Raw genomic sequence first — 111,130 nt, 5'->3', positions numbered from 1 at the left:
GATCAGGTGTTGAAGCGGAAGTGGATGACGTCGCCATCCTGGACGACGTATTCCTTGCCTTCGTCGCGGCCTTTGCCGGCTTCCTTGGCGCCGACTTCACCCTTGAAGGTGATGTAGTCGTCATAGGAGATGGTGAAGGCGCGGATGAAGCCGCGTTCGAAATCCGTATGGATGACGCCGGCGGCCGCGGGCGCCTTGGTGCCGCGCACGATCGTCCAGGCGCGGGTTTCCTTGGGGCCGACGGTGAAATAGGTGATCAGGTCGAGCAGGTGGTAACCGGCGCGGATCAGCCGGTCGAGGCCGGCTTCCTCAAGACCGAGGGCCGACAGGAATTCCTTGGATTCCTCTTCCGGAAGCTGCGCCACTTCGGACTCGATGGCAGCCGAGATGATCACGCATTCGGCGCCCTGTTCCCTGGCCATGGCGGCGACGGCTTCCGTATGCTGGTTGCCGGTCGAGGCATCGGCTTCCGCGACGTTGCAGACATAGAGAACCGGATGCGACGTCAGGAGGTTGAGGCCCTTGAGGATCTCGATCTCTTCGGGCGCCAGCGTCTTCAGGAGCAGGCGGGCCGGCTTGCCGTCGTTCAGCAGCTTGATGACGGCTTCCATGACAGGAAGCTGCGCGATCGAATCCTTGTCCTTGCCGGTGGCGCGCTTGCGGGTCTGTTCGACGCGGCGCTCGAGGCTTTCGAGGTCGGCGAGCATCAGCTCGGTCTCGATCGTGTCAGCATCGCCGACCGGGTTGATGCGGCCTTCGACATGGGTGATGTCGTCGTCCTCGAAGCAGCGCAGCACGTGCACGACAGCATCGACTTCGCGGATATTGGCGAGGAACTTGTTGCCGAGGCCTTCACCCTTCGAGGCGCCGCGCACGAGGCCGGCGATATCGACGAAGGAGATGCGGGTCGGGATGATTTCCTTGGAGCCGGCGATCGCCGCCAGCTTCTGCATGCGCGGATCGGGGACCGCCACTTCGCCGGTGTTCGGTTCGATCGTGCAGAACGGATAGTTGGCCGCCTGGGCCGCCGCCGTCTTGGTGAGCGCATTGAAGAGAGTGGACTTGCCGACATTCGGCAGGCCCACGATACCGCATTTGAAACCCATGGGTCCGGACCCTGTATTGTAAGAAATTTCGTTGTTGTGGCTATGGGGGAAAGTGCCCGGGCGGTCAAGGCTCCGCTACCGATCCTTGCGCGTAAGGCATATTCGCCTTACTTTAAATCAACGGAGAATGGTCATGGTTAGATTGAAAGTCACCGCAAAAGGGCAGGTTACCTTGAAAAAGGAGGTTCTTGATCACCTTGGCATCAAACCCGGCGACGAGATCGATGTCGATCTCCGGCCGAAGCGGCAGGCTATGATCCATCCGATTTCCGGCAAACTGCCGATCGAAAGCGTCTTCGGAATGTTCAAGAATACGACGGGCAAAAGCTATTCGATCGATGAGATCAACGAGGCAATTGCAGCAAGCTATGCTGGCGAGGCGGAGCAATGAGCCTCATCGTCGATACCAATATCCTTTTGAGAGCAATGATCTTCGATCACGAAGTCGAAAGCCCGAAAGCCCAGGCTCTGTTGGCCTCGAACGAGGTGACCATTTCGAACCAGACCCTATGTGAAATGGTATGGGTTCTTCGTCGGCTCTATAAAAGAAGCCAGAGCGACCTCGTCGCAGCTATTCAGACTTGGATGAGCGTCAAGACCGTCGCGCTTGATCGCGCTGCGGTCGAAGCCGGTCTCACATTCTTGGAGGGCGGAGGAGATTTCGCGGATGGTGTGATCGAATTCGAGGGGCGCAAGCTCGGCGGCGACACGTTCGCGACCTTCGACAAGCGTGCCGCCTCTATCGTGCGTGCAAAAGGCCGCGAATGCCTCCTGCTCGACGCCGTTTGACCTCATTCCACTCCGATGAGTTGCTTGAAAAATCCCGGTTGCGGTGCGATATAGCCGGCATGTTCTCCCGATAGGATTGCATCGTCAGGAGAGGCCGATGGCCGAAGATACCAGCTTAAAACCGAAGACAATCTCCAAGCCCAAAGTCGAGCGGCCGAAGCTCTACAAGGTCATTCTCGTCAACGACGATTATACGCCGCGCGAATTCGTGACCATGGTACTGAAAGCCGTGTTCCGGATGAGCGAGGAGACCGGCTATCGTGTGATGCTGACCGCCCACCGGATGGGCACCGCGGTCGTCGTTGTCTGCACCAGGGACATTGCCGAGACCAAGGCGAAGGAAGCGATCGACCTCGCCAAGGAGGCCGGCTTCCCGCTGATGTTCACGACCGAGCCGGAAGAGTAGCCAGCACGGCGAACAAGGCTTACTTCCTCTTTTTCCCGGCCTTGACCCCGAGTGCTTCGGCGCTGATCCAGAACACGGCGTCCTGCGATTCCGCCGTTTCCAGCCAGAGGAAATCGAGGTCGGGGAATTCTTCTTCGAGAATTTCGCGGCCCGAGCCGATTTCGCAGATCATCCCGCCCTCGGGATTGAGATGCGCCGGGGCTTCGGCGAGCAGCCGGCGGACGAGGTCGAGACCGTCGACGCCACCGTCGAAGGCCATGGCCGGCTCGGACCGGAACTCCTCCGGGAAGCCCTCCATCGCCTCGTGATCCACATAGGGCGGATTGGTGATGATCAGATCGTATTTCCGCTTGCCGAGCGGCGCGAAGAGATCGCCTTCGTGGAGCGCCAACTGGTCTTCCACGCCGTGCTCGGCGACGTTGAGCCTCGCGACCTCCAGTGCATCGGGCGACAGATCGACCGCATCGACAGCGGCATTGGGGAAGAACTTTGCGGCAAGGATGGCGAGGCACCCGGAGCCCGTGCAGATGTCGACCGCGCTTTCGACGCTCAGCGGATCGGGGAGGAAGGACGAGCCGCTTTCGCTCAGATATTCGGAAAACAGGATCTCGCCGATATGGGAGCGGGGCACGATCACCCGCTCGTCGACGAGAAAGCGGACGCCCTGGATATAGGCGTGGCCGGTCAGATAGGAGGTGGGCTTGCGGGTGGTGACGCGCGCGTCGATCCGCTCGGCCAGCAGCCGCCGTTCGGCCGGCAGAAGGCGGGCGTCGAGAAACGGATCGAGCGCATCGATCGGCAGATCAAGGCTGTCGAGGATCAGGAAGGCGGCGTCGTCGCCCGCGGTCGTCGTGCCGTGGCCGTAGCTGAGGTTTGCGGCATTGAAGCGGGAGATGGCATAACGCCAGTAGTCGCGAAGGGTGACGAGTTCGCCGGTGATTGCATCGATATTCGAGGTTTTGGTCATGTCGCGCTTCTGATTCCGGTGTGTCATTTCTACGGGTGTCGCGCCCGTCATTCGCCCTTGCCGCCGAACATCTTCTTCAGCATCTCGGCCATCGGGCCCGATGTCGGCAGGTTCGGCTTGCCGCCTCCGCGGGCCTGGTGGATATGGGATTGGCCGGTCGGCCTGGTGACCGGCTTCTTTTCCGCATTCGGCCCGTCTTTTGCCGGTTTGGCCTTGGCCGGCTTTTCATCGTCCGGCTTGCCGCCGACGGCGAGCGCCAGCTTGTTCATCAGTTGCGAGTCTTCCCCCTTCACCAGCATCTCGGCGTTGTCGGCGAGCGCGTCGAGGAGAGGGGAGAGCCAGGTCTGGTCGACCTTGGCGAAGTCTCCGAGCACGTGGTTGTGGACGAGTTCCTTGGCGCCCGGATGGCCGATGCCGAGGCGAAGCCTGCGATATTCGCGGCCGCAATGGGCGTCGAGCGATTTGACTCCGTTGTGGCCGCCATGGCCGCCGCCGGTCTTGATGCGGGCCTTGGCCGCGGCCAAGTCGAGTTCGTCATAGATGGCGATGATGTTTTCGGGGCCAAGCTTGTAGAAGCGCATGGCCTCGCCGACCGCTTCGCCGGAGAGGTTCATAAAGGTCTGCGGCTTGATCAGCAGCACCTTTTCGCCGGCGAGCTCGCCTTCCGAGATGAGCGCCTTGAATTTCTTCGACCAGGGTGAAAAGCCGGGTCGGCGCTGGATCGCGTCCACCGCCATGAAGCCGATATTGTGGCGGTTGCCCGCATATTGGGAACCGGGATTGCCGAGGCCGGCGATGATGAGCATGGAGACGTCCATCCTTGACTGCTGGCCTTCACCACCGCGAAATGCCGCCAAAGTCAACCGGTTTCAACACCGGAGCCGCTATTGGGCCTCGTTGATGCCGTAGCGATTGAGAATTGCGTTCTGGACGCCGTCCTTGATGAGGCGGTCGAGGCCGGCCTGCATTCTGGCGATCAGTTCGTCCGGCACATCGAGGTTGCAGGCAATGCCGAGATGCTGTTCGGAGAACAGGACGACCTTTTCGATCGGCGTTCCGTCCGCCTTCAGCTTCTGGTAGACGCCTTCCGACATGGGCATCATGTCGATACGGTCCTGCAGCAGCTTTCGCAGCGTCGTGTCGACGTCGGCGCTGAGGTCGATCTTCGGGAAACCGAAGCTCTTCAAGAGCCCTTCGGTATAGTCGGCGCGATGGGTGCCAACCGTATATTTCTTGGCCTCGTCCAGGGTGGCGGCGGTGATTTTGGCACCCGCGTGACGGACAAGGATGCTGCGGTCGATGAACAGCGGCACGACCCATTTGAAACGGTGCTCGCGCTCCGGTGTGCGGGCGGCGGCGAAGACGCAGTGCTTGGACTGTGTCTCGGCCATGGCGATGGCGCGGGCCCAGGGCATGATCTCCATCGTGTAGGGCGTGCCCGCGTCACGCATGATGATCTCGACCTGATCGATGCCGACGCCGCGATACCTGCCGCCCGGCTCCTGATAGCTGAACGGCGGGTAGGACTCGGTCGAAAAGGCGATCGGCTGCTGGGCATGGGCGCCTGCCGCGAGGCTGAGGCTGGCAAGAAGCGGCGCTGCGATTTTCATCTGTCCCCCTTCCAAACGCGCATGTTGTCATTTCTGACCCAGCATCTGGTCCGGAGGTGAGGGCTTTGTCAGCTCGCCATGGACTTGATTTCGGCCTGCCGGGCGGAGAGGGCCGAGATCAGTTCGGAGATTTCGCGGGGCTTCGAGAAATGATAGCCCTGGGCGTAGTCGATGCCTATCTGCTGCAGCAACGAGCGCTGTTCTTCCGTCTCGACGCCTTCGGCGACGACCTTGCAGTTCATCTTGTGAGAAATAGCACTGATGCCTTCGACAAGCATCCTGTTCTTACTGCCTATATCGCCGGTCTGCTCGGTAAGTGAACGGATGAAGGACTGGTCGATCTTGACGATATCGACCGGGAACCGGCTCATGTAGCTCAGCGACGAATAACCGGTGCCGAAATCGTCGAGCGCGATGCGGCAGCCGAAGCGATGGATCTCGTTGAGGATGGTGCGGATCTCGGGATTGTCGTGCATCAGCACCGCTTCGGTGATTTCCACCACAAGGCGCGACGGATCGATGCCGTAGCGGCCGAGCAGGCCGGCGAGACGGGCGGGCAGGCCGGGTTCGAATTGCAGCGGCGAGAAATTGACGGCGACATAGGTTTGGCCCATGCCGGGCAGGCGGGAGATGCGGGCGAGGTTCGCCATCGCGTCTTCCAGGATGAGGTTGCCGATCTGGCCGATCGTGCCAGTCTCCTCGGCGACGCTGATGATGCCGGCCGGCGACATCACTCCCTTCCGCGGGTGGCGCATGCGCATCAGGGCTTCGAAGCCAGACGGAATGCCGGTCTCGATGTCGACGATCGGCTGGAAATGCGCCTCGAACCAGCTTGCGGCGATCCCGACCTCGATGTCGCTCTCGATCTCGGCCCTTTCCCGCGTCTGGTCGAGAATGGCGGGATCGTAGACCTGCGCGCCGTTCTTGCCGTCGCGTTTGCGGGCATACATGGCCATGTCGGACTTCTGCAGGAGTTCGGCGGCGCTGGCGGCATGGCTCGGATAGAAGGCAAGACCGATACTGGCGCTGAGCCGCACGCCGGTGCCCTGGACCCGGAAGGGGACCTCGAACATGTCGACGATCTTCTGGCTGAGTTCGGTCGCGCGGCGCTCGGCGCCGTCCCCGGTGATCAGGATCGCGAATTCGTCGCCGCCGAGGCGCGAGGCGATATCGCCGTCGCCGAGCATCGGCCGCGTCCGTTCGACGAACTGGCAGAGCACGGTGTCGCCGGCGGCGTGGCCGAGATTGTCGTTGATTGCCTTGAAGCGGTCGAGATCGACGAACAGGCAGGCGACTTCGGTGCGCGCCTTGTCAGCCTCGGCGATCTTCTGGTCCAGGGCTGCCTCGAAGCCCTGACGGTTCAGGAGCCCGGTCAGGTGGTCGGAAATCGCCTGCTGGTGGTTACGAAGTTCCGATTGCCTGAGTTCCGTGACGTCGGTCATGACGCTGAGCGAGCCGGGGATGCTGCCACCGGCCGTGCCGAGTTCGGTCTCGACGATCAAAACGTCCATCAGGCGGCTGTCGGCGCACAGGAACCGGACCGTGACCTCGATGGCCGGACCGCTCGATTTCGCCTGCTGCTTGCGCCTTGCATAGATCTGGCGGTCGGCGGGGGCGACGAGCTCGGAGAACGCGTGTCCGATGATATCCTCACGGCGGTAACCGGTCGCCAGCAGCCAGTAGTCGCTGACGGCTGCGATCTGGTCGCCTGCGGTGAGCGAGAACAGCATGGCCGGCGTCAGGTTGTAGATTTCGGTGGTCTGCTGATGGGCGCGCTTGAGTTCGCGCTCCTCGCGTTCCAAGAGCGTCTGCATTTCGTTGAAGCTCTTCGCCAGGCGTCCCATTTCGTCGTTCGAGCGCCAGTCGACATGGTGGCGCGAGCCGAGCCTGCGGGTTGCCTCGATGGCTGCGGTCAGCCGCATCAGCGGCTTGATGACCATGACGCGGTTGCCGAGGATGGCCGCGCCGAAGACCGTCAGGACGGTGATGATGAAGATGGAGATGAAGGCCATTTCCATCTGGTGCAGGGCGGAGAACCAGCCGAGCTTGGGCACGTAGACGGTGATGCTGCCGACATTGCGGACGCCCTGCTGCGACTTGTAGAAGATCGGCTCGGAGATCGAGTCCAGCCCCCGGAAATCGGCGGGATTGACGTCGACCTCGGAAATATTCAGCTTGCCGGTATTGTCGCTGATCTGGACGCCGTTGATCGCCGGATCGGCGATTAACATCGAGGCGACCTGATGGATGCTGTCGGTGTCGAGATCCCAGAGCGGCTTGCCGAGCGCCTGGGAATTGGTCACCAGCACGACATTGACGTGTTCGCTGAGGTTCTTGGCGGCCTGCTGGGAGGAAAGCGCCAGAAACAGCGTGAACAGCGGAGCGACGACGACCAGAAGGGCGCCTGAAATAATCGCTATAAAACGACTCTCAACGGAATGAGTCATCCGTCTCCCCGCATTCATCGTCCGGCGGCAGCCGGACTATTCCCCGTCATGCTGAAGTAGCGTGCATCGTTTCATCTATTCATTAAACTTCACTGAAACGACGGTGCCAAGATTCGAACGAATTACGGAAGCAGGGTTACGAAATTGTATCCAGCAAACAATAAAAAACCCGCTTTCTTGCGAAAGCGGGTTTCATTTCAAGAATTTCGGTCTGTTTATTCAGCAGAAGCCGGTTCTTCTTCGGCAACGCCTGCAGCCGGGGCGACGATCGTCGCGATGGTGAAGTCGCGGTCGGAGATGACCGGACGGACGCCAGCCGGCAGCTTGACGGCAGAGATGTGGAGGCTGTCGCCGATCTTCGCGCCCGTCAGGTCGACGGTCAGGAATTCCGGAATGTCGTTGGCCGGGCAGAGCAGCTCGACTTCGTGACGGACGATGTTGAGAACGCCGCCGACCTTGATGCCCGGGGACTTCTCTTCGTTGACGAAGTGAACCGGAACTTCAACGGAAACTTCCGTGTTGCCCGAGACGCGCAGAAAATCCACGTGCATGGTGAAGTCGCGGACCGGATCGAGCTGATAGTCCTTCGGGAGGACCTGGATCTTCTCGCCGTTGACGTCGATCGTGGCAACCGTGGTCATGAAACCGCCGGCATGGATGCGCTTCGTGACTTCGTTGGTCGACAGAGCGATCGCGAGGGGGGACTGCTTGTCACCGTAGATGACAGCAGGAATGAAACCGTTGCGGCGAAGTTCACGGGAGGACCCCTTACCTACCCGTTCGCGCGCCTCGGCCTTGAGCTCGTAAGATGCGTGGCTCATGGCATATCCTTTCGAGGTTGTTTGGAGAGTTTTCCGCAAGCGATGGCCGCTGGCGTCAAACCGAAGGGCACCGTCCGATGCGCTTCATCCGCGTTGCCTCCAAGGGTGTCTACGCGGACGGGCGGGCTATAATACAACGATCGAGGATGTGCAAGCTTTTCGGCCCGCAAAACAAGGGCTTCCGCTTGACTTCGCCGGTCCATCTTCCAAATAGTGCCCGTCGAACGAGGGAAGGGCTTGATTCATGAAACGGACTTTGATCGCGGCCGGACTGATGGCTGCGTCCTGCGTATATCCGGTTGCGGCGGCTGAGATCAACGACAAGGGGGCTCGCAGCCTCAAGGAAAGCCTCAGCTACTTTCTGCCCGATACGGTCAAGTCGGCGGGTTTCCTGACCGTCAAGCCGGCCGGCGGACGCTACGAGATCAGCTACGATTTCGCCAAGCTTCTCAAGTCCATCGACAAGAAGAACTTCAAGGTCTCCGGGCTGAAGCCGTTTTCGATCTTCGCCGCACCGCTCGACAACGGCCAGTGGAAGCTCAATAGCGACAGCGACATGTCCTTCACCGTGCAGGGCAAGATGCCCGACGGCAAGCCGACGAATCTCAGCTATTCCGTCACCGACATGGTGTTTTCGGGCATATTCGACCCCGCGATCAGCTATCTGCGCTCGGGCGAAGCGACCTCCGGCCCGATCCGCATGGTTTCGAAGAGCGGTCCGGAAGAGGTCGAGGCGAGTTTCGCCGGCATGAACTATTCCCTCGCGTCCGCAGCGAGCGCGACTGCCGGAGGCACCGATTTCACGGGCAAGGGTTCGTTCTCGCGCTTCTACGAACGGGTTGCGACGCCGCAAACCCCGCCGGTGCAGATCCGTGCCGAAAGCCTCGATTTCGACGTGGGCGTGCAGGGCGTCGTGGCGGAGAAGATCCGCGATCTCGTCATGTTCGTGCTGGAGCTCGTCGAGGATGAAAAGCCCTCGCAGGCCGAGATCGCCAAGCTCAAGGAACTTTTCCGGGGCGCAATGCCGTTCTTCACGGCGCTTTCGGAAAAGATTACCTTCAACCAGTTCACCGTGGCGAGCCCGATCGGCGATTTCGGCGTCCACAAGCTCGACTACACGTTCACGATGAGCGAGCCCGCGGAAGCGACGCGGATCGGCTTCGGTGCGCGCGTCGAGAACATCTCGACGCCTGACGGCATCATCCCGCCGCTCTACGCCCAGCTGGTGCCCGACATGGCGGAGATGGAGGTCGGGGTGGCCGACCTCAACTTCCAGCGCTTCGTCGATACCTTGATGGAAATGGACTTTTCAAAGCCGGGTCCGCTGCCGGATGAAGAGGGCGAGCGCCTCGGCAAGGCCTTCCTCGACGACGGCCAGCTGACAGTCGACTTCCCGCGGGTCGCGGCAAAATCCGCGCTCTACGATGTCGAAGCCTCCGGCAAGGTCAAGGGCAATCCGGAAGAGAAGGATCGCTACACGCTCGAAACCTCGATCCTCGCCCGCGATATCGACAAGCTGATTCAGTATTTCCAGAATGCTGCCAAGAGCGACCCCGAGTTCAACCAGGTTTCTTTCGCCATGATGATGGCGAAGGGCATGGCGAAGACGGAGCCGGACGGCCGCCTGCGCTGGGACATCAAGTTCGAGGACGGCAAGAACTTCAGCGTCAACGGCCAGCCGATCCAGTGATCCGACGGATCGCCTGTGCCTTTTGACCCCGCCTTCGTTTTTGCCAATCAGGGGCCGTTTACCATCAAAGGGAACGTTTCAAACATGTTTCAGTGCTAAAACTTTTCAACCAAACCCGTTGAAAAGTAACAGGCTTCATGTTTCGCGTTCTCTCCTGTATTTTTGTCGAGCACGACCTTCGCTATATCGCCTGCGCCGTGCTCATCTGCATGGCCGGATCCTTCCTGACGATACGGCTTTTTTCCCGGGCGCGGAGGGGAAGCGGGCTCGAGAAGATCATCTGGCTTTTCCTGGCCGGTTTCATGGGTGGATCGACCACCTGGACGACGCATTTTCTGGCCATGCTCGGTTATCTGTCGGGCGGGCAGGCAGGATATGAACCGGCCCAGACGCTCCTGTCTTTCGTGATCGCGGTGGTGACCGCCACGGCCGGTCTCGGCATTGCGGCTTATGGCGGTCGTTCCATGCTTGCCGAAGCCGGCGGGGTGGTCATCGGGCTCGGTATCGCCGCGATGCATTATACCGGCATGGCCGCCTACGAGGCGCAGGGCGTCATCGGCTGGGATCGCTCCTACGTGATTGCCTCCCTCATCTTTGCCAGCCTGTTCGGCGCCTTGACGATCAATCGCGTCGTGCGTCCGGCCACCCGGTTTTGCAAATACAGCTCCGTACTGGCGCTGATCCTGGCGATCGCCACCACTCATTTCACCGCCATGGGCGCAATCGACCTCACCTTCGATCCCCGCACCGTGCCGCTGAACGAGGCCCTTCCGCCGGCCGTGCTCGGCTTCGGCGTCTTGTCGCAGATGCTCATCCTGCTCGCGCTGACCGCGGTCACCTACCTGATCGATGCCCGGACGACGCAAGCTGCCGTCGAACAGTATCGCCACCTTTCCCTGCACGACGCATTGACGGGACTTGCCAACCGGGCCGCCTTCAACGAGCAGCTCGCCGATATCGCCGCGCGTCCGGCGGACCTGGCCGGCCGCATCGCGGTGCTCTCATTCGATCTCAACCGCTTCAAGGAGGTCAACGACGTTCACGGCCATGCCGCCGGCGACGAGGTGCTGCGGGTGATCGGCAGCCGGCTTGCCAAGGCGGCCGGTGAGGGCGAGTTCATCGCCCGGGTCGGCGGCGACGAATTCGTGGCGCTGAAGCATATGTACTACAAGCGTTCCGACGCGATGGTGCTTGCCAACCGGCTGCTTGCCGAAATCTGCAAGCCGATTGAATGGAGCGGCAATACGCTTACGGTCGGCTCGAGCGTCGGCATTGCGCTCTATCCCGGGGAAGCAAAGACGGTCGACGATCTCGTGGCCCAGGCGGATGTGGCCATGTACCGCGCCAAGCAATCCGGCGACAACGTGATCTGCTTCTACGATTCCTCGATGGACCAGGCGGCCCGCGAACGCAACGCGCTCGCCATGGACATGCGCTCCGGGCTCGTGGCAGGGCAGTTCGAACTCTATTACCAGCTGCAGAACGATACGTTTTCGGGAGAGGTGGTCGGCTTCGAGGTTCTGCTGCGCTGGAACCATCCGGTCCGGGGACTGGTCTCTCCGGGCGAGTTCATCCCGATCGCGGAGCGCACCGGCTTCATCGTCGAGCTCGGCGAATGGGTGCTGCGGACTGCCTGCGCGGAGGCGACGAGCTGGAAAAAGCCGTTCGGCATTGCCGTCAACGTGGCCGCGCAGCAGCTTGCCGACCCGAAATTCCCGGCGAGGGTTCACGATATCCTCAAGCAGACAGGGCTCAGCGCCGACCGGCTCGAGCTGGAGATCACCGAATCCGGCATCATCGCCGACCATCAGCGGGCGCTTCAGGCCGTCCGCCACCTCAAGAGCCTTGGCGTCAAGATCGCCATGGACGACTATGGTACCGGCTATTCGTCGCTTTCGACGCTGATGTCCTTTCCGTTCGACAAGATCAAGATCGACCGAACCTTCGTCGACGGGCTTTCCAACAACGAACAGTCGGCGGCGATCGTGCGCTCGACGCTGATCCTTGCATCGAGCCTCCACATTCCGGTGCTTGCGGAAGGGGTGGAGACCGACGCGCATATCGCCTTCCTGCGCAAGGAAGGCTGCATGCAGGTCCAGGGCTACCTGTTCGGCAAGCCCGGTCCACGGGCCGGCATCGAGCATATCGTCAACGGCGAGACGGTGGACGAGATTATCCCGCCGGCTTCCAAGGTCGCCTGACCCCGCGCCGGTCAGCGTCGGGGTTCGCCCCCCGGTGCATAGACGGTCTTCTGTTCGAAACGGAATTTGTGGGCGCACTGGCCGCAGCGGATCATGTATTTGCGCGGATCGGTCGAAGCGAACTCGGTCAGGAAACCTCTCGGCAGTTCATCGATGCGGAAGTCGCGATTGCCCTGCCGCCTGTCGTCGGTTTCGGAAACCTCGGCGAAACCGACATTGCCGCATTGGGAACATTCGAGTTTTCGGGAATAGCGGTCGCGTGCGGCCATGCTTGTCTCCTTATTCGGGGGCCTTCTAGCCGAAGCCCCGGCACAAAGCAAAACGCCGGAACCAGGGTTCCGGCGTTTTTCGTCGATGATTTGTCCTTACCTCGGGCCCGCGATCTAGCGGCGGCATTCGCCGGAGGCGACGACGCCGAAGCCGGCGTTCGCCGCCTCGCAGGCGTTCGGGAAGGTCTGGGTGCGCCCGCCCTGCTGGCCGCAGACGGGACGGTATTCGCGCGTGCAGAAGCCGGGCTGCTCGGGCCTTCCGGGGCGGCCCGGCTGGTCGGGGCGACCGGGATGGCCCGGCTGGTTCCAGTCCGGGCGATCTGGACGGTTAGGTCTGCCGGGTTGGTTCCAATCGGGACGGTCGGGCCTTTGCGGGCGATCCCAATCCGGGCGGTCCGGCCTCTGGGGACGATCCCAGTCGGGCCGGTCGGGACGGCCCGGACGGTTCCAGTCGGGGCGATCGGGCCTCTGGGGACGGTTCCAGTCCGGCCGAGGCCGTTCCGGCGGGTAATAGCCACCGGGCCTGCCGCCGCCATCGACACAGGCCGACAGCAGCGGAATGAGAAGGAAAATGGCCAGTTTCTTCGACAGGCCGATCAAGGAAGACATTGCGACTCACCCTCAGTTTGCGCTCGAGGGTCAATCTATCCAAATACTTGTGACAGAAGAAGGTCAGTCGAACAGGCTGGAGACCGAGGATTCCATGGCCGTGCGGTTGATCGCCTCGCCGAGCAGGTTGGCGGTGGTGATGACCCGGATATTGTGGGCCGACTGAACCGCCGTGGTCGGCTGGATCGAGTCGGTGATCACCAGTTCCTTGAGCTTGGAGGCGGCGATGCGGGCGACCGCGCCGCCGGAGAGCACGCCATGGGTGATGTATGCGGTGACGCTGGTGGCGCCGTTGTTCAAAAGCGCTTCGGCCGCGTTGCAGAGCGTGCCGCCGGAATCGACGATGTCGTCGATCAGCAGACAATCCTTGCCGTCGACCTCGCCGATGACGTTCATCACCTCCGACTCGCCGGCCCGCTCGCGCCGCTTGTCGACGATCGCGAGCTGACAGTCGATGCGCTTGGCGAGCGCCCGGGCGCGGACCACGCCGCCGACGTCGGGCGAGACAACCATAACGTTGTTGAGATCGTAGTGCTCTTTCACGTCGCGGGCGAGAACCGGAACCGCAAAGAGATTGTCGGTCGGGATGTCGAAAAAGCCCTGGATCTGACCGGCATGCAGGTCGAGCGTCAGGACGCGGTCGGCGCCGGCCTCGGTGATCAGGTTGGCGACGAGCTTTGCCGAGATCGGCGTGCGCGGGCCGGCCTTGCGGTCCTGGCGGGCGTAACCGAAATAGGGGAGAACGGCGGTGATGCGCTTGGCCGACGACCGACGGAAGGCATCGATCATGATCAGCAGTTCCATCAGGTGGTCGTTGGTCGGGAAAGACGTGGACTGGATGATGAAGACATCCTCGCCGCGCACGTTTTCCTGAATTTCAACGAAGATTTCCTGGTCTGCAAATCGCCTGACACTGGCTTTTCCGACTGGAACATTAAGATAGCTGCAGATCGCGTCGGCGAGGTGCCGGTTCGAATTGCCTGCGAAAACCTTCATTGCGGTCCGCCTGTTTTGAAGCTGGATGCGGGCCTTTTACCGCCGCCGCCTTCGAATGCAAGTGCGTTTCGCACCCGCTCACTCATTTTTATGAAGAAACTGTGACTCGTGGCTTTTGAGGTTCAGTGCCGGATCGGCCGGCTCGGCGGCTCGAGCCGATCGTTCAGCCGATGAATCAGCCCTGAGATTGGCGCCAGTTCACATAGTCCTGGATCGTCTTGGCGGCGATAGTCTCCATGGTCGAGGCGGGAACCGAAGCCCAGGGGTCGTCGCCGCTGCCGGGGACGCTTTCCTGGCCCTGCATGCGGTGCAGCCGGGCGCCGGAGGCATCGAGAATATCCCAGACATAGACGATGGTGACCTTGCCGCCGTCGGAGAAGGCGGAGAAATACCCTTTGAGGATATGCTCGGTGCTGTTGTCGCTCGACGGCCGGATCGTCAGCCCGTTGGCGCGGGCCTGGGCGCCGAGCTGGCGCGACAGCGGCGTCACCGCCTGGACCGGGGCGCCGATGATCGGCAGGAAACGGACCGTCGGACCGGATGCGGACGGTACTGAGGCGCTCTGCTGCCTGGATTGCTGCTGCGGTTGAGCGGCCGTCGTCCCAGGCTGCTGTGTCTGCATGGCCTGTTGCTGGTCCGTCCCTTGGCCCTGCCATTGCGGCGGCGGGCCGGAGGAGGCGGGCGAGACGGCGTTTCCGGATTCCAGCGCCCGGGCCTGGGCTTCGAGCGTGTTCTGGGGACCGGATTGGTTGCCGCCGCGGCTGTTATAGGTTTCCGGCTGTGCCGAGCGCGCCATGCGATCGGCTTCCGCCTGGGTCACCGGGGAGGAGGTTCTGGCACCGCCGCCGCCGACATTGGCCTGCGGCGTCAGGGCTTCGGTCGTATTGCAGGATGCAAGCACGACCGCCAGCAGGGCAGCGGAAAGCAGTGTTCCGAAAGGCCGCATACCCGTCTCCTGCCACAGATTCCTCGGCGGCAAGCTTAAAGTTCGCTCCCAAACTGTCAATCGCCTGATTTTTCGCGCTTTCAGCGCTGAATGAGCTCCAAAGCATGGCGGGAAAGTGGCTGCGGATCGCCTTCCGTCGTCAGGTAGGTGTGGCCAAGCGTCATGGCGGCGCCGCTGTCGGAATCCATGATGATCATATGCACGAACAGCGTCATGTCGGGCAGGATTTCCTGCGGGTTGCCGAAGTGGAACATCTGGTGCTCCATCCACGAAGGCGAGAAACGGGCGCCGAGCGAGTAGCCGCAGGCGTTGAGGCGGTGGCGCGACAGGCCGCGCTCGTCGAGGATGCGGGCATGGGTGTCGAAGACGTCGCCAAAGGTGTGGCCGGGGCGCAGGACCTCTTCGATCGCCTGGATGGTTTCGAGGCAGGCCTTGTAGAGCTCGCGGTGGCGCGGCGTCGGCTCGCCGACAACGACGGTGCGCATCATCGCAGCGTGGTAATGCGCCGCCGTACCCGCCCATTCGAGCGTCAGCTGGTCGGTCGCGTCGAGCTTGCGGCGGCCAGCCTTGTAACGGCACAGCAGCGCGTCGGCGCCGGAGCCGATGATGAATTCGTTGGCGGGATAGTCGCCGCCGCCGAGGAAGACGGCGCCCTGCATGGCGGCAAGAATTTCCGCCTCGTCGCCGCCGGCCCCGATCAGCGGCAGCGCCGCTTCGAGCGCGTCGTCGGCAAGTTCGGCGGCGCGCTTCGCAAAGGCGATTTCCGCCGGGCTTTTGACGAGGCGAAGCGTGCTGACCAGATAGGAGGCGTCGCTGATCTGGCCGAAGGTGGCGAGCTGGTTGTCGATCAGGCGGGCGATGCGGCCGGTCATGCCGTGGGTATCGTATTCGATACCGATTTTCGCGCCGAGCAGGTCCATGTCGCTCAGAAGGTTCTTGAGGTCGAGGGTCGGATCGGCGTTCACCCGGTCGACCCAGACGACGATGTTTTCGACGATGGACGTGTGGCGCGCCTGGCGCAGGTCGGCTGAGCGGGTGAGCAGCGTCATCGTGCCGTCCGCCTTGACGATCAGGGTCTGGAAGAAGCAGTAGCCGAACGTGTCGTAGCCGGTCAGCCAGTACATGCTTTCCTGGGCGAAGATCAGCAGCGCATCCAGTTTTTCGGCACGCATCTTCTCCGTCAGCCGCGTCAGCCGGTCGGCGTATTCGCTCCTCTCGAAATGCAGGGCCATATCAATTCTCCCGAAGTGCGATTGCTGAAATCTGACGGCCGTAATCCGGCTCTTTGGCATGGGTGGTGCGGCGGTAGGAATAGAACCTCTCCGCATCCGGATAGGTATCCAATCCGAGGCTTTCGGCCCGAATACCGGTCTGCGTCAGCCGCCGGATGGTCAGCGACGGCAGGTCGAACATAGAATGCCCCGCATTCGATGACGGTGTGAAGAAGGTCTCGTAGGACGGATCGTGTTCCAGGAACCGGTCGACGAATTCCGGGCCGACCTCGTAGCTCGCCGGGCCGATCGAGGGGCCGAGGACCGCCGTGATGTTCCGGCGCTCCGCCCCGAGCGAAATCATCGCCTCGACGGTGTTTTCGAGCACGCCGGTGAGCGCGCCCTTCCAGCCGGCATGGGCCGCGCCGATCACGCCGTTTTCGCCGTCGGCGAACAGGATCGGGCCGCAATCGGCCGCGAGCACGCCGAGCGCCACGCCCGGCACGTTCGTCACCATCGCATCGACCTTCGGCCGTTCGCCGGCATAGGTCTCGTCGACCACGAAAACGTCGGGAGAATGGACCTGGTGGACTGTCGCGAGCTTTTCGACAGGCAAGCCGAACCAGGCGGCGACCCGGGTGCGGTTTTCGATCACTTTCTCGCGGTCGTCATCCGAGCCGATGCCGACATTCAGGCCGGCGTACAAGCCTTGAGAAACACCGCCCTTGCGGGTGAAGAAACCGTGGCGGATGCGGGCGCCGGCCCTGTCCTTCAACAGGGGGCTCTCGATCGGCGTCGGCACGGGTCTGTCCTGCATCGGCGGTTTCTATCCTGTTGATTTCAAGGGGTTTTGGGCAGGTTTTCAGGGTGCGCCTGCTGCTTCGATCTCGTGCGAGAGTGGCGCAAGGGAAGGGCGGATGTCAATCCGTTGCTGCCCGCACCTTATTCCACAGCCCGGAAGGGCATCAGGTTGAGCGCCGGGCTCGACACCGCGATGACCTTGAACAATTCGCCCATCTTGCCGGCACCTTCGCCGGCCAGTCGGTCGACGGCGGCGGCGATCAGCCGCTGTTCGGTCGGCTCCTTGTCCTTGGCGAGCGCGGTGGCCCGTTCCGCAAGGCCGAGGCCGAACAGGAAATCGCCCTGGTGCAGGCCGCCGTTGAGATGCACGCCCATGGAGACGGCAATGCGGGCGAGGTCCTCGAAGTCCACATGGCTGGTCAGATCCGCCTCGCCGGGATTTTCGAGCGGCGGGTCGTAGTCGTGGTGGCGGACAGCCTGCAGCGTATCGCCGAAGCCGGTGACGAGGTGGCCGTAGTCGATGATCAGCGCCGTGCCGCCGAAGCTGCGCAAGCGTTCGCACAGCGTCAGCATGACCGCCTGGCGGGCCGGCGACAGCTCGAAGATGGTGCCATCCGGAATGCCGGCGGCCGGCGAGGGCAGGAGCTGCGGATCGAGTGTCGCGACGCCGGCGGCAAAGCCCAGTTCATCCTCGGCGGTCAGGCCCACGAGACGTTCGCGGAACCCGGTGGGCGTCTTGACGAACTGGCGGATCGGGATCGCGTCGAACAATTCGTTGGCGGCGATCAGCGTGAAGCCGTCGGGGACTTCCTCGAAGCTGTCATGCCAGGAAACCTTGGTGGAGAAGGCTTCGAGCGTGATGCGCTGGACGCCGCGCAGGCGCTCGCTGGTCTCGACCAGATGCACATGCAGGTCTTCAAAAAGCGGCGGCGCGATGCGTTTGATCACCCGCAGCATGTCGGCCATCATCGTGCCGCGGCCGGGGCCGATCTCCACCAGCCGGACGCCGGTCGGCGTGCCGTGCTGCTGCCAGGCATGCACCATGAAGACGCCGATCATCTCGCCGAACAACTGGCTGATTTCCGGAGCGGTGATGAAGTCGCCGTGGCGGCCGAAGGGCTCACGGGTACGGTAGTAGCCGTATTCCGGATCGGCCAGGCAGAGCGCAAAATAATCGGTGACGCTGATCGGACCGTTGGTGCGGATCAGGGTCTTGATCTTTTCGGTCAGAGGAGTGCTCAACGGGCGCCTCCCTCAAGCCTTTGCCGCGGACGTTACCGCCGCGCGGGCCCTGACGATCGCCCACAGGCCGGCAGCGATCATCGGCAGCGACAACACCATGCCCATCGTCAGCCAGCTTGTGCCGAGCAGATATCCGAGCTGTGCGTCAGGTTCGCGGAAGAATTCCACGAAAATACGGCAGAGCGCATAACCCACGACGAAGGTCCCGGCGATGGTGCCCGGGATCTTCAGGGCCTTGAAACGGAAGATCATCAGGGCAAGGACGAGCACGAGCACGATGCCTTCGAGCCCGGCTTCGTAGAGCTGGCTCGGGTGGCGCGAGAAAGGCCCGCCGGTCGGAAAGACGACCGCCCAGGGCGCGTCGCTGAGGCGTCCCCACAGTTCGCCGTTGATGAAATTGGCGATGCGGCCGAAGAACAGGCCGAAGGGCACGACCGCGGCGACCGTATCGAACATGCTCCAGACCGGAATGGCATTACGGCGGGCGAAGATGATCATGGCGATCGTCGCACCGATGAAGCCGCCATGGAAGGACATGCCGCCGTTCCAGATCTCGATCGCGCGGATCGGGTTTGCGGCCACTGCCGCCAGATCGTAGAACAGGATGTAGCCGATACGGCCTCCAAGCACGATGCCGGCCGCGACCCAGACGAGAAAATCGTCGAGTTGGGCTGCGGTTATAGGCGACTGATCGTTTCTCCACAGCGAGGCGTTCGCCGCCAGCCGGCGCGCATAAAACCAGCCGAGCATGATGCCGGCGACATAGGCGAGCCCATACCAATGGATGGCGAGCGGGCCGATGGAAAAGGCCACCGGATTGATGTTCGGGAACGGCATCAGAGCGAAAAGATGAAGCGCTTCGTACAAGTTACAGGGTTCCCACCTAACGGTATTTCGCGGAACATGGCGTTGCGGCATTCGGCGGTCAAGATGAATCTAAGCGAGTGCTGATGCTAACGGTGGATGATGCTTGCAAGCGGACCGCGCAGGCCCTACTTGATCCTCATGAACATTCGCCGGCCGGATTGCCGGCCAGACGATATGGGAGTTCAAAACCATGGCAACCGGCACGAACCGCATTCTCGACGATTTCGCGCGGCTGATGACCGATGCCGCCGGCGCCGCCCAAGGTGTGCGCAAGGAGGTCGAAACCGCATTCCACGCCCAGGCCGAGCGCTTCCTCAACAGCATGGATATCGTCAAGCGCGAGGAATTCGAGGCCGTCCGCGAAATGGCCGCCCGCGCCCGCGACGAGAACGAAGCGCTGAAGGCGCGGATCGAAGCACTGGAAGCGAAGCTTTCGGCGCAGTAATTTCATTCGTCGCAATAGACCCTCTCCCGGCCCGCGGAAGAGGGTTGTGTCCCGCGCAACGCGGGAGAGGTGCGGGGCGGCGGCGCCCTATTTCCAATCTTATGCAGCATCAATTGCCAATGGTGCCGTTCCGCCCCCATGCGGCATGGGTGACCTAGAAGGTCCAGGAACCCTCTGCAGTCGCAAATTCCGGCTGTATGGTGCCGTCGACGACGGATTTCAATCTGCAGCCGCGGGAGGCCGTCCGTAGGCAGTCAGAATGGCAAGGATAAGCCCCGGGAAGCGAGCATCCACTTCCGAGCAACGCGAATGGTTGCTCATCTCGATGCCACGGCGCTCGCACCGGATAAGGCCGGCCTCGCGCAGAACTTTGACATGCTGAGAGAGCGATGATTTGGGGATGACACGCTCGCCCAAACTGGAAAGCGCAGCGCAGTTTCCGCTCGAGCCGGCGCCTGCGATCTGCGCAAATATCGCCGCACGTTCCGGATCAGAAAGAGCGTAGAGGATTGCCTCGGGTTTTATATCCCCAATTGCTGGATGAAAGAGCGATCTCATAACTTTTATATAGGTGCACTTGAAATACAGATCAACAGTTCCGAATTTCCGAACTACGGAACAGTACCGTCGATACCGGCGGTTTCCGGGTTGAAAAGGAACGATCATGTCTAAACTTGCAGGAAAAGTGGCCGTGGTGACCGGGGCCTCAAAGGGGATCGGCGCTGCCATCGCCAAGGCGCTCGCCGCCGAGGGTGCGGCCGTCGTCGTGAATTACGCTTCGAGCCAGGCGGGAGCGGACGCCGTTGTCCAGGCCATCACCGCGGCCGGCGGCAGGGCGATCGCCGTACAGGGCGATGTTTCGAAGGCGGAACAGGCAAGGGGATTGATCGACGCTGCGGTCAACGAGTTCGGTCACCTCGACGTGCTGGTCAACAATTCAGGCATCTACGCGTTCGGCGCGATCGAAGAAATCGACGAGGAACATTATCGCCGAATGTTCGACGTGAACGTTCTGGGCGTCCTGTTCGCGACACAAGCAGCGGTCAAGCACTTTGGTGATGGCGGCAGCGTCATCAATATCTCGTCCGTCGTGACCAGTTTGGCTCCGCCTGCCTCGTCGGTCTATACCGGTACCAAGGGAGCGGTAGATGCCATCACGAGCGTGCTTGCCAATGAGTTGGGTCCGCGTAAAATCCGGGTCAACGCCATTCTCCCCGGTATGGTCGAGACCGAGGGCACGCACACCGCAGGGTTCATCGGCTCTGACTTCGAGCGCGAAGCTGTGACCCAGACTCCGCTCGGACGTATCGGTCAGCCCGATGACATCGCCAAAATCGCGGTCTTTCTGGCTTCCGACGATGCCGGCTGGATAACCGGAGAGCGATTGACTGCCAGTGGCGGTTTTCATTGATCATCAGATGTCGTGCGTTCTCTCCACAGGGGACGCGCGATGCCCACACCATAGGATGGCGACGGCCATAGTGCGGCTGTCCGGCTGCTTCGCAGCCAACGGTCGTCTGCTGCTTCCTTTGAAGGTGAGGGCATTGGCATCGATACCACCGAAATACCTCCGCCTGTCCCATTCCCAACCAACCGCGCCCGGAAAACCGTCGGCGTGGGCGAAGGTGCTTGATCGTTTTCCAGTGCTTCTTCCAAAAAAATGACACCCTGTGGACACTGTCAAAAAACCGAGTGTCCAGAGTCGGTTATGACTCCGTTCTGATCTGCGCTGCGAACGCGTTTGGAGATTTGGTCCTGTAAAAACCGCAGAAGGGGCTGGCAGCCGGACTCCGTCTAGGTACACTGATTTTAAAGGATGATTCGAAACGGCCTGGTAAGCTCCAGACAGGGTGACTGCGTTATTCTGGCAGCGTCGGACGATCATCGACAGTGTTGTTCCCGGTTATTGTTCGCGTGTTTTGGCGTTTTATCCGCACGAATTCGCATTCATTCCGGTCAAGAAGGTGCCGCATGAGCCTTATGGAAATGGAAATCGAACGTCAGTCGAATCCGGTCGACATGATCGAATTCGTTGCTGCCTCGAACGACTGGACGTTCGAACGGTCGGGCGAGGATGAAATCGCCATGACCGTGGAAGGCCGCTGGACGGACTACCATGTTTCCTTCTCCTGGATGGAGGAGTTCGAAGCGCTGCATCTGGCCTGCGCTTTCGATATCAAGATCCCCGATGCCCGCGTCAATGAAGTCATCCGCCTGCTGAGCCATGTCAACGGCCAGGTGCTGATGGGGCATTTCGACCTCTGGCGCCAGGAAGACGTCGTGATCTTCCGGCAGTCGCTGCTTCTGGCCGGCGGCGCCGAGCCCAACAACCAGCAGGTCGAAGTGCTGCTTTCGAGCGCGCTCGAAGCCTGCGAGGCCTATTATCAGGCGTTCCAGTTTGTCGTATGGTCGGGCATGGAGGCGAAAGCCGCCATGGAAGCCGTTCTGTTCGAAACCGTGGGCGAATGCTGATGGCCTTGGGTCAGTTGGGATCGATCATTCTCGTCGGCGCCGGCAATATGGGCGGCGCAATGCTGTCCGGCTGGTTGAAGAAAGGCGTGCCCGGCGCCTCCGTGACCGTCATCGACCCGTCGCCGTCCGATGCCATGAAAACGATGATCTCGGAGGCCGGCGCGCAACACCTCACCGTGCTGCCGCAAGGTGTATCCGCGGATATCCTGTTCCTTGCGGTGAAGCCGCAGCTTATGGACGCCGTCCTGCCGCCCTTGAAGCCGGTCGTTGGTTCCGGCACCGTGGTCGTGTCGGTCGCGGCCGGCAAGACGCTCGCCTATCTCGAAAAGCATCTCGGCGAAGCCGCCATGGTGCGTGCCATGCCGAACACGCCAGCGATGATCGGGCGCGGCGTGACCGGCGCCTATGCCAATCCCAAGGTCACCGGGGCTCAGCGCGAAGCGGTGCAATCGCTGCTGAAGGTCAGCGGCCCGGTGGAATGGGTATCGGGCGAAGCGGATATCGATGCGGTGACTGCCGTTTCGGGCAGCGGCCCGGCCTATGTCTTCTATCTCGTGGAGTGCATGGCGGAAGCGGGCCGCAAAGCCGGTCTGCCGGCTGATCTCGCCATGCGGCTTGCGCGCGAAACCGTCTCAGGGGCAGGGGAACTCCTCCATCAGTCGCCCGACGACGCTTCCAGGCTTCGCCAGAACGTCACCTCGCCGAACGGCACGACCGCCGCAGCGCTTGCGGTTCTGATGGCGGACGACGGCATGCAACCGTTGTTCGACAAGGCGGTCGCCGCCGCCCGCAACAGAGCCGAAGAACTCGGCGCCTGAGTGGAATTCCATGGCTGAAGAGATCACCTACGGCGACTTCGAACGAGTCGATATCCGCGTCGGCACGATTGTCGAGGTCGAGGCCTTTCCGGAAGCCCGAAAGCCGGCCTTCAAGCTGAAGATCGATTTCGGCCCGGAGATCGGCATCAGGAAGTCGTCGGCGCAGATCACCGTGCATTATACGCCGGAGACGCTTCTCGGCCGGCAGGTGCTCGGCGTCGTCAATTTCCCGCCGCGGCAGATCGGCCCGTTCCGCTCGGAAGTGCTGACCCTCGGCTTCGAGGACGAAAACGGCGCGATCGTGCTGGCCGCTGTCGAACAGCCGGTGCCGAACGGCCGCAAGCTGATGTAACCGGCGCTGATGCGTCGCGCAGGTCGTCAGTGGATATCGCGGCTCTTGACGTCGCTCAGATCGAACGACCGGAACTCGACCTCGAAGCCGGCGCGTTGCGGTGAGCAGAAGGTCATGCCGACGGAGAGTTCAGTGAGTTCGGGCGGGAAATAAGCGAGCCGCGCCATGCGCCAGTCCGGCTGCACATCGGTGCGGTACTGGACGAAGAGGGCGTCGCCCATGCGGGTGACACGGACGGAAATTTCCTCGAAATCGTCGGTGAGGCGGAAGGCGGACCAGTCGGAACGGCCGTTGGTCACCACCACGCTGAAATGGCGGGCGCCGTCGGTGAATTCGATGCCGCATTTCACCCAGTGTTTTTCGTCATGGCGGATCATCAGGCCGGCCTGGTCGTAGAGCGCTTCGTAGCGGCCGGCGAAGGAAGTTTCGGCGGTGAAATCGCCGTTCCGCGTCTGGTGGAGAAAGTGACCGCTGTCGCGGTGGAAGCCGTAATAGGTGCCCTGCCAGAAATCGGTTTCAAAGCCGGAGCAGGCGATCAGCCTGCCATTCTCTTCGCGGCTTTCCGGCGGCGGGTTCAGCCAGGACATTCGGGACAGGTCGATCGGCATCGGTTCCTCGAAAGATGATCAGGCGGGTACGCGCACGACGGCGCGCAGGCCGCCGCGGGGGCTGTCGGCAAGCGTGACATTGCCGCCATGGGCACGGGCGATGTCGCGGGCGATCGCAAGGCCAAGCCCGGTGCCGGACGAATTGAGATTGCGGGCCTCGTCAAGGCGGTAGAAGGGTTTGAAGACATCCTCGCGCGACGCGGCCGGGATGCCGGGGCCGTCGTCGTCGAGGGTCAGCGTCAGCCACTTGGCGCTGTGCCTTGCATCGACATGCAGCGACTTGGCGTAGCGTTCGCTGTTGGCGACGAGGTTGCCGACCAGCCGGGTGAAGGCGTTGGGGCGAACGGCGATCTCGTCCTCGCCGTCGATCTCGTAGGTCATGGTCTTGCCGTGCAGGGTAAATTCCGAGCGCAGCTTTTCGAGCAGTTCGCTCAGCCGCAATTCGCCGAAATCCTCCTCCGCCTCGCCCTTGGCGAAGGCGAGGTATCCTTCCAGCATCGACTGCATGTCGTCGACGTCCTGGCCCATTCCGGAAAGTTCCGGCTTGTTGCCGGCAAGCGCCAGCTGCAGCTTGAAGCGGGTGAGGATGGTTCGAAGATCGTGGCTGATGCCGGCGAGCATGGCGGTACGCTGTTCCATCTGCCGCTCGATGCGTTCGCGCATCTGGATGAAGGCAAGGCCGGCGCGGCGGATCTCGTCGGCGCCGCGCGGCGAAAAACCATCGGTTTTCTGGCCCTTGCCGAAACTCTCGGCGGCGCTCGCCAGCGTCAGGATCGGCCGGATCTGGCCACGCAGGAAGAGGATCGAGATGACGACCAGAACGAAGGCCGCGCCGATCATCCAGACGAGGAAAATGTGGGTGTTGGAGGCGTAGGTGGAACCGCGGCGGACGAAGACGCGCAGCACCCTCGTGTCGAACTTGATGCGGATCTCGACGAGCCGGCTGTCGCCCACCGTGTCTATCCAGAAGGGCATCTGGATCTGCCGGGTGATCTGGTCGGCGAGGATATCGTCGAGGATCTCGAAGAAGGGCCGGGAGCGGGGCGGCGGCAGCTGGCCGTTTTCCTCGACCGCGATGGTGAGGTTCAGCGCGTCGCTGGCGATACGGCTGATCGCATCATAATTGCTGTCCTGCGGATAGGCCTGGATCACCTCGATGATGCCGGCGATATCGCGCACCGTGCTTTCCGACAGGCGTTCGGTCACCATGCGCCAGTGCCGCTCCATGAAGACGGAGGCGACGACGCCCTGCAGCAGCAGCATCGGCAGGATGACGATCAGAAGAGAGCGCGTATAGAGGCCGGTCGGCAGGCGGCGGCGCAGCCACCGGGTCATCGGCCGCCAGCCCGGTAGGGTCAGCCGGTCCATGTCGCGCTTCAGGGGGTCGAAAAGTGCCATCCTGCCTTCAGCCTGTGCCGGTTTGCTCCGGCTAATCGATACTCAGCCTGTATCCGATGCCGCGCACCGTCTGGAGATAGACGGGGTTGGCCGGATCTTCCTCGATCTTACGCCGCAAACGATTGATCTGCACGTCGATCGTGCGCTCGCCGACTTCGGCGTCGTCACCGATCAGCTCGTGGCGAGGAATGGTGTCGCCGGCACGCAGTGCAAACAGCAGCATGATCTCCTGTTCGCGGTCGGTCAGCCGGATCGTCTCGGCCGCCTTGCGCAATTCCTTGCGCGGGATCGAGAAGGTGAAAGGCCCGAACATGATCTGCTCAATCTTCGGCGTGTCGGGCGAGGTGCTGCGGCGGAGGATATTGTTGATGCGCAGCACCAGTTCGCGCGGATCGAAGGGTTTCGACAAATAGTCGTCGGCGCCGGCTTCGAGGCCGGCGATGCGCGATTCCGATTCGGCGCGGGCCGTCAGCAGGATCACCGGCACCGTCTTCTTCTGGTAGAGCGACTGGGTAAGCGAAATGCCGGACTCGCCGGGCATCATCACGTCCAGAATGACGAGGTCGAAATGCAGACCTTCGAGCTTGCGGCGGGCTTCCGCCGCATCGCCCGCGACGGTGACGCGAAACCCCTGTTCCATCAGGTAACGGTTTAGGAGATCGCGGATGCGGGTATCGTCGTCGACCACAAGAAGATGGGGCGCATCATCGGAAGGGGGCAGTGTCGTCATCTCGGGGGTTCCGCTTAATCCAGATCGCTGTCTATTGGCTCGATGCTTTCGTCGCGGCCGCGCATGTGGCGCAGGAATTCCTTGACCGAGGCCCGCGTGTCCGGGGTCAGCTCCTCCATGGCGCGAGCGATACGGCGCGATTGCGGCTCGGAAAGGGCGAGCGCCAGTTCCCGGCCCGCCAGCGTCGGATAGAGCCGGCGCTGGCGCCGATCCTTGGCGCCGGCCATCTGGCGAATATAACCCGATTCGATCAATTGCTTGAGGACGCGCGCAAGGCTCTGCTTGGTGATCTGCAGCGTATCAAGAAGGTCGGTGACCATCATGCCCGGTTGGCGGCTGACGAAATAGACAACCCGGTGGTGGGCGCGGCCCATGCCGATCTTGGCGAGAATGGCGTCCGGATCGGACACGAAATCACGGTAGGCGAAGAAAAGCAGTTCGATGGTCTCGAAGTCGATCTGGGCTTCATCGACTGCCGGCATGGCCGGCAGGACCTTCTTGACGGCTTTTCCCGTCGATGCGCGCGACACTCGCGTTTCCTTTCCCTTATGGCTGCTTGCCGTTCGGCCGAAGCTCTTATTTACTGATTTCACAGTGTAACCTGACGCACGTCATAAAGCGCGAACAGGCTGAACAATCAACAGCATTTGTTGGAAAGGGCGGATGCGGGCCAGCGCAAAGGGAAAGGGCGCCGTCCGGGGCGCCCTTTGACGAGAATTCAATCGTAGATGTGGACGATGCGACGGGTGCCCGGATCGACGAGCACGGGCCGGTCGTTGACCACCACATAATCGTAGTCGTAGTCCGGCACCTGCTGGACCACCACGCCGGGCGGCAGCGTGGCGCCGATTGCCACTTCGTTGCGGACATAGACCGGCTGGGCCGGGTGCTCCTCGATATAGCCGATGACGGTTTCCGGCGGCTCTACGGCTTCCACGGCGCCGACGGGTCCAAGCAGAATATCGCCCTGGCCGGGCACGGGTGCCGGGGGAGCGATGCTTGCCGTCGTCTCGTAGGTCACGGTCGGGACTTCATACTGGGTGCGATACTGCTCTACCGCGACCGGCGCGCCGTTGTGGCGGATGGTCAGGTATTGCGCATAGACCCAGCCGCGCATGCCGTTGACATCGATGCGGCACCATTTGCTGCCCTCGAGGCAGCCATCCATCATGGCCGGGCTGCCGCGGGTGGCAAGGCCGATTTCGGGATAGTTCTGGCCGGGACCGGAGCGGACGATGATGTCCGAAGCGGTGGTGGTTGTCATCTGCGCCTGGGCGGGCAGGGCGAGCGCCGAAAGGACGGCGCCGAGGCCCAGCCAGGTCAGGTTCCGGCACTTCAAATCCGGGCGTTTCAACCAAGTCGTCATGGATTTTCTCCTCATGTTGACTGGCGGGGTAACCCCGGCGTGTCCGGGTGGTTCCGCCGGAGGTGGCTGGAACCCGCATGCTGTGGCGGGAGCGCAACAGGTCGAAAGAAGGCAGGGAACCTTTCTCCCGCCAGTCCATTGATCCCGCCACAAGCACCGGAGAGAGCCTATGACGACCCAGATGACGACCGCGCAGACCTTTGCCGCACTCCCGCCGATCACGATGGAAACCTCAAGCCCGGCAAACCCGCTAAAAGGTGTTCTGGTGACGGTTTTTGCGCTGAAGATCGTGATTGCCGCCTTCCTGATTGCCACCGTATCCCTCTCGCCGCCGGTTGCCGCCGAGGCGCACAACACGACCCTCGCCTCGAATTGATCTTTTCGGCTGAAATGCCTTCCGTTTAGCGGTATACCCCGCCGGATATTATCGCTTGAGACCGAGGCATCATGGGCAAGTTACAGGCCGGTATCATTCCGGTGACGCCATTCCAGCAGAACTGCACCATCCTTTTCGACGACGAGACCAAACAGGGCGTGGTCGTCGATCCGGGCGGCGACGTGCCGACCATTCTGCAGGTCATTCAGGAAAACGGTATTGCGCTTACGGAAATATGGCTGACGCACGGGCATATCGACCACGCAGGCGGCGCCGACGAATTGCGCGAGGCCTTGGGCATCCGGGTGATCGGGCCGCACGAGGCCGACCTGCCACTCCTGCAGCGGCTGGAGACGCAGGCGGAAAAATTCGGGGTCAAGATGGCAGCGCGCAACGTCGTGCCGGACCGCTGGCTCAACGAGGGAGACACGGTCTCGTTCGGCGACCACGTGTTCGAGATCTTCCATTGCCCGGGCCACGCGCCGGGTCATGTGATCTACTACAACCGCGCGCAAGGTTTCGCGCATCTCGGCGACGTGCTGTTCAACGGTTCGATCGGTCGCACCGACCTGCCGGGCGGGGATCACGATACCCTGCTCGCCTCGATCCGCGATAAGGTTCTGCCGCTTGGCGACGAGGTCGGATTCATCTGCGGCCATGGGCCGGGAAGCCGGATCGGCGACGAACGGCGCACCAATCCGTTCCTGCGCGGCCTCGGCGCGCCGGAGCCGCGACACAACTCGACCAAAAATACGTCGATTTAAAAAAAACCCGGCATCGCTGCCGGGCTTCAACTCGAAATGGAAAGCCTCCGGAGAGGCTTAACCGGCGATCTGCAGGTTAACGGCCTTGGGGCCTTTGCCGCGACGATCCGGTTCCGTGTCGAAGCTCACTTTCTGGTTTTCCGACAATCCGGACAGGCCGGAAGCCTGTACGGCAGAGATATGAACAAAGATATCGGCGCCACCATTGTCAGGCTTGATAAAGCCGAAGCCTTTGTCGGTATTGAAGAATTTTACAGTGCCAGTCTCGGCCATGCAGCAGGTCCTTTTCTCTCTGTCCGTGTTCAGCGGCGGACAGCATCATAGTGTAGCCCCGAAGGGCGGCGGCAGGCAGCTTTAAGAAAGGGTCCCTGTCTTTACCGCGATGACCGGCAGGAATTGCTTTGAAATCTCCGCCCCCGGCCTATCGCCCGAAGTCTTAGCGCCTTCGGAACGCGTCATTATAGGTCTTCCCATGCTCGTAAATTGCCCGAACTTGCACAGAGTGCTGTGTTTATCGAAAATTGGCAAGAAAAAGTTTTTTGAACCATCGCCACAATGAGAAATTGCAAATTGCCGGAACGCCTGAAAATGCGGGGTTTGCGCCTTTCCATCGCGCCTCCGCGACCCAATTCATCGCTGGCAATGCTTTGTTTACCCTATTCTGTGCCATTTTGGCGCAAATGGCGCGAAAAGAAAAAGATTCGTCGCTCATGTATTTTGGGGGCGCGTCAGAGGACCTTGCGCGGAGTCCTTGAGGACCCGCGGCGGCGGTCGGTCGTTGCGTAAAAGCCCTGGCTTGCCGCCTTATTCGCCGCCGGATTGCCGGCGGCCGAAGGTGCGGGCGGGTCTCGCGGATACCGGCTTGACGAGGACCGGAGGAGGGGGCGCGGCGGCGGCCCTGCTGGCACCCAGCGTGATGTCGCTAGAACCCGTGTGGAGCGGCGCAAGGTCGGCGAGGTTTTCCGGAAAGCTCTCGTTGAATGTCGTCGGTGCGAGTTCGGGCCTAGCAAGGGCATAGCCCTGCATCAACGGCACGCCGAGTTCCTCGCAGAGATCCACCTGCCACACTTCTTCGAGCCCTTCGAAGATCGGCTCGATACCGTCGTCGAGCATCTGGCCGACGATGACGCGCAGCAGCGCCAAACCGGCGGAATTGTCGAGGAAGTCGCGGACCCAGGCGGCCTCGAACTTCACATAGTCCGGCCTGATGCGCTTCAGCCGATCGAGGTCGGAATCGCGCGCGCCGTAATCGTCGATGGCGATGCGGAAGCCGACTGCCCGCATGTGTTCGGTAAAGGCGACGACGATATCGTCGGCCGCGCCCGATCTTTCGGAGATTTCGCAGACGATGCGATCCGGTGCGAGGCCGGCTTCGTGGCTGGCGACTTTGATGCGATCGACTTCCTGACGCATTTCCTGGGGCGTGCGGAAGAGGCCGGGATGGAATTTGACGAAAATCCGGGCGCGCGCGCGGTTCAGCCGGCCAGTGTTGAGGATGTGGATGGTGCGCAGGATGCTGTCGACATCGGCCATGTCGACCGGGGAGACGAGCGGAAAGAACTCCGCCGGCGAGACAGGTTCGGCGTCGCGGGAGGCGCGCAGCAGGCCTTCGAAGGCTTCTATTTCAAGGCCGCTGTCAGGCGTCGACCGAAAGATCGGCTGCAGGGCCGATTGCAGCAGGAAGGGGCCGTAGATGGTGGAGAACGACCCGTTGTCGCTGCGAACCAGATTGGCGAAGATGCTTCTCGGCGTCATGCCTGTGCCCGTCGTTTCCGTTATCCCTCCCTCCTGGTTGTAGCATTCAAGGGTTACGTGGTTGTAAAGAAGGTTTCGAAGGTTTTAATCAGCTTCTTTCATGGCTCACATTCAAGCTTTGTGCTTGAAACGGCGTCACAGTTTAGACATAGAGCGTACGGGCGGTTTTCGGCGCGCGATGCCGCCTTGTTCAACAGCTCTTCAGGACGAAGATTATGGCCTTTCTTGCCGACGCACTTTCCCGCGTAAAGCCCTCTGCCACCATCGCCGTTTCCCAGAAAGCCCGCGACCTGAAAGCAAAGGGCCGCGACGTGATCGGGCTCGGCGCAGGCGAGCCGGATTTCGATACGCCGGAAAACATCAAGAAAGCCGCCATCGACGCGATCAATCGCGGCGAGACCAAATATCCGCCGGTTTCCGGCATTCCGCAGCTTCGCGAGGCGATCGCCCGGAAGTTCAAGCGCGAGAACAATCTCGATTACACCCCGGCCCAGACGATCGTCGGTACCGGCGGAAAGCAGATTCTTTTCAACGCCTTCATGGCGACACTGAACCCGGGCGATGAAGTGATCATCACCGCGCCCTACTGGGTTTCCTATCCGGAGATGGTTGCCATCTGCGGCGGCACGTCCGTCTTCATCAAGGCGAGCCAGGAAAACAACTTCAAGGTGACCGCGGCCGATCTCGAAAAGGCGATCACGCCGAAGACCAAGTGGTTCCTGTTCAACTCGCCGTCCAATCCCTCGGGCGCTGCCTATACCCATGACGAGCTGAAGGCTCTGACGGACGTACTCGTCAAGCACGAGCACGTCTGGGTGCTGACCGACGACATGTACGAGCACCTGACCTATGGCGACTTCAAGTTCGTCTCCCCAGCTGAAGTGGAGCCGAAGCTCTATAACCGCACGCTGACGATGAACGGCGTTTCCAAGGCCTATGCGATGACCGGCTGGCGTATCGGTTATGCGGCCGGCCCGCTCGAGCTGATCAAGGCGATGGACATGATCCAGGGCCAGCAGACCTCGGGCGCCTGCACGATCGCCCAATGGGCATCGGTCGAGGCGCTGAACGGTCCGCAGGACTTCATCCCGGCCAACAAGAAGATCTTCGAAGCCCGCCGCGACCTGGTGGTCTCGATGCTCAACCAGGCGAAGGGCATCGTCTGCCCGTCTCCGGAAGGCGCTTTCTACGTCTACCCGTCCTGCGCCGGCCTGATCGGCAAGACCGCGCCGTCCGGCAAGGTCATGGAGACCGACGAGGATTTCGTCACCGAGCTTCTTGAAACGGAAGGCGTCGCCGTCGTCCACGGTTCGGCCTTCGGCCTCGGCCCTAACTTCCGCATCTCCTATGCCGCTTCGGAAGAACAGCTCGAAGAGGCCTGCAAACGCATCCAGCGCTTCTGCGCCAACTGCAAGTAAGCCGGCCCGACCCGATCAGCAGAGCCCGCCGGCGACGGCGGGCTTTTGCGTTCATCAGCTTTTCGTCAGCTTCACGATCGTCGATTCTCCGCCGCCGCGCTGTTCTGTCACCGCATAAACCGCGCCGTCGGGGCCGACCTTGACGTCGCGGATACGGGCGCCGAGCGGCACGCGTTCCTCATAGGCAACCTTGTCGCCATCCATATGGACGACCACGATGCCTTGCGCGACCAGGCCGCCGATCAGGAAGGAGTTCTTCCATTCGGGGATGGCGTCGCCGTCATAATAGGCCATGCCCGACGGAGCGATGACCGGGTCCCAGAAGTAGACCGGTTGCTCGGTCTCCTTCATGGCGGTGATGCCCTTGCCGATCGGCCGGCCGCTGTAATCGATGCCGTAGGTGACTTCCGGCCAGCCATAGTTCTTGCCGGCCTCCGGACGGTTCAGTTCGTCGCCACCGCGCGGGCCGTGCTCGACCGTCCAGAGGCGGCCCTTGCCGTCAAGCGTGGCGGACTGGAGGTTGCGGTGGCCGAGCGACCAGATTTCCGGCCGGGCGCCCTGCCGGTTGACGAAGGGATTGTCGGGCAGCGCCTTGCCGTTCATGTCGATGCGGAAGACCTTGCCAAGGCCGCTCGATATATCCTGGGCCTGCACGCGGGGCTGTGGATCGGAGCGTTCGCCGACGGTCACGTAGAGTTCCTTGTTGGGGCCGAACACGAGGCGCGAGCCGAAATGCTTGTTGCCGTCATAGCTCGGCATCTGGCGGAAGATGATTTTGAGGTTTTCCAGCCTGCCGCCGCCGCGGTCGTCCGGCACGAGCTTAGCCGAGGCGACGGAAGTGCCGTTGCCGTCGTTTCGCTGTTCGGAGAAGGAAAAGAAGATCATCCCGCTGGTCTTGAAATCGGGAGCCAAAGCCACGTCGAGCAGGCCGCCCTGGCCGGCGGAAAGTACTTTCGGCACGCCTTCGATCTTCGGCCCGGCTTCGCCTTCTTCCGAGATGATGTGCATGGCGCCTTGCTTGGCGGTCACCAGCATGCGGCCGTCGGGCAAGAATTCCATGGCCCAGAGATGCGGAAGGTTTTCCGCAATGACGTCCTGCGTGATCTTCGGCATGGTTTGAGGCTGAGGGGCACGGGTCTGGTTGGCGAAGGCCGGCTGCTGATTGCTGGCATTCGGGGCTTTGGTTTCCGCGGGCTGTCCGGCGCTTTGGGCAAGAACGGGGCTGGCAACCAGCGCGACGGACAGGACAGAGCCGGTCAGGAGAAGACTGAGACGTTTCATCGTGGACTCCTTACATGCGGCGGTATCGACCGCCGGGGCCTTGAACGACACTCCCGCACGCGGTGAAAGAGTATCGGCGATGGCCCTCATCTAGGGCGTTTATCGGCAAAGCACCCAACACGGCCCGTTCAAGATTAGTTTATTGACGCGCCGGCAATGAAAAGCCCGCCGGCAAAGGCGGGCTTCCGGCCTTGGAATCTGCGGCCGGTCAGCCGACGAGGCGCTGCCGGCCGGCCGCAAGAAGCCGCTGTTCAGTCTGCAAGCTCGGCCGGCACCTTGCCGCCATTTTCGGCGAGCTTCTTCATCAGCGCCTTGTGGAGCCAGACGTTCATCGTCGCGGAATCGTTAGTGTCCCCGCTATAGTGCAGTTCGGCGGCGAGTTCCTTGCGGGCCGTAAGACTGGAATCGAGGTCGAGCGCCTTCATCAGGTCGACGATCGATTTGCGCCAATCCAGCTTCTGGCCGCTCTTCTTGACGGCCGCGTCGAGTATCGGAGTGATATCGACAGGGCCGGATGAGGCAGGGGCGGATGCTGCAGGTGCCGCCGAAGGGATTGGCGTCGGATTGGACGCCGGGGCGGCGGAAGCGGAAACCGGAGCGGCCGGTTTCAGAGGTTCGGCGGCAGGTGCCGCTTCGGCATGGCCGCCCCAGATCGCGTTCTTGATCTTGTCTAATACACCCATCTTGCAGTCTCCCTTGAGTTTATCTGTCAGGAGAACGTCGGGCGGGTTCAGGAATTCTCAAGAGGCCGGCCGCAGTTAAATCAATAGCTGCGGCCGGGGAATGGATCAGGCCGTGCCCCAGATGGCTTCGGCGGTCTTGACGACGAGTTCAAGCTTGCGCTTCTGGTCGTCCTCGGTGATCGAGTTGCCTTCTTCGGTCGAGGCGAAACCGCACTGCGGCGCGATGCCGAGCTGGTCGATGTCGACGAATTTGGAGGCCTCGTCGAAGTGACGACGGAGGCTGTCGAGCGTTTCCAGTTCACCGGTCTTGGTGGTGATGAAGCCTGGATAGACGCGCTGCTTGGAACCCTTCTGGAGCAGGGAGAGCGGCTGCAGGCCGCCGGAACGCTCGGTGTCATATTCCATGAAGAACATGTCGACGCCGGTCTTGTTGAAGATCGCGTCGGCCGCAGCATCGTAGCCGCCTTCGGCAGCCCAGGTGGAGCGGAAGTTGCCGCGGCACATGTGCATGCCGATCAGCATGTCCTTCGGGCGGTCCTTGATCGCTTCGTGCATGGTTTCGGCGTATTTCTGGATCAGCCAGTCCGGATCGTAGCCTTCCTCGCGCTTCATGGCGCGCTGCTTTTCGTCGCCGAGATAGGCGAAATAGATGTCGTCCATCTGCAGATAGCGGCAGCCGGCGTCGTAGAACTTCTGCACGGCCTTGGCATAGGTGCGGGCGAGGGCCGCGAAAAGCGCTTCCTGATCCTGGTATTCCGGATAGGTCACGTCGGCGCGGGCGGTGCGGTAATGCGCAACGCTCGGGCCGGGGATGGAGATCTTCGGCGTCACCTTGGTGTTGGCGGCGAGGAACTTGAAGTGTTCCAGATGCGGGTGATCGTCCGGGAAGTCGAGCTTGCCGTTGATGGTCGGGAAGGTCGGCGGCAGCTTGACGCCGTGGAAGGTGACACCCTTGTGGGCTTCGCGGGTGACGAATTCCATGCCGTCGAGCAGGCCGAGGAAGTCGTAATGCCAGAAGTGGCGGCGGGCTTCCCCATCGGTCACGACCTTCAGGCCGACGCTTTCCTGCAGTTTGATCAGGTCCTTGATGCCTTCGTCTTCGACGGCCTTCAATTCCTCGGCGGAAATGCTCTTGTCTTCGTAAAATTTCTTGCGGGCATCCTTGATGGAAGCGGGACGCAGCAGCGAACCGACGTGGTCGGCTCTGTAGGGAGGTGTAGACATCTCAAAATCTCCTTCATGCGCAACAGGGTGGCCGCGCCAAATTCCGGAACGCCGGTTCGAAACCAGCCTTCGCCGCGCGGACACGACCATATTTCAGACATTGATTCAACCTCTTCCCGATCCGATTCCGTTCCCGCTTGCAAGTCCTTGATGCGGAATCGGATTTGCCTAGAGGCCGACGGCCGTCAGCATCACGAAGGTCGCAAAGAGGACGAAATGGGTCATGCCCTCGATGGCGTTGGTCTGGCCGTCATTGAGGTTGATAGCCGCGACAACGAGGGTGATCGCGACCATCACGGTCTGCACCGGCGTCATGGCCATGATGAAGGGTTGGCCGCTGTAGAGGGCGATGCCTTCCATGACGGGGACGGTCAGGATGACGGTCGAGAGCGAAGCGCCCATGGCGATGTTGACGACGGACTGCATGCGGTTGCGCAGAGCCGCGCGCAGGGCGGTCAGGATTTCGGGGGCTGCGGAAATCGCTGCGACCACGACCGCCATCAGCGTCAGCGGTGCGCCGCTGCCCTCCAGCCCGGCATTCATGAGCGTGGACATGAACTCCGCGAGGAAGCCGATGATCAGCACGCCGGCCAGAATGATGCCGATGGAGATCGCGGCGGATTCCGTCCCGGCCTCGTTCTGCGGCGCTGGGGTGCCGGTGGCCGGCTTGGCGGTGCGGGGATAGGTGTAACTGAAGAAATAGCTGTGCGGACCGACCTGCATTTTCAGGAACACCGCGTAGAGCGCGATCATCGCGCAGATCGTGAAGGCGGAATAGTAGTGCCAGCGGTCGCCGGGGATGAATTCCGGGACGATCATGGAAATACCCATGGCCGTCAGGATCATCACGCTGTAGGTGCGGCTGGAATCGTCGTTATAGGGCTGCTCGCCATGGCGCAGGCCGCCGAGCAGGGCGGCGAGCCCGAGGATGCCGTTGATATCGAGCATCACGGCAGCATAGATCGTGTCGCGCACCAGGGTCGGGGAACTGGTATTGCCCATCATGATGGCAAGGATCAGCACTTCGACCGCCACCGCCGACAACGTCAGGATCATCGTGCCATAGGGATCGCCGACCTTGTGGGCCAACATTTCGGCATGATGGGCGACCCGGGTCGAGGCGAGGATGATGATGCCGATCAGGGCGGCGGCCGCGATCAGCGAAGCCGTCTTGCCGGCTTCGAGTACGGCGTGCTCGACGGAATAGGCGACGACGCCCGAGGCCAGCGCGACGACGAGAAATCTTTCCTGCCTCAGCAGGGACAACAAACCCACGTTCCACTCCTGACCTTGCACCCGGCGCTAATCTAACGCGGCAACCTGCGGCATCAAGCATGGTTCCCTTTTCGCCTCAAGGATTTGCGGTCCTGCGCCTTTGATGACATACTTTGCGGCGTGATTTGCGATGTGGCTTGGAACCTCGTGGCACCTTTTTCGATTTTTCACACCGATGCCGCGACAGGACAAAGATCCAAATGGATCGAGGCAGCCATGAAAGACAGGAGGGAGTATGACCAAGGTTACCTATAAAGTCGTGCCGCATGACGGCGGCTGGGCCTATCGCCAGGGCGACGTCTATTCTGAAACCTTTCCCAGCCATTCCGACGCCTTGCAGGCGGCCCGCATCGTCGCGGCCGAACAGCAGGTCGGCGGAGAGGCGGAAGAGATCAGCTGGCAGGATGAAAAAGGCATCTGGCACAGTGAATACAGCGACGGTGGCGACCGGCCCGAGGCCGAGGTCATGGACGGCGACGAAGGGTCGACCACCCACTGAACGTCAGTCGCGGACATAATCCAGCAGGCCTTTGACGAGTGCGTCGAAAGTGACCCGCCAGCGGGGCGACGACTTCAGGTTTTCATGCATGGCGACCCAGGTATCGAGCGGCAGTTCGAAAACCTCGGGCAGCACCCGGACCAGATCCGTGTCGCGCTTGGCGAGACCGACCTGGCAGATGCCGATACCGACGCCGCCGCGGATCGCCGCAAGTTGCGCGAGATTGTTGTCCGCGCGGTAACTCCAGCGGATATGATCGAGGTCAGGGAAGGCCGGGGCCGCGATACGGATACGGTTCGCGGCAGCGCGCACGAAGGCGGTGCGCCGGTCGAAGCCGATCAGCCGGTGCGTTGCCAGATCTTGCGCGCTTTGCGGAACTCCATGCCGATCCAGATAGCGGCGATGGGCAAACAGCCCGAGAGGGAGCCCGCCGATATGGCGGGCGACAAGCGCATCCTGTGCCGGACTGGCCATGCGCACCGCGATATCCGATTCACGCTTCAAAAGATCCTCAAGAGAATCCGACAAGGACAATTCGAGTTCCAGGCCGGGATGCTCGTCCTGCAGGCAGGCGAGGATCGGCGGCAGGACTTCGACGCCGATCACCTCGCTGGCGCTGATCCTTACCGTTCCCTTGATCGCGCCGATCTCGCCCGATGCCACCCGCTGCATGGCGGCGGCGGTCATGGCGAGGTTTTCCGCATAGGGTTGCATCGCCAGCGCCGGTTCTGTCGGCAGGAGGCCCTGCTGCGAGCGGGTGAAGAGCTGGTAGCCCACCGCCTCTTCCAGCGAATCGATATGGCGACCGACGGTGGGCTGGGTCAGGCCGAGTTGGCGCGCGGCGGCCGAGAGCGAGCCGAGTTGCAGGACGGCAAGGAAGGTGCGGTAGAAATCCCAGCTTATGTCATTCATTTATGTATGGATACTCGTCATTTTTCGCTAATTCCGTATATCATCCCGTAGAGCGATATTCCAGCCGACGGTTCGACGAAGAACCGGGACAACCCAAGGAGTATCGCCATGACCGACACCTCGAATGCGAAACCGATTGCCCTCGTTCTCGGCGCTACCGGCGGAATCGGCGGCCATGTGGCACGCGGCCTCGCTGCCCGCGGCTGGACCGTCCGGGCGCTCAATCGCAAGGCCGGGGAGGCGGCGAAACGCGAGCCGCGCTTCCACTGGCTCCAGGGTGATGCGATGAATGCCGCCGACGTTCGCCGTGCCTCGCAGGATGCGAAGCTGATCGTCCACGCGGTCAATCCGCCGGGTTACAAGGATTGGGAAAAGCTGGTCCTGCCGATGCTGGACAATACGATCGCAGCCGCCCATGCCGTCGGCGCCCGCATCCTGCTGCCCGGCACGGTCTATAATTACGGGCCGGATGTCTTTCCCGAGATCACCGAAGAGAGCCCGCAGAACCCGGTAACCCGCAAGGGCGCGATCCGGGTGGAGCTGGAGCGGCGGCTGGAGGCCGCATCGAACGAGGGTGTACCGGTGCTGATCGTGCGGGCAGGCGATTATTTCGGCCCGGGCGCCGCCAATAGCTGGTTCGCACAGGGCCTGGTGAAGCCTGGCAAACCGATCAAGTCGGTCAGTCGCCCGAATGCCAGGGGTGTCGGGCACCAATGGGGCTATCTGCCCGATGTGGCCGAAACCATGCTGCGGCTGATCGACCGGGAGGCCGAGTTGCCCCGCTTCGCCCGCTTCCAGATGCGTGGCTTCTGGGACCGGGACGGCAGCGAGATGATTACGGCGATCGCCCGGGTCGCCGGACAGAAGCCGAAGGTCAAAGCGTTTCCCTGGTGGCTGCTCACGCTCGGATCGCCCTTCGTGCCGATCTTCCGCGAGCTCGGCGAAATGCGTTATCTCTGGAAAGTGCCGGTACGGATGGGGAATGACAAGCTGCTCGCTTTTCTCGGTGAAGAACCGTCGACACCGATCGACGAGGCGGTGCGGGTCACGCTTGCCGATCTCGGCTGCATCGAGCGGAAATCGATCAAGGCTCCGGAGCCGGGAGTGCTACTGGCCTGAACAAATCCTCGAAAGGAAAAGGCCGCTTTTGGGCGGCCTTTTCCGATATTCATCAGGCGACTGCTTCGAGCGCCGGGTAGTCGGTATAGCCCCTGGCGCCGCCGCCGTAGAACGTGGACTTGTCGGCTTCGTTGAGCGGTGCGTCGTCCCGGAAGCGCTGGACGAGGTCCGGGTTGGCGAGGAAGAGCTTGCCGAAGGCGACGGCATCGGCATAACCGCTTTCGACGGCCTTGGCGGCGCTTTCACGGTCATAACCGTTGTTGACCAGCCAGCCGCCGGTGCCGCCTGCCTTGCGGTAGACGTCCTTCAGTTCCCGGTAATCGAATGGCTTGTCGCCCTGGAAGAAGGCGCGGTCGCCGCCGGTCGCACCCTCGACGACGTGGATGAAGGAGAGGCCGCGGGGGCCGAGCTGTTCGACGACATAGTTGAAGACGGCCTGCGGGTTCGGATCGCTGACGCCGTTCGCGGGCGTCACCGGCGACAGGCGAATGCCGACGCGGCCGGCGCCGATTTCCCTGGTCACAGCATCGACGACTTCGAGCACGAAGCGCGCGCGGTTTTCGATCGAACCACCGTACTCGTCCGTGCGCTGGTTGGCACCCGACTTCAGGAACTGGTCGATCAGGTAGCCGTTGGCGCCGTGGATTTCGATACCGTCGAAGCCGGCGTCGATCGCGGCGCGGGCACCTTTGGCGAAATCGGCGACGATGCCGGGGATTTCAGAACGTTCCAGCGCGCGGGGAGCGGACGTATCGACAAAGGCGCCGCTGCCGTCCGGATTGATGATGTAGGTCTTGCCGCCGGCGGGAATGGCCGAGGGAGCAACCGGAGCGCCGCCGTTCGGCTGCAGCGAGACATGCGAGACGCGGCCGACATGCCAGATCTGGGTGACGATCTTGCCGCCCCTGCGATGAACGGCTTCGGTCACCTTCTTCCAGCCTTCGATCGCCTGCGGCAGGTAGAGACCCGGTACATCCGCATAACCCTGGCCCTGCTGGGTGATCGGGGTGCCTTCGGTAACGATCAGGCCGGCGGTGGCGCGTTGTTCGTAATAGGTGACGTTGAGGTCGTTGGGGATCGCTTTCGGCGAACGGTTGCGCGTCAGGGGAGCCATGACGACGCGGTTCGAAAGTTCGATATCACCGAACCTGATCGGATCAAAAATGCTGGCCATCGGAAATTCCTTATGCGGTTGGGAGGAGGCGGGTCCGATCAAAGGGTTGATCGGAGCTCTTCGAGGAAGGCCGCGATATTGTGTTCATCGCGGTGGTAGAATGCCCATTGGCCGACGCGGTCGATCTTGACCAGGCCGGCTTTTTCGAGCGTCGAAAGATGCGCCGAGACCGTGGATTGGGAGAGGCCGCAGCGTTTTTCGAACTGGCTGGCGCAGATGCCCATTGCGAGCGGGTGCGCCTGATCGGAGAAATGGCGTTCCGGCTCCTTCATCCATTCCAGGAATTCGACCCGGGCCGGATGGGCCAGCGCTTTGAGAATTTCCGTCTTGTCCATCGTCGGGATCCATATCGGAGTTTATCGATATATAGATCGTCTGAGGCCGATTTAAAGGAAGCGGTTTGCAGAGAAACGAAGGATCGTAAAAAAATGGGCCGCCGGATCGCTCCGAGGCCCAATAATTGTGAAGGTTAAAACCTCCAGAGGGGAACAGCCAGCGCAAACAACAGGGACGTCGTCGAAGCGCGCCGGCTGATCCCAATATGGGGAGATGGTTTGCCCAGGACAAGGGTGCGGACAGGATATTGAGCGGAAGTTTCGACCGGGATTTTGACAGTTGAAACGAGCTGGACGATCCCATGCCGGTTCGGAATATATCGGGGCAAAAAAAGAGGGCCACTGGATTGCTCCAGGGCCCTATAAGTGTGAAGGTCAAAAAACCTCCAGAGGGGAACAGCTGCTGCGGCGGAACTGGGAGGAAAAGCCGCCATGTGCATCAGCTATGTGCGATATGGTGGTTTTTTGTGCAGTGAACAATAGCCTTTTGTGCAGGCCAGCCATGCAAAGGCTGCAACGCTTTGTTTTTATGCGTTCAATGGCTACATATCAGGCGGCCGCAGAAGTCTACAAAGCCCTTGCTTTCCGGGGCATCGCCCGACCACAGGCGGTCCGCAGGGGTCCTTTAGAAGTTCCAGTTGCGGGCCTTGCCGACCACAAAATCGCGGAAGACTTTCAGCTTCGCGGCGTTCTTCATTTCATCCGGATAGCAGAAATAGGTGTCGAACGAGGGGATGTCGGCGTTGATCGCCAGCTGAATCAGTCCCGGGTCGCGGCCGACGATATAATCCGGCAGGCAGGCTATGCCGATTCCCAGCAGGCAGGCGCGCTTGATCGAGGTCTGGCTGTTGATCTGCAGATGCGGCGTGCGGGTGTTGTCCGATGAACGGCCGGCATATTCCAGCCAGTTGACGTCCAGCAGATAGTTGGGTGCCGGTTCACCGAAGGTGATGATGCGGTGGTTGTCGAGATCCTCGATCGACTGCGGCTCGCCGTGCCGGTTGATATAGGAGGGGGCCGCGTAGACGTGCATGTGCACGGTGAAGAGCTTGCGCTGGATGAGATCGGATTGCACCGGCTGGCGAAGCCGGATGGCGCAATCGGCATGGCGCATGTTGACGTCCACTTCCTCGTTGTCGAGGATCAGCTGGATCGACATTTCCGGGTAGAGCTGCAGGAATTCCTGCACCTTGTCCGTCAGCCAGCCCTGGCCGAGGCCGACGGTGGTGGTGACGCGCAGCTTTCCGGACGGTTTTTCGGTCGTCTCGGTGAGCTGCATCTTCACCGTCTCGAGCTTCAGCAGCACGTCGTGGGCGGTGCGATAGAGGAGTTCGCCCTGTTCGGTGAGGATGAGGCCGCGCGCGTGGCGATGGAAGAGTTTTACCCCGACATCCTGTTCCAGCGCGCTGACCTGCCGGCTGATCGCCGACTGGGACAGGTGCAGCTTGTCGGCCGCATGGGTGAAGGACCCTGCCTCCGCCGCCGCGTGGAAAATGCGCAGTTTATCCCAATCGAGCGGCACACCCATCGTTGAACGTCACTCCGCGGCTATGGCAACCGGCTGGATGCCGGAGAGGTAACGTTCCGCCTCGAGCGCTGCCATGCAGCCCATGCCGGCGGCGGTGATGGCCTGGCGGAAAGTATCGTCCGTCACGTCGCCGGCGGCGAACACACCGGGCACGTCGGTCGCGGTCGAATCGGGCGCCGTCCACAGATAGCCGTTCGGCTTCATCTTCAATTTGCCCTTGAAGAGTTCGGTCGCCGGCGCATGGCCGATCGCCACGAAGACGCCGTGGATCGGGAAGTCGGTGACCACGCCGGTCTGGGTGTTGCGCAGCTTGACGCCTTCGACCGACGGTGGCATCGGCGCCTTGGCCGGCTTGCCGGTGATCTCGGCGATCTCGGTGTTCCACAACACGCTGACATTGGGGCGCTGGAAGAGGCGTTCCTGGAGTATCTTTTCAGAACGGAAGCTATCGCGGCGATGCACGACCGTGACCGACTTGGCGATGTTCGACAGGTAGAGCGCTTCCTCGACGGCGGAATTGCCGCCGCCGACCACGATCACGTCCTTGTTGCGATAGAAGAAGCCGTCGCAGGTGGCGCAGGCGGAGACGCCAAAACCCTGGAAATGCTGCTCGCTCTCGATGCCGAGCCATTTTGCCTTGGCGCCGGTCGAGATGATGATCGTCTCGGCGGTCCAGACCTGGCCGGAATCGGTGCGCACGGTGAACGGGCGATGGTTGAGCTCGACTTCGGTGACGAGGTCGTTGACGATCTCGGCGCCCACATGGGTCGCCTGTTTCAGCATCTGCTCCATCAGCCAGGGACCCTGGATGGGATCGCCGAAGCCCGGATAATTCTCGACATCCGTGGTGATCATCAGCTGGCCACCCTGTTCCATGCCGGCAATCAGCACCGGCTTCAGCATCGCGCGCGCCGCATAGATGGCGGCCGTGTAGCCAGCCGGGCCGGAGCCGATGATCAGGACCTCGGTGTGACGGGAGGACATGGACAATTTCCTTTCAAAGACCGGTCGACGTTTCGTTGCCCCTCATATAGGTGGTCGATGTCCGGTCTGCCGCTTTAGAAGCGCCATGTAAGAGTGATCCATGCAGCAATGCAAGGGCAGCCTTGCACTAACAACAGATCAGTTGGCACGGGAGGCCCCTTAGAGCCGTCTGGCGACATATTCTTGCTTAAAATTCCTCTTGCGATAAAAGCACAGCAGAATGAAGGGGACTTCCGTGCTTCGCGCCGATCTTGACGCCATCGACCTAAAAATCCTGAAGGAATTGCAGCGCGACGGGCGCATGACCAATGTCGAGCTCGCCGAACGTGTCGGCATTTCGGCGCCGCCCTGCCTGCGCCGGGTCCGCAAGCTCGAAGAAGCCGGCATCATCGAGGGGTATCACGCGCTTCTCAACGCCCCGAAACTCGGCGTCGATCTCGTCGCGTTCTGCATGGTCGGGCTGAAGCGGCAGTCGGACGCGGACTTGAAGGCCTTCGCTTCCAAGGTCCAGCAATGGCCGATGGTGCGCGAAGCCTGGATGGTCAACGGGGACAGCGATTTCCTGCTGCGCTGCGCCGCCCAGAACCTCACGGTTTTTCAGGATTTCGTCATCGAGGTGCTGACCGCCGACCAGCATGTGGACACGGTGCGCACCATGCTGACCATCCGGCAGGTGAAGCAGCTGGGGCTGGTCGAGATCTGAAGCGCCCCGTTGCGGCGGGCGTTTCGTCACTTGCTCCCGGCAGGGCGAAACCGCTTCTTTTGAATGAAGGCGATCAGCTTGTCCTCCATCAGGCGCCGCTGCTTGGCAAGCGCGTAGAACCATTTCCGCTTGTTGGTTTTTCTGGCGCGGCCGGAGCTTGTGAGGATTTCGCTTGCCGCATCCGTCGTGGTGACGGGCGAGGGCCAGAAGGAATAACCGTGGCCGGTGCGGGTCAGCCAATGGCGGAAATAGTTGTCGACGGGGGCGAACATCTTTTTGTGTTCCTCGATGAACAGCCGGGCGCCTTCGCGCGACCAGACGATGGCGCTTGTGGTCATCGGGAAATAGTGGGCAGCCACCAGCTCGCAGTCATGGCCGCCGATCTCGTAGCGGGAAAGCGGGGTGGCGATCTTCAGCTTGTTGTTGCCGATATTGATCAGCCGCCAGTGTGGATCGGCTTTTTCGAGATCGGGGAGGGCGGCTTGAAGCAGTTCGACCGGATTGCAGAGCGGCAGGGCGTCGTCTTCCAGCACCAGCGCGTAACGGGCGTCGGACTTCAAAAAATGTTCGGCGACCTTCAGGTGGCTGCGGTAACAGCCGATTTCGCCGCCGACCAGCGTGCGGCCCATGTAGCTCTCGGCGCGCTCCGCGTCATAGTCCGGGATCGTCGCAAGATCGAACTTACGGCCGTCGACGGCGGAAATCCGTTCGAAGGGGACGCCGAAGGCTGAAAGCCGGTCGCTGATGGTCTGCAGGCGGTCATTGCTGCCATCCAGATTGATGACATAGGTCTCAAGCGATTGCATTTTTTCCTTTTCCGGCAAGGAGGCGCGGCGGCGTTTCGCTCGCCCTGGCCGCTCTCGGCGCCGGTAGACTTGTGATGGTCGAACCTTTTCGAACGTTGCTATACCGTGGCCGGGTGGTTTTTGGAACAAGCTCGTTCCGGCCCGATAACATCGTTCGTGCAACTGCCGGGAGGTGTGGTGCCGTATCCGGAACAGGTCCCGCATTTAAGGCAACCGTTTTCGTCGCATTTGCGCAGGTTTTTCAACCGTAACAGGTCGGCGGTGCTTCCTTCGGATGCCGATTTCGGTATACAGCGGCGTAAAGAAAACGGCAGGACGACGATTTATGCGGGTTCATCAGTATATTTTCGGCAAGGACGGCGGGGCGGAGAAGTTCTTCGTGCATCTGGTCGGGGCTCTCGATCGCCGCGGCGTCGAGCAGACGGTCGTGATGCGCTGGAACCGCCGCTGGAAGCCGGATGTCGAGGCCCATGCCAAGGTGATCGAGAGCAATTTCCGCAACCTGTCGATCGATCGCATCCTGTTGCCGATGAAGGTGCTCTCCATCGCAAAGCGTGACAAGGCCGACGCGATCATTTCCTGGTCCACCCGTGGCGCCCGCCTGATGCCGGACTATAAGGGCGGTATCAAGCTTTCCCGCCTCGGCGACTACCCGACCCATCTCGGTTATTTCAAGAATTCCGACATTCTCGTCTGCAACACGCCGGGCATTGCCGACCACGTGCGCAACAATCTCGGCTGGACCCGCGGCGTCGAGGTGATCTCCAACTTCACCGATACATCGGTGGTGGCGCCCGTCTCCCGCTCGATTGCCAATACGCCGGAAGGCGTGCCGCTGGTCATGACCATGGCGCGCTTCGTCAAGCGCAAGCGGATCCATCTGCTGATCGAGGCGATGACGGCCGTGCCCGAAGCCTATCTGTGGATCGCCGGCGAAGGCGAGGAGCAGGAAGCGCTGGAGGCTGTGGTGCGCGAGCACAAGATGGAGGAGCGCGTGCGCTTCCTCGGCTGGCAGAAGGATGCGCGGCCCTATGTCGCCGCCGCTGACATGTTCATCATGCCGTCCAGCCACGAGCCGCTCGGCAACGTGATTTTCGAGGCCTGGGCGCAGAGCAAGCCGGTAATTTCGTCGCGTTCGGAAGGCCCGTCCTGGTTCATGCAGGACGGCGAAAACGGCCTGCTCGTCGATATCGACGACACGGCAGGATTTGCGCGCGCCATCAACCAGGTGATCGCGGACCGCCAGCTGGCGGCGAGCCTTGGAGAAAAGGGCAGGGCGACGCTGGTCGGCCAGTTCTCGGAAGAGGCCGTGGCAGGCGCCTATATCGACCTGTTCAAGCGGAAGCCGTGATCCGGTAGATATTGCCGAGCAGCTTTGCCTCGCCCTCGATGCTGAAGTTTTCAAGCGCGTGGGTGCGGGCCCGGTGGGAGGCCGCCTTGCGGCGCTGCTCGTCATCCATGAGGAGCGCAGCGGCATTGGCCATCGCATCAACGCTGTCGCGGGCGATGATCAGGCCGGTCTCTTCATCGCCGGTCACCAGCAGTTCCGGAAACGCGCCGACATCGGTGGCGATCACGGGAACCGCGGTCGCCATGGCTTCCAGCGGGGTCAGCCCGAAACCTTCCCAGCGCTGCGGCGCGATGAACAGGTCGAGGCCGCGGTACCATTCGTTGATATCGGTGTGCTCACCGACGAACAGTATGCGATCGGCAAGCCCTGCGGCGGCAACCTTCTTCTTCAGGCCGTCCTCGAATTCCACATGCGGGCCGGTGGCGCGGCCGGCGACGATCGCCGACCAGTCCTTGCGCTCTGCGAGCAGTTTGATCATCGAATCCACGAAAAGATCGGTGCCTTTCTGGCGGCGCACGCGGCCGAAGCAGCCGACGATCTTCTGCGCGGGATCGAGCCCTTTGGCGCGCTTGGCTTCCGCCTTGTCCGAAGGCGGCGAGAAGCGGTTCGTATCGATGCCGTGCAGCACGACGGTGTTCTTGACGGTAAGATAATCCGCCGTCTTGCCGCTCGTGGCAATGACGCCATCCATCTTGGAGACCAGCCATTTCGTCCAGCCGGTATGGTGGCGCTGGGAGGCCGAGGTGAAGACGATCTTCAACGGCATGCGCAGCACGTCGCGCATGACGATCGCCGGCAGCATCTCGACGTTGCGGCGGGCATGCCAGATCCGGCACCGTTTTCCGCGCGGCGGGGTCCACAGGCGGAAAAGGTCGCGATAGCGGATGTGCGGCAGATCGGCGGGCAGGCCGGGGCCGAGCGCCGCGACCTTCTGGCCGAGCGCGCGCTGAACCGGTACGAGCTGGATGATCGTCGATGTGACGCCGGAGAGGCGCCGCTTGAAATTCGGCGCGATCACTTCGACGTCACGGATATCGATGATGGCGGGATCGCCTCTTTTGCCCACGGGCGTATCAGCCCCAGGAAACGGCGAGGATTTCGTAGGCCTTGGAGCCGCCCGGCGCGACCACTTCTATGGAATCGCCCTTTTCCTTGCCGATCATCGCACGCGCGATCGGCGAGGAGATGGAGATGCGGCCGGCCTTCACGTCGGCTTCCTGATCGCCGACGATCTGGTAGATCTTTTCCTCGTCGGTGTCCTCGTCGACGAGCTTGACGGTGGCGCCGAACTTGATCTTCGAGCCGGACATCTTCGACAGGTCGATGACTTCGGCGCGCGCCGTCAGGTCTTCGAGCTCGGTGATGCGGCCCTCATTGTGGCTCTGGGCTTCCTTAGCGGCATGGTATTCGGCATTTTCCGAAAGGTCGCCATGGGCGCGCGCTTCCGCGATTGCCTCGATGATACGGGGGCGCTCCTCCTGCTGACGCCAGCGCAGCTCCTCCTGCAGCTTGGAAAAACCACTCTGCGTCATCGGTACCTTTTCAACCATTTTCTTGTCCTTCAGGCGCATGCCCGCGGATACCGCGGACACAAAAAGAAACAGGTTCCGGAGCGAAACTTCGGAACCATCGTAAAATCAGAATGTAGGTCACTATAACAGAATTTCGACAGCGAGCGCTAGGAATTTCGAAACCCTGTCGGTGTGCTCCTCCTTCCGCATCTGGATGCAAGCGGCACCAAATGTCAATGACTTGACGGGAAGAAAAAGAACATTTAGTGAACGTACTAATGAAGAAGTCGCTGAAAGAACGCCTGGCGATCCTTTCGGACGCCGCCAAATACGATGCTTCCTGTGCCTCGAGCGGAACCGTGAAGCGGGACTCGTCTGCGACCGGCGGGCTCGGCTCGACAGAGGGGTCGGGCATCTGCCACGCCTATGCGCCGGATGGGCGATGCATATCGCTGCTGAAGATCCTGCTCACCAATTTCTGCATCTACGACTGCGCCTATTGCATCAACCGGTCCTCCAGCAATGTGGAACGGGCGCGTTTTTCGCCGGAAGAGGTGGTCTGGCTGACGCTGGAATTCTACCGGCGCAATTATATCGAAGGCCTGTTCCTGTCGTCCGGCATCATCCGCTCTTCGGACCACACGATGGAGGAGATGGTTCGGATCGCGCGGGAGTTGAGGACCACGCATAATTTCCGCGGCTATATCCACCTGAAGAGCATTCCCGAAGCGTCTGCGCATCTGATCGAGGAGGCGGGGCTTTACGCCGACCGGCTGTCGATCAATATCGAACTGCCGACCGACAGCGGCATCGGCAGGTTAGCGCCCGAAAAGCGGCCGGAAAACATCCGCCGCTCCATGGGCAAGCTGCGGCTGAAGATCGAGGAAATGGCCGAGCCGACGCTGCAGACGAAACGAAGGAAGACGTTTGCGCCGGCCGGGCAGAGCACGCAGATGATCGTCGGGGCGGATGGCGCCAGTGATGCGACCATTCTCGGTACCAGCGCCCGGCTCTACGGCAGCTACGGGCTGAAGCGGGTCTATTATTCCGCGTTCAGTCCGATCCCGGATTCGTCGAAAAACCTGCCGCTGATCAAGCCGCCTCTGATGCGCGAGCACCGGCTCTACCAGGCGGACTGGCTCTATCGTTTCTACGGTTTCGATATCGGCGAGATCACCGCGACGCAGGCGGGTGGCATGCTCGACCTCGATCTCGATCCGAAGCTCGCCTGGGCGCTCGGCCATCGCGAACGGTTCCCTGTGGACGTCAACCGGGCGGAGAAGGAGATGCTGCTCAGGGTGCCGGGTTTCGGCACCAAGACGGTGAAGGGCATCCTGTCGTCGCGGCGGTTTCGGCGGCTGCGGCTCGATGATTTGAAGCGTCTTGGTGTTTCGCTCAGGAAGGTGCAGCCGTTCATCACGGCGGAGGGCTGGACGCCGCACCGGCTCGTAGACCGGGCAGATCTCAGGGCAATGTTCGAGCCGAAGCCCGAGCAGCTGTCGCTGTTATGAGATACCGTTTTTCGCTGCGGGGCAGGGGCGATCTGACCGAGTGGCGCGATGCCGCCCGTGCCTTCCTGATGGCGGGCATCGTGCCCGAATATATCGAATGGCGGACCATGGACGATGCCGACGGGTTGTTCGGTTTCGACGACAACCACCTGCCGCCGCCGCAGCCGGACTGTAGCCCGATGACGGTGCAGCCTGCCTTCATCCGGCTGGCGCAGGCGGTGCTCTGCCATTCCGACCCGACCCGGTTTGCGCTGCTGTATCGCATGCTGTTCCGAATGGTGCATGGCGGGGTTGTACATGGAAGGCATCTGTTGCGGATGGCGACCGATCCGGACGTGGCGGCGGCGGCGCGGATGGCGAAATCGGTCGGCCGCGACTATCACAAGATGACTGCCTTCGTGCGGTTCAAAGAGCTGCCGCTCAAGGAGGGTGCGGCCGGGCGGCGGCGCTTCATCTCCTGGTTCGAACCGGATCATTTCATCATCGCCCGGGTGGCGCCGTTCTTCCAGCGGCGCTTCACCGACATGGACTGGCTGATCGCCACACCGAAGGGTTCCGCTTCCTGGGACGGCGAGACGCTGCACACCACCGACGAGCCGGCGGACAAGCCCGACCTGCGCGACGAGACGGACGAGCTGTGGCGCACCTATTACGCCTCGATCTTCAACCCGGCCCGGCTGAAGGTGAAGATGATGACCACGGAGATGCCGAGGAAATACTGGAAGAACCTGCCGGAGGCGGAGCTCATACCGGGCCTGATCGCCAATGCTGAGGCACAGGTCATCGACATGGCACGCAAGGCGGCGAGCGAGCCTTTGCCTTTCCATCACCGGATCCAGCAGGCGGCGGCCAGGGCTCCAGTGGAGCCCAAGGCAGCCGCCGGCACGCTTGCGGCGCTGAAGCAGGAGGCGCGGCATTGCACCCGCTGCGACATCCATTGCCTGGCGACCCAGACGGTGTTCGGCGACGGGCCGCCGGACGCGCGCGTGATGTTCGTTGGCGAACAGCCGGGCGACCAGGAGGACCTGGCGGGCAAACCCTTTGTCGGGCCGGCCGGAAAACTGTTCAACGACGTGATCGGCGAGGTCGGCATCGACCGAAGGTCGCTATACATCACCAATGCGGTGAAGCATTTCAAATACGAGCCGCGCGGCAAGCGACGCATCCACCAGAAACCTAATATGGGCGAGGTGCGGCAATGCCGCTGGTGGCTGACCCAGGAACTGGAACTGGTGAAGCCGAGGCTGGTGGTGGCGATGGGGGCAACGGCGCTCTTCGCGCTCACCGACATGCGCCGGAAGCTGGAGGACGTCAGGAGCGAGCCCATTCCCCTTAAGGAAGGGCGCACGCTCTTCGTGACGGTCCATCCGTCCTATCTGCTGCGTATTCCCGACGAAGGCAGGAAGGCGGAGGAGCTTGCCCGGTTCAGGGAGGATATGAGCCGGATCAAGCGCCTGGCGGCGTGAGCGGAGAAAATGATTCAGGGCCCGCTAGGACACGAAGGTCGGGTTGCTCGGCAGGTTGGGCGGAGCGTAGGCGCCGGTACTCTGGCGGGTTTTGACGGATTGATGGATCAGGGCATCCTGCGGGATCAGGCGCGGGTCGACGCAAGGGATATAATACCCGGTCGCCGCGTGGCGTTTCCGCCAGGAGGTTTTCGGGACCTTGCGCGGGATGCACTCCACGAGACGCCATGCCCAGTTCATCGAATCGTGCAGGGGTGCGCGCTGATCGAGTTCGACGTAATCGTGCTTCTCCCCTTCACCCAGAACGATCTTGCTGATGATATCGTCCTTGTAGTGGAGGCCGGTCGGCCGGGTCTCCCGGATCATCCAGTCCAGCGGAATCTTGATCTGGCCGCTTTCCTCTTCCGGGAAGCCGCCGCCGACATCGCAGTGGAACCCCGAGAACCACACCTCCCTGGCGTTCTGGGGTCCCTTTGGCGCGGCAAAAGGGTTGCCGCGATAGACCTGGCCGGATGTCCACAGCTCGGGCCTGAACATGGTGCGCTTCTCGTCGATCGCGAGAGCATGGCGCACCCATTCGACGCTGGGATTGCGATGCGTGAACGGGTGGGTCTTCAGCTGCAGCCGGCCGTGGCCGGTCTCGATCATCGAGGCGACCGTATCGAAGAGACCGAGCAGCTTGATCGGGGGGCGGTCGTTGTCGAGCATCCGCTCGTAAATGCGCATGCCGGCGAAAGGCGAGGCGTTTCCTCCACCCGACGCCGGCGGTTGCTCGGATATATCCTTGTAGGTCCGGTAGGCGTAGTCGAGGAGATTGAGATAAAGAGGCGAGGTCAGCCCGAAGGCGTGGATGAAGCCTGCCAGCACCCTGGCGGTATAGGCGCCACGGCTGAAGCCGAACAGGTAGATGCGGTCACGGTCCGGGTGGCCGCCGTTCTCGACAGGCCCGCAGTCATAGTTTTCGACAAGGAAGCGATAGGCTTCCTTGACGTTGTGATCGAGGCCCCAGCCGGTCGCAAGGCCCCACACTTCGGTCGCGTTCCGGGCAAACGAAGACCAGTTTTCGTCAGCTCCGAATGTGCCAACGCCGGGATCGTAATAAACGATCTGCCTTTCGGAGCGCTCCAGCGTTCCGAACAGTCTCAGGATATTGGTGCGGTCGGCGGATATTTCGTTCGACGTACCGTCGAACAGAATGACGATATTCTTTGACATGGTTCCCCCCGGATGATCCAGCCGGGAGACTATCATCACCGTGTCATGTTTACAATTTTAAGTAGATGCATCAGTCTTGGCATTCGTCATTTTGCGGGAGGCAGGCATGGCCGATTTCAGATTCGCGACCTTCAATCTCTATCATTTCGCAGCACCCGGCATTTTCTGGCACGAGCGGGATCCGAAATCGACCTATACGCCCGAGCAGTGGCAGGCCAAGCAGGCCTGGATCGCAGGCAGGCTGGCGCAGATGAACGCCGATGTCGTCGGCTTTCAGGAAGTGGTCTCGTTCGAGGCGCTGAGGGACCTGACCGCCGCAGCGGGTTATCCGTATTTCTACAACGCCGGCACGCCGATTTTCGACGCCGAGGACAGCGCGATCTATGTGAATGCCACGGTTGCGATCGCCTCGCGTTATCCGTTCGCAGCGGTGGGAGACCTGATAGGGGTTGCCGATATCGACGTCGATACGGTTGTCGATCCCGGCTTCACGTTTTCCCGCACGCCGGTTGCGGCGCGCATCGACCTGCCGGGAATCGGCGGGACGGACATCTATGTCTGCCATCTGAAATCGCAGGGCGCATTCGTCGATCCGCGCGATGTCGATCCGATCGAGGACTGGGCCGCTAAGATCAAGACCTATTATTCGCTGCGCAATGCCGCCGGCGTCGATCAGGTCGCCAAACGTGCGGCGGAAGCGGGCGTCGTCTACCGGCTCTTCCGCCGCGCCATCGACCGCGACAACGACGCGCCGGTCCTGCTGCTCGGCGACCTCAACGAGGGGCCGGATTCCCACACGATCGGCATTCTGACCCAGGGCGAGCGGGTATTTTCCTGGGGCAGCATTCCGGGCAATGACGTTCCGGCGGAATTCGCCTTCCTCAAACACGTCTACAAGCTCTACGACGCGTGGGCGCTCGTGCCGACCCAGCTTCAGGGCCGGCCGATCACCCACAGCAGTTCGGGCCACGGTTCGATCCTCGACTACGCGATCGTTTCCAACGGCCTCAATCCGAACAACCCGCGCCGCCGCGGGGCGGTGACCAAGGTGGAGATCTTCGACGATCATTTCCGCGACGGGCCGCCGAAGGGGATTGCCTCCGACCACGCGCCGGTCGTCGTCACCATAGCCGGACGCAGTGCCTGAAGATTTGGGAACTTGAGGACTTCGAGCGTGACGATGGGGAGCGTGTCGAACGGCTCGTCGTCAATATCAGATCGAACCGGCTCTGCGTCGGGCCTGGCAGGCGCCGTGCATGGGGCGCCGCCTTGAGGTAGCATGAAAAAGGCGGCGGCCGAAGGTCATGCTTCGGCCGCGCCGTCATGGTCAGGCGAAATAGCTCTGCAGCGGGCGGACTTCGAGATTGCCGGCCTTGAGCGCCTTGATCGCCATGGCGGCAGCTTCCGCGCCGGCCATGGTTGTGTAGTAGGGCACCTTCTGCATCAGCGTGGCGCGGCGGAGCGATTTCGAATCCGAGATCGCCTTGTTGCCGTCCGTCGTGTTGATGACGAGCTGGACCTGGCGGTTGCGGATCGCATCCTCGATATGCGGGCGGCCTTCCAGCACCTTGTTGATGCGGGTGGAGGTGATGCCCTGTTCGGCGAGGAAGCGCGCCGTGCCGCCGGTCGCCAGGACCTTGAAACCGATCTCGGTCAGGATGCGGATTGCCGGCAGAACGCGCTCCTTGTCCGCATCGCGCACCGAGACGAACACGGTGCCGGTGCGCGGCAATTCGACATTGGCGCCGAGCTGAGACTTGGCGAAGGCAAGTGCGAAATCCGTATCGAGGCCGATGACTTCGCCGGTCGAGCGCATTTCCGGGCCCAGCAGCGTATCGACGCCCGGGAACTTGGCGAACGGGAAGACGGCTTCCTTGACGGCGATGTGCTTGAGGTTGCGCGGATCCGGCTTCGTGCCGTAGGCGGCAAATGTCGCGTCGAGTTTTTCGCCGGCCATGACGCGGGCGGCGATCTTGGCGATCGGTGCACCGATGGTCTTGGCGACGAATGGCACGGTGCGCGAGGCACGCGGGTTGACTTCGAGCACGTAGATCGTGCCGTCCTTGATAGCGAACTGGACGTTCATCAGGCCGCCGACATTGAGCGCCTTCGCCATGGCCTTGGCCTGGCGTTCCAGCTCGTTGAGCGTTTCCGTCGAGAGCGTGCGGGGCGGTAGCGAACAGGCACTATCGCCAGAGTGGATGCCGGCTTCCTCGATATGTTCCATGATGCCGGCAACATAGACGTCGGTGCCGTCGCAGAGGCAGTCGACGTCGACTTCGATGGCGTTGGTCAGGTAGCTGTCGAACAGAAGCGGGTTCTTGCCGAGCAGGGTATTGATCTGGCCGGTCTTGTCGTTCGGGTAACGCTGCTTGATGTCTTCCGGCACCAGGCCCGGAACTGTGTCGAGCAGGTAGGTCTGCAGCATCGATTCCGAATGGATGATCTGCATGGCGCGGCCGCCGAGCACGTAGGAGGGACGCACGACCAGCGGGAAGCCGATCTCGGCGGCGACCAGGCGGGCCTGTTCAACCGAATAGGCGATGCCGTTGTTCGGCTGGTTGAGGTCGAGCTTCATCAGAAGCTTCTGGAAGCGGTCGCGGTCTTCCGCCAGGTCGATCATGTCGGGCGCTGTGCCGAGGATCGGGATGCCGTTCTTTTCCAGCGCTTCGGCGAGCTTCAGCGGCGTCTGACCGCCGAACTGGACGATGACGCCGACGACTTCGCCCTTTTCCTGCTCGGCGCGCAGGATCTCGATGACATCCTCGGCGGTCAGCGGCTCGAAATAGAGGCGGTCGGACGTGTCGTAGTCGGTCGAGACGGTTTCCGGGTTGCAGTTGATCATGATCGCTTCATAGCCGGCATCCTTCAGCGCGAAGGCGGCGTGGCAGCAGCAATAGTCGAACTCGATGCCCTGGCCGATCCGGTTCGGGCCGCCGCCGAGGATGATGACCTTCTTGGCAGCGGAGACTTCCGCTTCGGAGCGGAGCGAGCCCACGAAAGGCGTCTCGTAAGTCGAGTACATATAGGCGGTCGGGGAGGCGAATTCGGCGGCGCAGGTGTCGATCCGCTTGAAGACCGGACGGACGTTCAGCGAGTTGCGCAGTTCCGCGACTTCCTTCGGACGCTTGCTTGTCAGGCTGGCGAGGCGGGCGTCGGAGAAGCCCATGGCCTTCAGCATGCGCAGGTTTTCGGCGTCCCGGGGCAGGCCGTGCTCCCGGATGCGGGCTTCCGTATCGGTGATTGCCTTGAACTGGGCGATGAACCACGGATCGATCTTGCAGGCCTCGTGGACCTCGCCTTCGGTCAAGCCGAGGCGCAGCGCCTGGGCGACCATGCGCAGGCGATCCGGGGTCGGCGTGCCGATCGCGGCGCGGATGGCGTTTTTGGAGTTCTCGCCGTCTTCGAGGCCGGGAATTTCGATCTCGTCGAGGCCGGTCAGGCCGGTTTCGAGACCGCGAAGCGCCTTTTGCAGCGATTCCGCGAAAGTGCGGCCGATCGCCATGACTTCACCGACCGACTTCATCGCGGTGGTCAGGACCGGCGAGGCGCCCGGGAATTTTTCGAAGGCGAAACGCGGGATCTTGGTGACGACGTAGTCGATCGACGGTTCGAACGAGGCGGGCGTCGCGCCGCCGGTGATATCGTTGTCGAGTTCGTCAAGCGTGTAGCCGATCGCGAGCTTGGCGGCGACCTTGGCGATCGGGAAGCCGGTGGCCTTCGATGCGAGCGCCGACGAGCGCGAGACGCGCGGGTTCATTTCGATGACGACGAGGCGGCCGTCCTTGGGGTTGACGGCGAACTGCACGTTCGAGCCGCCGGTCTCGACGCCGATCTCGCGCAGCACCGCGATCGAGGCGTTGCGCATCATCTGGTATTCCTTGTCGGTCAGCGTCAGCGCCGGCGCGACGGTGATGGAATCGCCGGTGTGGACGCCCATCGGGTCGATGTTCTCGATCGAGCAGATGATGATGCAGTTGTCCGCCTTGTCGCGGATCACCTCCATCTCGTATTCCTTCCAGCCGAGCACCGACTCCTCGATCAGCACTTCGGTAGTCGGCGAGGCATCGAGGCCGCCGCCGACGATCTCGAAGAATTCCGAGCGGTTGTAGGCGATGCCGCCGCCGGTGCCGCCCATGGTGAAGGAGGGGCGGATGATGGCGGGAAGGCCGACCACGTCGATCGCCTGGGCGGCGATCGCCATGGCGTGGCTGATATAACGCTGCTTGCGGTCGGTCTCGCCGAGGTTCCACTGGTTTTCGAGTTCGTCGAGCGCCTTGTCGAGCTCGGCGCCGGTCAGGCTTTCTTTTACCCGGTTGCGCTCGGCCTCGTGGGTCTTGCGGTCGGCATCCTTGATATCGGTAGCGTTGGCGAGCATCGATTTCGGGGTTTCGAGCCCGATGCGCGACATCGCCTCGCGGAACAGGGCGCGGTCTTCGGCCATGTCGATCGCGGCGGGCTTGGCGCCGATCATCTCGACATTATAGCGGTCGAGCACGCCCATGCGTTTCAGCGAAAGCGCGGTATTGAGCGCCGTCTGGCCGCCCATGGTGGGCAGGAGCGCGTCCGGGCGCTCCTTGGCGATGATCTTGGCGACGACTTCAGGGGTGATCGGCTCGACATAGGTGGCATCCGCCAGGCCCGGGTCGGTCATGATCGTGGCCGGGTTGGAGTTGACCAGGATGACCCGGTAACCTTCTTCCTTGAGCGCCTTGCAGGCCTGGGTGCCGGAATAGTCGAATTCGCATGCCTGGCCGATGACGATCGGACCCGCGCCGATGATGAGGATCGATTTCAAATCTTGGCGCTTGGGCATGGGTATCTTTCCGCTTTTTTCCTGCGCGGAAAACCGGCGCGGTGTGGAGAGGCACCGGTCGGGTCGCGCGCGCATGTCTTTTCAGGCTAGACGCGGCTTATAGGCAAATGTTGTGGGGAACGGAACCCCATAAATCGCCCAATCGACAGAAATCGAGGCCCCGTTTTGGGATGTTCCAATAGCGAAGTCTTAAGCAGGTTTGCATAATGTCGGGCAGACGGGGCTTTCAAATCGAGACGGGAACTGATGCGGCGACGCTGGGCGTGCACAGAGCAGGCGGTGCAATTTCTGGCCCGCTTATCGCGGGAGTGCGGGCTTCGCCTGCGCAGCGATGCGCTGCTCTACGGGCTGATCGGCCTTTACACGCTCGGCGGCGTATCATTGCTCAGCCTTACCGGCACCGCGGATTTGATTTCGTATCAGCTTTATTTCGAGAAATGGCCCCAGATCTTTGGGATCGTCATGCCGGTAATGGTGATCGCCATCGATATATCTGTCCTGACGCTCCGTTTCGACAGGCGGCGGCCGCTCGCCTATCGGCGCACGTTTTCCGCCCGCCGCATCGCTTCGTTGCTCTCCGGCCTGATGCTGATGATTGGGCTGATGGTTTTCCAGGGAACGTTTACCTCGATCAAGAACGCCTTGCCGGCACTGGAGGGCGGCTTCCAATACGACAGGATCCAGGCTGATATAGACGCCTGGATGTCTTTCGGGGTCGATCCCTGGCGGTGGTTGCATGCGGTGGCAGGCTACGACATGATCCGTACTATTGTGGAGTTCAACTACAACGTGGCGTGGTTCGTAGTTTGCTTCGGTGCCGTGTTCTTCGTCTCGACGTCACCGTTGGCCGACGGTATTCGCCAGCGTTATATCGTGCTTTTCCTGTTTGTCTGGGTGATGTGCGGCAATGTGCTTGCGGGCATGTTTCTGTCGGCCGGTCCAGTCTTTTACGGTGCCGTGACCGGTGACCATGCACGGTTCGCGGCGCTGACGGCGTTTCTGGCTCCCGGCGAGTGGCTGAGTTCCGCGGCGCATTACCAGTCCTATCTCTGGAGCCTTTACGAACAAGGCAAATCTGGTTTTGCAGGCGGCATTTCCGCGTTTCCGAGCGTCCATGTCGGCCTGATCACGCTCAACGCCTATTTTCTGGCTGAACGGTCCCGCGGCCTCGGAATTGCAGGCTTCATCTATGTAGGTTTCATCCAGCTGAGTTCCGTCTACCTCGGCTGGCACTACGCCATCGACGGGTACGTCTCGTTCATGGTCGTGACGTTGGCCTATTTCTCCGCTTCGGCCTGGCGGCGAGCGCATTTCGTGCTCGCCCGGCGTTCGGATGCGGCCGTAGCCGGGGACTGCGCGGTTTAGCCGAACCGCGACCGCGTTGCGTCCAGATAGGTCCGGCTCACGGGGACTTCCGTGCCGTCCTTCATGACCACGAATAGCTTGCCCTCCACGCGTTTCAGCGTCTCGACATGGGCATCCGCAACCCAGTGGGAGCGGTGCACCTGCAGGCCCGGCGTGGCCCCAAGCTCCTTCAGGGCATCCGCGAAACGCAGGAGGATCAATTCGCGGCCGCGGGCGGTAACCACCTCGGTGTAATGATCCTCGACGGAAAGCCGCAGGAGCGCGCCGCGGTTCTGTGGTTTCAGGCGGGTGAGGATTTCGGGTTCGGAGGCCTCGGGCGCTGGAAAAGGGGAAAACGACGGGGGTGGAGGCGGTGCGGAAGCCTCGGCGATCTGACGGTGCATGGCAGTGTAGGTCAGGAGGCAGAAGAGCGCGCAGAGAGGCAGAGCGAACAGCGCCCGGTTTAAGCCGTTTTCCATCTCGGTCCAGCGGCCGAAAAAGGCGAAGTCGATGACGCCGAGGGCAAAGCCGATCGGCAGGGCTGCGGCCAATGAACCGATCATCATGCGGGCGAGCGTGTGGCTGAGGCGCTCGCGCAACAGAATCTCGGCCATCAGCGCCAAACAGATGGCAATCGTCCAGGTAACCGCGTGGACGGTCAGCCAGTAGCCGAGCCGGACGCCGAGCGTCATCCGTTCCAGCGTACCGTAGGGCCCGCTGACGACGAAGATCAGGACGACAAGCGTAAACGTCGTCCAGAAGCGCCAGGAGCGGGTGAAGAGCTGCAATTCACGAAGCGTGGAACTCAAGAACGGGTGATTCACGAAGTTTGTCCGTCGTCTGCGCCATTCCGGTTGAGGGTGAGCCAGTCATGGCGGAAACAGGCGGCCAATTCAATCGCTGATGAAAATCCAAGGTGTTCCGATGAACCCCCAGCCGCTTCTCGATGCCCCGATCGCCGTCCAGATCCATGTCGCCGCCGTGCTGCCGGCCGCGGTGCTCGGCGCGTTTATCCTGTTGAACCACAAGGGCACGCCGCTGCACCGGGCGCTTGGCAAGGTGTGGATGGTACTGATGGCCGTCACGTCGCTGTCGAGCTTTTTCATCCACCAGATCAACCTTTTTCATGGTTTCAGCCCGATCCATCTCCTGTCCATCTTCACGCTGGCCGGCATCTGGCGGGCGATCGCAACTGCCCGCGCACGCAACATCCGGGCGCACAAGGCGACCGTCGTCGGCATTTATCTCGGCGGTATCGGCGCCGCGGGCCTGTTCACGCTGATCCCCGGCCGCATCATGCACGCCGTCGTCTTTACCGGCGGGCCAAGCTGGATCCTGCTTGCCACGGTGATCGTTATCGCCGCCCTGCTTTTCCTGCAGCGGCGATTGGCATCGCAGGCTGCCTGATTTTTTTGGGAGAGCGTACCGGAAGCGGCCAAGGTGTCATAGACATGGCAGGGCTGCAGGACTAAACCTGCGGTCCTCAACAATGCAGCAACGGCCATCCAAGACGAAGACCGCTTGCGCGGAGGATGTCAGATGGCCGATGCAACCTCGAAGCCGATCGCACCAGTCTCAGCCGAGGCGACCGTCCTGCCGATCATCCTGGCGGTCAGCTTCTGCCACATGATCAACGATATCATGCAGTCGATGATCTCGGCGATCTATCCGATGCTGAAAACGGATTATGCGCTGGATTTCTGGCAGATCGGCATTCTGACGCTCGCCTTCCAGTGCACGGCATCGCTGCTGCAGCCGGTGATCGGCATCGTCACAGACAAGAAGCCTTTTCCCTATTCGCTGCCGGTCGGCATGGGGTCGACCTTCATCGGCCTGTTCATGCTGGCAAACGCTCATTCCTATATGATGCTGGTCATTTCCGCGTCGCTGATCGGCATCGGCTCGGCGGTTTTCCATCCGGAATCGTCACGCGTGGCGCGGCTTGCATCGGGCGGTCGTTACGGGATGGCGCAGTCGGTGTTCCAGGTGGGCGGCAATTTCGGCCAGTCGATCGGCCCGCTGCTCGCAGCCTTCATCGTCGTTCCGAACGGGCAGGGCAGCGTTGCCTGGGTTTCGGTCGGCGCACTTTTCGGCATCGTCATCCTCACGGGCGTTGCGCGCTGGTACAAGGCGCATATGCTTGCGAACCAGGGGCGCAAGCGGGCTCTGAAGGCCCATAACCTTTCAAGGCGCACGGTCACCTTGGCCCTTATCGTGCTCACCATCCTGACATTCTCGAAGAATGCCTATATGGCCTCGATCAGCAGCTATTATACGTTCTTCGTCATCGAGCGCTTCCAGGTCACGGTGCCGCAGTCGCAGGTCATGCTGTTCATCTTCCTCGGCGCAGTTGCGCTCGGCACCGTCATCGGCGGGCTGGTCGGCGACAAATTCGGCTCCAAGGTGGTGATCTGGTTCTCGATCCTCGGGGTGCTGCCGTTCACGCTCGCCATGCCCTATGCCAACCTGCCGGTGACGATCGCGCTTTCGGCGATCATCGGCTTCATCATGGCCTCGTCCTTCCCGGCGATCGTGGTGATGGCGCAGGAACTGGTGCCGGGGCGGGTCGGCATGATCGCCGGCATCTTCTTCGGCATTGCCTTTGGGATCGGCGGCATCGCTGCGGCGGTGCTCGGCGTCTTCGCCGACCAATACGGCATAACCTTCGTCTACAATGTCTGCGCCTTCCTGCCGGCGCTCGGGTTGCTGACGATTTTCCTGCCCGGCAAAAAGGCCCTGCGGGTCGCCTGAGGACGAATCTTCGGCTATGTGATGCGGTGACGGATCGCTTTCGCGGCCGCCGGCGTTATATCGCCCGAGGTACTGTCGAACAGGAGAGCACGACATGGAATGGAGAGGGCGCCGGCAATCGGACAATGTCGAGGACCAGCGTGGCGCCTCCATGGGCGACAGTCCGCTCGGCCGGGGCGGATTGCGCATTCCGATCGGCGGCGGCGGGCGCCGCGGGGGCGGACTCGGCATCGGCGGGATCATCGTCATCCTGATCATCTGCTGGATTACCGGCATCAATCCGCTGTCGCTGCTGTCGGGCGAACTCGGCATGGACGGCTCCGGCTTCGAGCAGCAGCAGACGACCCGAAATCGCACGCCCGCCAACGACGATACGACCGCGTTCGTGCGCACCGTGCTCGCCGAGACGGAAGATACCTGGCACGGCATTTTCCAGGCCAACGGCCAGCAGTATCAGGAGCCGGTGCTGGTGCTGTTCTCCGGCCGGGTGAATTCGGCCTGCGGGTTCGCATCGTCCGCGACCGGTCCGTTCTATTGCCCCGGCGACCACAAGCTTTATCTCGATACGAACTTCTTCAAGGAACTCGAGCAGCGCTTCGATGCAGCAGGCGATTTCGCCGAGGCCTATGTGATCGCCCACGAAGTCGGCCACCACGTCCAGAACCTCACCGGCATCCTGCCGAAGTTCAACCAGGCCCGCCAGCGGATGAGCGAGGCGGACGCCAACCGCATGTCGGTGCGCGTCGAACTCCAGGCCGACTGCTTTGCCGGCGTCTGGGGCAAGTTCACCCAGCAGAAGGGCATTCTCGATCAAGGCGATCTCGAAGAGGCGCTGAATGCCGCCCAGCAGATCGGCGACGATACGCTGCAGAAACGCAGTCAGGGCTATGTCGTGCCGGAAAGTTTCAACCACGGTACGTCGGCGCAGCGCGCCCGCTGGTTCAAGCGTGGGTTCGATACGGGCGACATGAAGGCCTGCGATACGTTTTCTGGGAATGTCTGAGGGTTTGCCGTGTTTGGATCCTCGGGTTTTCACCCGAGGATGACGATGGTGAGGGCGGAGCCGGGATGCCCGCTCAGCCCCGCCGGGCATCTCCCCCTCAGGTGAGGAGACCACAAGCGGCACGGTCCCGGCCTCTAAACAACCACCGCAAATGATGCGACGTTCAATGTATGGCGATGAGCAGGCTCCCACCGATCTCACCTCTTGAGGGGGAGATGCCCGGCAGGACAGAGGGGGGAGCGGCATCCTCAAGAGCCAAGTTACTTGTACATTCCCTCGCGCAGGTTGATCCCGTATTCCACAAAGGCCTTCATGGCGCAGAGCATCTGCGACCAGCCCTGGCAGTTGCCGTAGGAGGCTGAAAGCCCGCCGGGGGTTTCACGCCAACCCTCCTCGGCGATGGTCACCAGCGTGCGGCCGTCCTCCAGCGGCTCGAAGGTCATGGTGACCGTCGTCTTGTAGTTGGCGGGGGTGACGTTTTCCGGGCCCTGTTCGGCCGCATTGCCTTCCGTCGCATCCCAGCGCAGCACGATCTTCCGGTTCTTTTCCACCTCGACGACCTCGACGGGGAAGGCGCCCGGGAAATCGTGAAAGTCCCAGGTGACCGTCGTACCAGTCTCCAGCCGCCCCTTCGCGCCGCCTGTGGTGAAGTAGCCGGAAAGCTTCTTCGGATCGGCGACGGCCTCGAACACCTCCTCGACCGGTTTTGAGATCCGGCTCGATACCTTGAACTTCAGTTCCATGGTCTTTCTCCCTTGTTTCTCCCTCTATCATGTTATAAAAACATAACATGTCAAGCGATGAAAAAAACGACCTTATTTTCAAGGCCCTGGCGGCGCCGGTTCGCAGGGAGATTCTGGACGAGCTGAAGGACCGGCCGCAGACGACGGGCGATCTCTGCGCGCGGTTTCCGAAGCTCGACCGCTGCACCGTGATGCAGCATCTGAAGGTTCTGGAAGGGGCGGATCTGGTGCTGGTGAGGCGCGAGGGGCGGGAGCGCTGGAACCACCTGAACCCGCTGCCGATCAAGGCGATCCACGACCGTTGGATCGGCGCCTATGCGGCGCACGCTGTCGATATGCTCGACCGGATGAAACGGGATTTGGAGGGTTAGCGGATCAGCAGAGCGGTGCTGTAAAGACCGAGTGCGAAAACGGTGTGGGCGGCGAAATTGAGGAAACGGACCTTGTTCGGCCTTGGCGTCTTCGCGGCGGCCCAGCCGAGGCCGAGGCCCGGCTGCATCAGGAACCAGCCGGCACCTATGGTAACGATGCCAAGGATCCAGGCGGGAATGAAGGTCGGCGCGGCGAACCAGTTCGGCCCTACGATCAGCGCGAGGATCACGCCGTATAGAATGCCGACGGCGTAGTGACCGGCCCAGCCGAGCGCGAGTTCATGGTCGTAGGGTTCGGCGGCGGCGATGCTATCGTGAAAAACCTTTCCGCGGCGCAGGTGCCAGAACCACCGCCCGGCCGGCGCCCAGTTCGCCTTGGGCTGAGCGAAGACCTTGTTCAGGACGATCGCCCAGAGATCCATCAGGACGGTTGCGCCGAGGCCGATCAGGATGCCGCGCCAGAGAAGTTCGATCATGAGGATGTCGCCGAAGAGAGGAGTTTCAACTCCAATCTCTATGGGCTCCGGTTTGGACTGTCGAGGGCTTCCGGACTATGGGAACATCTTGTCGGCGGTTGCCGTCGCCAGCGTCTTGCCGCCGGAATCGAGCGCCTTCACCGTGAAGCGGTACTTGTGCTTGCCGGAAGCCGGGCAGGGGCCAGTATAGCTGAAGGCGCCATAGGCGAGCGACTTCTGGCCCGAAAAATCCACCTTGCCGCCGCCGTGGTTATAATCTGGCACGTCCATGTCCTTCATGCGGATATCGAGGGCCGTGGTGCCGGCGGGGACGCCCGAGAGCGAGATCGGTGGCGATTTCGAATCGAAACACTTCTTTGTCGGCCCCCAGTCGAAGGAGATCTTCATATCCGCCATCGCGGTGGTACCCGATGCCAAGAGGAATGCGATCGCCATCAATCCGCGCATGATAATCCCCAACCGATCATGATCGTAACCACGGGACGTCAGCCTATGTCTTTGCTTGCATCTGTCAACAAGATCGCGTCAAGATAGCAGGGCGCGAGCGGCGGAGCTTCAGACCGTTTTCCCATTGCCATCACGGTGGCCATTGCGCGCATTTGTTGATTTTCACCGGGCGACCGGCACTTTGCGGGCTGAATTTACGCTCCGGTTGTGGTTCATCAAAAACTTTGAAATGTTCACGGATTGTTTCGGTTTTCTTTTGCCGCTATGTAGGCAGCCCGGCGAGCTGATCGTCTTTCCAGAAAACACAATCGCTAGAGAGACATCGTATGCTCGACCCGAAATTCGTTCGCCGCGGCCTTTTCCTCGTCTTCATGATCCTGTTCCTGGACATCATCGGGATCGCGATCATCATGCCGGTGCTGCCGACCTTCCTGCGCGAGCTGACCGGCGACGACATGAGCGCGGCGGCGGTCGACGGCGGCTGGCTGTTGTTGATCTATTCCGGCATGCAGTTCCTGTTTGCGCCGCTGCTCGGCAACCTTTCCGATCGGTTCGGCCGCCGACCGATCCTGCTCGCCTCGATCTTCACTTTCGCGCTCGACAATCTGATCTGCGCGGCTGCCACCAGTTTCTGGATGCTGTTTGTCGGACGGGTGCTTGCCGGCATTTCCGGCGGCAGTTTCGCCACCTGCTCGGCCTATATCGCCGATATCAGCAATGACGAGAACCGCGCCAGGAACTTTGGACTGATCGGGATCGCCTTCGGTGTCGGCTTCACGGTCGGACCAGTCATCGGAGGGGTGCTCGGTGAGCTTGGGCCACGCGTGCCCTTCCTCGGCGCCGGCCTGCTCTCGCTCGCCAATTTCGTGGCGTCGTGGTTCCTGCTGCCGGAAACGCTCGACAAGGCGAACCGCCGCAAGTTCGAGCTCAGCCGAGCCAATCCGCTCGGGGCGCTGCGCCAGATGCGCCACTATCCCGGTATCGGCTGGGTCATGCTGGTGATGTTCCTCTATTGGCTGGCGCATGCGGTCTATCCGTCGGTCTGGTCCTTCGTCTCGGTCTATCGCTACGGATGGAGCGAGGGGCAGATCGGCCTGTCGCTCGGTGTGTTCGGCATCTGCGCGGCCTTCGTCATGGGCTTCATCCTGCCGAAACTGGTGCCGGTGCTCGGTGAATGGAAGACGGCCGTGCTCGGGCTTTGTTTCTCCTGCCTCGGCCTTGCCGGTTATGCCTTCGCCTGGCAGGGATGGATGGTCTATGCCGTCATCCTGGCGACCACGATCGAAAACATCGCCGACCCAGCGCTCAGAAGCATCGCTTCGGCCAGGGTACCGCCGTCGGCGCAAGGCGAGCTGCAGGGCGCGATGACGAGCCTCACCAGCCTGACGACGATCGTCGGCCCGGCGATCTTTACGCAACTGTTCAGCGCGTTCACCGGCGAGCATGCCAAAGTCGAGTTCGCGGGCGCACCCTACATGATGGCGGCGATCTTCATGGCCTGTGCGATTCTGGTGTTTCTGAGCCGGATTTCGCGGAAAACGCCTGTAGGTCAGCGCGAAAACGAACTCACCCATCAGATTTCTTGAAGCGACACGCAAAAAATCTGCAGAATCACCTGTAAGTGTTGCCGCACGGATGATGCTCCTCTATAGGCTGCATCATCCGCCGCTCGCCAGTTTCTGGAAGCGGCTTTTTTCGTCTGCGGAGGAGCGTCATGTCGAGTCTTTCCCCCACCGTGGCAGCGATGAGGACGGACAATTCCTGGTCCGCGCATATGCGTGCGACCATTGCGCTCGGCGTGCCGCTGGTCGGCGCCCAGCTTGCGCAGATGGCGATCAACACCACCGATGTGATCCTGGTCGGCTGGCTCGGCACGACCGAGCTTGCCTCGGTGGTGCTCGCGACGCAGATGTTCTTCCTGGTCTTCATCTTCGGCACGGGCTTTACCAGCGCCGTGGTGCCGCTGGTGGCGCAGGCGCTCGGGCATGGCGATAGCCGCTTGGTTCGCCGGTCGGTGCGCATGGGCTTGTGGATCGTGCTTGCCTTCGGGGTGCTGACCGCGCCGATCCTTTGGTTTTCCGGTCCGATCCTGCTTGCGCTCGGTCAGCAGCCGGATGTCGCGGCGAATGCGCAAAGTTATCTGCGCATCGCCCAGTGGGGCATTTTCCCGGCGCTGGGACTGATGGCGCTCCGCAGTTTCGTCACCGGGCTGGAGAAGGGCGCCATCGTTCTCTACGTCACCATCGTGATGTTCTGCATCAATGCGATCGTTGCCTACCTGCTGATCTTCGGCCGTTTCGGGGCGCCGGAAATGGGCCTGCACGGAGCGGCGATCGCTTCCGTTGCCGCCAATCTGTTCGGTTTTGTGGTGGCGCTCCTCTACGTGGAAAGCCAGCCGAAGATGCGCGCCTACGAGATCTTCGTGCGATTCTGGCGGCCTGACTGGGGCATGATGCGCGAGATCGTCGTGCTCGGCCTGCCGATCAGCTTCACCATCCTTGCGGAAACCAGCCTGTTTTCGGCAGCTTCCCTGCTGATGGGCATGATCGGCAAGCTGGAACTGGCTGCCCACGGCATCGCGCTGCAGCTCGCGGCGATCGCCTTCATGATCCCGCTCGGCCTGTCGCAAGTGGCGACGGTGCGGGTCGGACTCGCCGACGGCCGCGGCGATCTTCTGGGCGTTAGACGCGCCGCCATCGCCGTGCTCGTGATCAGCGTGCTCTTCACGGCGGTCGGCAGCGTGCTTTATGCGACTATTCCGCATTTCTTCGGCAATCTCTTCCTCGACACGCGCAAGCAGGATGCCGCGACCGTGCTGGAATTCGCGATGCCGCTGATCATGATCGCCGGCGCCTTCCAGCTGGTCGACGGGCTGCAGGCGGTTGGTGCAGGTCTGCTGCGCGGGCTGAAGGATACAAGGGTGCCGATGGTGCTGGCGCTGATCGCCTATTGGCCGATCGGTTTCTCTTGCGCCTGGATATTTGGCTTTCCGCTCGGTTTTCGCGGCGAGGGTGTCTGGTTCGGCTTCGTGACCGGACTTGCGGCTGCGGCTGCCCTGCTTTGCGGCCGTTTCTGGCTGCTGGTGTATCGCCGGACGATGTCGGCCCGCTGAGAGCCTCCTCGTCCGGCGTGATCTGACGGTCAGGCAGGCAGAAGTTCGCGCAAAGTGATTGGTGCATAGAAGCCGACATTGGCTTCGACGCCGAGCTCGCGGCTGAGGGCCTGGCGGTCGATGCCCGCTTCCCGGTCCGATCTTGCGACGGCGGCGATGATCGGCTGGAGGACGTGTTCGCCATCGAACTGGATGATGGTGATGAGGCTGAGGAGGCCGCCGCCTGCCTGCTGTTCCAACACCATGTCGTCGATGAAACCCGGTTGCTCGCGCATCACCCGGTGGGTGCGCTCGAGAAGCTCCATGAATTGTAGGCGAGCCTCTTCCGGCACCGAGAACCTGTTGACGCGGACCACGCGTCCGTTGCGTATTTCGTTCATGTGAAAAACCCCTGCTCGTTTCTGAACAGGGGCGTTTATGCGACCTCAACCAATGTTAAGGTCAATAGGTGTCGACGGATTTTTTAAGCGCCGGAAATCAGCGCTCGGCGAGGGCCGGTTCGCCCTTCTTCTCGCGCACCATGTTGATGAAGCGGCGGAAGAGATAATGGCTGTCCTGCGGGCCGGGCGAGGCTTCCGGATGGTGCTGGACGGAGAAGACCTGCCTGCCGGTGACGCGCAGCCCACAATTGGTGCCGTCGAAGAGAGAAATGTGAGTCTCTTCAACGCCTTCCGGCAGGGACTTCGAATCCACCGCGAAGCCGTGATTCATCGAGACGATCTCGACCTTGCCGGTGGTGTGGTCCTTCACCGGATGATTGGCGCCGTGATGACCCTGGTGCATCTTCTCGGTCTTCGCCCCGAGCGCCAGGCCGAGCATCTGGTGGCCGAGGCAGATGCCGAAGGTCGGGATATCGGTCTTGATGACGCTCCTGATCACCGGCACGGCATATGCGCCAGTCGCGGCCGGATCGCCCGGGCCGTTCGACAGGAAGATGCCGTCCGGCTTCAGCGCCAGGATGTCTTCGGCCGAGGTCTGGGCCGGGACCACGGTCACCTTGCAGTCGAGGCCGGCGAAGAGGCGCAGGATGTTGCGCTTCACGCCGTAGTCGATGCAGACGATGTGGTACTTGGCGTCCTCGGGCTTCAGCTCGTCGTAACCTTCGTTCCAGACCCAGGGCGTCTGGTTCCATTGCGAGGACTGGCCGGAGGTCGCTTCCTTGGCGAGATCGAGGCCTTCGAGGCCGCTCCAGGCGCGGGCTTCCGCCTTCAATGCCTCGATGTCGAAGACACCGTTTGGATCGTGGGCGATCACCGCGTTCGGGGCGCCGTTCTGGCGGATCCAGGCGGTCAGCGCGCGAGTGTCGATGCCGGAAAGGCCGATGATGCCACGCGCCTTCAGCCAGCCGTCGAGGTCCTTTGCGGCGCGGTAGTTGGAGGGCTCGGTGATGTCGGCCTTGAAGATGGTGCCGACCGCGCCGCGGCGGGCTGCCGGCGTCAGGTCCTCGACGTCTTCCTCGTTGGTGCCGATATTGCCGATATGCGGGAAGGTGAAGGTGACGATCTGGCCGAGATAGGAGGGGTCGGTCAGGATTTCCTGGTAGCCCGTCAGCGCGGTGTTGAATACCACCTCGGCCGGCACCTTGCCGGTCGCGCCGATGCCGGTTCCTTCGATCACGGTGCCGTCGGCCAGAACGAGCAATGCGGTGGGTTTCTTGGTGGTCCAGGGAGCGGTCGCGGTCATATCCATCCTTCTGCCTCACCGGTCCCGTCCCTTGAAGGGACAGGCTGCGAGGGCCATTTATGGTCGTGAGAGAGGGCGCGCGGAAATCCCGGCGCAGGCCCTAACCTCTAAATCTCGTGCAGGTGCCGGAAAATAGACAAAGCGGGCGAGGTGGTCAATCTCGCCGGCCAAGAATTCCATGAGGATTATAGCATATGGGATTCAAGGCTTTGGGGAAATTGATTTGATTGCTCTCAACCCGTCGTCTATGACACGGGCGTGAATGCCAAGGAAAAGCCATAATTCACACGACCTGCGCCGGCTTTTCCCAAGGAGAAAAATGATGTTGCGCGACAAGCTTTCCGATGCGCTGAAAGAATCCATGAAGGCCAAGGACACCCGCCGGCTCTCGACCGTGCGGCTGATCCAGACTGCGATCAAGGATCGCGACATTGCCAATCGCGGTCTCGGCAAGGACCCGGTCAGCGATGACGACATCCTGCAGATCCTGCAGAAGATGGTGAAGCAGCGCGAGGAATCGGCAAAGATCTACGAGGATGCCGGACGGGCCGAGCTTGCGACGCAGGAGCGCGAGGAAATCGACGTCATCAAGGGCTTCATGCCCGAGCAGCTCTCGGACGAGGCCGTGCAGGGCCTGATCAAGGCGGCGATTGCCGAAGCCGGCGCACAGGGACTGCGCGACATGGGCAAGGTCATGGCGGTGCTGAAGGAGAAATATCCCGGCCAGATGGATTTCGCCAAGGCTTCCGGCACGGTGAAGGATCTGTTGAAATAAGCGGCTCATTTTAAGGCCGATGAACGAAAGGCGGGAACCCGGTGACCGGGCTCCCGCCTTTTTTGCTCTTCCGGATCCCGCCGGCCGACTGCGGACTTGCCACCGGCGAGATGATCCGAGGTGCTGCGATACATTGCGACACGCCTCGTCCCGAAGAGCGAAGGGAATGCCGTCGCGCATCTCACGCCGGCCGGCATTTTCGAAGTCGGAGGAGAATTAAATCCCACGGGCGGGCGTCCGGCAAATTACAAAAAGATAATATCGCCGGTTCGCGACCCGCCAAAAATTTGCCCGATCCGTGGGCAAACGGGGTGGGATTCAGGGCCTGTCCTGATCAGGCGGCGACCAGCCATTCGCCCAGAAACGCTCCGCCGATAATGGCAAGCAGCGCGCCGCCGATGAAGGCCACGAAGGCGATGGCCGCAGCGATCGGTCTGCGCGACTGGAAGAAATAGGCGAGCAGGCCAAGCGGTGCGAAAAAGATCGTCAAGGTCCGGGTCAGGGTCACGGCCGTGCCGCCCCGCAATTTCGCGTCCTCGATCTCCCACCAGACACACAGGACGACGGTTGCGATCAATTGGGTGAGATCGTTGAGCGTGAACCCCTGCGCATCGGGACCCCCGGTGAAGGCGTCGATGACCGAGCCGGTGGTAAGCGAAACCAGCAGTGCCACATAGATGAAATCCCGTTTCGTCATGAAATATCTTGGCCTTTGAAATCTGTCTGGCGAAGGAGGGTAGGTCACAGGGAAACAGAATCAAGCATAGTTCGCCCGGTGAAGGCGGGCCAGTTGCCTCGCTTGCTCCCTGTGAATAGCGGGCAGGATTTGCCCTTGGCGGTGGCGTTCCTCAAGGGCTGCGCTTATATGGAAGGTGACCCAAAGAGGTAGAAATGCGCTTTTCCAACAGTTTTCTCGACGAGATCCGTGATCGCGTGCCGATATCGGGCGTGATCGGCCGCCGGGTGACGTGGGATCGCAAGAAGACCAACGTCTCCCGCGGCGACTATTGGGCCTGCTGCCCGTTCCATGGCGAGAAGAGCCCGAGCTTCCATTGCGAGGACCGCAAGGGTCGCTACCATTGCTTCGGCTGTGGTGTCACGGGCGATCATTTCCGCTTCCTCACCGAACTCGAAGGGCAGAGTTTTCCCGAGGCGGTGCAGACGGTCGCCGACATGGCCGGCATCGCCATGCCGCAGCCGGATCCGCAGGCCGAGAGGCGCGAGAAGGAGCGCACGACGCTGCTCGACGTCATGGAGCTGGCGACGCAATTCTTCCAGGACCAGCTCCAGAGCGCCGTCGGCGCCAAGGCGCGTGCCTATCTGCGTGACCGTGGGCTGACGGGCCGCACGATCGAGACCTTTCGCCTCGGCTACGCGCCGGAAAGCCGCAATGCATTGAAGGAGCACCTGGCGGCCAAGGGCGTGCCGAAGGACCAGATCGAGGCTTGCGGCCTCGTCGTGCACGGGGAGGGGATCGCCGTCTCCTACGACCGTTTTCGCGACCGCGTGATGTTCCCGATCCTGTCGTCGCGGGAAAAGGTGATCGCGTTCGGCGGCCGGGCCATGGCATCGGACGCGCCGGCGAAATACCTGAACTCCAACGAGACGGAACTCTTCCACAAGGGGCAGGTGCTCTACAATTTCGCCCGCGCCCGGCGTGCGGCGCAGGGTGGTCCCGGCAAGAGCGAAGGCGGCACGATCATCGCCGTCGAAGGTTACATGGATGTCATCGCGCTCCATCAGGCGGGCGTCGAGAATGCCGTTGCTCCGCTCGGCACCGCGCTCACCGAAAACCAGCTCGACCTCCTATGGAAGATGTCACCGACGCCGGTGCTCTGCTTCGACGGCGACGGCGCGGGTCTGAGGGCGGCAAGCCGCGCCGCGGATCTGGCACTTCCATTCCTGAAGCCGGGAAAATCGGTGCGTTTCGCGCTGCTTCCCGACGGCAAGGATCCGGACGATCTTGTCAAGCATGAGGGCCGGGCCCCGTTCGACAAGGTTTTGTCCGAAGCCAAGCCGCTGGTCGAGATGATCTGGCAGCGCGAGGCGGGAGCCGGCAATTACGACACGCCGGAAAAACGCGCCGAACTGGAGGCGCGGCTGAAGCAGATCGTTTCCGTCATCGCCGACGAAAACGTGCGCCGCCACTACCAGCAGGCCATCCGCGACCGGCTCAATACTTTTTTTGCGCCCGCTCCGCGCGGCGGCAGTGAACGGCGCCAGAATTTCCAGCGTGGTGCTGGCGGCGGCGGCAGGCCGGGGCAGGGCGGACCGCCGCAGGGGCCGCGGGCCGCGGGACGGGCTGCCGGTGTTTCCGACCGGCTCGCGCGGTCCGGTCTCGTGCGCGGTTACCGCGATCTGCCGGCGCTTCGGGAAAGCGTGCTGGCACTTACCATCGTCAATCATCCTCAGCTGCTGCTGGAGGAATATGACGAGATCGCCGCGATCGATTTCGAGAACCGCGACCTGCAGCGTTTCTGGTCGGCCATGCTGCCGGCGGCCGCGACCGCGGGGGCCAATCTTTCGCGCGAATACCTGATGCAGCGGCTTGCCGGCGAAGGGTTCGACATGATCCTGAAATCGCTCGACCAGCAGGTGCGCAATGCGCGACTGTGGACTGCGACCGAGGTCGCTGCGCTGGAGGATGCCCGTGAAGGCTATCGGCAGGCATTGTCGCTGCACAAGCGGACCAAGGCGCTGAGGCTCCAGAAGATCGAACTCGAGCGGGAGATCGCCGAGGCGACGGAAGCGGGGGATGCGGGCGAGATCGAACCTTTGCTGCTTGCGCTTTCCGAGGTTCAGCTCGAAATCGTCCGCATGGAAAACCAGGAAGCGATCATCGACGGGTTTGGCGTGCTTTCCGGCCGGGTGAAGGGCGCGGCCGTCAGCCACGGCTGAGACAAGCGCCCTCCGGGAAATACTGCCCTTGCCGAATGACGACGCAGCCCTATTGTATCGGCTTGGAGTCGGCTGAGTGGGGAGCCTGATGCGGATTACCGGGAACTGTCATTGCGGCAAGATCGCCTTTGAAGCAGAGGGCGAATTTGGCGCGGCGATGGAATGCAACTGTTCTCTCTGTCGGCGAAAAGGCGTGCTCCTGGCCTTCGTTCCGCGCAATCAGTTTCAGCTTGCGACCTCGCGTGAGGACCTTTCCTCCTACCAGTTCAACAAGCATGTGATCACCCACTATTTCTGCGCCAATTGCGGGATCGCGCCGTTCAGCGAGGCGACGATGCCGGACGGCAAGGAAATGGCGGCGATCAACCTGAGATGCGTGCCGGAAATCGACATTGCTGCACTGACGGTAACCCAGTACGACGGCGCTTCCCGCTGAGGAAGGCGCCGGGCAGAAAGCGTAAACCTTTGTGTATGCGCAAACCCTTGTCTTTCAAGGTCTACCGCCTACATATCGGTTAAATCTGGTGAGCGTACCCCTATTAGACCCCTTCAAAGGGGATATTTTCGACTTTTCCTGGGTATGACCTGTGGAAAGTCTTGACGGAACGTTAATTTGTGGGAATCACCATCTCAAGGCAAAATAGGCGGAGTGGGTCGATAGCACCGAACATGACCGGTGATCCTCTGATAGGACGGTCCCCAAGTCAAAAACGACCGCCGAATGGTAATCGGGAATTAAAGGTCATTCCGTTACGTGTTGGACAATGATTCGCGGCTAAGGCGGCCAAACCCGTCTTCAGCCGGTGGCCACGAAGCGCGGCGAAAGTAGCGTTCAGGGAAAGCGACTAAATACATGGCAACAAAAGTCAAAGAAAACGAAGAAGCTGAGAACGAACGCGAAGGCTCGCACGACGGTCCGCTTCTCGACCTTTCTGATGATGCCGTCAAGAAGATGATCAAAGCCGCCAAGAAGCGCGGCTATGTGACCATGGACGAGTTGAATTCGGTCCTGCCGTCGGAGGAAGTCACCTCCGAGCAGATCGAGGACACGATGGCTATGCTGTCGGACATGGGCATCAACGTCGTCGAAGACGAAGAGGCAGAAGAAGCCGCCGCAGGCGACGACGACAGTGATGGCGACGGCGATGAGGGCGAGAGCGAAGGCGGCGAAATCGCCACCACCTCCAGCACCGCACTCGCGACCGCGAAGAAGAAAGAACCGACCGACCGTACCGACGACCCGGTGCGCATGTATCTGCGCGAAATGGGGTCCGTCGAGCTTCTGTCGCGCGAAGGCGAAATCGCCATCGCCAAGCGCATCGAGGCCGGCCGCGAAACGATGATCGCGGGCCTCTGTGAGAGCCCGTTGACGTTCCAGGCGCTGATCATCTGGCGCGACGAACTCAACGAAGGCACGACCCTGCTTCGCGAGATCATCGACCTCGAAACCACCTATTCCGGTCCCGAAGCCAAGGCTGCGCCGCAGTTCCAGAGCCCGGAAAAGATCGAGGCCGACCGCAAGGCTGCCGAGGAAAAGGAAAAGACCCGCAAGGCGCGTTTCTCCGCTGCCAATGACGACGATATCACCGCCGTCGGCGGCGAAGGCATGAACCTCGAGGAAGAGGAGGAGGACGACGACGAGTCGAGCCTGTCTCTCGCCGCGATGGAAGCCGAGCTGCGTCCGCAGGTCATGGAGACGCTCGACACGATCGCCGACACCTACAAGAAGCTGCGCAAGCTGCAGGACCAGCAGGTCGAGCAGCGTCTCGCGGCAACCGGTACGCTGTCGTCCGCCCAGGAACGCCGCTATAAGGAGCTCAAGGACGAGCTGATCACGGCGGTGAAGTCGCTGTCGCTCAACCAGAACCGCGTCGATTCGCTGGTCGAGCAGCTCTACGACATCTCCAAGCGCCTGATGCAGAACGAGGGTCGTCTGTTGCGTCTCGCCGAATCCTACGGCGTCAAGCGCGACTCGTTCCTCGAACAGTACCAGGGTGCGGAGCTCGATCCGAACTGGATGAAGTCGATCGCCAATCTGGCCGCCCGCGGCTGGAAGGAATTCGCGCGCGCCGAGAACACGACGATCCGCGACATCCGCCAGGAGATCCAGAACCTTGCGACCGAGACCGGCATTTCGATCGCCGAGTTCCGCCGGATCGTATCGATGGTCCAGAAGGGCGAGCGCGAAGCGCGCATCGCCAAGAAGGAAATGGTTGAAGCGAACCTTCGCCTCGTCATCTCGATCGCCAAGAAGTACACGAACCGCGGCCTGCAGTTCCTTGACCTCATTCAGGAAGGCAATATCGGCCTGATGAAGGCGGTCGACAAGTTCGAATACCGCCGCGGCTACAAGTTCTCGACCTATGCCACCTGGTGGATCCGGCAGGCGATCACCCGTTCGATCGCCGACCAGGCCCGCACGATCCGCATTCCGGTGCACATGATCGAGACGATCAACAAGATCGTCCGCACGTCGCGCCAGATGCTGCACGAGATCGGCCGCGAGCCGACCCCGGAAGAACTGGCCGAAAAGCTCGCAATGCCGCTCGAGAAGGTCCGCAAGGTCCTGAAGATCGCCAAGGAGCCGATCTCGCTCGAGACCCCGGTGGGCGACGAAGAAGATTCGCATCTCGGCGATTTCATCGAGGACAAGAACGCGCTTCTGCCGATCGATGCGGCCATCCAGGCGAACCTGCGCGAAACGACGACCCGCGTTCTCGCCTCGCTGACGCCGCGTGAAGAACGCGTGCTGCGCATGCGCTTCGGCATCGGCATGAACACCGACCACACGCTCGAAGAAGTCGGCCAGCAGTTCTCGGTCACCCGCGAACGTATCCGCCAGATCGAAGCGAAGGCGCTACGCAAGCTCAAGCACCCGAGCCGCAGCCGCAAGCTGCGCAGCTTCCTGGACAGCTGAGCGGTTTTAGATATCGAACATGAAAAACCCGGCCCGCGAAAGCAGGCCGGGTTTCTGTTTTTGGTGATCAGGCTGGCCGGACGATGAACTGGACGATCCGCCTGGTCACCGGCAGAGCTCCGAGCAAGGTCGGGAATGCGATGAGCCAGGAGACCAGCCAGGCCGACATCCAGCTCGGCAGGAATTCAGGAGAAAAGCCGAGGTTCTTGAGCGTCGCCACGCCTGATACGACAAACGTCATCAGGATGGACAGAACGAACGGCATGAGAAGGGCCGCATAACGTGCGGGAAGGCGCGTAAGCTTCATGGAGAAGACTTTCCTGAAGGGGATCGTCGATCGATATCGAGCATACGCATCCGATCAAAACCGTCAGTACCGACGATCCGGGGTTGGGATGCGTTGCCTCACGTTAGACGCTTACGGCTGAGTTCAGATCCAGCGACCGCTTCCATAACGAAAAGCGGAGTACGTGGCAATATCAGGCGGTTGCCGAAAGTCGGCCCTCATTTTTCAATGCCCGACCGAGCTCGAAAACACGTTGACCACCACCACGCCCGAGATAATCAGGCCGAGGCCGATGATGGCGGCGGTGTCGAGCGTCTGGCGGAACAGCACAAGGCCAACGGCCGAGATCAGCACGACGCCGAGGCCGCTCCAGATCGCGTAGGCGATGCCGACCGGCAAGGTGCGCAGGGCGATCGACAGGAGGTAGAAGGCGGTCGCGTAGCACAGCCCCATCAGGATGGTCGGAAGCGCCCGGGTGAACTGCTGGCTCTGCTGCAGGAAAGTCGTGCCGATGACTTCCAGCACGATTGCGCCGGCGAGAGAGCCGTAGGTGAGGAGGGCGGGGTTCATTGTCGTTACTCTCGTATCGTGAGGTTTTGGAGGCGGTCGCGAAGTTCGGCGAGTTCGTTTGCCGGCAGACCGTCCGCCTCCATAAGGTTTGCGAGCCAGATGCCGTCGGCTGCGTAGCGGGCGAGCCTGAAAGTCGGATGACTGTCAGTTTCAGCATGACGTTCGAGCCGGTCACGCATCCATTCCGACCAGAGCTGCCTCAGCCGCGCATCGGTCATGCAGGAAATCGACAGCGCCGCCCAGGGGCTTTTCGCTCCGTCGCGGGTCACCTGGAAAAAGGCATCGACATAGGCCCGCGTGAACCGGCCCTGTTCGATGTCGTCCGCCCTCATCAGCCGGTCTATTTCCACGTCGAGCTTGCCGAGCAGGTCCTCGAAGACCGCCTCGACCAGGGCCTGTTTGCTCGGGAAGTGATGCAGCAGACCACCCTTGGTGATCGAGGCGGCATCGGCCACCGCCTGCAGGGTGAGGCTGCCGAGACCTTCGTCCACGGCACACCGCGCCGCATGATCCAGAAGGGATCGCCGCACCTGTTCGGGCTGTTTTTCGCGTCTGTGAGCGTTTGACATGAATTAAACATACCGTATGGTCGGTTTGTTTGCAATAGATGGGTCACCTTCCGATCCCAGGGAAAGGGGCGGTGGCGCAACTTGCGCCGGAAAGCTGGATTTTGCGCTGTTTTGATCGCTCGGGGACTCGATCCGGCCGGCTTTCCATCTTACATCCGCTGCCATGACGGATTCATCTGTAAAGCCGCGCGGCGACATGGGATGGGGCATTCCTGCCTCTATTCTCCTGCATGTCGTGTTGGTGGCTGCTTTCTTCGTCCACCTGCCGGTCGATCAGCCGGAGCCGGAGAAGGAGGAGAGCGTTCAGGTCGAGATCGTACCGCAGCCGGAAGAGCCGGAAAAGCAGAAGCCTGCGGAAAAGAAGGCCGAGCAAAAGAAACCGGAAGAGAAGAAACCTCCGGAACCTGTAAAACAGGAAGAGGCCAAGAAGGCGGAGCCGCCCCCGCCACCGCCTGAGCCGCCGAAGCAGGAGGAAGCCAAGAAGCAACAGCCGCCACCACCGCCGCCCGAACCACCCAAGCAAGAGGCCAAAAAGTCAGAGCCGCCGCCGCCACCGCCACGTGCGGAAAAGCCTGCCGAGCCGCCTAAATCCACCGACCAGGCCACAGGGCAATCCCTGCCTGTCCTTCGCCCTGTGTTCGAATTCGGCGAGAAGGATGGCGGGCCGAAGAAATCCCAGAACGGCAATGCGTCTAAGGAAACCACAAGCCCGCCCGCGGAGAGCAAGGCAGATGCGGAAGTTGCCGAGTCGGTAAAGCAGGCGAAAGAGGCACCTGTCACTGTGGAGGCGCCGCCAGCCAATCCGGTTCCCGACGATATTCACCTGCCGGAGGTCGGCATTGCCGCAGCCAATGAACGGAAGAACGGCCCGGTTGCGGGAGCGTCGTTGGACGCGACCAAAACCGAGATCGTCACGGCGCCGCCGGCCGCGTCGCCCAAGAGCGATCCTTCCAAGGCGCCGATCCCCGGCAAGCCGGTCGAACTCACGGAGGCAAAGACGCTGTTTTCGCAGAGCGAGACGGACGATCCGATTGCCACGACGGCGATGGGCAGCATTCCACGGGGCGTTCGCGCGGGCCAGCTCTGCGCAACGGAACTGGGCCAGCAGTTGCGGCATTCGCCGCAATCCTACAGACTGGAAATAGTACCGGCTTATGAACTGCCGAGTGGCAGAGTTCTTGAGATCAAGCGCGGCTCGTTTCGGGCCAATGCGCAATGGTACGATTTCAGGTTTCGCTGCGAGGTCAACGAGAACGCCACCAAGATCGTCTCCTTCGCATATGAAGTCGACGCTCCGGTGCCGCGAAGCGAGTGGCGCAAGCGCGGTTTTCCGGATTTGTGATCGGCCGATCTGCGAATATGACTTAGGTAGGGGATCACCCTTGGTTGACCGGCAGATTGCTGCGACTATGTTTCACCCACTTTCCGACGGGGGCCTGCGATGAAAGCCATGTTCTACGATGCCTTTGAAAAGGCACCTGAAATCCGCAATCTTCCCGACCCGGAGCCGACTTTTGGCGGCGTGGTGGTCAAGGTCGGGGCGACGGGGCTCTGCCGCAGCGACTGGCATGGATGGATGGGGCATGACCCCGATATCCGCCTGCCGCATGTGCCGGGCCATGAGCTGGCCGGCAAGGTGGTGGCGACCGGCAAGGGCGTCATGCGCTTCAAGATCGGCGACCGGGTAACGGTGCCTTTTGTCTCCGGCTGCGGCCATTGTTCCGAATGCCATTCCGGCAACAGCCAAGTCTGCCCCAACCAGTTCCAGCCGGGTTTCACCCATTGGGGTTCGTTCGCCGAATATGTGGCGATCGACTATGCCGACACAAACCTCGTGCACCTGCCCGAAGAAATCGACGATGCGACGGCGGCGAGCCTCGGCTGCCGGTTCGCGACCTCCTTCCGCGCGGTTGCCGACCAGGCCCGCACCGGGCCTGGTGACTGGGTGGCGGTGCATGGCTGCGGCGGGGTAGGGCTCTCCGCCATCATGATTGCGACAGCGCTCGGCGCCAATGCGATCGGCATCGATCTTTCCGAGGACAAGCTGGCGCTTGCCCGCCAATGCGGCGCGGTCGCGACGATCAACGCGAGCGCCGTGCCTGATGTCGTCGAGGCGGTTCGCGAGATCACCAAGGGCGGCGCACATGTGTCGATCGATGCGCTCGGCCATCCGGTCACCTGTTTCAACTCGATCAAGAATCTCCGCCGTCGCGGCCGGCATGTCCAGGTCGGGCTGATGCTCGGCGAGCATGCCACGCCCTCGATCCCGATGGCGCAGGTGATCGGCCACGAGCTCGAAATCTACGGCAGCCACGGCATGCAGGCCTGGCGCTACGATGCGATGCTCGCCATGCTGACGGCCGGCAAGATGAAGCCGCAGCAGCTCATTTCCAGGCGCATCAGCCTGGAGGAGGCGGTGCCCGGATTGATGACGATGGACAAGTCGGAAACGCCCGGCATCAGCGTGATCACCACGTTCTGACGCCGCTGGCCCGGCCGATCTTTCGCGGCCAATTGTTCGTCGCACCGGCCGGAGCATTCCGCGCCGCCCGCTTGGTGGCGGTCCGGGATACCCTATATCCGGGTTATGCTTCGAACCGGAAAGGACGAGCCATGAATGTCAGGACACGCAAAATTCCAGGACCGGATCACCCGATCACCGTCGGCCACAATCCGGCGCGGATTGTGGTGAAGCTCGGCGACAAGGTAATCGCCGACAGCGTCCATTCGCTGACCTTGCGCGAAGCCTCCTATCCGCCGGTCCATTATATTCCGCGCAAGGACGTGGATATGACGCTCCTCGAGCGGACCGCCCACCAGAGCTACTGCCCTTACAAGGGCGAGGCCTCCTATTTCAGCATTCCGGCCGGCGGTGCACGCTCGGCCAACGCTGTGTGGACCTATGAGCACCCCTATGACGCGGTTTCCGCGATTGCGGAACATGTCGCCTTCTATCCGGACCGGGTCGATTCGATCGAGGAGCTTACAGCGCCCGAAGCCGCCCCGTTGTGACGCATCGGTTGCGACAGCGTGCCGACCGGCGGTGTCGCGGCACGCTGATCGTGGGGCTCCCGTGGATGCGGCCGTTTCAGGAGTGCGCGCGAGGGAAGACCCTTGGGGCTGAAGAAAAATCCGTCGCCCTTGTCGGCTGGCCTTCCGCTCCCACGTCCTTGGGGTGTTGAAACAACCAAGGAGGAAAATCATGCCCTATGTCGACGGATTTCTCTTGGCCGTGCCGAAGGCCAATCTGGAACGCTACAAGGACATGGCGCGTCTTGCCGGCACCGTGTGGATGGAACACGGCGCGCTGACCTATGTGGAATGCACGGCCGACGACGTGCCCTACGGAGAACTGACCTCGTTTCCGCGGGCGGTTCAGGCCAAGGAGGATGAGATCGTCATCTTCTCCTGGATCACCTATGAAAGCCGTGCTCGCCGCGATGAGATCAATGCCAAGGTGATGGTCGATCCGCGGTTTGCGAACGACGAATGGAAACAGGTCTTTGATGGCAAGCGAATGATCTATGGCGGCTTCCAGAGCTTCCTGACATTGTAGCCTGTCCGGTGATAAGAGTGCCGCTCCCTGCCGACGCTCCTATCGATCAACGAGGTTTCCCATGCTCCAGACCGTGCTCTCGATCTCCACAAGCGGCCAGGGCCTCTACGAATTTACCGACGCGGCGCAGGATTTTTTGCGCCGCGGGCAAGCGGGCGAAGGATTGCTCACTGTTTTCGTGCGCCATACGTCCTGCTCGCTGGTCATCCAGGAAAACGCCGATCCGGATGTGCGCCACGACCTCAAGACCTTTTTCTCCCGCCTGGTGCCACCCACGACCGATCCCGAGATGCGCTGGATCACTCACACGGCCGAAGGCCCGGACGACATGCCGGCGCATATCAAGGCGGCGCTGACTGCCGTCTCCATCGGCATTCCCGTCAGGGAGGGCCGGCTGATGCTCGGGACCTGGCAGGGCATCTATCTCTTCGAGCATCGCGACCGCCCGCATGTCCGCCAGGTCGTGCTGCATCTTTCGCCGTGATTTTTGCCGTGAGCGGCCGATGAATAGCGGCTGAATGATAAGTTAGGATCTTGTTCAGATGCCCTGGGCTAGGGTCGCGCCAATCGCTCTGGAAGGCGAGAGGAACAACCTTGGGGCCGCAGAGCCTGGCCCCGGATTTCGGAGAAACTTCCCTATGACCAGCATGATCGTCAAAGCCGGCGTGGCCGCTCTTATTGCGCTCACCGGCCTTTCCGCCGCAGCCCCGACGGCTGCTGCGGCCGGCCCGGACTTCGCCATCCAGGTTCAGTATCGCGACCGTGACCGCGATTGGCGTCCCGACCGCGGCGGCGACCGCGACTGGCGCCCGGATCGTGGCCCCGGCGGCTGCTCTCCGTGGTTTGCCGAGGAAAAGGCAAGCCGCATGGGTCTGCGCCGCGCCCGCGTCGTGGAGGCTGGCCGTCGCGTCGTGGTGGTTGCCGGTTTCGGCCGCCGCGGCCCGGACCGTATCCTGTTTGCCAACGAGCGCGGCTGCCCGGTCATCCGCCGCTAGATTTTATCCGAAGGACCCCTTCCGTCTCCATCGCCCGCTGACGGAAGAAAAGCGCCCCCGCCATGTCTGACGACCTGGCGGGGGCGTTTTGTCTTAAGCCGGGCAGGGACCTAGTGCGAGAGGCGCCTGGCTCCTCAAGGAACGTCCGTTATTGCTCGAGAGCGAAGGTGACGTTGACGGTCACCGTATAGGTGTTTTCGCCGCTGGCGACCGGAACCGCTTCGGCCGCCATATCCTTGGCCATCGCCATGCGCATCATCGGTTGCGGCGCCGCGCGCATGGAATTCTCGCTGATTTCGAGGATCCGCCCGAGCTTGACGCCGGCGGCTTCCGTCAGCGTTTTCGCCTTGGCGAGCGCTTCGGCAACCGCCTTCTTGCGCGCTTCGGTCACCGCCTCATCCGGCTTGTCGTTGGTGAAGGTGATCTGGCCGCCCTGGTTGACGCCGAGCTTCACCGACCGGTCGATCAGGCCGCCGAGCTTCTGGAGATCGCGGACCTTGAGGGTGAGCGTGTTGGAAACCTCGTAGCCGACCACCTGCGGCGGCTCTATCACGCCCTTCTTGGGCTCGGTATTGCGGTATTGAGGATAGATCGAGAAATTGCTGGTCTGGATATCGCGATCGGCGATGCCGTCGCCCTTGAGGGCGTCAAGCACATCTTTCATGGCCGCGCTGCTGGCCGAAAGGGCCGCTTGCGCCGTTTGGCCGTTGCGGACAACCGAGAGCGTCAGTACCGCCATATCCGGCGCCACGGCGGCTTCGCCTTCGCCGAGAACATTGATGACCGGTTCCCGGGGACGAATATCCTGGGCGAAACCCGGGGCCGCTGAAGAGACCGCAACCGCGCCGGCAATGGCGGCTGCAAGGACGAGACGTGACGACGAAAGCGCTGGGCGCATGGATGTTCTCTCCGATTGTCCGGGCGGCGGGACGCTGTTCCCGGACCTGCCCGTCATGTTCCATCTGCCACGCGACGAGCCGGAAACGGGAATCGCCCCGGCCCGTTCGCGCCAGACGAGCCTACCTGCCGGTTGATTGTGAACCTATTACGGCAACGGCTTGTAGCTTCTCGGGAATTGCGTTAGAGCCAACCTCCGGGTGACGGCGAACCATTGCGCCTCACCGCTGCCGGATCGGCGGGCCTGTAGCTCAATGGTTAGAGCCGGCGGCTCATAACCGCTTGGTTGGGGGTTCGAGTCCCTCCGGGCCCACCAGTCAGTCCAGCGGTTTTCGCAGATTTTCCGTCGTATCGAAATAGCGCCGACATTTCCGTATGTTAGTGAGTCATTCCTTCAATGACTTGGTCATTTTTTCAATAATTGAGGCTTCTTCGGTGTTTTAACACAGCCGTCTCAGTTTGGGATTTCGCGTATCCAAGTCGTTTTTGGGCGAGTGTAATCCAACGCGGATTTTTCGGAATTTTCACACGAGGCTTTGGAAATTTGCGTTTCCCAAGCGTGCGCGGTCGGCACGATGAATCGTACTAAGTGACCCCGCATGCGTTCTTGAATGCGTTTGAGCTGCGGGATGAGCTCCAGAAAAAAAAGCTCTGAAGGTTATGAGAAAGGGTTAACGGACAGTGCGCCGGGCACAAAGGTAAATCGCTCCGGTCACTTCCTCAAGAACGGCAAGACCGCCTTGGGTGAGGGTTGGCGGGTGATTGCGCGAACAGAGCCCACGCTGACCAAGCTCTTCTAGGCAAATCGATATCATCGTGCTCGCCTGCATCGGGACATGGCCCGCCAGCATTTTCAGCGCGAGCAGTTCAGCGTCTAATAGATCGTTCATGTGTCCCCCCGGCCATCGCATTGTTCCACGATCTACCTTGGTTGACCTTGATTTGAGTCAAAAAGTACATCCCAGCTCGGCCCATCGCTGCCAAAACAAAGGCTTCCTACGACGGCCCTTTGCAAATCTGCAACGGGAGCGGCTTCAGGTTGGTGTGGCCCTTCGCGTGATCATACCGAGAGTACCAGCGCGTACTTGCCGCCTTTTGCAGCAGGCGTGCTATGGGCCAAGAGGGATTGGTGAACCCGTGCTCAGCGATGCTATGCGCGATAGTTAAAACCTGTTCTTCCTCCCGCGCGCATGCGTTTGGGGTTGAAGACATCGGAAATGAGGAAGCGTTTAAGCTCGTCCATTGAACGAGTTGCCGATAGCAAGAGGTCGGGTTCGCGAGGGATTTTCTGCGCAATTTGGGGCTGATCCGGGACATTGCTACGCTGGAAGCTCGTAAGACCGCGTGGGGCCAACGCTACTGGGCACGCATCACTCCATGTAGCACCAATCTTACCCCAGGGAGACGCCTCCTTTGAGTGCGTGGCCGACTTGGATGTCTCCAAGACAGGGGTCCGTGCATGTCAAGCGACGCGGTCGATCTGCTCGTCCCACATCAGCGGTAGATCGGACATGCGGAGCAGCCGTTGGGTTGTTAGCGATGCTGGCTGGCGACCGGTGAGTATACCCTCGGTAATTGATGGGGCGAGGAAAGCGAGCGGCAGGATTCGGCTGACCTCCGAGAGCTCGGTCTGGTAGCGACGCGCCACGTCCGTGAGGCTTCGCCCTGAGCCGTCGGTGAGGCTGGCCAGATAACAATGGGCTTTCGCGATCAATTGCACCAGCGATGGATCTGGCCTCCGACTAGGAGCGTCACCGTTGGTGACGACCATGCGGAACTCAACACCGCGTCGCTTCATCGCGATGGGAAGTACTAGCGTTTCGAGGCAGTCGGCGTCTTCGCTCGAATCCTGGCCTTTCTCTTTAACTCGTCCCATTAGAGCATCGATCAGCGCTCTACGATCCCAAGTGAAGGTGATCGCATTGCTGCCGAGGTCGATTCTTTTGAACACCTTGCGGAGGGTGTCTCGTAATTGGTTTTCGGTGCCGCTCGGCTTGTCGTCATCCAGCATCTTTTCCGCCATGGCGATACCCTTGCCGATCTGCTGTTCATTCCCGTCAGCCTCCAGCCACCGTGTTAGTCGTGCTTTATCGGTGAGGAGGTGTTTGAACTGCGAGATGGCGATGCGGTCCAGTTCAGGCGCGGGAATGCGCCACGCGCTATCGTCTTTCTCCTTGGGCCGCTTCAGTCGCGAAGAGCCGTAGTAGCGGTAGCGCTTCCCCCTTGGCGACGCATAAAATGTGATAAGTTTGTCGCCGATATCATCAAAAACGATGCCCGTGAGCAAATGCGGATAATGCTGATTGGTGGATGAAAATCGCTTCGATCTTTGGTCCGCCAGACACTGTTGAACCTGCGCGAAGAGATCTGGATCGATAATGGGCACATGCTCGCCGTCGTAAGTGTTGGTCTTGTGACGGATCTTGCCGATGTAAATTGGGTTGGTCAGGAGGTGGCTGAGGTTCCCGCGGCCGAAGGGGCTGGCCAACGTTCCGCGTCGTTCGGATCGAAATGGTTTGACCCTCCCGCATTCGTCAACAAGCCCCCTGATGGACCGCAGGTGCAGGTATCGTTCGAACAGATAGCGGACAGTCTCAGCTTCCTCTTCGTCGATGATCAGCTTGCGCCCCTGCACCTGATACCCAAGCGGCACGACACCGCCCATCCACATGCCTTTCTTCTTTGAGGCAGCGATTTTGTCACGAATTCGCTCGGCGGTCACCTCGCGCTCGAACTGAGCAAAGGAGAGAAGCACATTGAGGGTCAGCCTTCCCATCGACGTCGTGGTGTTGAACTGTTGGGTGACGGAGACAAAGGAGACTGATTGCTTGTCGAAGATTTCGACGATACGAGAAAAGTCCGTCAGCGACCGAGTGAGGCGGTCGATCTTATAGACCACCACCACATCAATCTTACGATCCTCAATATCCTGGAGAAGGCGCTGCAGGGCAGGGCGCTCCATCGTGCCGCCCGAGATCCCTCCGTCGTCGTAATGTTCAGGGACGAGCGTCCAGCCGAGACCGCTCTGCGACGCGATGAAGGCGCTGCATGCTTCCCACTGGGCGTCCAGGGAGTTGAAAACCTGGTCGAGACCCTCCTCAGTGGATTTGCGGGTATAGACGGCGCAGCGAAGTTTCGGGATCGTGCTCATAAGCCAAAGAACCGCGGGCCGGACCAATGTGCGCCGGTGATTTTGCGCGCGATGGCGGAAAGCGACCTATAGGTCTTGCCATCGAAGATGAAGCCTTTATCGCCGACATCGACACAGTGCCGCCGACCATTCCAATCCCGCACAAGCCGCATCCCAGGGGAAAGCATTGCCGCTTGTCGTGCTTTTTTCGGAAGCGGCGGCTTTTGAGGTGCTGGTTGGACATGCGATCCTGAGGTTAGGTTGGTCTCGCTTTCCGACACCATGTCCTTCGACTCATTGAGCCCTCTATTTGTAGGAAGCATTCCTACGCGATCCTCGGAAAGCTGGCGCGTCGCAGCATACGTTCGCATCGCCGACTTCAGCTCTTTACGAGCGGCCCTTGATAACGAGCCATAGGCCTTGACCTGCAGGTCGAAGGATATCGAGCGTTCTAATAACCGCCGCTTCGCGCCCTTTGGTGGCGCGAAACCGTGAGATTTCATCCACATCGCTGTTAGTTCCGCATAGGAAAGATCGCCAAGAGCGGCGACCTTCTGTATGGTTGTTGTTCTGGCCTTCATTGTCATCGTTAGGCCCCCGGTGCTGATACCGAAATCTGGGAGAGGACCGCACACCTTACGCGGGGTCTTTCCGACCTCCGTGGTTCAGCGGATGGTATGGCGGGATTGGAAGCTGACTGATCGGCGGCTGAGACTGTGGTTGTAATCTCAGAGCTCACTCCCTCGATGATCCGATAATATGTTACCCCGTCGGCTCGTGAACCCCGTGTGACGTCAAAACCAAGCTTCTTCCTGACCGTACCGGAGAGGAAGCCGCGTACCGAATGTGCCTGCCACCCGGTAATGGCCATGATGGATTCAAGCGAAACGCCGTCTTCACTGCGGAGGGCCTCGATCACGTTAGAAGCTTTCGTGACCCTTGCGGCCTTTGTGGCTGGTTCCGTAGGCGAGCTAACTTCCTCAGCCACTGCTGTTTCCGCGTCAGCCATTGGGCCCTCATGACCGCGCTTAGGGTCGTCCGCAAATTTGCTGTACTTCGCCCTGTTGAAGTCCATGGGCTGAATTGTCTTGTTCATCGTCTTCTCCGCTTTTTAGAAAACCGGCCGATCCGATCTCTGTACTGCCGCAAGCCCGCGAGCAGGCGGGCGGATGATCCGAGAGGGCAGCGCGGCGCTCCCGATGACGACAGCAATGCTTGCCTTGCGCCTCAAGTCCAGCGGAAGGTTCGCGAACGAGGTCGAATTCTGCAGATGCATAACGAAGAGCTTTTTTGGTAATGAAACGCCACAGGCGTGATTTCGTCTGAACGTCACAGCGCATAAGCGGAAGTATTGGGTATAGATCGGGAGTTATAATGACACGATATTTGACTAACACTTAGTAAAGCCTAATTAATACAGGGGGCTATTGCTCGGATTTCCGGAATGCGATAGATCTCTCATCACAGCCGCAACCGCGGTTGGTCATAGGCAGCATCAAAGGACGGCTTCGTCCACGGAAGCAGCCAACTTCACCCAGGCTCGAGGGCCGGGGACAGTTGGTATGTTTCCGCCTGTCTCTTCCTTCGAGCCGGATCTGTTCCGCCTCAAGAAGGTCATAGACAATGAATGATGCTTCCCATCCCCAATTTCGGAAACGGCTCAGAGGCTCGCGCAATCTGCCGAAGCCGTCGAAGAGCGACCATCAGCGCCGGCTGCCCGCCGAGATCAAGGCCTTCACCAACAGGATCGTCGACCGGATCGAACTCCAACCGCTCGACTGCCTGAAGCCGCATCTGCGCAAGACCCGCGTTCACAACGAACGTCTGATCGGTGCCCTGATGGGTTCGTTCAACCAGTTCGGTTACCTGATCCCGATCGTTATCGACGAGAAGGCCGTCGTCCTTGCTGGTGACGCGCGGGTGGAGGCGGCCCGCCGCCTCGGCATCACCCATCTGCCCTGCGTAGAGGTCAATCATCTGTCGGAGGACGACAAGCGTGCCTTCAAGATCGCCGACAACCGGCTGGCCGAGCTTGCCGAGTGGGACTTTCCTGAGCTGAAGACCGAACTCGACTTCCTAGTGACGATCGACTTCAACCTCGATGCGATCTCGTTCACGACGCCGGAGATCGACTTGATCGGCCAGCAGGCCGAGGCGGCTAAGCCGGCCAAGCCGGATGAGGCGGACAGGTTGCCCGAGGCCGCACCGGGACCGGCCGTGACCGAACCTGGAGATATCTGGCAGCTCGGCAAGCACCGCATCATCTGCGGCAGCGCCCTCGATCCGGCGGTCCTGGAGGCGCTGATGGACGGCCGGACGGCGCGCATGGTGCTGACGGACGCCCCCTACAATGTCGCCGTGAAGGGCTTCGTCAGCGGTCTCGGCAAGGTCAGGCACCGCGAGTTCGCGATGGCGTCCGGCGAGATGTCGAAAGAGGAGTTCCTCGACTTTCTGATCAAGGCTTCGGCGCTCGCCTGCGGATACCTCATCGATGGCGGCCTGTTTTACGGCTTCATGGATTGGCGCGGCGCTGGCATCTATATGTCGGCGCTCGACGCCTGCGACCTTAGCCAGATCAATCTCTGCGTCTGGAACAAGGGGACGGGCGGCATGGGCACGCTCTACCGCTCGCAGCACGAACTCTGCCTCGTCTACAAGAAGGGAAGCACGCCTCACATCAACAACGTCCAGCTCGGAAGCAATGGCCGATATCGCACCAATGTCTGGGATCATCCGGGCATGGCGTCGTTCGGACGTGGCCGCGACGAAGCGCTCGCCATGCACCCGACAGTCAAACCGGTCAACCTCCTGTTGGAGGCGATCAAGGACGTCACCGAAGTCAACGACATCGTCATCGACACCTTCCTCGGCTCCGGCTCGACGCTGGTTGCGGCGCATAAGTGCGGCCGGGTCTGCCATGGCGTCGAGATCGATCCGCTTTACGCGGACACCATCGTCCGCCGCTTCGAGGCCTTCGCCGGCATCGAGGCGATCCATGCGGTGACGGGAAAGACCTTTGCCGAGATGGGCAAGATGCGCCAGGCGCAGCCGCAGGCGGTACCGGCCAAGGATCCCGACCAACCTGTCACCATCCACAAGCGCAGCCGTGCCGGCCTGGTTCAGCAGGTGGAGGCGGCCGATGAGTGACGAGCCGAAGATCCACCAGCGCAGCCGACCCAGACACGGGTCGGCTGACGTCGAGCAGATCGACGTCGATGCAAAAGTGGCGCGCAAGGGCCAGGCGCCGATCGAACAGGCGATCGAAGCCTCTTTCGCCCAAGCCGACGCGGGGGGAGGCGATGACTATGCGCCGCCCCCGGCCGCCGACACGGCCGCCGATGCATCTCCCCCCAAGCGTGGTGGCAAGGTCGGGGACACGCGTGACGGCGACTACGACGTCGGTTACGGCAAGCCACCGAAGCACACGCAGTTCAAGAAGGGTCAGTGCGGTAACCCAAAAGGGCGGCCGAAGGGAGCCAAAAGCTTGAAGACTCGCCTAAAGGAGATGCTGGCGCGCCCGGTGACCATCAATCGGAACGGCAAGCGGCTAACCATGCCCAGCATGATGGTGCCCTATGAGCAATTGCTGCAGAAAGCCATGAAAGGAGACCCGAAGGCCCATGCCGAGTTCCATAAACTCGTCCTCCAGTTTGGCATACTCGAGGGCGAGGGAGACAACGTGGCAGGGGGCGCGGCCGGTGAGTTGGCGGTATCCGACAGCGACATGCGCGCCTATGCTGCCCTACAGCTCGATCAGATGGTTAGGACCGGGCTTTCCAAGGCCGATGCCCGGAAGGCTATCGAAGCCCTTGGCTTGGGCCACTTCCTGCTTGATATGGGCGCCGGTCTGGAGGTCGAGGAATGAACTTCAATGCACCTTCCGATGCTCGCCTCGGACCAATTGCGCAGACGATGATCCGTCAGTGCCTTATCGCGGCGCGGCGCGACAATCTCCATCAGTTCGTCTGGGGCGCGTTCGACGTTCTCCATGACGGGGGTTCCAGCTATATCGACAACTGGCATGTTCGGGCCATGACCCACCAGCTTCAGCGCTGTGTAAGCCTGGAGAGTCGGTTCCTCTTGATCACGCTGCCGCCCCGTTATCTGAAGACGATCTGCGCGTCGATTGCTACGCCGGCGTTCATCCTCGGGCATAACCCGCATGCCAAGATCATCATCACGACCTATGCCGCAGACCTCAGCAACCTGATCATGGCGGGCCTGCGGCGGCTGATCACTTCACGGTACTATCAGGAGCTTTTCCCCCAGGTCCGGATCAGCGTGTCGGGGTCTGATCTCCTGACGCCCCAGACCGGTGGTATCCGCGTTACGTCGATCGGCGGCTCGGTTACGGGATTTGGCGCCGACTATATCATCATCGACGACCCGATGAAGGCACTTGACGCGACGTCGGAAGCCGAACGGCAGCGTGTTCGGGATTATATCAGCGGGTCGCTCCTCAGCCGGTTCAACAACAAGGCGCGCGGGTGCCTCATCGCCATCCAGCAGCGCCTGCATGAAGAGGATGCTGCAGCCCACCTTCTGTCGCTTGGGTGCTTCGAGCATCTCAACCTGCCCGCGATCGCGGTTGAAGACGAGATCATCATGATCGGAGATGGCACGGTTCACCAGCGCCGTGTCGGAGACGTGCTCTTTCCGCAGAACGAATCGCGGGAGACCCTGGACATGTACCGGCGCGCGATGGGGTTGCAGGTGTTCGAGACCCAGTACCAGCAGAACCCGGTCCCGGACGGCGGTGGGCAGCTCGATTGGAGCATCTTCAAGACCTATGATGAAGAGCTTCATCGGGAGGACTTTCGCTGGGTCGTCCAGAGCTGGGATACTGCATGGTCGGAAGAGCTGACAGCGGATTATTCCGCCGGAACGACCTGGGGTTATCGCGACGAGGGTTGGTACCTGCTAGACGTCATCCGTGAGAGGTTGTCCTACAACGCTTTGAAGCATCGCATCCTGCGGGAAAGGAGCCGGTGGAACCCCGACCAAATTTTGATCGAACGGGCAGGATCGGGAGTTTCCCTTCTCAAGGAACTCAACCGAGAGGTGGGGCTGCGTCGGGGCCAGCTCCACGGCATGCGGCCCAAGGTGGAGAAGGAGATCCGTTTCGCCAGTGCCGTCAGCCGGATCACGGACGGTGCATTCTGGCTCCCTGCCGAGGCGCGCTGGCTCGCCGACTTCCGGCGGGAATGCCTTAGCTTCCCCACCGGGAAACACGACGACATGGTCGACAGCATGACGCAGTTCATGGATTTCCTGGGGGAGCGGCGGGCACAAGCCCGGCAGAGAGGCGAGGGCCGCCCCCGTGGACAGGTTCCTAGCACGCGTGAACGGCGCTGAGGTGAGGCGGCATGCATCGGTAAGGCTTGAGGTCCTGTAAAGACAAGGCGGGTGCCGGAAACGACGTCCGCCTTTGTCTTATCGGTTTGTCCTGCACCTATCACGTCCAGCCGAGCCCGGTGGTGGTGAAGGTGAACTGATGACGTCCATTGCCGAAAAAAGTGGGTTCGATGGTCACTTTGCCGGAGCGCTTCAGTTTGGCGAAGAAGCCGAAAGCGTCCATCAGGAAGATCTGCTGCGTGCCTCCGTCGTTCGGCGTGTCGCAACGATAGTCCTCGACTGCGCCGTCGTCGAACTTGACCGCGACCGTCGCTCCATCGAGGCAGGCGAAGTGACCGCTGTCGGTCGTGAGGTAGACGCTAAGATCGCTCGGATTGCGGCTGCGTAGCGTCAGCTGAACCCTTGTCGGCCCGGCGGGCCATGACAGCTCTGCGCCGTTATCACTGACCACGGAGGCGAGGGAAACGGTGATGCCGCGCATCTCGTCCCTGGCCTGGCGGTAATGCCAGTCGGCGACTGAAGCGTGTGCCAGCAGGGGCAGTAGAAGAAGAGCGGTAAATAGCCTTCGAACGCCGTGGCCGATGATGCGGATAAGGTGTCTTGCCATCCGCTCTGCCTCACATCTGGCCGGTTCTGGCGCGAACCGCGATCACCCGCGCCGACAACGGATCGTAGTCGCATTCGTAGGTGTGGATGATCCAGGCGCCGAAACCGTTCTGGAATTCAATGCCGTCGCCGATATAGGTAAGCGTGCCGGTGTCCTTGTTCAGCCAGGTCGCCCGTGGCAACCGGGGTTCGAAGGTACGGTTGGTCCATTTGAAGTTCAGCTTCGCCAAGCGCTCGATCGGCACCCCGCAATTTCGGCCGGCAGCCGCCTGCCATTTGCTTGCCCAGCAGGTGAGGTCACGCACGCAGGTGGAATATTCCGCCTGCCAGGTCTCGGCAGGTGCTGCGGTTTTGCTGCTCGCCGTTTCCTCGATTCCAGCATCACGGCCGGATCCACCGAAGTACCAGATTGCCGCGGCGATGAGGAGCCCAAGCCCCAACATATTCTCGATCTTGTAGTTTTGCTGGCTCATCCGTTGACCTCCGCGGTGACAACCTTGTTGTTGCGGTCAGCATCGATCAAAACCTGAAGCCGCCTCTGGACCGCGGGCTTCTGAGCCGCCAGTTCCACCGCCAGCTTCTTGCGCTCTGCCCGCAGTGGCGCGACATCCCTGACACGATAGGTCACCCACCTGATGCCCGGAATGACAAGCGCTGCCGCACCAAGGAAGCCGAGGCGGGTCGTCGGCTGGTTGCCGATCACCGCCGCCAAACCCGTCACTAGGAAGAAGCCGCCAAGGCCATAAAGCAGGGCGGCCCGCCTGAACTTGCTGACCGATGATTCGCGCTTCCCCAAATTGGGCACCGCGGGTGGAGCGGCCTGGAGACCGCCTGCTTGTTCTGCTGTTTCAGTCATTCCCATCTCCTTGCTGATGTCCCCTAAGATGTCCGCTAGACCGTCTCGATCTCTTCCCAGTTGCATTCAGCGCGGCTCGCCGCCCGCCTCAACGCCACCATCCGGGCGGCGGGCTCGTGCAGGCAGATGGCCAGGGCGGCGATCGCGCCGGGTTCGATAGGTTCTCTGCCTTCGCCAAGGTGGCGCAGCACGGCGGCGATCCCCTCGACGAACCTGAGGTCTTCCTCGATCGCCAGGGCCAGGCGCGATGCCGTCACGGGTGGGTCGGTCTTGTCGTCATGCACCATTGTGCGGTCTCCGGCTCCGGTGGACTTCGGCGAACAGCGTTCTCCCGAAGCGCACTTCATGCGCTAGACCAATGCTCAAGTCTGCTTCATGGTCAAGTCTAAATCACGAAGTCATCTTCGCCTTCATGACGGATGCATTGAAACAGGCGATCGGATCGCAGGTAAAGGCCGCACGCGAGCGCCGGCGCTGGACCCAGGAAGAGCTGGCCGCCAAGATCGGCAAGACTCCGGAAAGCGTCTCCAATATCGAGCGCAGCGTCCATTTGCCGGCACTCGATACGCTGATCGACCTCGCGGCCGTACTCGATCTGGACATCATGGGAATGATCGACGCCGGCCAGTCGAAGCGCAGGCTGTCCAAGAAACGGCTCAAGCACGAGGCTGAGATCGCCATGATCGTCCGCGACCTCAGCGACACCGCCGTCGCCATCGCCGCGCAGCAGATCGCGGCGTTGGATCGGGTGAAATAGAGGAGAGGCCCATGGATGCCGTAACAAGCGAATGGTGGGCTTCAGACGATATTTCGCTGCTTCTGATATCGTGGAGTTGCTGCGAACTTGCCTTATCTCTAAGCAGTGATCGCTTCTAGCCTCGATGGGTCTGATGCTGCCTGGAATCCCGTAGAAGCGCCGTTAGATATTGTCCGTAAGCACTCCGCCCGTATTGGGTGGAGATGCGTTCAAGTTGATCGGCGTCTATAAAACTCATCCGGTAGGCGATTTCTTCAGGGCAGCAGATTTTGACGCCCTGTCGGCGTTCAAGCGTTGAGACAAATTCGGATGCTTCCAGCAGGCTATCGGGCGTTCCGGTGTCGAGCCAGGCATAACCACGTCCCATCATCTCCACATGCAGCGTTCCGCGTTCGAGATAGGCGCGATTGACGTCGGTTATTTCCAGTTCCCCCCGTGCCGATGGTTTCAGGTTGGCCGCGATATCGACGACGTCCTCGTCGTAGAAATATAAGCCGGTGACGGCCCAGTTGGAGCGGGGACGTTCCGGCTTCTCTTCGATCGAAGCCGCTTTCATCTGCTTGTCGAACTCGACCACGCCATAACGTTGTGGATCGTTGACGTGATAGGCAAACACCGTGGCTCCACTTTCCCGCGCCATGGCGTTTTTGAAAAGGTCGGTGATGCCATGGCCGAAAAAGATGTTATCGCCAAGGATCAGACAGGACGAACTGGAACCAACGAAGTCGGCTCCGATGATATAGGCTTGTGCCAGACCATCCGGAGAGGGTTGCTCCGCATAGGACAACGAGAGCCCCCATTGGGAACCGTCGCCGAGCAATTGCTGGAAATTCGGGAGATCTTTCGGTGTCGATATGATCAGAATGTCGCGGATTCCCGCCAGCATCAGCGTGGAAAGCGGATAATATATCATCGGCTTGTCGTAGATCGGCATGAGTTGTTTCGACATCACCTGCGTCATCGGGTGCAGCCGCGTTCCGCTGCCACCGGCGAGAATAATTCCCTTCATTTTCTCATCCCCCGAACTTTCGGTTTTTAAAGGTGACTGGCTGCAGCGCGCGCCTGACCACGGATTCCGTCGAAGCCTGCCAATCTGGCATGACAATGCCATGGCATTTGTGCAGTTTTGAACAGTCCAGTTGGGAGTTGGCTGGGCGCCGCGCAAGTGTAGGGTATTCGCTGGTCGGAATGCGGATGACCTTTGCCGAAGGCCCGCCATTCGCTGCCGAAATCCGGAAAATTTCGTCTGCGAAATCCGCCCAGCTCGCCGCGCCCGTTCCGGCCACGTGAAAGATGCCGCGCACGGCGGGATCGCTCGAAGCCAGTAGGTTTTGCCCCACGGCGATGACGGTATCGGCAATATCGATTGCCGAAGTCGGATTGCCGATCTGATCCTCGACGATGCGCACCTCTTCCTTAGTCGCTGCGATCTTCAGCATCGTGCGCAAGAAATTCCGGCTGAATGAGCTGTAGATCCAGGCTGTGCGAAGGATGGCATGGTCTTCAGTTGCTGCAGCCACGTTCTGCTCGCCCATAAGCTTTGAGCGGCCATAGACGCCAAGGGGGGCGACGGGATCGGATTCGCCATATGGGGAAGACTTGTTGCCGTCGAAGACATAGTCGGTGGATAAATGAATGATCGGGATCCGAAGAGTTGCCGCCACTCGCGCCAGTTCTCCAGGGCCGTCGGCGTTGATGGAGATGGCCGTCGCCGCATCTGTTTCTGCCAGATCGACCCCGGTGAAGGCCGCGGCGGAAACGATGAGATCGGGGCGAGCAGCCTCGACGGTCGCGGCGATAGTCTCTGGTTTCGCTAAATCGAGTTCGGGACGGCCGACCGGAATAATTTCTACGTCGCTTCGACTACTTGCATTCTCGAGGAGAGATTGGACGACCTGTCCCCTAAAGCCGGTCACAACGTATCGTCGGGGTTTGTGCATCATCCGGTCCCGGTCTTGATCAGCCCTAGGCGGCTGCCGTCATATCCTTTGCGCAGCGGTGCCCACCACCATTCATTGTCGAGATACCAGCGCACCGTCTTTTCGATTCCGGTATCGAAGCTCTCCTGCGCTCTCCAACCAAGTTCCGTTTCCAGCTTCGTCGCGTCAATCGCATAACGTGCATCATGGCCGGGTCGGTCCATCACGAACTGGATCAGTTCCTCGCGGGGATGTCCGATCGGTCGCAGATCGTCCAGGATTGCGCAGATTCGCTTCACGACATCGATATTGCGGCGCTCGTTGCGACCGCCAACATTATAGGTTTCTCCGACCCGGCCTTGCTCGGCGATGAGATTCAATGCCCTTGCGTGATCTTCAACGTAAAGCCAGTCCCGAATATTTGTTCCGTTCCCGTAGACCGGCAGGGGCTTTCCTTCAAGGGCGTTGAGGATCGTCAACGGGATCAGCTTTTCGGGAAAATGGAAGGGGCCGTAGTTGTTCGAGCAGTTGGACACGATGACCGGCATGCCATAGGTGCGGGTCCATGCCTTGGCTAGATGGTCCGATGCGGCCTTCGAGGCCGAGTAGGGAGAGCTCGGATCGTAGGGGGTCGTTTCCGAGAATGATCCTTCCAGGCCTAAAGAGCCATAAACCTCGTCCGTCGAAACATGTAGAAAGCGGAACCGGCTTTGGTCTTCAGGGGCAAGTGCCTCCCAGTACGCTCGCGAGCATTCAAGAACGGTGAAGGAGCCAAGTATATTGGTTTCGATGAATTGCCGCGCACCGAGGATGGAGCGATCGACATGGCTCTCGGCCGCCAGATGCATCACCCGGTCCGGCCGGAACGTTGAAATTGCGGAGCTTATTGCCGCAGCATCGCATATATCGATCTTCAGGAACCGGTAAGACAGCTTGGCCTCGACCGGTCTTAGCGAGGTCAACGTGCCGGCATAGGTCAGCTTGTCAATGTTGAGGACCTCATATCCTTTTTCCAGCACGAGGTGGCGGATGACCGCCGATCCGATGAAACCCGCTCCACCCGTCACAACTACGCGCATGCTTTGGATTACCCTCTGAGGAACTCTCGTTACTGGCTCCGACTGCGTTTGCCGACTTCCTCGTTCACGGAGTAAATGAAGCTCGACGGAAGCTCCGCGAGCGTCGGCTGCTTCCGGTCCTTTTCCGATAGGATAGCCTTTTCCGCCGTGACGGGCCATTCGATACCGACGACCGGATCGTTCCAAAGAAGCCCGTGGTCGTGTTCGGCGCTGTAATAGTTGGTCACCTTGTAGGAGACGACGGTAGCTGCCGTCAGTGTACAGAACCCATGTGCGAAACCGGGCGGTAGCCATAGTTGAAGAGCGTTTTCCGCTGAAAGCTCCACCGCCACGAACTTGCCATAGGTCGGCGATCCGCCGCGGATATCGACCGCGACATCAAGGATTGCTCCGCTCGAACAAGAGACCAATTTCCCCTGGGCATGCGGAGGGGTCTGAAAGTGTAGGCCTCGCACCGTTCCTGGCTTTGCCGAGTAAGACTGGTTGTCTTGTACGAACGGGAAAATGCCTACTTTCGCCTCAAACTCGTTGGCTCGAAAAGTCTCGATGAAATACCCACGAGGATCGCCGAACTTTTTCGGAACGATCAACAGAACGTCTTCAATTGCGGTTCTCTCGAAGCGCACAAAATCCCCCACCGTCCTGAACGTTCCGAAATGCGAATATCACATGGTTATTCGATGAGCAATTCGACGCGTCTCAACTTATTGCGGATGAGGATGTCCATAGGGAGTAGATGCTGTTTATTAATTGCCCGGTGGCGGTTTCAAGAAGACATGTGCTATGCAGCAAGTGTTCCGGATCTGCTTCACTTTTACGGCCCACACCATGCAATTGCCTCGGCAGATTGCTGGTGGAGGACGTTTCGTGGAAGTGCCCTGCCACGTCGAGGCCGGGACGGAAGATGAGGCGAGGTCACGCTGGACGAAGGGCTGAACCTCATCCAGCATGGCCTGCAAGGCCTGAACGATAACTTGGGCAAGATCTGCGAGAGATATTGAAATGAATTGCAAGAGCATCCCGTAATCACAGTCGGCGACAAGAGAATGAGGCTCTGGCCGCTGTCGCCGCGCAGTACGTTAAACAGTCGTCGGCGACGCCGCCCAGGCGACGTGACGCGCGTTTCGGACCAAAGGCTCTACGACGCCAGCCATGTGCTCGCGGAGAGCTTCAGGCCGCAGAAACTTTGAAAGTTATCCGCTGGGCTATAGGCCGATCCGTTGTCCGAGAGATGCTCGATAGTATGCGGCGCTCGGGTTGCGCCGAAGAGCTTCTCGACTGCCACCAGCATCACGTCGCGCACGCCCGAGCCAGAGATGCCTGAGTTGGCGACCGTCGTCCAGGCGACGATCTCCCGGTCGAAGGCGTCGATCATGAAGGCGAGACGAATGACCTCACCATTCCTGCGGGTAAACTTCAGAGCGTTGGAGCACCAGCGCAGATTGGGGCGCATGACCATGACTTGCCGTCGTGAATGCAGTTTTTTGCGGATGGCCGTATGTTTCTCCAACAGCACGGCCTGGTTGCCATGATGCGATAAGTCCGTTTGGCGTTGACGACAGGCTTATCAGCGGCTCGCCTTTCGCAAGTGAGGAGCGCGGCGATCCGCCGAGAGCCATAGGTCGGCCTTTGGTCCGCCAACCTGCGAATAGCGGGCAGGACTTCTGCGTCCTCAGCCTCGTGGTACACTCTGCGTGGTTCTGCCTTACAACCGTTTGATGCAGTTGGAACGGGAGAAGTCCAGCGTGTCTGCGGCGATCTTTGGCGGCAATGTTTTGCCGCAAAAGAAGCCAAACACATGTCCGCACCAAACTTCGATGCCATCGTACGAAGATTCTACTTGCGCACCCGGAGGCGTCCGCACATGTCCTCAAGCCTGTGCTTGAGCCTTTTCTGCTTATGCCGTCCGGTCTCAATAGGGGAGTTCAGCTGGTCACGCGAAGAGCGAGAATTCCATGACGCAAATGAAGTGCCACAATCGAGAAGGTACTATTCTCGTTTGCGACACTCATCATAGGATGAAGGGGGCGGATCAGTTTAAATTTTGGATAGGGCGCGAGGATGTCTTAGCTTAGGCTAGATGACCCGAGATTTCATCCCGCTGATTTGTGTAAAGCTCGTTGTGCGGGTCGAGTGCTAAGGCCTTCAACTGCTCATCAAAGGCATTTCGAAACTGCTTTAAGTTCATGTAGCATCGCGCTTTCTGATGATACAAATAAGCATTGCTCGGCTCAAATCGGATTGCCTTGTCGGTTGATTGAAGCGCAACTTCAAACTGCAGCATTCGGCTTTGGCAAGAACCAAGATAACTCCAAAAGATTGAAACCGTCGGATGCCTGCGGACTGCATCGAGGAGCACATTGGCGGCTCTGGCCCACTCGGATGATTTTATCAGTAATTCGGCCATCACCAAATCCACCTTTAAGTTCATAGGTTCTTTCGCCGCCGCTCGCTTCAACAGCATCATTCGCTGTTCGGTCGAAAGAAATCGAGAAAGCCTAGCTAACTGGAACAGACGCGTAGCGCTATCCCTTGATGCCTTACGATAGTTTTTTTTAACGAAGGACGGGAAATCAGCGAGATCATCCGTTCTGATGGCAGCAAGTGCATCCGATAATAGTCGACCGCCCGGACCGGAGTGGCCCATGAGCGGCAGGCAAATCGCTTCGACGTTCGCGAGTGCACCAAGCTTCTTTACCTGAAGCTTGTCCGGGCCGTAAAACTTGTCATACAAAACAAAAGCTTTAGCGTATGCAAGACTCTCATCAGAGATCTTATCGCGGACGAATTTGGTAGATGATGCTTCCTGTGACCACCGCTCTTCGAATGGAACCTTCGACCGATCAATCGAAAACTGAGGCATCACAGCGAGAGCCGCTTTAGCGTTTAGATCAGATGCATAATTCAACGCGGCATAGCCACCCATACTGCTGCCGTAAGTTACTACGCGCCGGAACCGGGATGTTACCTCCGCCGCTGCGGATACCACCTCCCAGCACCCGTCCGATTGATACCAGTCATTCCGGGCCGGGATTACGAATACCGCCGGCCATTGATATTTCGTGCATAGGTCTTCCGCGAACCCATACGCGTCCAAAGACGGGTTTTGGGACCAAGGTGAAAAACAAACCAAAACAGAATTGCTGTTGCTGGCCAAACATACTGCCCGCAGCGCGCAGTCGTCGTTCTTCAACAACAGGGCCATAGTTACCTCTCGCTGGATGGGAACCGCTAGCTAACTCTTTCCGCAGTTAAATGTAATCTTCGACGGGTCTCAGCTAGATAGGAGCAAGAAAACTTTGCTATCCTTTCCTCAACGCGTCTCCAAATGCGGTGCAGAATATACCACTTAACGAGAATTTGCTTGGACCCGTCCCAGATCACCGCCGGGCTGCCTTGGTTTTTTCGAGGGGACTGATCATAATAAAGCTCGTTGTCTTCAGGCATTTGCGACTTCAAGGACCATTGGGGCCGCGTCGGACGCTTTTGGCAAAGAACGCGGGTGGGATTCGGTCATGTTCTTCCATGACCACTGACTAGTTATCCGGCGCGACCAAATTGCTCTGCTCAACTGTCCCCAAGGAAGCGACGACAGCTGATTGGAAAGATGCAATGCGGTTACTAAAATCTCCACCTAACCCCACAGGGACATCGTTTCGTTTCCTGAAAACGTTGATAAGGTAGCCTTCAGACATTAGCACCTCGTGGCTTGCGAAGCCGGCGACTTCATCACTGAAGTTGATGTCGTGGTCGCGATTCCAAATCACGAAGTCATTGTGCCTCATAGTAAGGTTCCATTGATGGAAGCCGCTATACTGCTCATGCTCAGCCTCGTTGTGGGCGTGCCGCAACATCACATATCCACCGACCCTGCAGACGGTGAGCATCTGCAGAAGGACGCGGACGGGGTCTATTGCGTGGTCTAAGGCATTCTGACAGTGGACGATATCAAACGTATTCTGTCCGAAAAGAAGTTCGATGTCCTCTCCGAGCGCAAACATAGTCCTGATTTGCGGTCTAATCCGGTGCTTCTCCAGCAGACGATCATATTGATCTGCCAATGCGTCGGTTGGAACTATCTCAAGTCGATAGCCAGGGCGGGTCGCTCCTAGGCACGTGAGCGGACCTGCGCCTATATCCAAAATTTGAACATCTGGTTTCGGGAGTCTGTCAATAATTGGTCCGATCATGCCATCGATTGGGCGATCAGGCGTCATCCTATTTGCGAAGTCTTCGCAATGTTGACCGCCGCGGCTCCCAAGCCACCGATCCCAGTAGTTAATTTCGTATTGTACTCCCGCTACCCACTGGCCCCACATTTGGGCAAGGGACTTCACGTTTTGACGTAGCATTTAACCCTCTGAAAGTCCCATCGACGCTCTGCGAACGATGCGCGCCCAATGCGCTCGCAATCGGTATATTCAGTAAGCGACGAGCGCAACTGCTTTCATGTTCCTTATGCGCTGGCCTGCTGCCGGTTTCATGGACATCGAGTTAAGGTGTTCCTCCTGAAACCGGAGAGCATGAATGCGAAGACGAATATGCAGCCGCGAGTATAAGCTTGAGGCTGTGAAGCTTGTCAGGGGTACGTGGGGTTACTGTTGCGCAAGCTGCTCGAGATCTTGATGTCCACGAGAATGTCTTGCGCAAATGGGTTCGTGAATACGGCGACGATCCCAGCCAGTCGTTTCCTGGAAAAGGCCAAATGAAGCCGGAGCAGCTTGAGATCGAGCTGTTCCGTCGTGAAGTCGCCAAGCTGAAGGCGGAGCGCGATATCCTAAAAAACGCCGCAGCCTACTTTGCCAGGGACGCGATATGAAGTTCCGTTCATTGCAAAGCATCGTTCGATCTGGCCGGTGGCGTGTCTCTGCGAAGCGCTCGGAGTTTCCCGATCAGGCTTTCACGCCTGGTTCAATCGTTTTCCACGTGCACACGCCCACTATGATTAGGTCTTGCTGGACAAGATCACGCAGAGCTTCAAGTCCAGCGACCGCACTTATGGTGCTCGACGGGTCTGGCACGATGTGCAGGAAGAGGGGTTATCCTGTGGCCTACATCGTATAGAGCGGCTGATGCGCGTGAATGCGCTTAGCGCCAGGCCAAGACGGCGTGGCTTGCCGAAGGATGCCGGTGACCGTGCCGTCATCATGCCGAACGTCCTCGACCACCAGTTCGTAGGGGACAATCCGAACCAGAAGGGGGTGGCTGACTTCACCTATATCTGGACCGCAGAAGGCTGGTTGTATGTCGCAGCATTCATCGACCTGTTCTCACGACGTGTCATTGGCTGGTCGATGAATGCCAACATGACGGCCCAACTCGTCACCGATGCACTGATCATGGCGATCTGGCGTCGAGGAAAACCGGACGCGCTCCTGCATCATTCCGATCAGGGTAGCCAATATACGAGCGAGCAGTTCCAGCCCCTTATGGGCGACTACGGCCTGTCCGATGAGCCGCTCTGGAAATGTCTGGAACAACGCAGCAAGGGAGAGCTTCTTCTCATCACTGAAAACGGAGAGAACGGCACGCAAGATATATCGCACGAGAAACGATGCCAGAGCGGACGTGTTCGATTACATAGAGCGCTTCTACAACCCGAAACGTCGCCCACTGGACTATCTCAGCCCCAATGACTGTAAAACCAAGGTGGGATTAGCTTAATCTCGTGTCCGATAAACCGGCAGCAGGCCAAACACCGCTTTCGTCTATTCGCACCGCCGCAAAATTCTAATGAATCATGGCATGGTAGCGATGATCCGATCAGTTTGCTTACGTTGACGACATAGCTCATTGGCGCCCGCCGCTCCCTGAGAAGGGCAGCGACCCTACGCTAGCCGGAGGTCACTGAGCATCTATATGTTTGCGAAAGGCAGGCGCCGGTTCGGCAAATTGTCAACCGGAATTTGCGCTCCCCTGGCATTCATCCTTCCTGTGCATCTCACGCAAAGGGCGGCGCCCACGTTTATTTCACGGACGAGAGCCGCTGCAGGTCGAATATCTCTACGTTCCCTCCATACCTCGTTTGATGGATTCGACTGAGCACATTTGTGGGCACATACTGAGTCTTTGACGCGGGGTATTGGGGCAATCCGGATGAACCATGACAACGAAAGGGAACGACGTGACGAAATCAATGGGCGGTCTGGATGGCTAAGTTACATGCTACTTGGCGTGTACGGCCATAAGAATTATCAGAACGAACAACGGCTAGACACTGGCAAAGATAATGCCGCATCCGGCCGTGTTGCAAGAGCGATGGTGAGGCAGGAGGCAGCAGTGCCGACCAGTGTAACTTTTCGCATAGAAGGGCGCTCCTAGACATCGATGAGCCTTAAGTGCCCCCTGGATCAAGCGGCTTTGTCACCGCTATCCGCTTATCTCGTTGTGCTGGAGTTGGCCATCAATAATTGAACAAATCAGATTGCTGTTTGGAGGTTTGATAACTTACGAGGCGAGCGCCTCCAGCATAGTCTTATTAACCGCACCGTGTTTGTCGGAACTCCAACTTCAGAGAAAGTGGAGCCGATACAGCAAGAAACGGATAAATTCTCGCCTGAAGGACGCGTCGAGCCGTCAGTCGGAAGTGTCCGCGACAGCTACGACAGCGCCCTAGTCGAACGATCAACTGTCTCCACATGGCAGAGATCATCAATCAGCGCGGAACGTGGCGCAGCTTCGAAATATCGAGATTCGCCTCCGTGGAATGAGGTCGATCGGTTCAGCAACCGACGACTTCTGGAGCCTATCGGCAACATTCCGCAAGCTGAAGCCGAGGAGCAGTATTACGCAATGCTGGACGAACCGGCCATGGCAGCATAATTTAAACCAAACAGCCTTCGGCAACCCGACGCGATTCAATTTTTCTCGCGCTATGCTGCTGAACCAAGCTTTACTAGGGCTGGCTACATGGTCACCACGGTGGACACAAGGAGCGCGGCAACGCAAATATGCAAGGAAGTCCGATTATCGAAAAGCTCAACGTCATGCACGCTGTTATCCTGCGTGATATTCGAAGCCGTTTTTTCAATCACGGCCTCGGGTTCTTGATCGTGCCGCTGTTTCCGTTGGGACACGTCATAATGCTGTTGGTGGTGTATCACATCTTCAATCGCCAGGCCGTTTTCGGTGATGACTTGCAGTTATTCTTTGCTACCGGGTTGGTTCCTGCGCTAGCGTTTAGCTACGTCTCGAGATTCATGTCGATATCGTTAGTGGCTAACAAAGGGATGATGGCATTTCCGATTGTGCGATTGCTTGACATTATTCTCGCCAGAGCTTTTCTTGAGGCCGTTGCAATAAATATGTCGGTGTTCGTGTTATTTTTCTCCTTGCTGGCAGCGGGGTCCGATTCAATTCCCAACGATGTCGCTCAGGCCGTTCAGGCTTTTTCTGTCACGCTAGTTTTAGCGCTGGGTTTTGGCATTATCGCGAGCGTGATAACGGCCATTTTCCCAATGTTTGCAATGATTTACGGATTTTCTATGGTTGGTTTCTACCTAACCTCAGGAGCCCCCATTTATCTCCACGTTTTTCCAGAGCAATTGGTGAGACTCTGCGCGTGGAACCCAGTGTTTCACTCCGTCGAGTGGATGCGTTCGAGCTACTATCTCGGTTATCCAGACCAGTACCTTGACAAAGAATATTTGGTTGGATTCGCATTTGGTAGTTTGGCAATAGGATTGGTTCTTGAACGAAGCCTACGAGCTCAAATTCTGGCTGGTCGTTAGCAGCTGCTCAGCTAATCGGGGACAACGTGATTTTCCATGTAAGCGGCACGCAGACTTAAAGCATTGAATTTTGCGTTGCGTCTGTAACCCCACCGTGAAAGCGATCCCCGGTAAAGCTTACATTACCAGAAGTAGCTACTCATCCATCAAAAATGGGCTGAATGTTCGATCGAAAGAACTACTTGTTTTCTGAGTCGGGCGCCTAATCCTCTTAAGGCGGTGCCTCGTGTGGGTTCAACACGAAGTGACGGCCACGCGATTCCGTCTCGATGTCGGTATCCATACGGGCACGACGGCTTCCATCGAGTCCTACTCGCTACATGACGAGTTTGCGGCGCGTTGGCATCGGCGGTTTCTTGTAATATTCACCTCCGACGCTGAAGGTTGCGCAGAACCCAGCTTTTTATCCAGCTCCCAAATGGGTAGCGGCCCAAATACATATCGCTGCTGGCGCTCATATCCAGCGATCTATCACTACGCTTTTGCAAGAGGTAGACATCTTGGTTTTCTTGGTTTTGCGCCTTTCCGAAGTATATAACGTCCCACTTATCAGAAAGATTACGCTCCACCCATGACGGAAGAAAATATGCATTACCATACCCTTTGGCACTAAGCCCCTCAGGTGAATTACCAATATATATCTCCTCAAAGACAAAATCAGTATTGGCTAGTCCCTCCAGCAAGGCTAGAATTCTGCGCGGCGGGTATAGTTGCATTTTGTTGTAAAAGCTTATTGATGTATCTCCGTGCGCGGTAAATAGAAGCCAACCATTACTTTCGACAAGCCGATACATCTCTTCGAACCACGCGAGTGCTTCTTTTTCTCCAAGATGAGACCATATCGAAATAGCTATAACGCCGCGATAAGCGCCATCGCTTTCGTGAAGAGGCGGCCTTGGGTTGGAAACCGAGAACTTTGCGCCCGGGATGTTCTTATTTGCCCAATCGATCGAGGAGGGTATCGGATCGACCCCATGAAACGAACTATCCGGCGCTACGGCCTTGAGAACACGAATTAACGAGCCGGATGAGCAGCCAAAGTCGAGATACTTTTGATTCGGTTCGAAGGATATACCAGAGAGGCTGAGTACAGATGCGACCATATCCGCACTGTAAAGGTCCCCGACGTAAGCCTCCGGTCTTTGCATTCGGTGGATGTTATGTGGGGGGTTAGTAATTGACGTCCTTAATTTTCTTCTCAACTCTGGAAAAAAATATGAGGCCGACGTGATTAAATTATGATGGGAGTCCGGAAGATCAAGTTCCACCAGCCGTTTCCGTACCTCCGCCAAATCTGCTTCAGAAAGCGAGGAGAGGATTTTTTTCGATGCAATCGGAAGGTGAGCTGAAATGTCATGCGCAACATTCAAATGGTTTTCGATAAGCTGATCGATAAGACCTCGATCATCGATCAAATCGATGAGAGTACGATAACGCGAGTTAGCTGCAGGGAGCCAAACGTGCTGATCGAAGGATATCTCATGGTGATACGGGTTTCTTGGATTCGTTGGATTTCTTGTCAAAGGTTGGATCTAGCTGCTTTGGTTGGGGTGGAAGTCTGTCAATTGGGCGATGCTGCTTCATGATGTGGACAGCATTGAGCCGGTGATCGAAACGGCAAACAGGAAAACAAGTTGACATGCCGCAGGAAATTTAACCATTTATTAGCTTTGGGTTTGAATTCGCTGTCTAGCATCGAAACCCGGGAGCGGCAAATGTCGAGCACGAGTGAAAAGCGCAGAAAGCAGTCATCTTTTCTCACCTTCGACGGAGATAGTCCGGACGCAGAAATGGACCGTCAGCTAACAAACGTTCTGATGGAGAACTCAATCCGTTTACCTGCACGTCAATCGTTTGAATCTGCCGCGCCCGTGCAAGGTACACACCGTTTCACTGCGGTCTCCGAATTTGGCCTTCTATTAATTTTTTTGCCTGTTCTGTGGATTTACGGACTTGTAGAAGGTCGCATACTGGATGCTGACGAGGCTCTTTAGATAGGAACTTCCGCCCGCATACATTGAATTGCGTGATCCCTGGTTCACTTCGCTTGCCAAAGAGCTTTGTGCGGATGGAACGCAATTGTGGTGTTTGAATGAATCAGTAGTTGGTCGAGGATGCGTCTGTTGCATCGCGCATGGGATGGACGTTAATGTGATCTCGCGTGACGGTCTTCACGAAAAGCCCGAGCCATGCGGTTCTATCTTGGACTTCCGACAAGCGTTGAGTGCGTTCCATGCCGATATCGTGCGACAGGGGTTTGATGTCATTGGCGACAAGCATGAACGGTTATCGGTCAACCATTCGATTGGCTCTGTAGGGAGCGCCCGAAGCGTGGTTTAACGGCTGTAATAACAAGCTCATGCTGTAGTGACACATCCTCGCTTTTGATTTCCTTGGTGGTGGCCAAGTGCGCAATAGTTTCCGGATCTCAGCTATCCAATGTAAGGCTCGAGGACCTTTCCTCTATTATCGCACCAGGTCTCAAGACGTCTGAATACCATCAGAGGTGCGCCGGTTCGAGGTTTCCACGGCAGCGGTCGCCGTCGTGGGTGAGCGATGAGCAGAAGGCGCAAACCGTTGCGGAGAGTTTTCAGCCGGGCATCAAGGCCTGCTCGGTGGCTCGGCGTCACGGATTGGCCCCACAGCAACTGTTCACTTGGCGCTGGCTCGCCCGAAAGCCGCTGGAAGCTGCGCCGAACCTCCAGGGCGGCCCGATGTTCGTACCGGCGGTCGTGGAAGCGGGAAGACTTTGTCCGGTCATTTAGGGGGCCACTACAACGTAGTCGTTTATTATTATTGTAGATGTTCCAGCCATCGAGAAGTCGCGGAAATCGCTGTTTACCACCAGGGAAGGGAGCGCGAGGCAGATGCCGCGATTGCTCACTGAATTAGTTGCATGACATCATGCTGGTCATAAAAGAGGAGGATTGGTTGACAAATCAGATCATACAATCTTCTAACTCCTAGTCCAACTTACGGAGCACATACGATGACGGTCCTAGTGACAGGGGGAGCTGGCTATATTGGTAGCCACATGGTTTGGTCGCTGCTGGACGCTGGCGAAGACGTTGTCGTGGTTGATTGCCTTTCAACCGGGTTTGAATGGGCCGTTGCCCCGGACGCAAAACTCTACAGGGGCGACATAGCAGACGAAGGCCTTCTATATGAAATATTTGCGACTCACCCCATTGATGCGGTCATTCATTTTGCTGGGTCCGTTGTCGTGCCGGAATCGGTTTCTGACCCACTTAAGTATTACAACAACAACACGCTAAAGTCGCACGCTTTGATTGCGGCCGCTTTAGCGGCACGGATCAAGTATTTTGTATTCTCATCGACCGCAGCGGTTTACGGCACGCCGGATAATTCCGAACCGGTGCTGGAAAGCGCGCAATTGCGACCCGAATCGCCATATGGTTCATCCAAGTTGATGACGGAAATCATGCTACGGGATGTCGCTGCTGCGTACTCCTCGTTCAAATATACGGCCCTTAGATATTTCAATGTGGCGGGCAGTGACCCCTATAGCCGCGTAGGACAATCCACTATAGGAGCGACCCACCTTTTAAAGGTGGCGTGCGAGACCGCGCTTGGCAAGCGAAGTGCTATTAGCGTGTTCGGCACAGACTATCCGACTCCCGACGGCACATGCGTGCGAGACTACATTCATGTCAGCGACTTGACTGCGGCCCATCTCAAGGCGCTTCAGCGGATGCGTAACGGTGGCGGTTCTCTAGTCGCTAATTGCGGCTACGGAAAGGGATTCTCTGTATTGGAAGTCCTAGATTGTGTGCGTGCAGTATCAGGCGTGGATTTCGCCGTAAACTTTGCGGGCCGTCGGCCTGGGGATGCCGCCTCGATCGTTGCCAATCCGACAGCGGCAGAACGTCAGTTGGATTGGGTCCCGCAATATAATGATCTTAACTTCATTGTAAAAACCGCGCTGGACTGGGAACGGGAACTTGGTAGGCGCAATTCGATCTGACATAGCGCCGGCCGGAAAAGCCGGTTTAGATTCATTGGCAAATTTGAGCAACGATATGTCGTCGTTATCTTTGCACTGCTTAGCGTAGCTAAGGGTGCCAAGGCGTATTGAAACGAACGGGACGATCGGAAAAAGGAATAGGCATGGCCCCTTTTCGTCTACCCTCATTGTCGAAAAAATTGAAACGGGCCCTTCTAGGGAATCGGCGGAAATCGCCCCTTCAGAGCAAAGCCGATTCCCTCAAAAGCTTTATATGCTATCAGAACTCGGGAGGCACTCCGCCTCTCGACACATTCGATCCTTCCCGCCTTCGGATTACGTGGGTAATACCGGATTTCCAACCTGGTGCCGGGGGGCATATGACGATTTTCCGAATTGCTCACTTTCTTGAGCGTTTCGGTCACGATGTTCAGTTATTGATCCAAAATCCAACTATTCATACAAGCGCCGAAGCGGCGCGCGAAACGATCAACAAGCATTTCCAGCCCTTCTCAGGGGCAATTACTTTGTTTGGCGGCGTCACGCCGGACAGTGAAGGGGATGCACTGATCGCGACTGATCGCTTTACCTGCTATCCCGCCCGAGCGATGGGTAAGTTTGTTCGAAAATTTTATTTTGTTCAGGATTATGAGCCAAGCTTTTACCCGATGGGATCGGAGGCTCTGTTGACCGAGGCAACTTACCGCTTCGATTTCGATTGCCTATGTGCAGGCGAATGGCTTCGCAAAATCATGTGCAACCGGTTTGGTAACTGGGCGATGTCGTGGCCGTTGGCCTACGATGAGAGCGTTTACAATTCGCCATATTCCTCGGACCGCAGCAACAGCAGGATTGCGGTATATGCCCGCCATGTAACATCCAGGCGGGCTGTTGAACTTGCATTTATTGCACTTGAAATCTTGAAAGCCAGAGATGTCAAGTTCGAGGTAGATTTCTTTGGGTGGGAATTGGGAAGCCTCAAGGTGGACTTTCCATATCGAGATCACGGCGTGTTGACTCCGCGCGCACTCGCAAGCCTTTATCGGAACGCCACGCTGGGAATGGTGTTTTCCGCGACGAACCATTCTTTAGTGAACAAAGAAATGATGGCTTGCGGCCTGCCAGTTATCGATCTCGACCTCGATACGGTCACAACGATCTTTCCTCCCGGTACAATTGCATTAACTCAACCTACGCCGGAAGCGATTGCAGATACTATTGAGCAGCTTTTGGCTCGGCCGAACGAGCGCGATCGGCTGAGAAACTCCGGGGTTTCGTACATCGAGGGGTTATCCTGGGAAAAATCAGCACGCATGATCGAGGGAGCTATTTGTTCACGTGTTCTTCAATATGTAAATGAAGGAAGCCGATGATGGCAAAGCACCGTTGTGCGGTTATTGTGCCCACCAAGAATGCCATGCCGAGTATATCACGGGTCTTGGAAAAGGTGTTGAACCAAAATACACCTTGGTCTTACGACGTAATTGTGATCGATTCGGGTTCGGGCGATGGCACGCGAGAATACTTACGCCAACAACCGCGTGTTCGCCTAATTGAGATAGAGCCAAAAAACTTCGGACATGGGAGGACGCGAAACCTTGCAATCGAGGCCGCTGACACTGAATTTGTGGCGCTTTTGACCCACGACGCTGAACCTATCGACGACAAATGGCTCCTTACGCTTGTCTCAACGGCAGAACAGGATGAACGGATCGCCGGGGTTTTCGGACGACATCTCGCCTACCCTTTGTCGTCACCATTTATTAAGAACGATATCGATAGGCATTTCGATAGCTTTCTAAAGTATCCATTGGTGGTGGATCGGCACACGGATTCCGCACGATATGCAACGGACGAAAGCTGGCGGCAGGCTCTGCATTTCTATTCGGACAATAATTCATTGATGCGAAAATCCGTATGGGAGAAATTTCCTTATCCCGATGTCGAGTTCGCGGAGGACCAGCTCTGGGCTCGATCTATCATCGAAGCCGGCTATGCGAAGGCATACGCACCGGATGCAATTGTCTATCATTCTCATGATTATACCGCTTCTCAGCAGTTCATGCGAGCATTCGACGAATCGCGACACTTCAACAAATATTTTGGATACAAGCTTTCCTCCCAACCATTGAAGGCCCTGCGCTCAATGTGCCGTCTCGCACTTTATGCATTTAAGCAGGAGATGGATGAACAGAAGTATGGAAAGATCACCACTCTGATGAGGCTTCGTAGGGCTCGTCAGTCCGCGCTTCTGGTGGCCGGCCATTTCCTCGGATCTCACCATGAGAAGCTCCCACGCTATCTAGTACAACGGCTGTCGCTTGATGGCGCCTTATTTAGAGGATAACGAGGATTGGGCATCGGCGGTGCGTGCGGTAGAAGCGAGTACAAAATGAGTCCATCAGTTAGCCTAAATAGCGCACTGACATCAGTGCGAAGGAGGCTCCAAAGAAAGTATCAGCGTGTATTTCCGCCGGCTAAAGTGGAAATGACGGAGAGCGATGAAATATTTCTGCTGAAAAATGTTAACTTCAACAACATGACAAGTGCGGAGAATTTTGAGCTTCTGTCTCCTTTTTCGATTCAGAGCAGAGAGCGATTTGCAATCAAGACGAAATCTCTAGTGCTATACACTGCCGACGAAGCAGAGATTATAATGAGACTGGAAGAAGAAGCGGCATTGAGAGCCGCCCCTTCTGGATATTCATTGAAACAACTAAATGGCGTCAACATAGGCTGCGGTGACCGTCGCGTAAGCGAATATTTGACGCCAGTTGATATCATGCGTGAAGAGTTGACCGGCGCAACCGGCACCCATCACGCGTTCCTGAAAGATGCAATTCTTGCAAATCCAGAAGATCTACCTTTCAAAGAACGAAGCCTGGATTACATCGTCGCACTCCATATGCTCGAGCACGTTGCCAATCCGATGGAAATTCTCCGTTATTGGGCAACGATATTGAAACCAGGCGGCGGCATAGGCTTGATCTTGCCAAATTATGAGTACACCTGGAACGCCATTATCGACGACAGCAAATATGGGCATAAATGGAATTCAAGTCCGTCGATATTTGAGAAGCTTTATTGGGAGAACCTAAGCGATTTGCTACAAATTGAGCAACTCGCCACATTGGAACACAAGATAAGCTTCGATGTCATCCTGCGAAAGCCCGGAGATTTCAAGCCTTTCGCCATTTCGAACCTTACGAGCCCTCACTCTGGCGCTGAATTAGCTAAAATGAATATAATGGTAAGTGAGATGCTTGATCGGTAAGTTCAACCTGGAGCATCTAACAGAAATGTACTTCAACGTATACTCGGATATCGGCTCGATCATAGAGGGGTACCTCATTCCAGACGGTTTTTCCTCAAGACCGTATGTAGCCGTGCGTTCCGGCGGGGATGATTTCGGGCCTTTCGAATGCGATGTATTCCTCGAAAGCCCATATGCACACGGGCACCACGCAACCGGCATAGTGGGATTCCAACTGAACGAAACCAAAATTTCGGGCCTGGCGAGCCGCGATGACATCGAAATCGCCGACGCGGAGAGCGGGTTTGTATTTTATCGCCGGTTCAGTCCCGATCGGCACATCTCAAAGCGCATCTTTCGCTTGGAAACGCAGATGGCTCCTCATAGCGAACTTGACAGTAGCGTGAAAAATTACTTCCAATTTTTTGCTCACGGCGTTGACCGATATGGCAGTGAGACGGTGCGTCAAATGCTGGAAATCGTGCAGCAGCAGTCAACCTATGTCAGCGGGCGCGTTATGCTGCAAAATGTCTGGAAATATCTCACCGAGGATACGATCAAAATCGTTTCCTTTCGCGATCCATTTTATGAACTCGCCATTCGGCTTGTTTCCGTGGGCTCATTTTACCGTCAGCGGGCGACATTTCTGTCAAAGCGAGACGAGATACTTCTAGCGCCAGCCATGGCCTATTTCGCAGATATGAACTTTGTCGACGAGCGTGAGCTTAAACGTAAGATAAAGAATGCGCCCAAAGATGTACTGCAGCTTTTCGAGTCACCCTTCACTAAGCAGATCTCAGCGTTCAGTCCGACAGACAGAGTTTCCCGCGACGCAATTTCCACGTGTCTGGATCTACTCTCCCAGTTCGAAATCTTCTGCTCTGATGAAAACGATGATTCGATAACGAATGATTTGTCGGAACATTTGGGCATTCCTGAGGACTCGATCGTATTTTCTCCGCCCCGGCCCGCCTTTCTGGCAATAGCGAATATGCTCCGTGGCATGAGTGCGTTGGATCATGTCTTGGAAGCCGATCTCATCCTATTTTATTTCATTGCGAAAGCGAAGGAAAAGGCTGCTGGCAACTGTCTGTCAATCAGCACCGAACATTGACCCCTTGGAGGTGCGGACGAAAACTTGGACTAACAGGGAGATAGTTCATGTATTCGTACGAAGACCGCATGAGGGCCGTGCAGCTCTATATCAAGCTCGGC

The 111,130-nt window shown here is 60.0% G+C and carries 113 protein-coding genes, 1 tRNA gene and 3 pseudogenes; 53 read left to right on the top strand and 64 right to left on the bottom strand.

The annotated features are described in order from the left end of the window. Positions 1-2: 2 nt before the first annotated feature. Positions 3-1,106, bottom strand: a complete 1,104-nt coding sequence (gene ychF / locus J2X76_RS08590; RefSeq protein WP_113282637.1) for a redox-regulated ATPase YchF — start codon at positions 1,104-1,106, stop codon at positions 3-5. Between the two features lie 133 nt (positions 1,107-1,239). On the opposite strand from ychF, the gene J2X76_RS08585 reads away from it, so the two are divergent. From J2X76_RS08585 to clpS, 3 genes are all read left to right on the top strand, one after another. Further along, the gene (locus tag J2X76_RS08585) at positions 1,240-1,497 is read left to right on the top strand and encodes an AbrB/MazE/SpoVT family DNA-binding domain-containing protein (protein ID WP_113128427.1); all 258 of its coding nucleotides are present in this window, start codon (positions 1,240-1,242) and stop codon (positions 1,495-1,497) included. Further along, a complete protein-coding gene (locus J2X76_RS08580; RefSeq protein WP_310214986.1) occupies positions 1,494-1,895 on the top strand; it encodes a type II toxin-antitoxin system VapC family toxin in 402 nt (133 codons plus the stop codon). The genes J2X76_RS08585 and J2X76_RS08580 overlap by 4 nt, the downstream gene beginning before the upstream one ends. Positions 1,896-1,992: 97 nt before the next feature. Further along, positions 1,993-2,301: an ATP-dependent Clp protease adapter ClpS gene (gene clpS, locus J2X76_RS08575; protein ID WP_113128429.1), complete on the top strand. Its 309-nt coding sequence runs from the start codon at positions 1,993-1,995 to the stop codon at positions 2,299-2,301. A gap of 19 nt (positions 2,302-2,320) precedes the next feature. Here the strand turns inward: clpS and prmB are convergent, their stop codons facing one another. The 5 genes from prmB to J2X76_RS08550 form a co-directional block, all read right to left on the bottom strand. Beyond that, a complete protein-coding gene (prmB, locus tag J2X76_RS08570; protein WP_310214984.1) occupies positions 2,321-3,268 on the bottom strand; it encodes a 50S ribosomal protein L3 N(5)-glutamine methyltransferase in 948 nt (315 codons plus the stop codon). A gap of 47 nt (positions 3,269-3,315) precedes the next feature. Then, positions 3,316-4,074 carry an aminoacyl-tRNA hydrolase gene (pth, locus tag J2X76_RS08565; protein WP_113128512.1) on the bottom strand — a complete coding sequence of 253 codons (759 nt, stop codon included), beginning with the start codon at positions 4,072-4,074 and terminating at the stop codon, positions 3,316-3,318. A gap of 78 nt (positions 4,075-4,152) precedes the next feature. Continuing rightward, positions 4,153-4,878, bottom strand: coding sequence for a transporter substrate-binding domain-containing protein (locus tag J2X76_RS08560; RefSeq protein WP_310214981.1), 726 nt, complete (start codon positions 4,876-4,878; stop codon positions 4,153-4,155). A 68-nt stretch (positions 4,879-4,946) separates the two neighbouring features. Continuing rightward, positions 4,947-7,325, bottom strand: a complete 2,379-nt coding sequence (locus J2X76_RS08555; RefSeq protein WP_113128431.1) for an EAL domain-containing protein — start codon at positions 7,323-7,325, stop codon at positions 4,947-4,949. Between the two features lie 215 nt (positions 7,326-7,540). After that, positions 7,541-8,146: a 50S ribosomal protein L25/general stress protein Ctc gene (locus tag J2X76_RS08550; protein WP_113128432.1), complete on the bottom strand. Its 606-nt coding sequence runs from the start codon at positions 8,144-8,146 to the stop codon at positions 7,541-7,543. 244 nt (positions 8,147-8,390) lie between these two features. On the opposite strand from J2X76_RS08550, the gene J2X76_RS08545 reads away from it, so the two are divergent. Next, on the top strand, positions 8,391-9,836 hold the full coding sequence (locus J2X76_RS08545) for a hypothetical protein (RefSeq protein ID WP_310214978.1): 1,446 nt from the start codon (positions 8,391-8,393) through the stop codon (positions 9,834-9,836). 137 nt (positions 9,837-9,973) lie between these two features. Next, complete coding sequence (locus J2X76_RS08540; RefSeq protein ID WP_310214976.1) at positions 9,974-12,037, top strand: EAL domain-containing protein; 2,064 nt, start codon at positions 9,974-9,976, stop codon at positions 12,035-12,037. A gap of 11 nt (positions 12,038-12,048) precedes the next feature. Here J2X76_RS08540 and J2X76_RS08535 read toward each other — a convergent pair whose 3' ends face one another. The 8 genes from J2X76_RS08535 to lgt form a co-directional block, all read right to left on the bottom strand. After that, positions 12,049-12,306: a hypothetical protein gene (locus J2X76_RS08535; RefSeq protein WP_113128435.1), complete on the bottom strand. Its 258-nt coding sequence runs from the start codon at positions 12,304-12,306 to the stop codon at positions 12,049-12,051. A 114-nt stretch (positions 12,307-12,420) separates the two neighbouring features. Then, a complete protein-coding gene (locus tag J2X76_RS08530; protein WP_310214972.1) occupies positions 12,421-12,915 on the bottom strand; it encodes a hypothetical protein in 495 nt (164 codons plus the stop codon). A gap of 63 nt (positions 12,916-12,978) precedes the next feature. Beyond that, positions 12,979-13,911 (bottom strand): ribose-phosphate pyrophosphokinase, encoded by a 933-nt coding sequence (locus J2X76_RS08525; protein ID WP_113128436.1) that lies wholly within the window; start codon positions 13,909-13,911, stop codon positions 12,979-12,981. Between the two features lie 175 nt (positions 13,912-14,086). Continuing rightward, entirely contained in the window at positions 14,087-14,857 is a 771-nt protein-coding gene (locus J2X76_RS08520; protein ID WP_113282632.1) for a hypothetical protein, read from the bottom strand. 80 nt (positions 14,858-14,937) lie between these two features. Further along, positions 14,938-16,089: a Xaa-Pro peptidase family protein gene (locus J2X76_RS08515; protein WP_310214967.1), complete on the bottom strand. Its 1,152-nt coding sequence runs from the start codon at positions 16,087-16,089 to the stop codon at positions 14,938-14,940. Position 16,090: 1 nt separating this feature from the next. Further along, entirely contained in the window at positions 16,091-16,885 is a 795-nt protein-coding gene (gene pgeF / locus J2X76_RS08510) for a peptidoglycan editing factor PgeF (RefSeq protein WP_310214965.1), read from the bottom strand. Positions 16,886-17,010: 125 nt separating this feature from the next. Further along, a complete protein-coding gene (locus J2X76_RS08505; RefSeq protein ID WP_310214963.1) occupies positions 17,011-18,111 on the bottom strand; it encodes a class I SAM-dependent methyltransferase in 1,101 nt (366 codons plus the stop codon). 12 nt (positions 18,112-18,123) lie between these two features. Continuing rightward, the gene (lgt, locus tag J2X76_RS08500) at positions 18,124-18,948 is read right to left on the bottom strand and encodes a prolipoprotein diacylglyceryl transferase (protein WP_113128513.1); all 825 of its coding nucleotides are present in this window, start codon (positions 18,946-18,948) and stop codon (positions 18,124-18,126) included. Between the two features lie 220 nt (positions 18,949-19,168). On the opposite strand from lgt, the gene J2X76_RS08495 reads away from it, so the two are divergent. Next, on the top strand, positions 19,169-19,423 hold the full coding sequence (locus J2X76_RS08495; RefSeq protein ID WP_038588297.1) for an accessory factor UbiK family protein: 255 nt from the start codon (positions 19,169-19,171) through the stop codon (positions 19,421-19,423). A gap of 219 nt (positions 19,424-19,642) precedes the next feature. On the opposite strand, the gene J2X76_RS08490 is transcribed toward J2X76_RS08495, so the two are convergent. Further along, a complete protein-coding gene (locus J2X76_RS08490) occupies positions 19,643-19,981 on the bottom strand; it encodes a helix-turn-helix domain-containing protein (protein WP_113282628.1) in 339 nt (112 codons plus the stop codon). 106 nt (positions 19,982-20,087) lie between these two features. Here J2X76_RS08490 and J2X76_RS08485 point away from each other — a divergent pair, with 106 nt between their 5' ends. From J2X76_RS08485 to J2X76_RS08470, 4 genes are all read left to right on the top strand, one after another. Continuing rightward, complete coding sequence (locus tag J2X76_RS08485; protein WP_310214958.1) at positions 20,088-20,834, top strand: glucose 1-dehydrogenase; 747 nt, start codon at positions 20,088-20,090, stop codon at positions 20,832-20,834. A gap of 560 nt (positions 20,835-21,394) precedes the next feature. Then, positions 21,395-21,895 carry a YbjN domain-containing protein gene (locus J2X76_RS08480; protein WP_113128442.1) on the top strand — a complete coding sequence of 167 codons (501 nt, stop codon included), beginning with the start codon at positions 21,395-21,397 and terminating at the stop codon, positions 21,893-21,895. Then, on the top strand, positions 21,895-22,713 hold the full coding sequence (proC, locus tag J2X76_RS08475) for a pyrroline-5-carboxylate reductase (protein ID WP_310214955.1): 819 nt from the start codon (positions 21,895-21,897) through the stop codon (positions 22,711-22,713). The genes J2X76_RS08480 and proC overlap by 1 nt, the downstream gene beginning before the upstream one ends. Positions 22,714-22,723: 10 nt before the next feature. Next, the gene (locus J2X76_RS08470; RefSeq protein WP_113282625.1) at positions 22,724-23,065 is read left to right on the top strand and encodes a tRNA-binding protein; all 342 of its coding nucleotides are present in this window, start codon (positions 22,724-22,726) and stop codon (positions 23,063-23,065) included. A 26-nt stretch (positions 23,066-23,091) separates the two neighbouring features. On the opposite strand, the gene J2X76_RS08465 is transcribed toward J2X76_RS08470, so the two are convergent. The 5 genes from J2X76_RS08465 to J2X76_RS08445 all read right to left on the bottom strand — a co-directional run bounded on the left by J2X76_RS08465 (position 23,092) and on the right by J2X76_RS08445 (position 27,167). Then, positions 23,092-23,673: a DUF1349 domain-containing protein gene (locus J2X76_RS08465; RefSeq protein ID WP_310214952.1), complete on the bottom strand. Its 582-nt coding sequence runs from the start codon at positions 23,671-23,673 to the stop codon at positions 23,092-23,094. A gap of 18 nt (positions 23,674-23,691) precedes the next feature. Further along, positions 23,692-25,071: an ATP-binding protein gene (locus J2X76_RS08460; RefSeq protein WP_113128445.1), complete on the bottom strand. Its 1,380-nt coding sequence runs from the start codon at positions 25,069-25,071 to the stop codon at positions 23,692-23,694. A gap of 31 nt (positions 25,072-25,102) precedes the next feature. Then, positions 25,103-25,801, bottom strand: coding sequence for a response regulator (locus J2X76_RS08455; RefSeq protein ID WP_113128446.1), 699 nt, complete (start codon positions 25,799-25,801; stop codon positions 25,103-25,105). 14 nt (positions 25,802-25,815) lie between these two features. Next, positions 25,816-26,283: a MarR family transcriptional regulator gene (locus J2X76_RS08450; RefSeq protein WP_113128516.1), complete on the bottom strand. Its 468-nt coding sequence runs from the start codon at positions 26,281-26,283 to the stop codon at positions 25,816-25,818. Between the two features lie 236 nt (positions 26,284-26,519). Continuing rightward, entirely contained in the window at positions 26,520-27,167 is a 648-nt protein-coding gene (locus J2X76_RS08445) for a DUF1236 domain-containing protein (RefSeq protein ID WP_113128447.1), read from the bottom strand. A 169-nt stretch (positions 27,168-27,336) separates the two neighbouring features. Between J2X76_RS08445 and J2X76_RS08440 the strand changes: the two genes are divergently transcribed. Both J2X76_RS08440 and J2X76_RS08435 read left to right on the top strand, forming a co-directional pair. Beyond that, positions 27,337-27,543 carry a hypothetical protein gene (locus J2X76_RS08440; RefSeq protein WP_113128448.1) on the top strand — a complete coding sequence of 69 codons (207 nt, stop codon included), beginning with the start codon at positions 27,337-27,339 and terminating at the stop codon, positions 27,541-27,543. Positions 27,544-27,614: 71 nt separating this feature from the next. Then, positions 27,615-28,307 carry an MBL fold metallo-hydrolase gene (locus J2X76_RS08435; protein WP_310214947.1) on the top strand — a complete coding sequence of 231 codons (693 nt, stop codon included), beginning with the start codon at positions 27,615-27,617 and terminating at the stop codon, positions 28,305-28,307. A 57-nt stretch (positions 28,308-28,364) separates the two neighbouring features. Here J2X76_RS08435 and J2X76_RS08430 read toward each other — a convergent pair whose 3' ends face one another. Next, the gene (locus tag J2X76_RS08430; RefSeq protein WP_003494703.1) at positions 28,365-28,580 is read right to left on the bottom strand and encodes a cold-shock protein; all 216 of its coding nucleotides are present in this window, start codon (positions 28,578-28,580) and stop codon (positions 28,365-28,367) included. A 266-nt stretch (positions 28,581-28,846) separates the two neighbouring features. Here J2X76_RS08430 and J2X76_RS08425 point away from each other — a divergent pair, with 266 nt between their 5' ends. Then, entirely contained in the window at positions 28,847-29,062 is a 216-nt protein-coding gene (locus J2X76_RS08425) for a hypothetical protein (protein ID WP_310214944.1), read from the top strand. 49 nt (positions 29,063-29,111) lie between these two features. Here J2X76_RS08425 and J2X76_RS08420 read toward each other — a convergent pair whose 3' ends face one another. Beyond that, the gene (locus J2X76_RS08420; protein ID WP_310214941.1) at positions 29,112-30,062 is read right to left on the bottom strand and encodes an EAL domain-containing protein; all 951 of its coding nucleotides are present in this window, start codon (positions 30,060-30,062) and stop codon (positions 29,112-29,114) included. A 215-nt stretch (positions 30,063-30,277) separates the two neighbouring features. Between J2X76_RS08420 and J2X76_RS08415 the strand changes: the two genes are divergently transcribed. Next, positions 30,278-31,480: a pyridoxal phosphate-dependent aminotransferase gene (locus J2X76_RS08415; protein ID WP_113128451.1), complete on the top strand. Its 1,203-nt coding sequence runs from the start codon at positions 30,278-30,280 to the stop codon at positions 31,478-31,480. A 54-nt stretch (positions 31,481-31,534) separates the two neighbouring features. Here J2X76_RS08415 and J2X76_RS08410 read toward each other — a convergent pair whose 3' ends face one another. From J2X76_RS08410 to J2X76_RS08395, 4 genes are all read right to left on the bottom strand, one after another. Then, positions 31,535-32,761 (bottom strand): PQQ-dependent sugar dehydrogenase, encoded by a 1,227-nt coding sequence (locus J2X76_RS08410; RefSeq protein ID WP_310214937.1) that lies wholly within the window; start codon positions 32,759-32,761, stop codon positions 31,535-31,537. A 251-nt stretch (positions 32,762-33,012) separates the two neighbouring features. Next, a complete protein-coding gene (locus J2X76_RS08405; RefSeq protein WP_310214934.1) occupies positions 33,013-33,444 on the bottom strand; it encodes a DUF3597 domain-containing protein in 432 nt (143 codons plus the stop codon). Between the two features lie 105 nt (positions 33,445-33,549). Further along, positions 33,550-34,668, bottom strand: a complete 1,119-nt coding sequence (locus J2X76_RS08400) for a 5-methyltetrahydropteroyltriglutamate--homocysteine S-methyltransferase (protein WP_113128454.1) — start codon at positions 34,666-34,668, stop codon at positions 33,550-33,552. 168 nt (positions 34,669-34,836) lie between these two features. After that, the gene (locus tag J2X76_RS08395; protein WP_310214930.1) at positions 34,837-35,943 is read right to left on the bottom strand and encodes a calcium:proton antiporter; all 1,107 of its coding nucleotides are present in this window, start codon (positions 35,941-35,943) and stop codon (positions 34,837-34,839) included. A gap of 235 nt (positions 35,944-36,178) precedes the next feature. Between J2X76_RS08395 and J2X76_RS08390 the strand changes: the two genes are divergently transcribed. Then, the gene (locus J2X76_RS08390; protein WP_113128456.1) at positions 36,179-36,442 is read left to right on the top strand and encodes a DUF2188 domain-containing protein; all 264 of its coding nucleotides are present in this window, start codon (positions 36,179-36,181) and stop codon (positions 36,440-36,442) included. Between the two features lie 3 nt (positions 36,443-36,445). Here the strand turns inward: J2X76_RS08390 and J2X76_RS08385 are convergent, their stop codons facing one another. Further along, a complete protein-coding gene (locus J2X76_RS08385) occupies positions 36,446-37,354 on the bottom strand; it encodes a LysR family transcriptional regulator (RefSeq protein WP_310214927.1) in 909 nt (302 codons plus the stop codon). A gap of 108 nt (positions 37,355-37,462) precedes the next feature. Between J2X76_RS08385 and J2X76_RS08380 the strand changes: the two genes are divergently transcribed. Then, the gene (locus tag J2X76_RS08380) at positions 37,463-38,473 is read left to right on the top strand and encodes an NAD-dependent epimerase/dehydratase family protein (protein ID WP_310214925.1); all 1,011 of its coding nucleotides are present in this window, start codon (positions 37,463-37,465) and stop codon (positions 38,471-38,473) included. A 52-nt stretch (positions 38,474-38,525) separates the two neighbouring features. Here J2X76_RS08380 and J2X76_RS08375 read toward each other — a convergent pair whose 3' ends face one another. The 4 genes from J2X76_RS08375 to trxB form a co-directional block, all read right to left on the bottom strand. Then, the gene (locus J2X76_RS08375) at positions 38,526-39,647 is read right to left on the bottom strand and encodes an alkene reductase (RefSeq protein ID WP_310214922.1); all 1,122 of its coding nucleotides are present in this window, start codon (positions 39,645-39,647) and stop codon (positions 38,526-38,528) included. A gap of 38 nt (positions 39,648-39,685) precedes the next feature. Further along, positions 39,686-39,982, bottom strand: a complete 297-nt coding sequence (locus J2X76_RS08370) for a helix-turn-helix transcriptional regulator (RefSeq protein WP_113128459.1) — start codon at positions 39,980-39,982, stop codon at positions 39,686-39,688. A 625-nt stretch (positions 39,983-40,607) separates the two neighbouring features. After that, positions 40,608-41,504, bottom strand: a complete 897-nt coding sequence (locus J2X76_RS08365) for a LysR family transcriptional regulator VtlR (RefSeq protein WP_162732275.1) — start codon at positions 41,502-41,504, stop codon at positions 40,608-40,610. Between the two features lie 15 nt (positions 41,505-41,519). Further along, positions 41,520-42,494 carry a thioredoxin-disulfide reductase gene (gene trxB / locus J2X76_RS08360; RefSeq protein WP_113128461.1) on the bottom strand — a complete coding sequence of 325 codons (975 nt, stop codon included), beginning with the start codon at positions 42,492-42,494 and terminating at the stop codon, positions 41,520-41,522. A gap of 220 nt (positions 42,495-42,714) precedes the next feature. Here trxB and J2X76_RS08355 point away from each other — a divergent pair, with 220 nt between their 5' ends. Next, positions 42,715-43,197 (top strand): Lrp/AsnC family transcriptional regulator, encoded by a 483-nt coding sequence (locus J2X76_RS08355; RefSeq protein ID WP_405030005.1) that lies wholly within the window; start codon positions 42,715-42,717, stop codon positions 43,195-43,197. A 26-nt stretch (positions 43,198-43,223) separates the two neighbouring features. Here J2X76_RS08355 and J2X76_RS08350 read toward each other — a convergent pair whose 3' ends face one another. After that, on the bottom strand, positions 43,224-44,003 hold the full coding sequence (locus J2X76_RS08350; protein WP_310214920.1) for a glycosyltransferase family 25 protein: 780 nt from the start codon (positions 44,001-44,003) through the stop codon (positions 43,224-43,226). Between the two features lie 325 nt (positions 44,004-44,328). Here J2X76_RS08350 and J2X76_RS08345 point away from each other — a divergent pair, with 325 nt between their 5' ends. Beyond that, positions 44,329-45,354 carry a glycosyltransferase gene (locus J2X76_RS08345; RefSeq protein ID WP_310214918.1) on the top strand — a complete coding sequence of 342 codons (1,026 nt, stop codon included), beginning with the start codon at positions 44,329-44,331 and terminating at the stop codon, positions 45,352-45,354. Here the strand turns inward: J2X76_RS08345 and J2X76_RS08340 are convergent. Together J2X76_RS08340 and greA are read right to left on the bottom strand one after the other, a co-directional pair. Next, positions 45,338-46,396 (bottom strand): glycosyltransferase family 4 protein, encoded by a 1,059-nt coding sequence (locus tag J2X76_RS08340; protein WP_310216500.1) that lies wholly within the window; start codon positions 46,394-46,396, stop codon positions 45,338-45,340. The two genes, J2X76_RS08345 and J2X76_RS08340, sit on opposite strands and share 17 nt — an antisense overlap. Positions 46,397-46,427: 31 nt before the next feature. After that, complete coding sequence (gene greA, locus J2X76_RS08335) at positions 46,428-46,904, bottom strand: transcription elongation factor GreA (RefSeq protein WP_113128519.1); 477 nt, start codon at positions 46,902-46,904, stop codon at positions 46,428-46,430. Positions 46,905-47,143: 239 nt separating this feature from the next. Here greA and J2X76_RS08330 point away from each other — a divergent pair, with 239 nt between their 5' ends. Next, on the top strand, positions 47,144-48,376 hold the full coding sequence (locus J2X76_RS08330) for a putative DNA modification/repair radical SAM protein (RefSeq protein ID WP_310216498.1): 1,233 nt from the start codon (positions 47,144-47,146) through the stop codon (positions 48,374-48,376). Beyond that, a complete protein-coding gene (locus tag J2X76_RS08325; protein ID WP_310214914.1) occupies positions 48,373-49,842 on the top strand; it encodes a UdgX family uracil-DNA binding protein in 1,470 nt (489 codons plus the stop codon). Before J2X76_RS08330 ends, J2X76_RS08325 begins: the two co-directional genes overlap by 4 nt. 24 nt (positions 49,843-49,866) lie before the next feature. Here J2X76_RS08325 and J2X76_RS08320 read toward each other — a convergent pair whose 3' ends face one another. Further along, entirely contained in the window at positions 49,867-51,057 is a 1,191-nt protein-coding gene (locus J2X76_RS08320) for a DUF2235 domain-containing protein (protein WP_310214911.1), read from the bottom strand. A gap of 106 nt (positions 51,058-51,163) precedes the next feature. Between J2X76_RS08320 and J2X76_RS08315 the strand changes: the two genes are divergently transcribed. Continuing rightward, positions 51,164-52,204 carry an endonuclease/exonuclease/phosphatase family protein gene (locus J2X76_RS08315; protein WP_310214909.1) on the top strand — a complete coding sequence of 347 codons (1,041 nt, stop codon included), beginning with the start codon at positions 51,164-51,166 and terminating at the stop codon, positions 52,202-52,204. A gap of 180 nt (positions 52,205-52,384) precedes the next feature. Here J2X76_RS08315 and carB read toward each other — a convergent pair whose 3' ends face one another. Then, positions 52,385-55,873, bottom strand: coding sequence for a carbamoyl-phosphate synthase large subunit (gene carB / locus J2X76_RS08310; protein ID WP_310214907.1), 3,489 nt, complete (start codon positions 55,871-55,873; stop codon positions 52,385-52,387). Between the two features lie 279 nt (positions 55,874-56,152). Between carB and J2X76_RS08305 the strand changes: the two genes are divergently transcribed. After that, entirely contained in the window at positions 56,153-57,238 is a 1,086-nt protein-coding gene (locus tag J2X76_RS08305; protein WP_310214905.1) for a phosphatase PAP2 family protein, read from the top strand. Here J2X76_RS08305 and J2X76_RS08300 read toward each other — a convergent pair. Next, positions 57,235-58,041 carry a LytTR family DNA-binding domain-containing protein gene (locus J2X76_RS08300; protein ID WP_310214902.1) on the bottom strand — a complete coding sequence of 269 codons (807 nt, stop codon included), beginning with the start codon at positions 58,039-58,041 and terminating at the stop codon, positions 57,235-57,237. The two genes, J2X76_RS08305 and J2X76_RS08300, sit on opposite strands and share 4 nt — an antisense overlap. 100 nt (positions 58,042-58,141) lie before the next feature. Between J2X76_RS08300 and J2X76_RS08295 the strand changes: the two genes are divergently transcribed. From J2X76_RS08295 to J2X76_RS08285, 3 genes are all read left to right on the top strand, one after another. Further along, positions 58,142-58,624 carry a DUF2306 domain-containing protein gene (locus J2X76_RS08295; RefSeq protein ID WP_310214900.1) on the top strand — a complete coding sequence of 161 codons (483 nt, stop codon included), beginning with the start codon at positions 58,142-58,144 and terminating at the stop codon, positions 58,622-58,624. A 132-nt stretch (positions 58,625-58,756) separates the two neighbouring features. Further along, the gene (locus J2X76_RS08290) at positions 58,757-59,968 is read left to right on the top strand and encodes an MFS transporter (protein WP_310214899.1); all 1,212 of its coding nucleotides are present in this window, start codon (positions 58,757-58,759) and stop codon (positions 59,966-59,968) included. 94 nt (positions 59,969-60,062) lie between these two features. After that, the gene (locus J2X76_RS08285) at positions 60,063-60,971 is read left to right on the top strand and encodes a neutral zinc metallopeptidase (RefSeq protein ID WP_113128473.1); all 909 of its coding nucleotides are present in this window, start codon (positions 60,063-60,065) and stop codon (positions 60,969-60,971) included. Positions 60,972-61,231: 260 nt separating this feature from the next. Here the strand turns inward: J2X76_RS08285 and J2X76_RS08280 are convergent, their stop codons facing one another. Beyond that, a complete protein-coding gene (locus tag J2X76_RS08280) occupies positions 61,232-61,714 on the bottom strand; it encodes an SRPBCC family protein (protein ID WP_310214895.1) in 483 nt (160 codons plus the stop codon). Between the two features lie 47 nt (positions 61,715-61,761). Between J2X76_RS08280 and J2X76_RS08275 the strand changes: the two genes are divergently transcribed. Next, positions 61,762-62,085, top strand: coding sequence for a helix-turn-helix transcriptional regulator (locus J2X76_RS08275; protein WP_113128475.1), 324 nt, complete (start codon positions 61,762-61,764; stop codon positions 62,083-62,085). On the opposite strand, the gene J2X76_RS08270 is transcribed toward J2X76_RS08275, so the two are convergent. Both J2X76_RS08270 and J2X76_RS08265 read right to left on the bottom strand, forming a co-directional pair. Further along, entirely contained in the window at positions 62,082-62,561 is a 480-nt protein-coding gene (locus tag J2X76_RS08270; RefSeq protein WP_310214894.1) for a DUF2938 domain-containing protein, read from the bottom strand. The two genes, J2X76_RS08275 and J2X76_RS08270, sit on opposite strands and share 4 nt — an antisense overlap. Positions 62,562-62,636: 75 nt before the next feature. Then, complete coding sequence (locus tag J2X76_RS08265; RefSeq protein WP_310214891.1) at positions 62,637-63,008, bottom strand: phospholipid-binding protein; 372 nt, start codon at positions 63,006-63,008, stop codon at positions 62,637-62,639. Between the two features lie 326 nt (positions 63,009-63,334). Here J2X76_RS08265 and J2X76_RS08260 point away from each other — a divergent pair, with 326 nt between their 5' ends. Together J2X76_RS08260 and J2X76_RS08255 are read left to right on the top strand one after the other, a co-directional pair. Beyond that, the gene (locus J2X76_RS08260) at positions 63,335-64,594 is read left to right on the top strand and encodes a TCR/Tet family MFS transporter (RefSeq protein ID WP_113128522.1); all 1,260 of its coding nucleotides are present in this window, start codon (positions 63,335-63,337) and stop codon (positions 64,592-64,594) included. 128 nt (positions 64,595-64,722) lie between these two features. Beyond that, the gene (locus J2X76_RS08255) at positions 64,723-66,120 is read left to right on the top strand and encodes an MATE family efflux transporter (RefSeq protein WP_310214887.1); all 1,398 of its coding nucleotides are present in this window, start codon (positions 64,723-64,725) and stop codon (positions 66,118-66,120) included. 29 nt (positions 66,121-66,149) lie between these two features. On the opposite strand, the gene J2X76_RS08250 is transcribed toward J2X76_RS08255, so the two are convergent. Together J2X76_RS08250 and carA are read right to left on the bottom strand one after the other, a co-directional pair. Continuing rightward, positions 66,150-66,500, bottom strand: a complete 351-nt coding sequence (locus tag J2X76_RS08250) for an antibiotic biosynthesis monooxygenase (RefSeq protein ID WP_310214885.1) — start codon at positions 66,498-66,500, stop codon at positions 66,150-66,152. Positions 66,501-66,597: 97 nt separating this feature from the next. Next, positions 66,598-67,803: a glutamine-hydrolyzing carbamoyl-phosphate synthase small subunit gene (gene carA, locus J2X76_RS08245; protein WP_310214882.1), complete on the bottom strand. Its 1,206-nt coding sequence runs from the start codon at positions 67,801-67,803 to the stop codon at positions 66,598-66,600. A 322-nt stretch (positions 67,804-68,125) separates the two neighbouring features. Between carA and J2X76_RS08240 the strand changes: the two genes are divergently transcribed. Next, complete coding sequence (locus tag J2X76_RS08240; RefSeq protein WP_113128479.1) at positions 68,126-68,578, top strand: GatB/YqeY domain-containing protein; 453 nt, start codon at positions 68,126-68,128, stop codon at positions 68,576-68,578. Between the two features lie 334 nt (positions 68,579-68,912). On the opposite strand, the gene J2X76_RS08235 is transcribed toward J2X76_RS08240, so the two are convergent. After that, the gene (locus J2X76_RS08235) at positions 68,913-69,275 is read right to left on the bottom strand and encodes a hypothetical protein (RefSeq protein WP_310214880.1); all 363 of its coding nucleotides are present in this window, start codon (positions 69,273-69,275) and stop codon (positions 68,913-68,915) included. 194 nt (positions 69,276-69,469) lie between these two features. On the opposite strand from J2X76_RS08235, the gene dnaG reads away from it, so the two are divergent. The 3 genes from dnaG to rpoD all read left to right on the top strand — a co-directional run bounded on the left by dnaG (position 69,470) and on the right by rpoD (position 74,393). Continuing rightward, the gene (gene dnaG, locus J2X76_RS08230) at positions 69,470-71,476 is read left to right on the top strand and encodes a DNA primase (RefSeq protein WP_310214877.1); all 2,007 of its coding nucleotides are present in this window, start codon (positions 69,470-69,472) and stop codon (positions 71,474-71,476) included. Between the two features lie 88 nt (positions 71,477-71,564). Beyond that, the gene (locus J2X76_RS08225; RefSeq protein WP_113128482.1) at positions 71,565-71,912 is read left to right on the top strand and encodes a GFA family protein; all 348 of its coding nucleotides are present in this window, start codon (positions 71,565-71,567) and stop codon (positions 71,910-71,912) included. 417 nt (positions 71,913-72,329) lie between these two features. Next, the gene (gene rpoD / locus J2X76_RS08220) at positions 72,330-74,393 is read left to right on the top strand and encodes an RNA polymerase sigma factor RpoD (protein ID WP_310214873.1); all 2,064 of its coding nucleotides are present in this window, start codon (positions 72,330-72,332) and stop codon (positions 74,391-74,393) included. A 67-nt stretch (positions 74,394-74,460) separates the two neighbouring features. Here rpoD and J2X76_RS08215 read toward each other — a convergent pair whose 3' ends face one another. From J2X76_RS08215 to J2X76_RS08205, 3 genes are all read right to left on the bottom strand, one after another. After that, positions 74,461-74,700: a DUF2798 domain-containing protein gene (locus tag J2X76_RS08215; RefSeq protein WP_310214871.1), complete on the bottom strand. Its 240-nt coding sequence runs from the start codon at positions 74,698-74,700 to the stop codon at positions 74,461-74,463. A gap of 204 nt (positions 74,701-74,904) precedes the next feature. Continuing rightward, positions 74,905-75,249: a multidrug efflux SMR transporter gene (locus J2X76_RS08210; protein ID WP_113128484.1), complete on the bottom strand. Its 345-nt coding sequence runs from the start codon at positions 75,247-75,249 to the stop codon at positions 74,905-74,907. Positions 75,250-75,254: 5 nt separating this feature from the next. After that, the gene (locus J2X76_RS08205) at positions 75,255-75,740 is read right to left on the bottom strand and encodes a TetR/AcrR family transcriptional regulator (protein ID WP_405030004.1); all 486 of its coding nucleotides are present in this window, start codon (positions 75,738-75,740) and stop codon (positions 75,255-75,257) included. Positions 75,741-75,981: 241 nt separating this feature from the next. On the opposite strand from J2X76_RS08205, the gene J2X76_RS08200 reads away from it, so the two are divergent. The 6 genes from J2X76_RS08200 to J2X76_RS08175 all read left to right on the top strand — a co-directional run bounded on the left by J2X76_RS08200 (position 75,982) and on the right by J2X76_RS08175 (position 80,369). Then, positions 75,982-77,160 (top strand): DUF930 domain-containing protein, encoded by a 1,179-nt coding sequence (locus J2X76_RS08200; protein ID WP_310214867.1) that lies wholly within the window; start codon positions 75,982-75,984, stop codon positions 77,158-77,160. 99 nt (positions 77,161-77,259) lie between these two features. Then, the gene (locus tag J2X76_RS08195; RefSeq protein WP_024164100.1) at positions 77,260-78,300 is read left to right on the top strand and encodes a zinc-dependent alcohol dehydrogenase family protein; all 1,041 of its coding nucleotides are present in this window, start codon (positions 77,260-77,262) and stop codon (positions 78,298-78,300) included. Positions 78,301-78,431: 131 nt separating this feature from the next. Further along, on the top strand, positions 78,432-78,830 hold the full coding sequence (locus tag J2X76_RS08190; protein ID WP_310214864.1) for a DUF427 domain-containing protein: 399 nt from the start codon (positions 78,432-78,434) through the stop codon (positions 78,828-78,830). A gap of 190 nt (positions 78,831-79,020) precedes the next feature. Further along, positions 79,021-79,374 (top strand): DUF1428 family protein, encoded by a 354-nt coding sequence (locus tag J2X76_RS08185; RefSeq protein WP_113128488.1) that lies wholly within the window; start codon positions 79,021-79,023, stop codon positions 79,372-79,374. 61 nt (positions 79,375-79,435) lie between these two features. Continuing rightward, positions 79,436-79,858 (top strand): secondary thiamine-phosphate synthase enzyme YjbQ, encoded by a 423-nt coding sequence (locus J2X76_RS08180; protein ID WP_310214861.1) that lies wholly within the window; start codon positions 79,436-79,438, stop codon positions 79,856-79,858. Positions 79,859-80,012: 154 nt separating this feature from the next. Next, positions 80,013-80,369, top strand: coding sequence for a hypothetical protein (locus J2X76_RS08175; protein ID WP_113128490.1), 357 nt, complete (start codon positions 80,013-80,015; stop codon positions 80,367-80,369). Between the two features lie 148 nt (positions 80,370-80,517). Here J2X76_RS08175 and J2X76_RS08170 read toward each other — a convergent pair whose 3' ends face one another. Then, entirely contained in the window at positions 80,518-81,267 is a 750-nt protein-coding gene (locus J2X76_RS08170; RefSeq protein ID WP_310214858.1) for an SIMPL domain-containing protein, read from the bottom strand. On the opposite strand from J2X76_RS08170, the gene J2X76_RS08165 reads away from it, so the two are divergent. Together J2X76_RS08165 and J2X76_RS08160 are read left to right on the top strand one after the other, a co-directional pair. Further along, the gene (locus J2X76_RS08165) at positions 81,266-81,403 is read left to right on the top strand and encodes a hypothetical protein (protein WP_310214856.1); all 138 of its coding nucleotides are present in this window, start codon (positions 81,266-81,268) and stop codon (positions 81,401-81,403) included. The two genes, J2X76_RS08170 and J2X76_RS08165, sit on opposite strands and share 2 nt — an antisense overlap. A 103-nt stretch (positions 81,404-81,506) precedes the next feature. Beyond that, positions 81,507-81,582, top strand: a tRNA-Ile gene (locus tag J2X76_RS08160). 355 nt (positions 81,583-81,937) lie between these two features. Here J2X76_RS08160 and J2X76_RS08155 read toward each other — a convergent pair. The 4 genes from J2X76_RS08155 to J2X76_RS08140 all read right to left on the bottom strand — a co-directional run bounded on the left by J2X76_RS08155 (position 81,938) and on the right by J2X76_RS08140 (position 85,492). Continuing rightward, positions 81,938-82,156, bottom strand: a complete 219-nt coding sequence (locus J2X76_RS08155; protein WP_310214853.1) for a hypothetical protein — start codon at positions 82,154-82,156, stop codon at positions 81,938-81,940. 572 nt (positions 82,157-82,728) lie between these two features. Next, positions 82,729-84,417 (bottom strand): recombinase family protein, encoded by a 1,689-nt coding sequence (locus J2X76_RS08150; protein ID WP_310214850.1) that lies wholly within the window; start codon positions 84,415-84,417, stop codon positions 82,729-82,731. Then, entirely contained in the window at positions 84,414-84,983 is a 570-nt protein-coding gene (locus J2X76_RS08145; RefSeq protein ID WP_310214848.1) for a DUF2924 domain-containing protein, read from the bottom strand. The genes J2X76_RS08150 and J2X76_RS08145 overlap by 4 nt, the downstream gene beginning before the upstream one ends. Before the next feature lie 2 nt (positions 84,984-84,985). Further along, entirely contained in the window at positions 84,986-85,492 is a 507-nt protein-coding gene (locus J2X76_RS08140; protein WP_310214845.1) for a DUF3489 domain-containing protein, read from the bottom strand. Positions 85,493-86,019: 527 nt separating this feature from the next. On the opposite strand from J2X76_RS08140, the gene J2X76_RS08135 reads away from it, so the two are divergent. The 3 genes from J2X76_RS08135 to terL are packed head-to-tail and all read left to right on the top strand — an operon-like array spanning position 86,020 to position 89,751. Then, entirely contained in the window at positions 86,020-87,543 is a 1,524-nt protein-coding gene (locus J2X76_RS08135) for a DNA methyltransferase (RefSeq protein ID WP_310214843.1), read from the top strand. Next, positions 87,536-88,261, top strand: a complete 726-nt coding sequence (locus J2X76_RS08130) for a DUF5681 domain-containing protein (protein ID WP_310214840.1) — start codon at positions 87,536-87,538, stop codon at positions 88,259-88,261. Before J2X76_RS08135 ends, J2X76_RS08130 begins: the two co-directional genes overlap by 8 nt. Then, positions 88,258-89,751 carry a phage terminase large subunit gene (terL, locus tag J2X76_RS08125; RefSeq protein ID WP_310214837.1) on the top strand — a complete coding sequence of 498 codons (1,494 nt, stop codon included), beginning with the start codon at positions 88,258-88,260 and terminating at the stop codon, positions 89,749-89,751. The genes J2X76_RS08130 and terL overlap by 4 nt, the downstream gene beginning before the upstream one ends. A 100-nt stretch (positions 89,752-89,851) precedes the next feature. Here terL and J2X76_RS08120 read toward each other — a convergent pair whose 3' ends face one another. Genes J2X76_RS08120 through J2X76_RS08105 form a run of 4 tightly spaced genes read right to left on the bottom strand, consistent with a single transcriptional unit; the run spans position 89,852 to position 91,500 of the window. Next, positions 89,852-90,358: a hypothetical protein gene (locus J2X76_RS08120; RefSeq protein ID WP_310214835.1), complete on the bottom strand. Its 507-nt coding sequence runs from the start codon at positions 90,356-90,358 to the stop codon at positions 89,852-89,854. A 10-nt stretch (positions 90,359-90,368) separates the two neighbouring features. Beyond that, positions 90,369-90,830 (bottom strand): hypothetical protein, encoded by a 462-nt coding sequence (locus J2X76_RS08115; RefSeq protein WP_310214834.1) that lies wholly within the window; start codon positions 90,828-90,830, stop codon positions 90,369-90,371. Further along, complete coding sequence (locus tag J2X76_RS08110; protein ID WP_310214832.1) at positions 90,827-91,213, bottom strand: hypothetical protein; 387 nt, start codon at positions 91,211-91,213, stop codon at positions 90,827-90,829. Before J2X76_RS08110 ends, J2X76_RS08115 begins: the two co-directional genes overlap by 4 nt. A 35-nt stretch (positions 91,214-91,248) precedes the next feature. Beyond that, the gene (locus tag J2X76_RS08105; RefSeq protein WP_310214830.1) at positions 91,249-91,500 is read right to left on the bottom strand and encodes a hypothetical protein; all 252 of its coding nucleotides are present in this window, start codon (positions 91,498-91,500) and stop codon (positions 91,249-91,251) included. A gap of 125 nt (positions 91,501-91,625) precedes the next feature. Here J2X76_RS08105 and J2X76_RS08100 point away from each other — a divergent pair, with 125 nt between their 5' ends. Further along, entirely contained in the window at positions 91,626-91,970 is a 345-nt protein-coding gene (locus J2X76_RS08100; RefSeq protein ID WP_310214828.1) for a helix-turn-helix transcriptional regulator, read from the top strand. A gap of 115 nt (positions 91,971-92,085) precedes the next feature. Here J2X76_RS08100 and rfbA read toward each other — a convergent pair whose 3' ends face one another. The 7 genes and pseudogenes from rfbA to J2X76_RS08065 form a co-directional block, all read right to left on the bottom strand. After that, the gene (gene rfbA / locus J2X76_RS08095; protein ID WP_310216495.1) at positions 92,086-92,979 is read right to left on the bottom strand and encodes a glucose-1-phosphate thymidylyltransferase RfbA; all 894 of its coding nucleotides are present in this window, start codon (positions 92,977-92,979) and stop codon (positions 92,086-92,088) included. A 4-nt stretch (positions 92,980-92,983) separates the two neighbouring features. Then, on the bottom strand, positions 92,984-93,913 hold the full coding sequence (gene rfbD, locus J2X76_RS08090; RefSeq protein WP_310214825.1) for a dTDP-4-dehydrorhamnose reductase: 930 nt from the start codon (positions 93,911-93,913) through the stop codon (positions 92,984-92,986). Further along, positions 93,910-94,968 carry a dTDP-glucose 4,6-dehydratase gene (gene rfbB / locus J2X76_RS08085; RefSeq protein ID WP_310216492.1) on the bottom strand — a complete coding sequence of 353 codons (1,059 nt, stop codon included), beginning with the start codon at positions 94,966-94,968 and terminating at the stop codon, positions 93,910-93,912. The genes rfbD and rfbB overlap by 4 nt, the downstream gene beginning before the upstream one ends. Positions 94,969-94,997: 29 nt before the next feature. After that, positions 94,998-95,594: a dTDP-4-dehydrorhamnose 3,5-epimerase gene (gene rfbC / locus J2X76_RS08080; RefSeq protein ID WP_310214823.1), complete on the bottom strand. Its 597-nt coding sequence runs from the start codon at positions 95,592-95,594 to the stop codon at positions 94,998-95,000. A 512-nt stretch (positions 95,595-96,106) separates the two neighbouring features. Further along, positions 96,107-96,730 (bottom strand): annotated as a pseudogene (locus J2X76_RS08075) (DDE-type integrase/transposase/recombinase); the annotation flags it as partial. Between the two features lie 309 nt (positions 96,731-97,039). Further along, the gene (locus tag J2X76_RS08070) at positions 97,040-98,173 is read right to left on the bottom strand and encodes a hypothetical protein (protein ID WP_310214821.1); all 1,134 of its coding nucleotides are present in this window, start codon (positions 98,171-98,173) and stop codon (positions 97,040-97,042) included. Positions 98,174-98,504: 331 nt separating this feature from the next. Continuing rightward, a complete protein-coding gene (locus J2X76_RS08065) occupies positions 98,505-99,320 on the bottom strand; it encodes a methyltransferase domain-containing protein (protein ID WP_310214818.1) in 816 nt (271 codons plus the stop codon). A 175-nt stretch (positions 99,321-99,495) separates the two neighbouring features. Between J2X76_RS08065 and J2X76_RS08060 the strand changes: the two are divergent. From J2X76_RS08060 to J2X76_RS08050, 3 genes and pseudogenes are all read left to right on the top strand, one after another. After that, positions 99,496-100,632 (top strand): annotated as a pseudogene (locus J2X76_RS08060) (IS3 family transposase). Positions 100,633-101,526: 894 nt separating this feature from the next. Further along, positions 101,527-101,790 (top strand): annotated as a pseudogene (locus tag J2X76_RS08055) (IS3 family transposase); the annotation flags it as partial. Between the two features lie 128 nt (positions 101,791-101,918). Then, complete coding sequence (locus tag J2X76_RS08050) at positions 101,919-102,698, top strand: ABC transporter permease (protein ID WP_310214815.1); 780 nt, start codon at positions 101,919-101,921, stop codon at positions 102,696-102,698. 365 nt (positions 102,699-103,063) lie between these two features. Here J2X76_RS08050 and J2X76_RS08045 read toward each other — a convergent pair whose 3' ends face one another. Next, the gene (locus J2X76_RS08045; RefSeq protein ID WP_310214812.1) at positions 103,064-104,221 is read right to left on the bottom strand and encodes a class I SAM-dependent methyltransferase; all 1,158 of its coding nucleotides are present in this window, start codon (positions 104,219-104,221) and stop codon (positions 103,064-103,066) included. A gap of 574 nt (positions 104,222-104,795) precedes the next feature. Then, on the bottom strand, positions 104,796-104,978 hold the full coding sequence (locus J2X76_RS08040) for a hypothetical protein (RefSeq protein ID WP_310214809.1): 183 nt from the start codon (positions 104,976-104,978) through the stop codon (positions 104,796-104,798). A gap of 116 nt (positions 104,979-105,094) precedes the next feature. Between J2X76_RS08040 and J2X76_RS31585 the strand changes: the two genes are divergently transcribed. The 6 genes from J2X76_RS31585 to J2X76_RS08015 all read left to right on the top strand — a co-directional run bounded on the left by J2X76_RS31585 (position 105,095) and on the right by J2X76_RS08015 (position 111,029). Beyond that, entirely contained in the window at positions 105,095-105,463 is a 369-nt protein-coding gene (locus J2X76_RS31585) for a transposase (protein ID WP_405030003.1), read from the top strand. 224 nt (positions 105,464-105,687) lie between these two features. Beyond that, positions 105,688-106,683: a UDP-glucose 4-epimerase GalE gene (gene galE, locus J2X76_RS08035; protein WP_310214806.1), complete on the top strand. Its 996-nt coding sequence runs from the start codon at positions 105,688-105,690 to the stop codon at positions 106,681-106,683. Between the two features lie 359 nt (positions 106,684-107,042). Next, positions 107,043-108,035 (top strand): glycosyltransferase, encoded by a 993-nt coding sequence (locus tag J2X76_RS08030; protein WP_310214804.1) that lies wholly within the window; start codon positions 107,043-107,045, stop codon positions 108,033-108,035. Beyond that, on the top strand, positions 108,035-109,009 hold the full coding sequence (locus tag J2X76_RS08025) for a glycosyltransferase (RefSeq protein ID WP_310214802.1): 975 nt from the start codon (positions 108,035-108,037) through the stop codon (positions 109,007-109,009). Before J2X76_RS08030 ends, J2X76_RS08025 begins: the two co-directional genes overlap by 1 nt. 6 nt (positions 109,010-109,015) lie before the next feature. Next, positions 109,016-109,936, top strand: coding sequence for a class I SAM-dependent methyltransferase (locus J2X76_RS08020; protein WP_310214800.1), 921 nt, complete (start codon positions 109,016-109,018; stop codon positions 109,934-109,936). Further along, positions 109,926-111,029, top strand: coding sequence for a hypothetical protein (locus tag J2X76_RS08015; RefSeq protein WP_310214797.1), 1,104 nt, complete (start codon positions 109,926-109,928; stop codon positions 111,027-111,029). Before J2X76_RS08020 ends, J2X76_RS08015 begins: the two co-directional genes overlap by 11 nt. Positions 111,030-111,130 lie beyond the last annotated feature (101 nt).

It is taken from the genome of Neorhizobium sp. 2083, assembly GCF_031455615.1.
Taxonomy (GTDB): domain Bacteria; phylum Pseudomonadota; class Alphaproteobacteria; order Rhizobiales; family Rhizobiaceae; genus Neorhizobium.
This window is presented reverse-complemented; position numbering and strand designations above follow the sequence as displayed.

Bases quoted from the DNA above. Each gene is read 5' to 3' on its own strand.
- J2X76_RS08155 (WP_310214853.1), bottom strand. From the start codon at position 82,156: ATGAACGATCTATTAGACGCTGAACTGCTCGCGCTGAAAATGCTGGCG.
- J2X76_RS08120 (WP_310214835.1), bottom strand. From the start codon at position 90,358: ATGGCAAGACACCTTATCCGCATCATCGGCCACGGCGTTCGAAGGCTA.
- J2X76_RS08435 (WP_310214947.1), top strand. From the start codon at position 27,615: ATGGGCAAGTTACAGGCCGGTATCATTCCGGTGACGCCATTCCAGCAG.
- terL (WP_310214837.1), top strand. From the start codon at position 88,258: ATGAACTTCAATGCACCTTCCGATGCTCGCCTCGGACCAATTGCGCAG.
- J2X76_RS08210 (WP_113128484.1), bottom strand. From the start codon at position 75,249: ATGAACCCCGCCCTCCTCACCTACGGCTCTCTCGCCGGCGCAATCGTG.
- J2X76_RS08195 (WP_024164100.1), top strand. From the start codon at position 77,260: ATGAAAGCCATGTTCTACGATGCCTTTGAAAAGGCACCTGAAATCCGC.
- trxB (WP_113128461.1), bottom strand. From the start codon at position 42,494: ATGTCCTCCCGTCACACCGAGGTCCTGATCATCGGCTCCGGCCCGGCT.
- J2X76_RS08145 (WP_310214848.1), bottom strand. From the start codon at position 84,983: ATGACAATGAAGGCCAGAACAACAACCATACAGAAGGTCGCCGCTCTT.
- J2X76_RS08370 (WP_113128459.1), bottom strand. From the start codon at position 39,982: ATGGACAAGACGGAAATTCTCAAAGCGCTGGCCCATCCGGCCCGGGTC.
- J2X76_RS08445 (WP_113128447.1), bottom strand. From the start codon at position 27,167: ATGACGACTTGGTTGAAACGCCCGGATTTGAAGTGCCGGAACCTGACC.
- J2X76_RS08105 (WP_310214830.1), bottom strand. From the start codon at position 91,500: ATGGTGCATGACGACAAGACCGACCCACCCGTGACGGCATCGCGCCTG.
- J2X76_RS08250 (WP_310214885.1), bottom strand. From the start codon at position 66,500: ATGAACGAAATACGCAACGGACGCGTGGTCCGCGTCAACAGGTTCTCG.
- J2X76_RS08405 (WP_310214934.1), bottom strand. From the start codon at position 33,444: ATGGGTGTATTAGACAAGATCAAGAACGCGATCTGGGGCGGCCATGCC.
- pth (WP_113128512.1), bottom strand. From the start codon at position 4,074: ATGCTCATCATCGCCGGCCTCGGCAATCCCGGTTCCCAATATGCGGGC.
- J2X76_RS08290 (WP_310214899.1), top strand. From the start codon at position 58,757: ATGGCCGATGCAACCTCGAAGCCGATCGCACCAGTCTCAGCCGAGGCG.
- J2X76_RS08490 (WP_113282628.1), bottom strand. From the start codon at position 19,981: ATGAGATCGCTCTTTCATCCAGCAATTGGGGATATAAAACCCGAGGCA.
- J2X76_RS08345 (WP_310214918.1), top strand. From the start codon at position 44,329: ATGCGGGTTCATCAGTATATTTTCGGCAAGGACGGCGGGGCGGAGAAG.
- J2X76_RS08410 (WP_310214937.1), bottom strand. From the start codon at position 32,761: ATGAAACGTCTCAGTCTTCTCCTGACCGGCTCTGTCCTGTCCGTCGCG.
- J2X76_RS08440 (WP_113128448.1), top strand. From the start codon at position 27,337: ATGACGACCCAGATGACGACCGCGCAGACCTTTGCCGCACTCCCGCCG.
- J2X76_RS08315 (WP_310214909.1), top strand. From the start codon at position 51,164: ATGGCCGATTTCAGATTCGCGACCTTCAATCTCTATCATTTCGCAGCA.
- J2X76_RS08295 (WP_310214900.1), top strand. From the start codon at position 58,142: ATGAACCCCCAGCCGCTTCTCGATGCCCCGATCGCCGTCCAGATCCAT.
- J2X76_RS08530 (WP_310214972.1), bottom strand. From the start codon at position 12,915: ATGTCTTCCTTGATCGGCCTGTCGAAGAAACTGGCCATTTTCCTTCTC.
- rfbD (WP_310214825.1), bottom strand. From the start codon at position 93,913: ATGATGCACAAACCCCGACGATACGTTGTGACCGGCTTTAGGGGACAG.
- J2X76_RS08065 (WP_310214818.1), bottom strand. From the start codon at position 99,320: ATGCTACGTCAAAACGTGAAGTCCCTTGCCCAAATGTGGGGCCAGTGG.
- dnaG (WP_310214877.1), top strand. From the start codon at position 69,470: ATGCGCTTTTCCAACAGTTTTCTCGACGAGATCCGTGATCGCGTGCCG.
- J2X76_RS08165 (WP_310214856.1), top strand. From the start codon at position 81,266: ATGGATGTTCTCTCCGATTGTCCGGGCGGCGGGACGCTGTTCCCGGAC.
- J2X76_RS08240 (WP_113128479.1), top strand. From the start codon at position 68,126: ATGTTGCGCGACAAGCTTTCCGATGCGCTGAAAGAATCCATGAAGGCC.
- J2X76_RS08200 (WP_310214867.1), top strand. From the start codon at position 75,982: ATGACGGATTCATCTGTAAAGCCGCGCGGCGACATGGGATGGGGCATT.
- J2X76_RS08135 (WP_310214843.1), top strand. From the start codon at position 86,020: ATGAATGATGCTTCCCATCCCCAATTTCGGAAACGGCTCAGAGGCTCG.
- J2X76_RS08130 (WP_310214840.1), top strand. From the start codon at position 87,536: ATGAGTGACGAGCCGAAGATCCACCAGCGCAGCCGACCCAGACACGGG.
- J2X76_RS08450 (WP_113128516.1), bottom strand. From the start codon at position 26,283: ATGCCGGCAGTCGATGAAGCCCAGATCGACTTCGAGACCATCGAACTG.
- J2X76_RS08140 (WP_310214845.1), bottom strand. From the start codon at position 85,492: ATGAACAAGACAATTCAGCCCATGGACTTCAACAGGGCGAAGTACAGC.
- J2X76_RS08375 (WP_310214922.1), bottom strand. From the start codon at position 39,647: ATGGCCAGCATTTTTGATCCGATCAGGTTCGGTGATATCGAACTTTCG.
- J2X76_RS08260 (WP_113128522.1), top strand. From the start codon at position 63,335: ATGCTCGACCCGAAATTCGTTCGCCGCGGCCTTTTCCTCGTCTTCATG.
- J2X76_RS08400 (WP_113128454.1), bottom strand. From the start codon at position 34,668: ATGTCTACACCTCCCTACAGAGCCGACCACGTCGGTTCGCTGCTGCGT.
- J2X76_RS08025 (WP_310214802.1), top strand. From the start codon at position 108,035: ATGGCAAAGCACCGTTGTGCGGTTATTGTGCCCACCAAGAATGCCATG.
- J2X76_RS08555 (WP_113128431.1), bottom strand. From the start codon at position 7,325: ATGACTCATTCCGTTGAGAGTCGTTTTATAGCGATTATTTCAGGCGCC.
- J2X76_RS08225 (WP_113128482.1), top strand. From the start codon at position 71,565: ATGCGGATTACCGGGAACTGTCATTGCGGCAAGATCGCCTTTGAAGCA.
- J2X76_RS08465 (WP_310214952.1), bottom strand. From the start codon at position 23,673: ATGCCGATCGACCTGTCCCGAATGTCCTGGCTGAACCCGCCGCCGGAA.
- rfbB (WP_310216492.1), bottom strand. From the start codon at position 94,968: ATGCGCGTAGTTGTGACGGGTGGAGCGGGTTTCATCGGATCGGCGGTC.
- J2X76_RS08480 (WP_113128442.1), top strand. From the start codon at position 21,395: ATGAGCCTTATGGAAATGGAAATCGAACGTCAGTCGAATCCGGTCGAC.
- J2X76_RS08540 (WP_310214976.1), top strand. From the start codon at position 9,974: ATGTTTCGCGTTCTCTCCTGTATTTTTGTCGAGCACGACCTTCGCTAT.
- J2X76_RS08525 (WP_113128436.1), bottom strand. From the start codon at position 13,911: ATGAAGGTTTTCGCAGGCAATTCGAACCGGCACCTCGCCGACGCGATC.
- J2X76_RS08110 (WP_310214832.1), bottom strand. From the start codon at position 91,213: ATGACTGAAACAGCAGAACAAGCAGGCGGTCTCCAGGCCGCTCCACCC.
- carB (WP_310214907.1), bottom strand. From the start codon at position 55,873: ATGCCCAAGCGCCAAGATTTGAAATCGATCCTCATCATCGGCGCGGGT.
- J2X76_RS08420 (WP_310214941.1), bottom strand. From the start codon at position 30,062: ATGACGCCGAGAAGCATCTTCGCCAATCTGGTTCGCAGCGACAACGGG.
- J2X76_RS08460 (WP_113128445.1), bottom strand. From the start codon at position 25,071: ATGGCACTTTTCGACCCCCTGAAGCGCGACATGGACCGGCTGACCCTA.
- J2X76_RS08585 (WP_113128427.1), top strand. From the start codon at position 1,240: ATGGTTAGATTGAAAGTCACCGCAAAAGGGCAGGTTACCTTGAAAAAG.
- J2X76_RS08265 (WP_310214891.1), bottom strand. From the start codon at position 63,008: ATGCGCGGATTGATGGCGATCGCATTCCTCTTGGCATCGGGTACCACC.
- J2X76_RS08030 (WP_310214804.1), top strand. From the start codon at position 107,043: ATGACGATTTTCCGAATTGCTCACTTTCTTGAGCGTTTCGGTCACGAT.
- J2X76_RS08185 (WP_113128488.1), top strand. From the start codon at position 79,021: ATGCCCTATGTCGACGGATTTCTCTTGGCCGTGCCGAAGGCCAATCTG.
- J2X76_RS08170 (WP_310214858.1), bottom strand. From the start codon at position 81,267: ATGCGCCCAGCGCTTTCGTCGTCACGTCTCGTCCTTGCAGCCGCCATT.
- J2X76_RS08495 (WP_038588297.1), top strand. From the start codon at position 19,169: ATGGCAACCGGCACGAACCGCATTCTCGACGATTTCGCGCGGCTGATG.
- J2X76_RS08175 (WP_113128490.1), top strand. From the start codon at position 80,013: ATGACCAGCATGATCGTCAAAGCCGGCGTGGCCGCTCTTATTGCGCTC.
- J2X76_RS08350 (WP_310214920.1), bottom strand. From the start codon at position 44,003: ATGCAATCGCTTGAGACCTATGTCATCAATCTGGATGGCAGCAATGAC.
- J2X76_RS08520 (WP_113282632.1), bottom strand. From the start codon at position 14,857: ATGCGGCCTTTCGGAACACTGCTTTCCGCTGCCCTGCTGGCGGTCGTG.
- rfbA (WP_310216495.1), bottom strand. From the start codon at position 92,979: ATGAAGGGAATTATTCTCGCCGGTGGCAGCGGAACGCGGCTGCACCCG.
- greA (WP_113128519.1), bottom strand. From the start codon at position 46,904: ATGGTTGAAAAGGTACCGATGACGCAGAGTGGTTTTTCCAAGCTGCAG.
- clpS (WP_113128429.1), top strand. From the start codon at position 1,993: ATGGCCGAAGATACCAGCTTAAAACCGAAGACAATCTCCAAGCCCAAA.
- J2X76_RS08215 (WP_310214871.1), bottom strand. From the start codon at position 74,700: ATGAAGCTTACGCGCCTTCCCGCACGTTATGCGGCCCTTCTCATGCCG.
- pgeF (WP_310214965.1), bottom strand. From the start codon at position 16,885: ATGCAGGACAGACCCGTGCCGACGCCGATCGAGAGCCCCCTGTTGAAG.
- J2X76_RS08100 (WP_310214828.1), top strand. From the start codon at position 91,626: ATGACGGATGCATTGAAACAGGCGATCGGATCGCAGGTAAAGGCCGCA.
- J2X76_RS08040 (WP_310214809.1), bottom strand. From the start codon at position 104,978: ATGCTTGTCGCCAATGACATCAAACCCCTGTCGCACGATATCGGCATG.
- J2X76_RS08385 (WP_310214927.1), bottom strand. From the start codon at position 37,354: ATGAATGACATAAGCTGGGATTTCTACCGCACCTTCCTTGCCGTCCTG.
- J2X76_RS08255 (WP_310214887.1), top strand. From the start codon at position 64,723: ATGTCGAGTCTTTCCCCCACCGTGGCAGCGATGAGGACGGACAATTCC.
- J2X76_RS08190 (WP_310214864.1), top strand. From the start codon at position 78,432: ATGAATGTCAGGACACGCAAAATTCCAGGACCGGATCACCCGATCACC.
- J2X76_RS08275 (WP_113128475.1), top strand. From the start codon at position 61,762: ATGTCAAGCGATGAAAAAAACGACCTTATTTTCAAGGCCCTGGCGGCG.
- J2X76_RS08180 (WP_310214861.1), top strand. From the start codon at position 79,436: ATGCTCCAGACCGTGCTCTCGATCTCCACAAGCGGCCAGGGCCTCTAC.
- J2X76_RS08545 (WP_310214978.1), top strand. From the start codon at position 8,391: ATGAAACGGACTTTGATCGCGGCCGGACTGATGGCTGCGTCCTGCGTA.
- J2X76_RS08115 (WP_310214834.1), bottom strand. From the start codon at position 90,830: ATGAGCCAGCAAAACTACAAGATCGAGAATATGTTGGGGCTTGGGCTC.
- J2X76_RS08550 (WP_113128432.1), bottom strand. From the start codon at position 8,146: ATGAGCCACGCATCTTACGAGCTCAAGGCCGAGGCGCGCGAACGGGTA.
- J2X76_RS08235 (WP_310214880.1), bottom strand. From the start codon at position 69,275: ATGACGAAACGGGATTTCATCTATGTGGCACTGCTGGTTTCGCTTACC.
- lgt (WP_113128513.1), bottom strand. From the start codon at position 18,948: ATGCCGTTCCCGAACATCAATCCGGTGGCCTTTTCCATCGGCCCGCTC.
- J2X76_RS08560 (WP_310214981.1), bottom strand. From the start codon at position 4,878: ATGAAAATCGCAGCGCCGCTTCTTGCCAGCCTCAGCCTCGCGGCAGGC.
- J2X76_RS08285 (WP_113128473.1), top strand. From the start codon at position 60,063: ATGGAATGGAGAGGGCGCCGGCAATCGGACAATGTCGAGGACCAGCGT.
- J2X76_RS08580 (WP_310214986.1), top strand. From the start codon at position 1,494: ATGAGCCTCATCGTCGATACCAATATCCTTTTGAGAGCAATGATCTTC.
- carA (WP_310214882.1), bottom strand. From the start codon at position 67,803: ATGACCGCGACCGCTCCCTGGACCACCAAGAAACCCACCGCATTGCTC.
- J2X76_RS08455 (WP_113128446.1), bottom strand. From the start codon at position 25,801: ATGACGACACTGCCCCCTTCCGATGATGCGCCCCATCTTCTTGTGGTC.
- J2X76_RS08270 (WP_310214894.1), bottom strand. From the start codon at position 62,561: ATGATCGAACTTCTCTGGCGCGGCATCCTGATCGGCCTCGGCGCAACC.
- J2X76_RS08535 (WP_113128435.1), bottom strand. From the start codon at position 12,306: ATGGCCGCACGCGACCGCTATTCCCGAAAACTCGAATGTTCCCAATGC.
- J2X76_RS08485 (WP_310214958.1), top strand. From the start codon at position 20,088: ATGTCTAAACTTGCAGGAAAAGTGGCCGTGGTGACCGGGGCCTCAAAG.
- J2X76_RS08330 (WP_310216498.1), top strand. From the start codon at position 47,144: ATGAAGAAGTCGCTGAAAGAACGCCTGGCGATCCTTTCGGACGCCGCC.
- proC (WP_310214955.1), top strand. From the start codon at position 21,895: ATGGCCTTGGGTCAGTTGGGATCGATCATTCTCGTCGGCGCCGGCAAT.
- J2X76_RS08355 (WP_405030005.1), top strand. From the start codon at position 42,715: ATGAAGGGGACTTCCGTGCTTCGCGCCGATCTTGACGCCATCGACCTA.
- J2X76_RS08515 (WP_310214967.1), bottom strand. From the start codon at position 16,089: ATGGCCCTGCATTTCGAGAGGAGCGAATACGCCGACCGGCTGACGCGG.
- J2X76_RS08050 (WP_310214815.1), top strand. From the start codon at position 101,919: ATGCAAGGAAGTCCGATTATCGAAAAGCTCAACGTCATGCACGCTGTT.
- J2X76_RS08430 (WP_003494703.1), bottom strand. From the start codon at position 28,580: ATGGCCGAGACTGGCACTGTAAAATTCTTCAATACCGACAAAGGCTTC.
- J2X76_RS08415 (WP_113128451.1), top strand. From the start codon at position 30,278: ATGGCCTTTCTTGCCGACGCACTTTCCCGCGTAAAGCCCTCTGCCACC.
- J2X76_RS08280 (WP_310214895.1), bottom strand. From the start codon at position 61,714: ATGGAACTGAAGTTCAAGGTATCGAGCCGGATCTCAAAACCGGTCGAG.
- galE (WP_310214806.1), top strand. From the start codon at position 105,688: ATGACGGTCCTAGTGACAGGGGGAGCTGGCTATATTGGTAGCCACATG.
- J2X76_RS08150 (WP_310214850.1), bottom strand. From the start codon at position 84,417: ATGAGCACGATCCCGAAACTTCGCTGCGCCGTCTATACCCGCAAATCC.
- J2X76_RS08380 (WP_310214925.1), top strand. From the start codon at position 37,463: ATGACCGACACCTCGAATGCGAAACCGATTGCCCTCGTTCTCGGCGCT.
- J2X76_RS08470 (WP_113282625.1), top strand. From the start codon at position 22,724: ATGGCTGAAGAGATCACCTACGGCGACTTCGAACGAGTCGATATCCGC.
- ychF (WP_113282637.1), bottom strand. From the start codon at position 1,106: ATGGGTTTCAAATGCGGTATCGTGGGCCTGCCGAATGTCGGCAAGTCC.
- J2X76_RS08390 (WP_113128456.1), top strand. From the start codon at position 36,179: ATGACCAAGGTTACCTATAAAGTCGTGCCGCATGACGGCGGCTGGGCC.
- prmB (WP_310214984.1), bottom strand. From the start codon at position 3,268: ATGACCAAAACCTCGAATATCGATGCAATCACCGGCGAACTCGTCACC.
- J2X76_RS08325 (WP_310214914.1), top strand. From the start codon at position 48,373: ATGAGATACCGTTTTTCGCTGCGGGGCAGGGGCGATCTGACCGAGTGG.
- J2X76_RS08070 (WP_310214821.1), bottom strand. From the start codon at position 98,173: ATGGCCCTGTTGTTGAAGAACGACGACTGCGCGCTGCGGGCAGTATGT.
- J2X76_RS08320 (WP_310214911.1), bottom strand. From the start codon at position 51,057: ATGTCAAAGAATATCGTCATTCTGTTCGACGGTACGTCGAACGAAATA.
- rpoD (WP_310214873.1), top strand. From the start codon at position 72,330: ATGGCAACAAAAGTCAAAGAAAACGAAGAAGCTGAGAACGAACGCGAA.